Annotated in this window: 103 protein-coding genes, 5 tRNA genes and 3 rRNA genes (2 of these 111 running past the window's edge); 46 read left to right on the top strand and 65 right to left on the bottom strand. The window is 40.6% G+C overall.

What is annotated here, in order from left to right; translation table 11 throughout:
- On the top strand, nt 1-21 hold the final stretch of the coding sequence (gene rpmE / locus INP94_RS04600; RefSeq protein WP_005696847.1) for a 50S ribosomal protein L31. Its footprint begins 192 nt before the window's first position; 21 of the gene's 213 nt are visible here — the last part of the coding sequence; its start codon lies beyond the left edge, outside the window; the stop codon is at nt 19-21.
- A gap of 139 nt (nt 22-160) precedes the next feature.
- Here rpmE and INP94_RS04595 read toward each other — a convergent pair whose 3' ends face one another.
- Both INP94_RS04595 and INP94_RS04590 read right to left on the bottom strand, forming a co-directional pair.
- Nucleotides 161-2,119, bottom strand: a complete 1,959-nt coding sequence (locus INP94_RS04595) for a TonB-dependent receptor domain-containing protein (protein ID WP_197544166.1) — start codon at nt 2,117-2,119, stop codon at nt 161-163.
- 153 nt (nt 2,120-2,272) lie between these two features.
- On the bottom strand, nt 2,273-4,528 hold the full coding sequence (locus INP94_RS04590) for a FepA family TonB-dependent siderophore receptor (protein WP_197544165.1): 2,256 nt from the start codon (nt 4,526-4,528) through the stop codon (nt 2,273-2,275).
- 249 nt (nt 4,529-4,777) lie between these two features.
- Here INP94_RS04590 and INP94_RS04585 point away from each other — a divergent pair, with 249 nt between their 5' ends.
- Together INP94_RS04585 and INP94_RS04580 are read left to right on the top strand one after the other, a co-directional pair.
- On the top strand, nt 4,778-5,485 hold the full coding sequence (locus tag INP94_RS04585) for a 7-cyano-7-deazaguanine/7-aminomethyl-7-deazaguanine transporter (protein ID WP_197544164.1): 708 nt from the start codon (nt 4,778-4,780) through the stop codon (nt 5,483-5,485).
- Nucleotides 5,486-5,499: 14 nt separating this feature from the next.
- Nucleotides 5,500-6,816 (top strand): MFS transporter, encoded by a 1,317-nt coding sequence (locus tag INP94_RS04580; protein WP_197544163.1) that lies wholly within the window; start codon nt 5,500-5,502, stop codon nt 6,814-6,816.
- 64 nt (nt 6,817-6,880) lie between these two features.
- On the opposite strand, the gene INP94_RS04575 is transcribed toward INP94_RS04580, so the two are convergent.
- The 3 genes from INP94_RS04575 to INP94_RS04565 form a co-directional block, all read right to left on the bottom strand.
- A complete protein-coding gene (locus tag INP94_RS04575) occupies nt 6,881-8,266 on the bottom strand; it encodes a DASS family sodium-coupled anion symporter (protein WP_197544162.1) in 1,386 nt (461 codons plus the stop codon).
- Nucleotides 8,267-8,429: 163 nt separating this feature from the next.
- Nucleotides 8,430-8,930 (bottom strand): ribonuclease E activity regulator RraA, encoded by a 501-nt coding sequence (gene rraA / locus INP94_RS04570; RefSeq protein ID WP_005698337.1) that lies wholly within the window; start codon nt 8,928-8,930, stop codon nt 8,430-8,432.
- A gap of 45 nt (nt 8,931-8,975) precedes the next feature.
- Nucleotides 8,976-9,887, bottom strand: coding sequence for a 1,4-dihydroxy-2-naphthoate polyprenyltransferase (locus INP94_RS04565; protein WP_005698334.1), 912 nt, complete (start codon nt 9,885-9,887; stop codon nt 8,976-8,978).
- Between the two features lie 61 nt (nt 9,888-9,948).
- On the opposite strand from INP94_RS04565, the gene tsaA reads away from it, so the two are divergent.
- The gene (gene tsaA, locus INP94_RS04560; protein WP_049373588.1) at nt 9,949-10,686 is read left to right on the top strand and encodes a tRNA (N6-threonylcarbamoyladenosine(37)-N6)-methyltransferase TrmO; all 738 of its coding nucleotides are present in this window, start codon (nt 9,949-9,951) and stop codon (nt 10,684-10,686) included.
- A 36-nt stretch (nt 10,687-10,722) separates the two neighbouring features.
- On the opposite strand, the gene INP94_RS04555 is transcribed toward tsaA, so the two are convergent.
- On the bottom strand, nt 10,723-11,769 hold the full coding sequence (locus INP94_RS04555; protein WP_197544161.1) for an AI-2E family transporter: 1,047 nt from the start codon (nt 11,767-11,769) through the stop codon (nt 10,723-10,725).
- A gap of 94 nt (nt 11,770-11,863) precedes the next feature.
- On the opposite strand from INP94_RS04555, the gene arsC reads away from it, so the two are divergent.
- The 3 genes from arsC to INP94_RS04540 all read left to right on the top strand — a co-directional run bounded on the left by arsC (nt 11,864) and on the right by INP94_RS04540 (nt 12,856).
- The gene (gene arsC / locus INP94_RS04550; RefSeq protein ID WP_197544160.1) at nt 11,864-12,214 is read left to right on the top strand and encodes an arsenate reductase (glutaredoxin); all 351 of its coding nucleotides are present in this window, start codon (nt 11,864-11,866) and stop codon (nt 12,212-12,214) included.
- Between the two features lie 65 nt (nt 12,215-12,279).
- Nucleotides 12,280-12,534, top strand: coding sequence for an alternative ribosome-rescue factor A (locus INP94_RS04545; protein ID WP_197544159.1), 255 nt, complete (start codon nt 12,280-12,282; stop codon nt 12,532-12,534).
- 25 nt (nt 12,535-12,559) lie between these two features.
- Nucleotides 12,560-12,856, top strand: coding sequence for a DUF5377 family protein (locus tag INP94_RS04540; protein WP_197544158.1), 297 nt, complete (start codon nt 12,560-12,562; stop codon nt 12,854-12,856).
- Nucleotides 12,857-12,927: 71 nt separating this feature from the next.
- On the opposite strand, the gene INP94_RS04535 is transcribed toward INP94_RS04540, so the two are convergent.
- Complete coding sequence (locus INP94_RS04535; RefSeq protein WP_197544157.1) at nt 12,928-13,755, bottom strand: class II glutamine amidotransferase; 828 nt, start codon at nt 13,753-13,755, stop codon at nt 12,928-12,930.
- 227 nt (nt 13,756-13,982) lie between these two features.
- Nucleotides 13,983-16,439 carry a glycerol-3-phosphate 1-O-acyltransferase PlsB gene (gene plsB, locus INP94_RS04530; protein WP_197544156.1) on the bottom strand — a complete coding sequence of 819 codons (2,457 nt, stop codon included), beginning with the start codon at nt 16,437-16,439 and terminating at the stop codon, nt 13,983-13,985.
- 218 nt (nt 16,440-16,657) lie between these two features.
- On the opposite strand from plsB, the gene lexA reads away from it, so the two are divergent.
- Together lexA and dapF are read left to right on the top strand one after the other, a co-directional pair.
- On the top strand, nt 16,658-17,284 hold the full coding sequence (gene lexA / locus INP94_RS04525) for a transcriptional repressor LexA (protein WP_070868609.1): 627 nt from the start codon (nt 16,658-16,660) through the stop codon (nt 17,282-17,284).
- A gap of 121 nt (nt 17,285-17,405) precedes the next feature.
- A complete protein-coding gene (gene dapF, locus INP94_RS04520) occupies nt 17,406-18,230 on the top strand; it encodes a diaminopimelate epimerase (RefSeq protein ID WP_070868610.1) in 825 nt (274 codons plus the stop codon).
- Nucleotides 18,231-18,281: 51 nt separating this feature from the next.
- On the opposite strand, the gene INP94_RS04515 is transcribed toward dapF, so the two are convergent.
- From INP94_RS04515 to dauA, 6 genes are all read right to left on the bottom strand, one after another.
- A complete protein-coding gene (locus tag INP94_RS04515; RefSeq protein ID WP_070868611.1) occupies nt 18,282-19,034 on the bottom strand; it encodes a carbonic anhydrase in 753 nt (250 codons plus the stop codon).
- A 221-nt stretch (nt 19,035-19,255) separates the two neighbouring features.
- Complete coding sequence (gene dusC / locus INP94_RS04510; RefSeq protein ID WP_070868612.1) at nt 19,256-20,188, bottom strand: tRNA dihydrouridine(16) synthase DusC; 933 nt, start codon at nt 20,186-20,188, stop codon at nt 19,256-19,258.
- Nucleotides 20,188-21,054 (bottom strand): co-chaperone DjlA, encoded by an 867-nt coding sequence (gene djlA / locus INP94_RS04505; protein WP_070868613.1) that lies wholly within the window; start codon nt 21,052-21,054, stop codon nt 20,188-20,190. Before djlA ends, dusC begins: the two co-directional genes overlap by 1 nt.
- A gap of 106 nt (nt 21,055-21,160) precedes the next feature.
- On the bottom strand, nt 21,161-21,802 hold the full coding sequence (gene pyrE, locus INP94_RS04500) for an orotate phosphoribosyltransferase (protein WP_049380142.1): 642 nt from the start codon (nt 21,800-21,802) through the stop codon (nt 21,161-21,163).
- A gap of 9 nt (nt 21,803-21,811) precedes the next feature.
- Nucleotides 21,812-22,528, bottom strand: a complete 717-nt coding sequence (rph, locus tag INP94_RS04495; RefSeq protein WP_070583542.1) for a ribonuclease PH — start codon at nt 22,526-22,528, stop codon at nt 21,812-21,814.
- Between the two features lie 61 nt (nt 22,529-22,589).
- Entirely contained in the window at nt 22,590-24,332 is a 1,743-nt protein-coding gene (gene dauA, locus INP94_RS04490) for a C4-dicarboxylic acid transporter DauA (RefSeq protein ID WP_070583544.1), read from the bottom strand.
- Between the two features lie 124 nt (nt 24,333-24,456).
- On the opposite strand from dauA, the gene INP94_RS04485 reads away from it, so the two are divergent.
- Nucleotides 24,457-24,546 (top strand) — tRNA-Ser (locus INP94_RS04485).
- A gap of 118 nt (nt 24,547-24,664) precedes the next feature.
- Here the strand turns inward: INP94_RS04485 and INP94_RS04480 are convergent.
- The 3 genes from INP94_RS04480 to INP94_RS04470 form a co-directional block, all read right to left on the bottom strand.
- Complete coding sequence (locus INP94_RS04480; protein WP_197544155.1) at nt 24,665-25,819, bottom strand: YadA C-terminal domain-containing protein; 1,155 nt, start codon at nt 25,817-25,819, stop codon at nt 24,665-24,667.
- A gap of 192 nt (nt 25,820-26,011) precedes the next feature.
- Nucleotides 26,012-26,088: transfer RNA gene (locus tag INP94_RS04475), tRNA-Arg, on the bottom strand.
- A 52-nt stretch (nt 26,089-26,140) separates the two neighbouring features.
- Nucleotides 26,141-26,217, bottom strand: a tRNA-Pro gene (locus INP94_RS04470).
- Between the two features lie 178 nt (nt 26,218-26,395).
- Here INP94_RS04470 and folD point away from each other — a divergent pair.
- A complete protein-coding gene (folD, locus tag INP94_RS04465) occupies nt 26,396-27,253 on the top strand; it encodes a bifunctional methylenetetrahydrofolate dehydrogenase/methenyltetrahydrofolate cyclohydrolase FolD (RefSeq protein WP_197544154.1) in 858 nt (285 codons plus the stop codon).
- 55 nt (nt 27,254-27,308) lie between these two features.
- Here the strand turns inward: folD and bamC are convergent, their stop codons facing one another.
- Together bamC and dapA are read right to left on the bottom strand one after the other, a co-directional pair.
- Nucleotides 27,309-28,310 (bottom strand): NlpB/DapX family lipoprotein, encoded by a 1,002-nt coding sequence (gene bamC / locus INP94_RS04460; protein WP_197544153.1) that lies wholly within the window; start codon nt 28,308-28,310, stop codon nt 27,309-27,311.
- 101 nt (nt 28,311-28,411) lie between these two features.
- Complete coding sequence (dapA, locus tag INP94_RS04455) at nt 28,412-29,308, bottom strand: 4-hydroxy-tetrahydrodipicolinate synthase (RefSeq protein WP_178164328.1); 897 nt, start codon at nt 29,306-29,308, stop codon at nt 28,412-28,414.
- A 116-nt stretch (nt 29,309-29,424) separates the two neighbouring features.
- On the opposite strand from dapA, the gene bcp reads away from it, so the two are divergent.
- The 4 genes from bcp to INP94_RS04435 all read left to right on the top strand — a co-directional run bounded on the left by bcp (nt 29,425) and on the right by INP94_RS04435 (nt 31,795).
- Nucleotides 29,425-29,892 (top strand): thioredoxin-dependent thiol peroxidase, encoded by a 468-nt coding sequence (gene bcp, locus INP94_RS04450; protein WP_197544152.1) that lies wholly within the window; start codon nt 29,425-29,427, stop codon nt 29,890-29,892.
- Nucleotides 29,893-30,066: 174 nt separating this feature from the next.
- Nucleotides 30,067-30,519: a TonB-system energizer ExbB gene (gene exbB / locus INP94_RS04445; RefSeq protein WP_049368660.1), complete on the top strand. Its 453-nt coding sequence runs from the start codon at nt 30,067-30,069 to the stop codon at nt 30,517-30,519.
- Nucleotides 30,520-30,521: 2 nt separating this feature from the next.
- A complete protein-coding gene (gene exbD, locus INP94_RS04440) occupies nt 30,522-30,998 on the top strand; it encodes a TonB system transport protein ExbD (RefSeq protein WP_049368661.1) in 477 nt (158 codons plus the stop codon).
- A complete protein-coding gene (locus INP94_RS04435) occupies nt 30,995-31,795 on the top strand; it encodes an energy transducer TonB (RefSeq protein WP_197544151.1) in 801 nt (266 codons plus the stop codon). The genes exbD and INP94_RS04435 overlap by 4 nt, the downstream gene beginning before the upstream one ends.
- Nucleotides 31,796-31,847: 52 nt before the next feature.
- On the opposite strand, the gene fis is transcribed toward INP94_RS04435, so the two are convergent.
- The 13 genes from fis to menB form a co-directional block, all read right to left on the bottom strand.
- A complete protein-coding gene (gene fis / locus INP94_RS04430; protein WP_005696908.1) occupies nt 31,848-32,147 on the bottom strand; it encodes a DNA-binding transcriptional regulator Fis in 300 nt (99 codons plus the stop codon).
- Nucleotides 32,141-33,121: a tRNA dihydrouridine synthase DusB gene (gene dusB / locus INP94_RS04425; RefSeq protein ID WP_197544150.1), complete on the bottom strand. Its 981-nt coding sequence runs from the start codon at nt 33,119-33,121 to the stop codon at nt 32,141-32,143. The genes fis and dusB overlap by 7 nt, the downstream gene beginning before the upstream one ends.
- Before the next feature lie 147 nt (nt 33,122-33,268).
- A complete protein-coding gene (gene prmA / locus INP94_RS04420; protein ID WP_197544149.1) occupies nt 33,269-34,156 on the bottom strand; it encodes a 50S ribosomal protein L11 methyltransferase in 888 nt (295 codons plus the stop codon).
- Nucleotides 34,157-34,168: 12 nt separating this feature from the next.
- Nucleotides 34,169-35,044 (bottom strand): DMT family transporter, encoded by an 876-nt coding sequence (locus tag INP94_RS04415; protein ID WP_178164316.1) that lies wholly within the window; start codon nt 35,042-35,044, stop codon nt 34,169-34,171.
- 16 nt (nt 35,045-35,060) lie between these two features.
- A complete protein-coding gene (panF, locus tag INP94_RS04410; RefSeq protein WP_178164314.1) occupies nt 35,061-36,485 on the bottom strand; it encodes a sodium/pantothenate symporter in 1,425 nt (474 codons plus the stop codon).
- Nucleotides 36,485-36,739 carry a YhdT family protein gene (locus INP94_RS04405; protein WP_014064732.1) on the bottom strand — a complete coding sequence of 85 codons (255 nt, stop codon included), beginning with the start codon at nt 36,737-36,739 and terminating at the stop codon, nt 36,485-36,487. Before INP94_RS04405 ends, panF begins: the two co-directional genes overlap by 1 nt.
- A gap of 116 nt (nt 36,740-36,855) precedes the next feature.
- Nucleotides 36,856-37,815: a transferrin-binding protein-like solute binding protein gene (locus INP94_RS04400; protein WP_197544148.1), complete on the bottom strand. Its 960-nt coding sequence runs from the start codon at nt 37,813-37,815 to the stop codon at nt 36,856-36,858.
- A gap of 137 nt (nt 37,816-37,952) precedes the next feature.
- A complete protein-coding gene (gene accC / locus INP94_RS04395; protein ID WP_197544147.1) occupies nt 37,953-39,299 on the bottom strand; it encodes an acetyl-CoA carboxylase biotin carboxylase subunit in 1,347 nt (448 codons plus the stop codon).
- A gap of 60 nt (nt 39,300-39,359) precedes the next feature.
- Nucleotides 39,360-39,824, bottom strand: coding sequence for an acetyl-CoA carboxylase biotin carboxyl carrier protein (gene accB, locus INP94_RS04390; RefSeq protein ID WP_065285856.1), 465 nt, complete (start codon nt 39,822-39,824; stop codon nt 39,360-39,362).
- A gap of 159 nt (nt 39,825-39,983) precedes the next feature.
- Nucleotides 39,984-40,436 (bottom strand): type II 3-dehydroquinate dehydratase, encoded by a 453-nt coding sequence (aroQ, locus tag INP94_RS04385; protein ID WP_197544146.1) that lies wholly within the window; start codon nt 40,434-40,436, stop codon nt 39,984-39,986.
- Between the two features lie 60 nt (nt 40,437-40,496).
- Entirely contained in the window at nt 40,497-41,486 is a 990-nt protein-coding gene (menC, locus tag INP94_RS04380) for an o-succinylbenzoate synthase (RefSeq protein ID WP_197544145.1), read from the bottom strand.
- Nucleotides 41,487-41,547: 61 nt separating this feature from the next.
- Nucleotides 41,548-42,318, bottom strand: coding sequence for a glycosyltransferase family 25 protein (locus INP94_RS04375; RefSeq protein WP_197544144.1), 771 nt, complete (start codon nt 42,316-42,318; stop codon nt 41,548-41,550).
- A 92-nt stretch (nt 42,319-42,410) separates the two neighbouring features.
- Nucleotides 42,411-43,268 carry a 1,4-dihydroxy-2-naphthoyl-CoA synthase gene (gene menB / locus INP94_RS04370; protein ID WP_197544143.1) on the bottom strand — a complete coding sequence of 286 codons (858 nt, stop codon included), beginning with the start codon at nt 43,266-43,268 and terminating at the stop codon, nt 42,411-42,413.
- 144 nt (nt 43,269-43,412) lie between these two features.
- Between menB and INP94_RS04365 the strand changes: the two genes are divergently transcribed.
- Both INP94_RS04365 and INP94_RS04360 read left to right on the top strand, forming a co-directional pair.
- Nucleotides 43,413-43,982, top strand: a complete 570-nt coding sequence (locus INP94_RS04365) for a DUF5358 domain-containing protein (RefSeq protein ID WP_080970247.1) — start codon at nt 43,413-43,415, stop codon at nt 43,980-43,982.
- A gap of 190 nt (nt 43,983-44,172) precedes the next feature.
- Nucleotides 44,173-45,831, top strand: a complete 1,659-nt coding sequence (locus INP94_RS04360) for a phospho-sugar mutase (protein WP_197544142.1) — start codon at nt 44,173-44,175, stop codon at nt 45,829-45,831.
- Nucleotides 45,832-45,888: 57 nt separating this feature from the next.
- Here INP94_RS04360 and murQ read toward each other — a convergent pair whose 3' ends face one another.
- The 4 genes from murQ to INP94_RS04340 form a co-directional block, all read right to left on the bottom strand.
- Nucleotides 45,889-46,797: an N-acetylmuramic acid 6-phosphate etherase gene (murQ, locus tag INP94_RS04355; RefSeq protein WP_197544141.1), complete on the bottom strand. Its 909-nt coding sequence runs from the start codon at nt 46,795-46,797 to the stop codon at nt 45,889-45,891.
- A gap of 3 nt (nt 46,798-46,800) precedes the next feature.
- Entirely contained in the window at nt 46,801-47,919 is a 1,119-nt protein-coding gene (locus tag INP94_RS04350; RefSeq protein ID WP_197544140.1) for an anhydro-N-acetylmuramic acid kinase, read from the bottom strand.
- 125 nt (nt 47,920-48,044) lie between these two features.
- Nucleotides 48,045-48,884 (bottom strand): CAF17-like 4Fe-4S cluster assembly/insertion protein YgfZ, encoded by an 840-nt coding sequence (gene ygfZ / locus INP94_RS04345; protein WP_197544139.1) that lies wholly within the window; start codon nt 48,882-48,884, stop codon nt 48,045-48,047.
- Between the two features lie 8 nt (nt 48,885-48,892).
- Nucleotides 48,893-49,756 carry a YicC/YloC family endoribonuclease gene (locus tag INP94_RS04340; RefSeq protein WP_197544138.1) on the bottom strand — a complete coding sequence of 288 codons (864 nt, stop codon included), beginning with the start codon at nt 49,754-49,756 and terminating at the stop codon, nt 48,893-48,895.
- 176 nt (nt 49,757-49,932) lie between these two features.
- Here INP94_RS04340 and INP94_RS04335 point away from each other — a divergent pair, with 176 nt between their 5' ends.
- Nucleotides 49,933-51,147: an aromatic amino acid transporter gene (locus tag INP94_RS04335; protein WP_197544137.1), complete on the top strand. Its 1,215-nt coding sequence runs from the start codon at nt 49,933-49,935 to the stop codon at nt 51,145-51,147.
- 42 nt (nt 51,148-51,189) lie between these two features.
- Here the strand turns inward: INP94_RS04335 and INP94_RS04330 are convergent, their stop codons facing one another.
- Together INP94_RS04330 and INP94_RS04325 are read right to left on the bottom strand one after the other, a co-directional pair.
- Nucleotides 51,190-51,825, bottom strand: a complete 636-nt coding sequence (locus INP94_RS04330) for a DUF421 domain-containing protein (protein ID WP_197544136.1) — start codon at nt 51,823-51,825, stop codon at nt 51,190-51,192.
- Entirely contained in the window at nt 51,825-52,280 is a 456-nt protein-coding gene (locus tag INP94_RS04325) for a DUF3290 family protein (protein ID WP_049380160.1), read from the bottom strand. Before INP94_RS04325 ends, INP94_RS04330 begins: the two co-directional genes overlap by 1 nt.
- Before the next feature lie 147 nt (nt 52,281-52,427).
- Here INP94_RS04325 and nudC point away from each other — a divergent pair, with 147 nt between their 5' ends.
- From nudC to glmS, 6 genes are all read left to right on the top strand, one after another.
- Entirely contained in the window at nt 52,428-53,225 is a 798-nt protein-coding gene (gene nudC / locus INP94_RS04320) for an NAD(+) diphosphatase (protein ID WP_049380161.1), read from the top strand.
- A gap of 10 nt (nt 53,226-53,235) precedes the next feature.
- Nucleotides 53,236-54,300: a uroporphyrinogen decarboxylase gene (gene hemE / locus INP94_RS04315; RefSeq protein ID WP_197544135.1), complete on the top strand. Its 1,065-nt coding sequence runs from the start codon at nt 53,236-53,238 to the stop codon at nt 54,298-54,300.
- Nucleotides 54,301-54,311: 11 nt separating this feature from the next.
- Nucleotides 54,312-54,902: a YjaG family protein gene (locus INP94_RS04310; protein WP_197544134.1), complete on the top strand. Its 591-nt coding sequence runs from the start codon at nt 54,312-54,314 to the stop codon at nt 54,900-54,902.
- A gap of 137 nt (nt 54,903-55,039) precedes the next feature.
- Complete coding sequence (locus INP94_RS04305) at nt 55,040-55,312, top strand: HU family DNA-binding protein (protein WP_005696943.1); 273 nt, start codon at nt 55,040-55,042, stop codon at nt 55,310-55,312.
- 126 nt (nt 55,313-55,438) lie between these two features.
- Entirely contained in the window at nt 55,439-56,236 is a 798-nt protein-coding gene (locus tag INP94_RS04300; RefSeq protein WP_197544133.1) for a DeoR/GlpR family DNA-binding transcription regulator, read from the top strand.
- 50 nt (nt 56,237-56,286) lie between these two features.
- The gene (glmS, locus tag INP94_RS04295; RefSeq protein ID WP_197544132.1) at nt 56,287-58,119 is read left to right on the top strand and encodes a glutamine--fructose-6-phosphate transaminase (isomerizing); all 1,833 of its coding nucleotides are present in this window, start codon (nt 56,287-56,289) and stop codon (nt 58,117-58,119) included.
- Nucleotides 58,120-58,183: 64 nt separating this feature from the next.
- On the opposite strand, the gene lpxH is transcribed toward glmS, so the two are convergent.
- The gene (lpxH, locus tag INP94_RS04290; protein WP_197544131.1) at nt 58,184-58,888 is read right to left on the bottom strand and encodes a UDP-2,3-diacylglucosamine diphosphatase; all 705 of its coding nucleotides are present in this window, start codon (nt 58,886-58,888) and stop codon (nt 58,184-58,186) included.
- Between the two features lie 87 nt (nt 58,889-58,975).
- Here lpxH and INP94_RS04285 point away from each other — a divergent pair, with 87 nt between their 5' ends.
- Genes INP94_RS04285 through INP94_RS04265 form a run of 5 tightly spaced genes read left to right on the top strand, consistent with a single transcriptional unit; the run spans nt 58,976 to nt 63,814 of the window.
- Nucleotides 58,976-59,698: a 1-acylglycerol-3-phosphate O-acyltransferase gene (locus tag INP94_RS04285; RefSeq protein ID WP_197544130.1), complete on the top strand. Its 723-nt coding sequence runs from the start codon at nt 58,976-58,978 to the stop codon at nt 59,696-59,698.
- Between the two features lies 1 nt (nt 59,699).
- Nucleotides 59,700-61,109: a multicopper oxidase domain-containing protein gene (locus INP94_RS04280; RefSeq protein WP_197544129.1), complete on the top strand. Its 1,410-nt coding sequence runs from the start codon at nt 59,700-59,702 to the stop codon at nt 61,107-61,109.
- A 25-nt stretch (nt 61,110-61,134) separates the two neighbouring features.
- Nucleotides 61,135-61,626: a PM0630 family protein gene (locus tag INP94_RS04275; RefSeq protein WP_197544128.1), complete on the top strand. Its 492-nt coding sequence runs from the start codon at nt 61,135-61,137 to the stop codon at nt 61,624-61,626.
- 53 nt (nt 61,627-61,679) lie between these two features.
- Nucleotides 61,680-62,807 (top strand): glycosyltransferase, encoded by a 1,128-nt coding sequence (locus INP94_RS04270; RefSeq protein ID WP_197544127.1) that lies wholly within the window; start codon nt 61,680-61,682, stop codon nt 62,805-62,807.
- A 32-nt stretch (nt 62,808-62,839) separates the two neighbouring features.
- Nucleotides 62,840-63,814 carry a glycosyltransferase family 2 protein gene (locus INP94_RS04265; RefSeq protein ID WP_178164869.1) on the top strand — a complete coding sequence of 325 codons (975 nt, stop codon included), beginning with the start codon at nt 62,840-62,842 and terminating at the stop codon, nt 63,812-63,814.
- A 21-nt stretch (nt 63,815-63,835) separates the two neighbouring features.
- On the opposite strand, the gene INP94_RS04260 is transcribed toward INP94_RS04265, so the two are convergent.
- From INP94_RS04260 to INP94_RS04250, 3 genes are all read right to left on the bottom strand, one after another.
- Nucleotides 63,836-64,672: a glycosyltransferase family 8 protein gene (locus INP94_RS04260; protein ID WP_197544126.1), complete on the bottom strand. Its 837-nt coding sequence runs from the start codon at nt 64,670-64,672 to the stop codon at nt 63,836-63,838.
- Nucleotides 64,673-64,827: 155 nt separating this feature from the next.
- Nucleotides 64,828-72,438, bottom strand: a complete 7,611-nt coding sequence (locus INP94_RS04255) for a collagen-flanked surface repeat-containing protein (RefSeq protein ID WP_197544125.1) — start codon at nt 72,436-72,438, stop codon at nt 64,828-64,830.
- 326 nt (nt 72,439-72,764) lie between these two features.
- Nucleotides 72,765-73,118 carry an NTF2 fold immunity protein gene (locus INP94_RS04250; protein ID WP_197544124.1) on the bottom strand — a complete coding sequence of 118 codons (354 nt, stop codon included), beginning with the start codon at nt 73,116-73,118 and terminating at the stop codon, nt 72,765-72,767.
- Between the two features lie 195 nt (nt 73,119-73,313).
- Here INP94_RS04250 and INP94_RS04245 point away from each other — a divergent pair, with 195 nt between their 5' ends.
- The 4 genes from INP94_RS04245 to INP94_RS04230 are packed head-to-tail and all read left to right on the top strand — an operon-like array spanning nt 73,314 to nt 76,892.
- A complete protein-coding gene (locus INP94_RS04245; RefSeq protein ID WP_197544123.1) occupies nt 73,314-74,291 on the top strand; it encodes an ABC transporter substrate-binding protein in 978 nt (325 codons plus the stop codon).
- Between the two features lie 21 nt (nt 74,292-74,312).
- On the top strand, nt 74,313-75,110 hold the full coding sequence (locus INP94_RS04240; protein ID WP_197544122.1) for an ABC transporter permease: 798 nt from the start codon (nt 74,313-74,315) through the stop codon (nt 75,108-75,110).
- Nucleotides 75,110-75,802 carry an ATP-binding cassette domain-containing protein gene (locus INP94_RS04235; protein ID WP_197544121.1) on the top strand — a complete coding sequence of 231 codons (693 nt, stop codon included), beginning with the start codon at nt 75,110-75,112 and terminating at the stop codon, nt 75,800-75,802. Before INP94_RS04240 ends, INP94_RS04235 begins: the two co-directional genes overlap by 1 nt.
- Nucleotides 75,795-76,892, top strand: a complete 1,098-nt coding sequence (locus INP94_RS04230) for an NnrS family protein (protein WP_197544120.1) — start codon at nt 75,795-75,797, stop codon at nt 76,890-76,892. The genes INP94_RS04235 and INP94_RS04230 overlap by 8 nt, the downstream gene beginning before the upstream one ends.
- A 51-nt stretch (nt 76,893-76,943) precedes the next feature.
- On the opposite strand, the gene INP94_RS04225 is transcribed toward INP94_RS04230, so the two are convergent.
- The gene (locus INP94_RS04225; protein ID WP_054419001.1) at nt 76,944-77,327 is read right to left on the bottom strand and encodes a MerR family transcriptional regulator; all 384 of its coding nucleotides are present in this window, start codon (nt 77,325-77,327) and stop codon (nt 76,944-76,946) included.
- Nucleotides 77,328-77,412: 85 nt separating this feature from the next.
- On the opposite strand from INP94_RS04225, the gene INP94_RS04220 reads away from it, so the two are divergent.
- Nucleotides 77,413-78,024, top strand: a complete 612-nt coding sequence (locus tag INP94_RS04220; protein WP_197544119.1) for a cation diffusion facilitator family transporter — start codon at nt 77,413-77,415, stop codon at nt 78,022-78,024.
- A gap of 54 nt (nt 78,025-78,078) precedes the next feature.
- Here the strand turns inward: INP94_RS04220 and folB are convergent, their stop codons facing one another.
- Nucleotides 78,079-78,435: a dihydroneopterin aldolase gene (gene folB, locus INP94_RS04215; protein WP_197544118.1), complete on the bottom strand. Its 357-nt coding sequence runs from the start codon at nt 78,433-78,435 to the stop codon at nt 78,079-78,081.
- Between the two features lie 97 nt (nt 78,436-78,532).
- Here folB and plsY point away from each other — a divergent pair, with 97 nt between their 5' ends.
- Nucleotides 78,533-79,132: a glycerol-3-phosphate 1-O-acyltransferase PlsY gene (gene plsY / locus INP94_RS04210; RefSeq protein WP_014064698.1), complete on the top strand. Its 600-nt coding sequence runs from the start codon at nt 78,533-78,535 to the stop codon at nt 79,130-79,132.
- A 49-nt stretch (nt 79,133-79,181) separates the two neighbouring features.
- Here plsY and rpoH read toward each other — a convergent pair whose 3' ends face one another.
- The 7 genes from rpoH to INP94_RS04175 all read right to left on the bottom strand — a co-directional run bounded on the left by rpoH (nt 79,182) and on the right by INP94_RS04175 (nt 85,179).
- Nucleotides 79,182-80,024: an RNA polymerase sigma factor RpoH gene (gene rpoH / locus INP94_RS04205; RefSeq protein ID WP_005697336.1), complete on the bottom strand. Its 843-nt coding sequence runs from the start codon at nt 80,022-80,024 to the stop codon at nt 79,182-79,184.
- A gap of 145 nt (nt 80,025-80,169) precedes the next feature.
- Complete coding sequence (locus INP94_RS04200; RefSeq protein WP_197544117.1) at nt 80,170-80,481, bottom strand: DUF2322 family protein; 312 nt, start codon at nt 80,479-80,481, stop codon at nt 80,170-80,172.
- Between the two features lie 19 nt (nt 80,482-80,500).
- A complete protein-coding gene (murB, locus tag INP94_RS04195; RefSeq protein WP_197544116.1) occupies nt 80,501-81,526 on the bottom strand; it encodes a UDP-N-acetylmuramate dehydrogenase in 1,026 nt (341 codons plus the stop codon).
- A 9-nt stretch (nt 81,527-81,535) separates the two neighbouring features.
- Nucleotides 81,536-83,239 (bottom strand): nitrate/nitrite two-component system sensor histidine kinase NarQ, encoded by a 1,704-nt coding sequence (narQ, locus tag INP94_RS04190; protein WP_197544115.1) that lies wholly within the window; start codon nt 83,237-83,239, stop codon nt 81,536-81,538.
- Between the two features lie 134 nt (nt 83,240-83,373).
- Nucleotides 83,374-84,588 carry an MFS transporter gene (locus INP94_RS04185; RefSeq protein ID WP_178164388.1) on the bottom strand — a complete coding sequence of 405 codons (1,215 nt, stop codon included), beginning with the start codon at nt 84,586-84,588 and terminating at the stop codon, nt 83,374-83,376.
- A 142-nt stretch (nt 84,589-84,730) separates the two neighbouring features.
- On the bottom strand, nt 84,731-84,883 hold the full coding sequence (locus INP94_RS04180; RefSeq protein ID WP_005696968.1) for a DUF1232 domain-containing protein: 153 nt from the start codon (nt 84,881-84,883) through the stop codon (nt 84,731-84,733).
- Nucleotides 84,884-84,918: 35 nt separating this feature from the next.
- Nucleotides 84,919-85,179 (bottom strand): YfhL family 4Fe-4S dicluster ferredoxin, encoded by a 261-nt coding sequence (locus tag INP94_RS04175; protein WP_197544114.1) that lies wholly within the window; start codon nt 85,177-85,179, stop codon nt 84,919-84,921.
- A gap of 75 nt (nt 85,180-85,254) precedes the next feature.
- Between INP94_RS04175 and INP94_RS04170 the strand changes: the two genes are divergently transcribed.
- From INP94_RS04170 to INP94_RS04150, 5 genes are all read left to right on the top strand, one after another.
- Entirely contained in the window at nt 85,255-85,968 is a 714-nt protein-coding gene (locus tag INP94_RS04170; protein ID WP_197544113.1) for a ribonuclease T2 family protein, read from the top strand.
- A gap of 98 nt (nt 85,969-86,066) precedes the next feature.
- Nucleotides 86,067-87,227 (top strand): phosphoglycerate kinase, encoded by a 1,161-nt coding sequence (gene pgk / locus INP94_RS04165; protein WP_005696971.1) that lies wholly within the window; start codon nt 86,067-86,069, stop codon nt 87,225-87,227.
- A gap of 96 nt (nt 87,228-87,323) precedes the next feature.
- Nucleotides 87,324-88,403 (top strand): class II fructose-bisphosphate aldolase, encoded by a 1,080-nt coding sequence (gene fbaA / locus INP94_RS04160; protein WP_197544112.1) that lies wholly within the window; start codon nt 87,324-87,326, stop codon nt 88,401-88,403.
- A gap of 428 nt (nt 88,404-88,831) precedes the next feature.
- Complete coding sequence (locus tag INP94_RS04155) at nt 88,832-89,734, top strand: O-antigen ligase family protein (protein WP_232086103.1); 903 nt, start codon at nt 88,832-88,834, stop codon at nt 89,732-89,734.
- A complete protein-coding gene (locus INP94_RS04150; RefSeq protein ID WP_197544110.1) occupies nt 89,731-90,759 on the top strand; it encodes a glycosyltransferase family 9 protein in 1,029 nt (342 codons plus the stop codon). Before INP94_RS04155 ends, INP94_RS04150 begins: the two co-directional genes overlap by 4 nt.
- Here the strand turns inward: INP94_RS04150 and yczE are convergent.
- Nucleotides 90,709-91,374, bottom strand: coding sequence for a membrane protein YczE (gene yczE / locus INP94_RS04145; RefSeq protein ID WP_049368706.1), 666 nt, complete (start codon nt 91,372-91,374; stop codon nt 90,709-90,711). The two genes, INP94_RS04150 and yczE, sit on opposite strands and share 51 nt — an antisense overlap.
- A 190-nt stretch (nt 91,375-91,564) precedes the next feature.
- Between yczE and INP94_RS04140 the strand changes: the two genes are divergently transcribed.
- Complete coding sequence (locus INP94_RS04140; RefSeq protein WP_014064687.1) at nt 91,565-93,106, top strand: YjjI family glycine radical enzyme; 1,542 nt, start codon at nt 91,565-91,567, stop codon at nt 93,104-93,106.
- Nucleotides 93,107-93,147: 41 nt separating this feature from the next.
- Here INP94_RS04140 and recQ read toward each other — a convergent pair whose 3' ends face one another.
- Both recQ and cyaY read right to left on the bottom strand, forming a co-directional pair.
- Nucleotides 93,148-95,013: a DNA helicase RecQ gene (recQ, locus tag INP94_RS04135; protein WP_197544109.1), complete on the bottom strand. Its 1,866-nt coding sequence runs from the start codon at nt 95,011-95,013 to the stop codon at nt 93,148-93,150.
- The gene (gene cyaY, locus INP94_RS04130; RefSeq protein ID WP_065285891.1) at nt 95,013-95,318 is read right to left on the bottom strand and encodes an iron donor protein CyaY; all 306 of its coding nucleotides are present in this window, start codon (nt 95,316-95,318) and stop codon (nt 95,013-95,015) included. Before cyaY ends, recQ begins: the two co-directional genes overlap by 1 nt.
- Before the next feature lie 95 nt (nt 95,319-95,413).
- Here cyaY and lptM point away from each other — a divergent pair, with 95 nt between their 5' ends.
- Both lptM and lysA read left to right on the top strand, forming a co-directional pair.
- Nucleotides 95,414-95,539 carry an LPS translocon maturation chaperone LptM gene (gene lptM, locus INP94_RS10810; RefSeq protein ID WP_005696979.1) on the top strand — a complete coding sequence of 42 codons (126 nt, stop codon included), beginning with the start codon at nt 95,414-95,416 and terminating at the stop codon, nt 95,537-95,539.
- Between the two features lie 27 nt (nt 95,540-95,566).
- Nucleotides 95,567-96,817, top strand: a complete 1,251-nt coding sequence (lysA, locus tag INP94_RS04125) for a diaminopimelate decarboxylase (protein WP_197544108.1) — start codon at nt 95,567-95,569, stop codon at nt 96,815-96,817.
- A 49-nt stretch (nt 96,818-96,866) separates the two neighbouring features.
- Here the strand turns inward: lysA and hemN are convergent, their stop codons facing one another.
- From hemN to gmhB, 9 genes are all read right to left on the bottom strand, one after another.
- Nucleotides 96,867-98,234, bottom strand: a complete 1,368-nt coding sequence (gene hemN / locus INP94_RS04120; RefSeq protein WP_197544107.1) for an oxygen-independent coproporphyrinogen III oxidase — start codon at nt 98,232-98,234, stop codon at nt 96,867-96,869.
- A complete protein-coding gene (locus INP94_RS04115; protein WP_197544106.1) occupies nt 98,234-98,677 on the bottom strand; it encodes a DUF2489 domain-containing protein in 444 nt (147 codons plus the stop codon). The genes hemN and INP94_RS04115 overlap by 1 nt, the downstream gene beginning before the upstream one ends.
- A 5-nt stretch (nt 98,678-98,682) precedes the next feature.
- Nucleotides 98,683-99,240 carry a Der GTPase-activating protein YihI gene (gene yihI / locus INP94_RS04110; protein WP_197544105.1) on the bottom strand — a complete coding sequence of 186 codons (558 nt, stop codon included), beginning with the start codon at nt 99,238-99,240 and terminating at the stop codon, nt 98,683-98,685.
- A 179-nt stretch (nt 99,241-99,419) separates the two neighbouring features.
- Nucleotides 99,420-99,535, bottom strand: a 5S ribosomal RNA gene (gene rrf, locus INP94_RS04105).
- A 143-nt stretch (nt 99,536-99,678) separates the two neighbouring features.
- Nucleotides 99,679-102,576 (bottom strand): 23S ribosomal RNA (locus tag INP94_RS04100).
- A 245-nt stretch (nt 102,577-102,821) separates the two neighbouring features.
- Nucleotides 102,822-102,897, bottom strand: a tRNA-Ala gene (locus INP94_RS04095).
- Between the two features lie 53 nt (nt 102,898-102,950).
- Nucleotides 102,951-103,027, bottom strand: a tRNA-Ile gene (locus INP94_RS04090).
- An 81-nt stretch (nt 103,028-103,108) separates the two neighbouring features.
- Nucleotides 103,109-104,648 (bottom strand): 16S ribosomal RNA (locus INP94_RS04085).
- Together the 16S, 23S and 5S rRNA genes with 2 tRNA genes alongside form the textbook arrangement of a ribosomal RNA operon.
- A 330-nt stretch (nt 104,649-104,978) precedes the next feature.
- A complete protein-coding gene (gene gmhB, locus INP94_RS04080; protein WP_197544104.1) occupies nt 104,979-105,533 on the bottom strand; it encodes a D-glycero-beta-D-manno-heptose 1,7-bisphosphate 7-phosphatase in 555 nt (184 codons plus the stop codon).
- Nucleotides 105,534-105,707: 174 nt separating this feature from the next.
- Between gmhB and metN the strand changes: the two genes are divergently transcribed.
- From metN to INP94_RS04065, 3 genes are read left to right on the top strand one after another with little or no spacing between them, the layout of a single operon-like run.
- Nucleotides 105,708-106,745, top strand: a complete 1,038-nt coding sequence (metN, locus tag INP94_RS04075) for a methionine ABC transporter ATP-binding protein MetN (RefSeq protein WP_005694681.1) — start codon at nt 105,708-105,710, stop codon at nt 106,743-106,745.
- Nucleotides 106,735-107,427, top strand: coding sequence for a methionine ABC transporter permease (locus INP94_RS04070; protein WP_005694683.1), 693 nt, complete (start codon nt 106,735-106,737; stop codon nt 107,425-107,427). The genes metN and INP94_RS04070 overlap by 11 nt, the downstream gene beginning before the upstream one ends.
- A gap of 39 nt (nt 107,428-107,466) precedes the next feature.
- The gene (locus INP94_RS04065) at nt 107,467-108,297 is read left to right on the top strand and encodes a MetQ/NlpA family lipoprotein (RefSeq protein ID WP_049367552.1); all 831 of its coding nucleotides are present in this window, start codon (nt 107,467-107,469) and stop codon (nt 108,295-108,297) included.
- A gap of 186 nt (nt 108,298-108,483) precedes the next feature.
- Here INP94_RS04065 and rpoC read toward each other — a convergent pair whose 3' ends face one another.
- Together rpoC and rpoB are read right to left on the bottom strand one after the other, a co-directional pair.
- Nucleotides 108,484-112,734 (bottom strand): DNA-directed RNA polymerase subunit beta', encoded by a 4,251-nt coding sequence (gene rpoC, locus INP94_RS04060; protein ID WP_005697359.1) that lies wholly within the window; start codon nt 112,732-112,734, stop codon nt 108,484-108,486.
- A gap of 124 nt (nt 112,735-112,858) precedes the next feature.
- A protein-coding gene (gene rpoB / locus INP94_RS04055) for a DNA-directed RNA polymerase subunit beta (RefSeq protein ID WP_197544103.1) crosses the window boundary here: on the bottom strand, nt 112,859-115,343 show its 3' portion. 1,544 nt of this gene lie beyond the right edge of the window; 2,485 of the gene's 4,029 nt are visible here — the last part of the coding sequence; its start codon lies beyond the right edge, outside the window; its stop codon occupies nt 112,859-112,861.

The raw sequence follows: 115,343 nt of genomic DNA, 5'->3' as shown, positions 1-115,343 counted from the left end.
AAAATCCCAGGTACAAAATAATTTGAATCTGTGTGAAGAACCCTGCCTATGCAGGGTTTTTTATTATCTGAAATTCACTATTTTCCAAATTCAATCAATAAAAAAGTGCGGTCAAAATTGACCGCACTTTTAATTCCCTGTTAAGCAATTAGAGATTTATTTAAAAGGTATAATTAACATTTAAACGAATGTCTCGACCTGGTTCAGGTAATGTTGATACACCTGCACGTTGGCTGTGGCTTCGATAATATTTGTTAAACGCATTATCTAGCGCAAGGTTCACATTGATATTTTCAGCTGGTTTCCATGTAATATAGAAATCACTTACCCCATAGCCTGGACGTTTAGTGGTTGTTGCACCACCGCCACGGTTATTTGTTGTTGCGTCATAACTGGTATGTTGTACAAAGCGACCTTTCCAGCCAATTTCAATATCAGGTTGAGTAAAGCGATAAGACACACCTGTAGTCCAAGTACGTCCAATCGGAATAGCTGTCACAGTACTATCTACTGTTCTGCCATCTAACTCAGGTTTACTATAAGCCACGCCTGCACGTAATGTTAAACCTTCATATTTATAAGCTGCACCGACTTCATACCCGTGATTTCTTAGCTTACCGGCATTTTGGATTTCATAAAAACCTGAGCTTACTTGTGTAAATGCGTGTGTATCTTTTACAGTTTGCCAGAAATAGCTTCCATTCAAGGAGAAATTATCGGCGAGTTTGTAATTGAAACCCACTTCTGCATTACGTGATTTCTCCGGTTTAATATTTGACGCAATTGAGTAAACAGCTGATCGACCTCGAGTTTCACCTGAAGATAACATCACTTCATGGAAACGAGGACTACGTGTTGCATAGTTTAAGCTCGCATTAAAGCTTAGATCATTATTCACTTCATAAATTAAACCAACGCTTGGGTTTACACTTCCCTTATGCGATTTTTTGCCATTCATTGCTCGGAAATCAAAGTGATCATAACGTAATCCAGTTGTTAAGGTAAAAGCACCTAAGCCCCAAATACCTTCAGCATAAACACCTACATCACGTTTCTTTTGATTTTTCATTTGAACACCGTTTTGTACGGTTAGCGAATTAGGTTTACCCTCTTGATCACGATAATTAACACCGTATTTAATAAGATGAGACTGACCCACTGCGCTTTCTAAATTTAAATTTGCCCCATTCGCAATTAAGCGCGTTTTCGAATTCTCACTAGGCTCTTTACGATTAATCACAGAATGATATACATTAGCTTTAGCGTGCGTCACAAAGCCCATGTCCTTACCATTCCATTCTACGCTTGTCGTATCATTTTGTGTGATACGATAGCGAGGAGCATTATTCGCCTCATTATTGTCTTGTGCAAAATCAAATTCTTCACGAAGGGCACGGACACCATAATGACGTTCTTGACGATGACTGACTTCAATTCGGTGATTTTCATTCAAATCAAAACCAAGCTTAGCCAATAAACCACGCTGTCCTAATGCACTATTTTTGACTTTATATCCATTACCGTCTTTATAATCACGTTCAGTCACAAAATTAGCAGAAATTAATGCATCTAATGGGCCTGCTTTAGAATAAACGGTCGCACCTTTAGACCAACCACTATTTGAACTTACACCTGCGTGAACTTTGAAGCCAATATCTTGCCCTTCTTTGAGCAAATCTTTTGCGCTCACTGTTTCGGCAACAATCGCACCACTTGTTGCCCCGATCCCTGCACTTGCTGAACCTGTTCCTTTTTGCACATCAACACGTTTCAATAAAGACGGATCAAACATGAAACGACCTTGGTGATGGAATAATTGTGCATCGGTATAAGCACCATCAATTTTCACATCAACTTGATCTTGTCCCATACCTCGGATCGTAAACCATTGTGATGTACCACGACCACCACCAAAATTAATTGCTGGCTCATCTTTTAATAAACCTTTTAATTCAGTCTCAGTGCTACGCTCCATTGTTTTTGTCGTAATCACATTGGTTTTACTTTTTGCCCCGCTATTCTCAGACACAACATTAATCACATCTAATTGTTCTTCAGCTTGAACATTCGCTGCAATAAACACAGCAAGTGGCAATAAGGCAAAATTTGCTCTCTTCATAAGTACACCCTCAAAAAATTAAAATGATAACGATAATAATTATTATCTATTTTTTATAGATTGAGTCAAGATTTCTTTGTGTGTTTGTTGTCTAAGCTGACTGCATACATAAAAAAGCCCTGTATAAACAGGGCTTGAATCATCTATTCTTACTTAGAAAGTATATTTTACCGTTGCGTAATAAGCACGACCAGGTTCGTTATAAGTATGGGCATTGTAATTTGTACTGCTTGATGAACGATAAATGCGTTTATCAAATAAATTACTTACGCCGACACGAATGCTGATTGTGTCTTTCCAATTGTAACCCGCGCTTAATCCCCAAACTGCATAGCTACCAATATCTTCTGAGCCAGCAAGCTGATTAACGTACTTGTCGTTACCATTTTCCATACGGTTTTCCGGATTTTTACGGGATTTTTGTTTACCGTATTGCGTATAAGTCAACATCGCATCCAAACTATCAGTGATTTGATAACTTAAACTTGAATTCAAAGTATATTTTGGTACGATAGAAAGCGGGTTACCGGTATCTTTATTTTTGGTTTTGTGCATATAAGTGAAGTTATTTACCCAATTTAATTTATCTTGGATCAATGGTAATGTCAGATTACCTTCAAAACCTTCAATTACTGCGCGGTTTGCGTTACCCCATTTATACACATAGTTACCTAAGTTAGTTAAACCAATAAATTCACCATCAGACACGATTTTGTTACGATAGTCATTACGGAAGTAAGCCACAGAGGCAAGAAGTCCGTCTTTATCATATTCAATTCCGATTTCTTTATTCCAGCTGGTTTCTGGTTTAATGTCGCTATTACCTTGGAAATAACAAGTTTTATTATTTGGTACATTCGTTGGGCAACCTTGACCTAAGGTAAATAGCAAGTAATTTGGGTTAGTTTGATAAAGGTTAGGTGCTTTATAAGCTCTTGCAATCCCACCTTTAATTCTCCAATCATCGTTGAGGCTTTGTAAGAAGTTTAATCCACCACTTACATTAGAACCTGAATAGGTGTTGTAATCATAACGCAAAGATGGCGTTAGGATGGTAGATTGAGTTGCTGAAATATTATCTTCAACAAATACTGCCCATTCAGTTTGACTGCTATGACCACCTCGTACATTTGAGATGCCGGTTGGTAGGCGTTCTTTCAAATCATAAAGCACCTTCCCTGTATTCTTGTCTCGTCGTCCACCAAGTAACTGTGTCATAGAAGCGTCATCATCTAAACTGCTATGTGCACCTTCAAAACCAACTGTCAGCATATGATCTACACCCAAGGTAAATGGGATATAGAATTCTGAACTAAAACGCGTATTTTTAAGAATAGAATCGCTAAAAGCTGACGTGCTAGAATAACTACCTTCTGGACCACCCGCTAAATATTCTGGTAAACGGCTGTTTTTAGTTTTATCAAAAGTAATATAAGTTTTATTGTCGAAATGATCAAATTTACCTTCATAGGTTAAAGCATAGTTCTGACGATATAAACGAGCAGTTTCAGCTTTGCTTCCTGCCAAAGTTTTGGTTTCAGGATAGTTTTTATTATTATAAAGCCCTGCTGAGCTATTTTGTGTATCACCGTTATAAATATTACCTTGACGGCTAAAACCGGAATCCAAGGTTAATTTATTTTTTTCATTGATATTCCACACTAAACGGCCATTAATATCTTTGTTACGAACACCCTCACGTCCAGCAATCGCAGGATCGCCATTAATGCCGACTTCATCTGCTTGTGTTTTGTTCCAGTTACCATATAAACGGAATTGCAATACATCTTTAATTAATGCACCGCTTAGATTAAAACCAACACGATTCGTTGCGCCTTCATCGCTGTCTTCTGGCTGGTTGGTGTAATAGCTTAAGCTACCGTGTAAATCATTGGTAACAGGTTTAGTGATAATATTAACCACCCCACCCATTGCACCTGAGCCATAGCGTGCTGCTGAAGGGCCACGTAATACTTCAATTTTTTCAATGGCTTCAACCGGCACCCAGTTGCTGTCGCCACGGGAATTACGTTCACCACGCACACCATAACGTTCTGCATTACGAGAGGTGACAGGTTTTCCGTCCACTAAAATCAATGTATTTTCTGGTCCCATGCCACGAATATCAATTTGACGTTTATTACCACGTTGTCCTGTGGATGAGTTACCCGTTAAATTCACACCGGGCATAGTACGTAATACTTCAGAAATATCATTTGTCGCAGGACGTTTCTCTAAATCTTTTGCCGTCACAAGAGAAGAGCCAAGTGATTGTTTTACCTGGTTTTCCGCTGTAACTTTAATTTCCTCAAGTTTCTCTTCACCATAAGAATAGCTTGAAAAAAGCGCGATGGTTAACGTGCTTAATGCGAAGAATGATGTTGTTTTTAAATGATTGGTTTTATACATTGAATGCTCCCCAGGCATATGTGAAATAAAAATGCCTGAGAATTCTAGTACAATATCATTTGGGTGTAAATGAAAATTCTTATCACTGCTATTAAAATCAAACTAAAACAAATAAAATGCCTAGATTTTTGACCGCACTTTCTTGCAATCCCAATAAATTCTAGTATTATTCACGGCTCGCCAATTTGGCGGATTTATTTCTCATGTCGGGTTCCCTACCCCCGATTAACCAACTAAAAAGGTCTTAAAATGAAAATTAATACTCCGATCTTCAATGATCAACAAAAACATTTTGCTTTAATTTTATTAAGCTTATTTCACATCTTCATCATCACAGCCAGTAACTATTTCGTTCAAATTCCATTTGAAATCAATTTAAAATTGACCGCACTTGGTTTTGCTGATGATTTCTCATTCCACAGCACATGGGGAACACTCACTTTCCCATTCATTTTCTTAGCCACCGATTTAACGGTACGTGTATTTGGGGCGAAAGAAGCACGTTGGATCATCTTTATCGTGATGATTCCAGCACTTATCGTCAGCTACATTGTGTCGGTTGTTTTCTCTAATGGGCAATATCAAGGCTTAGGAGCTCTCAGTGAATTCAATATGTTTGTTTTCCGTATTGCATTTGCGAGTTTCTGTGCTTATGTTTTCGGACAATTATTAGATGTGTTAGTATTCAACCGTTTACGTCAACTAAAAACGTGGTGGATTGCCCCGAGCAGCTCCATGACATTTGGCTCTCTTGCCGACACTTTCATGTTCTTTGGCGTAGCATTCTATCAAAGTAGCGATCCATTTATGGCTGAACATTGGTTTAGTCTTGGATTCGTCGATTACTTATTTAAATTATTTGTCGGCATCGTCTTGTTTGTTCCCGCTTATGGCGTGGTACTCAGCATGATTTTGCGTAAACTTCAATCTCTCGCAAGCTCCCGCCAGTTTGCTTAACTTAAGGAAATAAAATGACTGAAACTCTTTCTCTTAGAGCCAAAATAGAGCAAAGCCCAATGGGGGCTTATCAATGGATGATTGTGGTCATGGCTGCCATCATGAATTTACTTGATGGTTTTGATGTATTAGCCCTTGCCTTCACGGCAACAGCCATTCGTGGCGAGTTTGGCCTCACGGCGATTGAGTTAGGTTATTTATTAAGTGCCGGCTTGTTTGGTATGACGGCTGGCTCACTTTTCCTTGCGCCACTTGCGGATAAAATTGGTCGTCGCCCATTGTTATTAATGGCAGTGTCACTCTCCGCTATCGGAATGTTAGGATCGGCGTTTATTTCACAATATCAATGGCTCGGTTTCTGGCGTGTTATCACTGGTCTTGGTGTCGGCGGTATTTTAGTGGGCACAAACGTGATCACCAGTGAATATTCCTCTCGCAAATGGCGTAGCTTCGCGATCAGTGTCTATGCTGCTGGTTTTGGTATCGGTGCGGTATTAGGCGGTATGTTTGCCGTGATGCTACAAGGTGAATATGGCTGGCGTGCGGTGTTTTTAGCAGGTGCTATCTTAACCGGTTTGCTCTTGGTCATTTTATTTATTTGGTTACCGGAATCCATTGATTTCCTCACCTCCAAACAACCTAAAAATGCAGAAGTGCGGTTAAATTTAATCGCAAAAAAAATTGGTTTAGCCGGTGATTGGAAACTCCCTAAAAAAGTAGAAAAAGTTAAAAGTAAATTACCTATTAGCCAATTATTCAGCGAAAAATACTTACATTCTACCCTTTTAATTTGGACAGCGTTCTTTGCGATCATGTTTAGCTTCTATTTTATTAGCTCATGGACACCAGCCTTATTAAAAGAAGCGGGCATGACGACAGAGCAAAGTGTGAGCGTCGGAATGATGATCTCATTAGGGGGCACTTGTGGCGCCTTAATCTATGGCTTACTGGCTAGCCGTTGGACAGCACGCGGCGTGTTAATTTTATTCACTGTCTTATCTTCTGCAGCAATCATTACCTTTATCTTATCCTCGTCCGTTTTATGGATTGCGATGGTATTCGGTATTTTAGTTGGTGCACTCATGAATGGCTGTATCAGCGGTCTTTATACCTTAAATCCGCTTACTTATGATGCCGATATTCGTAGCACTGGTGTGGGCTGGTCGATTGGTGTGGGTCGTATTGGTGCAATTCTTGCTCCAACGATTGCCGGCCAATTATTAGATATGGGCTGGGACAAACAGAGTTTATATGTTGGCGTTGGCTTTGTGATGTTGATCTCAACAGTCGCACTCTTTTTCTTAAAAAGCCGCTCCGAAATTAAAGCATAATCTTTGTAAAAAATAATAAAAGGGCGTGTTGAATATATCCAACACGCCCTTTTCCTTTATACGATTAATTCAACCAGAAATAATATCCTATTGTCGCGATAACGAGTATACACACAATATTTAAGATAAACCCAGCTTTCACCATATCACTCTGACGAACATGTCCCGTACCAAATACGATTGCATTTGGCGGTGTCGCCACTGGTAACATAAAGGCACAAGAAGCACCTAAACCGATGATTAAGGCAAGACCAATTTCTGGCATACCAAGAGATTGCGCGATAGAAATAAAGATTGGCACTAATAATGCTGCACTCGCAGTATTGGATGTAAATTCAGTTAAGAAAATAATGAAGGTTGCGACCAATAAACCAATGAGATAGTAATGTTGTCCTTGAACTAAGAATACAATACCGTCAGCTAATACTTTACTTGCACCAGAATCTTTTAACACGGCGCTTAAAGTTAAGCCACCACCGAAAAGCATTAATACACCCCAGTCCGTGCTTTCTTGGATTTGTTTCCAATTTGCCACACCAGTTGAACAAATAATGACAGCAGCAAGCAATGCGACAACGCTATCAAAACTACCGATATTTTTAGCAAGACCAAATACACTTGAAATGATTGGATTAATATAACTACTAAATACCCAACAAAGCGCAATGAGACCAAAAATCACAAGCGTTAAAACACGTTGGCCATTCATTTCAATACGTTCAAAGTTTTGTTCAAAATGTAAATGAAGTCTTGGTTTAAAGACAATGAAAAGTGTACCAATCATCAACGGCATCAAAATGAGCATAATTGGTAAACCATACCATAACCAATCAGAGAAAGTTAAATGTAAGTTACTTGCAACGATAGCATTTGGTGGGCTACCTACTAATGTTCCCATACCACCAATACTTGCACTATACGCAATCCCCAATAATACGAAGACATAAGTATTATGTTCTTTTTCTTTATCAAGTTTGCTTAAGATCCCCATTGCTAAAGGTAACATCATGGCGGCTGTTGCAGTGTTACTCATCCACATGGAAAGGAAAGCGGTAATAGCAAAAAGATACATCACAGCGACAAACAAATTACCACGCGCCATTGCCATGATTTTATTGGCAATCATTTTATCGAGTTTTTGTATGTGCAAAGCTGTTGCTAAAGCAAAACCACCAAAGAATAAGAAAATGGTTGGGTCAGCAAACGCCACTAAAGCTTGTTTGGTTGTCACCAAATCAAGAGCAATTGCAAGTAATGGCACCAAAAGAGCGGTCACGGTGACATGTAACGCCTCAGTTAACCAAAGAATCGCCACAAAGGCTAATAATGCTAAACCAGCATTTTCCTTAGGTGCGAAAGGTAAAGATTTTAATAAAATAAAAAAACAGGCTATCGCCAGCAGAAAGATAATCCCACTTTTATAATTTTTTGTTGTGTTTGTTTCGTTCATGAGTCCCTCCAAACTGATTACAGATGAACTATTTTCGATGTTAAATGAATGTTACAAACTTTCAACTAACAAATGTTTAAAATGTGATCTTGTTCAAAAAATTTTTGACAAAAAAAGTGCGGTTATTTCTAACCGCACTTTAAAAAGGTCTATAATTTCAAAATTATTCTTCTTCAACGTCTTCTAAATCTAATGCTTCTTGTGAAAGAATAATACCTGTTAAATCGGCATAAATGTAGTCTTCAGGGAAGAACGTTACACCACCAAAATTGACTGGAATATCACTTTCACCCTGATTATTTTCATCTGCGCCCACTGGAATTGGTGCAAGCGCATGAATACCAATATCAATATTTTCAAGTTGTTGAATTTGACGCACGGCACCATAAACAATAATGCCCGCCCAGTCATTATCTGCGGCAAGTTGTGCAAGCTCTGCATCAATTAAAGCACGACGTACTGCACCACCGCCATCTACGACAAGCACTCTGCCGTTACCATTTTCTTCGAGAATTTCGGCAATTAATCCATTATTTTCAAAACATTTTACTGTCGTCACTTTGCCGTAGAAATTGCTGACGCCACCAAAGCTAGAAAAAATTGGCTCAACCACATCCACTTGATCAGCATAAATATCACAAAGTTCTGAAGTATCGATATACATAATGTACCCCTTGTCGTTAAAATTTTTTCTCTAGTATAAGCCGATTTAGCCGATAAGCAAGCCTAAACTAAACAAGATATTGATAAATAAAGAAATCATAGACATCTGAGCCAACATCGGACGCAACACTGCGGGCTCTTTGCTGCGATAAACAAATAATGCGTGTTTTAATAACAATGGAAATGCCAATAAAAATAAGAAATGCCAAGGGCTAAATGCTGTTGATGCCGCAAATAGCACATAACATAAAGCAGCAACGCTTAATAAAACACAGTGATAAATACGTCCTTTCTTCGGTCCCATACGTACAACTAAAGTATTTTTTCCTACTTTTGCATCTTGCTCAATATCACGTAAATTATTGATATTTAAAACGGCTGTTGCTAATAAACCGGAGCCCAGTGCAGGTAGAGTAATTAAGCTATCAATGCTGTGAGTTTGGAGATAATAAGTTCCACCTACACCTAATAGTCCAAAAAAGAGCAAAACAGACAAATCGCCTAAACCTAAATAACCATAAGGTTTAGCGCCTACGGTATAAGTAATGGCAGCAATAATGGCTAGAATACCCAAACCAGCAAAGGCCAATAAATCAGTAAGACTTTGATATGCGATACCAATTAAGAATGCACCTGAAAAGAATGAACCTACGGCCATTAAAATTAAGCCCCATTTGAGCTCATTCGCGGAAATTGCACCTTGCTGAATACCACGTAAAGGCCCTATACGTTCTTCGGTATCTGATCCTTTTTGATGATCGCCGTAATCGTTAGCAAAGTTGGAAAGTACCTGCAATAAGATGGTAGTAAGTAAGCAAAGTAACATTACGGTAAGATTAAAACTCTCTTTATCCGCCCAATATGCCAATGCAGAGCCGGTAAAAATAGAAGCTAATGCCAAAGGCAAGGTTTTTGGGCGAGCGGTTTCCCACCACATTTTCAATTTATGATTTGTCATTTTTTTTGACCGCACTTTTGATTACAATAAAGGGCGTATTCTACACGGAAATTGCCTTTTTATGAATGATTTAACACTGACTCTTCACCCCATTGCGGTGATTCACACGCCTTACAAAGAAAAATTCTCGGTGCCACGACAGCCAGATTTAGTACAGGATGGCATTGGTATTGTGGAACTGCTCCCTCCGTATAATTCACCAGAAGCGGTGCGAGGCTTAGAGCAATTTAGCCATCTTTGGCTTATTTTCCAATTCGACAAAGTGCCCCATGGAAAATGGCAATCTACTGTTCGCCCCCCTCGTTTAGGCGGCAATCAACGTGTCGGTGTATTTGCTTCACGCGCTACACATCGCCCAAATCCGCTAGGCTTATCCAAAGTTGAATTACGCCAAGTGGAATGCATTCATGGTCGTGTTTTTCTACATTTAGGATCCGTGGATCTTGTCGATGGTACACCTATTTTTGATATTAAACCTTATATTACCTATGCTGATAGCGAACCTGAGGCAAAATCAAGTTTCGCGCAAGAAAAACCACCTGCAAAATTAAGCGTAGAATTTACAGAAATCGCCCAAAGCGCGGTGGAAAAATATCACAAAAATCGACCGCACTTAGCAAGATTTATTACGGAAGTGATCGCTCAAGATCCCCGTCCCGCTTATCAACAAGGTAAAGAAACTGATCGCATTTATGGTATTAGTCTCTACGAATTTAATATTAAATGGCGTATTAAAGCAGGGACAACAGATTGTGTCGAAATTCTGGATATCCAAAAATTAAAAGAACAAAAAAGCTGACTTTCGTCAGCTTTCTTTTTATCGTTTTAATTCTGTCTAATCCGGCAATGCATTCAGCACCGCTTTAACGAGCGTTGCCAATGGAATAGCGAAGAATACGCCCCAGAACCCCCATAATCCACCAAAAATCAGCACTGAAATAATGATTACTAAAGGGTGTAAATTAACGACTTCAGAGAATAAATACGGTACCAACAAGTTTCCATCGAGAAGTTGACTCACCGCAAAGGCCACAATTAAATACCAAAACGTTGGGGAAATGCCAAACTGGAACATGGCCACTAACGCAACAGGAATCGTCACCAATACCGCGCCGATATAAGGTACTAATACAGAAAGCCCAACGGCAACAGAAAGCAACAGCGGATAATTTAAACCAAAGCTTAAAAAGATGATGTAAGTCACCACGCCGACAATCAAAATTTCCAACAGCTTACCATGAATATAATTCGCAATTTGTTGCTGCATTTCATTCCATACTTTAGAGGCTAAAAGACGATTTTTAGGTAAAAATCGGCTCACACCCGCAAGAAGCTCAGTTTTATCTTTCAGCATAAAGAACATCATTAATGGCACTAAAAATGCATAAATACCCAGTGATACAAGGTTCATTAATGAAGTAATCGACAATTTCACCGCAGATTCACCGAAGCCCAAAATCTTCGCACGAGCAGCACTAAAAAAGGTATCAATCATGGTATAGTCAATAAGTTCAGGATAATGCTCTGGAAGGGCTAACAACCATTCATGTAACTTATTGAACATGGCTGGCAAATCGCTTAATAAGGAAATCATTTGATTCCATAATGTTGGCACAAGCCCGAAGAAAATTAATAACGCCAAGGTTATAAATCCACCAAAAATGACTAGCGTAGCGAGCATTCGAGGAAATTTTAATTTTTTCGTTAGGAAATTAATTGGCATTTCCAATAAATATGCTAATACAATGGCAATCAGCAAGGGGGCAATTAAATCACTAAAGAAATAAATCGCAATAAAGCCAAACAACAAAATGGCAAGTAGCCCCATCGCCTGCGGATCGCTTAAGCGACGGCTATACCAATTTTTTAGCATTTCTAACATAAAGTCTTCCTAAACAAGTATTTTTTGTCATTATAAGTTAAAATTTGAATCAATCCTATATCCACTCATTCAACATAAAATAGAAGGAAACGTTATGTCTGTGACGATTTATCATAATCCGCGTTGCTCAAAAAGCCGTGAAACCTTAGCTTTATTAGAAGAAAAAGGCATTCAACCGACGATTGAACTTTATTTACAACAACACTACTCTGTTGAAGCATTGCAGCAACTGGCTAATAAATTAGGATTAGATGATGTCAGAAAAATGATGCGTACCAAAGATGAACTTTATCAATCATTAGGGTTAGCTAATCCTGCATTAACGAATGACGATTTATTAAAAGCCATCAGTGAAAATTCAGCCCTATTAGAACGTCCGATTGTGGTAAAAGGTGAAAAAGCTAAAATTGGACGACCGCCTGAAAGCGTACTCGCTATTTTGTAATTCTATTCATTTTCGCTATAATGACTTGCCGTGAACCACTTCACGGCAATTTTTTAGAGGTAAATATGACGAAAAAAATAAAGAGTGCGGTTGAAAATCAGCCCATTTATCAACACACCAAAGGTGTTGTGAAAGATAATGCCGTGATGGCACTATTACACGACAAATTATTCCGCCAACGCGTTGAGAAAAAACGTAAAGGCAAAGGCAGTTACCAACGAAAAGCAAAATATGCGAGCAATTGGTTTGAAAAGCCCGATGATAAAGTTTTTGATTTCAAAAATTTTATCATCGGGTTTTTCGTTTCAATTTCAGTATAAAAAATAACAAACAGAGGAAGTCTATATGTCAATCAAAACAGAAGTTTTATTTAACAATACTTGGAATGTCCGTATCAGTGATCCGGGTGAGGAAGGCGCTCAAAGCCACTTTTTTGAAACCATTTATCTCACGCTCACGGCTTATTTTGAAGGCGAAAATGTGCATTATGAATTTGTGCGGAAAGTAGAAGATCAAGTAAAAATCAAACGCTCATTTACAGAATTAAGTGAGTTATTCAAATTCTTAGGGGATTATCTGGATCCTGTTTCACTCGGTAACCTCGGCGTAAAAATGGGTAACTTAGGAGTGAAAACCGAATAAATCTGTTTCCAATAAAAAGTGCGGTCAAAATCTCTGATGTTTTTGACCGCGCTTTTTATTGTGATTTGTTATTAGGCTGCTGCACGATTGCCTAATGTACCATCATCTTCCATTTCTTTAGCCACACCGACGACCTCAGCAATTTTGTCCCCTTCTTTGAAGAAGACGAAACCACCATGTTCCATTTTAACCCAAGGTTCATCTTTGGTGAGCGGGAACGTTGTAATGATGGTGACTTTGTCGCCATCTTTTGCGTAATCATTAAAATCAATGACGCCATCATCATCAATGCGGTGCGCTTTACCAAAAGGAGCTTTACGTGTTAAGTAATGCAAATTGGTTGAGCAGTGGGCAATCATCCATTCTCCGTTTGAAAGAATGAAGTTAAAGGTGCCTTTTTGTGAGAGCTCTTTGGTAATGTATTGGATAGCTTCAAAAATTTCCATTTCAGACGGTTTGCGACGGAAGCGATTTTTCAAGTATTCCGCCATATAACAAAAGGCTGCTTCTGAATCCGTTGAGCCAATGGGTTGGCAGAAACTCTCAGACATATCTGGCACATCTTTTAAATTACCGTTGTGAGCAAACACCCAGTTTTGTCCCCAAATTTCACGAATAAAGGGATGAGTGTTTTCAATGGTGACGCCACCTTGCGTTGCCTTACGAATGTGAGCAATCACATTGAGCGATTTAATTTTGTATTGTTTTACACAATCCGCAATAGGAGATTGAGAGGCTGCATGGTTATCGCGAAAAATACGCACACCACGACCTTCAAAAAAAGCGATACCGAAGCCATCTGAATGGCAGTCGGTAAGACCCGCACGACGACGGAAACCTTCAAAAGAAAAGACAATATCCGTCGGTGTATTACAGTTCATTCCGAGTAATTGACACATAAATTCCTACACTTATTTTTATAATTTTATACCCTTATAATATGTGCCGATTTAACACCATAATGCGTTGAAATTCAAGATGGATAATAAAGGATTTTTAGAAGAAAATGTTACATAAAATAACCTGAGAATCTTTTTGATCTAAAGGTTAGAGATGAGCATTTTATTAAGTCAATAAAAAAGGCGTGGTAAACACGCCTCTTGTTATCTCTTTTAAGAGATAAAGATTATTCATCTTTATTTGATTTATCCTCTTCTTCTACTTCAATCTCAACGTCATCTGCTTTGTCTGCAGCACCATTAATCGTTAAGCAAACTTCGCTAGAAATTAAATGCTCTAAGATTGTAGCAAGCTCGTGTAATTTTTCTTTATCATCATCGAAATAACCTTCTTCTTTTAAGTTAGCAATGAAAGCAGAGAATACCGCTTTATCAAAGAACTCTGGTGCGTTAATACCGTGTAATACAGAAAGACGTTGTGCCACCAATTGGCTTTCTTTTTCTAATAAGCCACGAGCAATTCCAGGATCTTTACGTAAAATACTCACTGTGATGTAGTAACGTTGTAAGATTTCACGCATACCAGCAGACCAAAGTTGTAAAATACGAACTTTAGCGCGGTGAATCGATAAGAAATTATCATTGGCTTGGATAACATCCTGACGCGCAAATTCATCAATAATGGCTTTAATTTGTGTATTTAATTCTTCTTCATTGAAATGAAGGAAGAGTTCGCCTTTTAAGAATGGATAAATTTTACGAACCGCATCCAATAATAAATCTTTTTGGATTGCTTCATAATGTAAAACGATACTCGCAACAAGTGAAGGCAACACAAATAAGTGTTGAATATTGTTGCGGTAATACGTCATGAGAACAGCAGAATTACGTTCTAAACGAATAATTTCCCCAAAGTTATCTTTTTCAACTAGCACGCCAACACGATCTAAACTTAATACATGATCAAGCATCGCTTTTGGTGTATCAGTTGGCAGTACCACATCAGTAGAATACGGTACATTCTTTAACATTTCTTGATAACTAGAGAGTTGTTCTAATAGTTGCTCATGAGAAAGTGCACGCTGGCGAGAAGAGAGGAGGGCAGTTCCCACTAAATTCATCGCATTAACAGCAGCGGCTTTATTAATATTTACCATCACTTGATTAGATACAGATCCAACTGCATGGTTAAACCAGTGTGGCTTATCTTCATGATGTTGTTCTTTCCATTCTGGATAATGGTGATTGAGATAATTGGAAAGTGTAATTGGCTCACCGAAATTCACAAAACCTTGACCTAAATTACGTAATTTCTTAATTACACGTAAAACCAAGCCGGCATTTTCTTTTTCTTTCGCGGCACCACGTAATTCTTTCGCGTAAGTATCTACTTCTAATACGTGCTCATAACCGATATACACAGGCACCACTGAAATAGGGCGAGTCTGGTTATGTTGAAGTGCTTGTAGCGTCATTGACATCATACCGGTTTTCGGTGCAAGCAAGCGACCTGTACGAGAACGACCACCTTCAATGAAGTATTCGACGGAATAACCGCGGTGGAATAATTCCCCTAAATATTCACGGAAAATTGCAGAGTAAAGGCGATTACCTTTAAAGGTACGGCGAATAAAGAACGCCCCCCAGCTACGGAATAAAGGACCCGCTGGCCAGAAGTTTAGGTTTATTCCCGCTGCAATATGTGGCGGTACAAGACCTTGGTGATAGAGCACATAAGAAAGTAATAAATAGTCGATATGACTACGGTGACAAGGAACATAAACAATCTCATGGCCTTCTAACGCTAATTTACGCACTCGGTCGGCATTTTGTACATCAATACCGGAATACAGTTTGTTCCATAACCAACGCAAGAAACGATCCGCCGCACGAAGGCTGGAATGGCTTACATTAGCCGCGATTTCATGAAGAATTTTTTCGGCTTCAGCATAGGCTTTATCGCGGCTGATATTTTTTGATTTTGCCTCATCTTCAATCGCATTTTGAATTGCTTGAGAATTTAATAGCTTATTAAACATCGCTTCGCGGTTTGGCAAACGAGGTCCAGTCGCGGAAATGCGTTGTTTAGCAAAGTGCATTTTAGCCACGCGAGCCAGTTTTTGTGCAATTTTTTCATCTGAACCGTGCTCATTTACCATGTAACGCAAAGAAAGTGCCTGAGAAAAACGCACAAAAGTATCACGTCCAAACCAAATTGCCGCAAAGGTTTTTTGAAGACCATTTAATAAGCGAAGATTAGGTAAGCTTGCTTTATCTTCTTTACCGGGTGAACGCCCCCAAAGCACAGAAACAGGGATCAGTTGTACATCTAAATCAGCAACATCACGGTGCAACTCTAAATATTTATTGAAGACTTTGGCAGTTTCATCTTTTGCGCCTTTTGATTTAAAAAAGCGGCGACCTTCGTCTAAATAGACATAACGTGGTAATGCTATGCCATCAATCACATTCTTTTCAGCTGGATCAGGCAGACCGACGCTCAAACAGTTACGACGGAAAATCACGAAGTCAGTTTGAGAGGTATAAGGCAAAACATAAAGAATAGGTTGATTGATGTTGAGTTGAAGCTCTTCGATAGGTTGAGCAGGAATAGGATTGTTTTTTACTAAAACCGAAAGCGGTAATTCTAATAATTTACGATAAGTACTTACGATGCCAGACATAATTAATATTCTCTTTTCGTTAGACATTTCTAGGTATTGTCAGGCATTTTAACACATTCGACCAGTCAAATTCTAAAAATTTACATTTGAGATTTATGATGAACACGCAAAAATATGAAAAAAATTGACCGCACTTTTATGACTAGAAAATAGTTGTTGCAATCGCCATCTTTCTGTATATACTAACAGTTATTCTGTATAAAGTAACAGGAGTGTATATGAGACCATTAACTGCCAGACAACAAGAAGTGCTGGAACTCTTAAAACGCCATTTAGAAACCACGGGTATGCCGCCTACTCGTGCAGAAATTTCTCGCGAATTAGGTTTTAAATCCCCTAATGCGGCAGAAGAACACTTAAAAGCACTTGCCCGCAAAGGTGCAATTGAAATTGTTGCGGGGGCTTCTCGCGGTATTCGCATTATTGATGATAGTGCAAATGATGAGGAAGAAGAGGGCTTACCACTCATTGGTCGTGTGGCCGCTGGGGAGCCAATTTTGGCTGAGCAACATATTGAAGGCACTTATCGTGTTGATGCTAATATGTTCAAACCACAAGCTGACTTTTTATTAAAAGTATATGGTCAATCTATGAAAGATATCGGCATTTTAGATGGTGATCTTCTTGCCGTTCACAGCACAAAAGATGTTCGTAATGGGCAAATTGTTGTCGCACGGATTGAAGATGAAGTGACAGTAAAACGCTTAGAACGTAAAGGTTCCGTTATTTATCTGCATGCAGAAAATGAAGAGTTTAAGCCGATTGTCGTTAATCTTGAAGAACAACCTCATTTTGAAATTGAAGGTATTGCAGTAGGGATTATCCGCAATAACGCTTGGATGTAATGATGAAAGTGCGGTGATAAAATAAAGTGTTTTTTGACCGCACTTTGTCTATTTTGGCTATTTGCCATTCGGCTTATTGCTCTCTATAATGCCAAAAAATTTTCAAATCAAGGAAGGAAACATGCAGTTTTCCAAAATGCATGGCCTTGGCAATGACTTTGTCGTTGTTGATGCTGTGACTCAAAATGCCTATTTTACCCCTGAAACCATTAAACGCTTAGCCGATCGTCATCGTGGTATTGGTTTTGATCAGCTTTTAATCGTTGAGCCACCTTATGATCCAGATTTAGATTTCCATTATCGTATTTTTAATGCCGATGGCAGTGAAGTGTCGCAATGTGGAAATGGGGCAAGATGTTTTGCGCGTTTTGTCACCTTAAAAGGGTTGACCAATAAAAAGAATATTGCAGTAAGCACGCAAAAAGGAAAGATGGTTTTAACGGTAAAAGAAGATGGGCAAATTCGCGTCAATATGGGCGAGCCGATTTGGGAACCGAATAAAATTCCTTTTACAGCCAACAAATTTGAAAAAAACTATATTTTACGTACCGATGTTCAAACGGTGCTTTGTGGTGCAGTATCAATGGGCAATCCACATTGCGTTGTTCAAGTGGACAATATTGAAACGGCCAATGTAGCAGAGTTAGGTCCACTCTTAGAAAGCCACGAACGTTTTCCTGAAAGGGTAAACGCTGGATTTATGCAAGTCGTCAATCGTAACCACATTAAGTTGCGTGTATATGAGCGTGGTGCTGGTGAAACGCAAGCTTGTGGCAGTGGGGCGTGCGCAGCGGCAGCTGTTGGGATGATGCAAGGTTTACTTGATAACAAAGTGCAAGTCGATCTACCTGGTGGTAGCTTACTTATTGAATGGGAAGGCGTAGGCTCACCGCTTTATATGACTGGCGATGCGACTCATATCTATGATGGCAATATTCACCTTTAATCTTTCTAATCTGAATAAAAAATGCGTGGAGATTATCCACGCATTTTTTATTTATTGTTCAACTTCTACATCACGCTGATTTAATGGTTGCGTTGGACGGTTGTTTTTCCCTTCCATTTCTTCTATCGCGGCAATTTGTGCTTTGCTTGCTTGAATTGGTGATTTAAAAATGGTCCAAGCCACGTTTTCACTACAAGGTGGAGTCGTGAGTGATCCATTTAAGCGGAAGCGAGCCATCTCTTTTGGCATTAGCGCTTTAATATCAATCTGTTGAGCCAATTTTTCTTTTTGTCCAACGGTGAGTTTTTTCTCAATTACTGGTGCTAATGCTGGATTAGCTTCACCTTCATTGACCATTACGGCAACAACCGCTAATGCTTTATCTTCACTTTGATGAACAAAATGAATTTCTAAAGGATAATGTTGGCGTTTAAAAGTATGTTCACTTGGTGTGTGAAAGTGAAATTGTTTTAAATAGAATGGTTTATTGTTGAGCGTAATAAATGGCGCATTTTCTTGTGCAACGCTGACTTGCACGGTATGCCCATTATTCTCTACTTGATAAGCCGCAGGGAAATAATTCATCTTAAGTGGTTTATTTGCCACTTTCATGCCGTTATCTGCTTCCAGATTAACAGGCGACTGAACCTTCCCTAGCTTACAGGTTTGATATTCGGTGAGCAAATCACCCCAATGTTCAGGGCTTTCTTTACCATTATAGGACCAATGCGCTTTATGCGTTTGGGCAAATGATGTTGCGCTTAATGCGATAATTAAGCTAGAAAGCAATAGACGAGTCTTCATAAGGCGCCTCTCCTTTTTTGTGGTATATGCCTCATCGATTCTACTGGTTCTGTATGATAACTTTTTGATTTTGGTCAAGTTTTGTTTGAGTGTAAGCACTCATCGATTCTACTGGTTCTGTATGATAACTTTTTGATTTTAGTCAAGTTTTGTTTGAGTGTAAGCACTCATCGTACGAGTGGGGATAATACTAAAAAGCCGTCTATTCTGACCGCACTTTTTTAGCACTGACAGAGTCGTTCTCTCAGATCTTCTGCTGTTTTGCTGGTTTTAATTCGCTCAAAAACGATGTCCGCTTCAGGATATTCTTTATTGAGATAGCGTAGCCATTGTTTGATTCGGGCAACATGATAAAAACCGGAATCATGGAAATTTTCCATTTTCGCATATTTTTGCAAGATTTTTTGAATATCCACCCAAGGCATTTTTTTGCAATTTTGTTTGAGTACAAGGCTTAAGTTTGGGATATTTAATGCCCCACGCCCGACCATTAGATCTTCGCAACCTGTCGCTTTCAAACATGCTTGACCATCTTCCCAACGCCAAATTTCACCATTAGCAATCACTGGGATCGTCAAGCGAGATCTCACTTCACCGATTTTCTCCCAATTGATGCGATCGGCACGATACCCATCGGCTTTGGTCCTGCCGTGAATGGTGATTTCAGTGGCGCCACCTTGTTGTACGGCATCGGCAATTTCAAACGCTTGTGAAGTACAATCCCAACCTAATCGCACTTTCACACTGACAGGTAAATGACTAGGTACGGTTTTTCGTAAGGCTAGAGTCGCTTGATAAATTAATTCAGGTTGTTTGAGAAGTGCTGCTCCTCCGTTGCTCCCATTAACGGTTTTGGATGGACAACCACAATTTAAATCAATACCATGTGAGCCAAGCTCAATGGCGCGATTAGCATTTTCAGCAAGACAGTTTGGATGTTGACCTAAAAGTTGGACACGAACAGGTGTTTTAGAAGGGGTAAAGCCCTGATTTTTGAGTTCAGGGCAAAGACGATAAAAGACTTTTTCGGGTAAGAGTTGATCCACCACGCGAACAAACTCGGTGATGCAGAGATCGTATTCATTCACTTCGGTTAAAAGCTGGCGAACAAAAGGATCAAGCACTCCTTGCATAGGGGCGAGGATAACGCGCACTATTTCCAGCCTTTTGCTTTACAAATTAAATCATAAGCGGCTTGGATTTGTTGCGCTTTTTCTTTAGCCATTTCCATCATTTCTGGCGGTAAGCCTTTCGCGACTAATTTATCCGGGTGATGTTCATTCATTAAACGACGATATGCACGTTTTACCGCATTGCGATCATCACTTTCACTCACGCCCAATACTTTATAAGCATCGCTTAATGTAGGGCCTGAAGATTGTTGGTATCCGCCTTGTTGTTGGTATTGGTAACCACCTTGCTGTTGATAGCCGCCTTGTTGGTATTGGCGATAGAATCCACCTTGGGTAAATTGACGAGCCGCAATTTCCATTGCCAGCATTTGCTCAAACTGCATACGGGAAAGACCAAGTTCTTCGGCTACCACATAAAGCACTTCTTTTTCTGACTCATGTAATTGAGAATCAGCAAAGGCAGCCTGCACTTGCACGTGTAAGAACATTCTCAGTAAGTCAGCACGTTGTCCACATCCAATGCGGAATTCACGAATCACCTGGCGTAAAGGGAAATCGGCTTCTTTACCGCGACGAAAGGCCTCTTGAGCGAGTTTGCGATGGCTCTCATCTAATTGCATCTGGTTCATCAACTGATTCGCCAGTTGAATATCTTCTTCCGTCACACGACCTTTGGATTTACTTAAATGCCCAAGTACCGCAAAAGTAGTTTGCATAAAGAGTGCTTGTCGGGTCGTTTTTTTCTTAAAAAAGCTAGAGTTAACCGAACCAAGCTCATAGAGTTTTTTATCTGCGATAGAGCCTAAAATAAGTCCAGCGATAGCGCCGAAAAAGCCCCCCCATTTAAAACCGAGAAAAACGCCGATAATCTTTCCAAAAAAATACATTCTTTTCCCCTAAAGTGCGGTCAAAAGGTCTTTTGACAATAATGGGCAGACGCTAATGTCTGCCCTTACATTAATATGGCTTTATTCTTATTTTTCAAGTAATAAATTACACACCATAACTTTCACGATAAGCCCGCATCACAGGTAAATATTGCTGATAATCGGGTTCTTTTTCAATAAATTGCATTAAATCATCCAAATCAATAATGGAAAGCACTTGGCATTGATAGTCTCGTTCTACTTCTTGGATGGCAGAAAGTTCCCCTTTTCCTTTTTCCTGACGATTTAATGCAATAAAGACAGCCGCTAATCTCGCGTTATTGGCTTCAAGAAGTGCCATGGACTCACGAATGGCTGTGCCAGCTGTAATGACATCATCGACTAACAACACATTGCCGGTTAATGGGCTACCGATCAAATTACCGCCTTCACCGTGATCTTTGGCTTCTTTGCGATTAAAGCAAACAGGTGTATCACGGTTAAATTGATTGAATAGTGCAATGGAAACGCTCGTCGCAATCGGAATGCCTTTATAGGCAGGACCAAAAATGACATCAAAATCGACCGCACTTGATTGAATCGCTTTCGCATAGAATTCACCTAAGCGAGCAAGATCTGCACCCGTGCTAAATAATCCTGCGTTAAAAAAATAAGGGCTTTTTCGACCTGATTTTAGCTCAAACTCGCCAAATTTAAGCACGTTACGGCTCAAGGCGAATTTAATAAATTCGATTTTGTAGCTTTCCATTTTTTGTTCCTATAAACCTAATGCTTCACGTTGTGCAGCGAAGATTTGTTCGCAGCCTTGTTTTGCTAAGCCCAATAAGGTGAGTAATTCTTCGTGGCTGAATGGTTCGCCTTCTGCAGTACCTTGTACTTCGATCATACGACCATCTTCCATCATCACAACGTTCATATCTGTTTCGGCGGCTGAATCTTCCACATATTCCAAATCACACACAGCTTCACCTTCAACAATCCCAACCGAAATTGCAGCAATCAGACCTTTGATTGGATTGGTTTTTAATGTGCCATTTGCAATCAAACCATTGATAGCATCACATAATGCTACTGCAGCACCCGTGATGGAGGCTGTTCTTGTACCGCCATCCGCTTGAATCACATCACAGTCTAAGGTAATAGAACGTTCGCCAAGAGCCTCTAAGTCAACCATAGCACGTAATGAGCGAGCGATTAAGCGTTGAATTTCCATGGTGCGTCCACCTTGTTTGCCTTTTGCCGCTTCACGTTGCATACGGCTGTGTGTAGAGCGAGGTAACATGCCATATTCTGCTGTCACCCAACCTTGATTTTGTCCTTTTAAGAAACGCGGTACGTTTTCATCAACACTCGCCGTACATAAAACTTTAGTATCACCAAATTCCACTAATACTGAGCCTTCAGCATGTTTCGTGTAATTACGGGTGATTTTAATTGGACGAGGCTGATGATTTTCACGATTATTTGGACGCATTCTGAATTCCTTTATTTTATTGATAAAAAAGCGTGCTTATTTTAGCACGCTTTTTAGTGTTTTATGGATTTGCTTGTTCAAACTCACGAATTTTATTAAACACATCTTGTAAATCTGTACCATAGTTAATTTTTTGCAATTCAGGCACAGAGTTAGATTTTACTAACATTCTGAGTGGTTGGAATTGCATATTGCACAAGTAGATTTGTTGATGTGGCAACATATGCTGTACAAAATGAGTGAGTGCATGAATACCGCCGGTATCCAGCACAGTCACGGCATCGCATTGCAACACGATATGTTTGATCTCGTGATCCGTATGGACGGTTTTATCATGCAAATCCGCAAAGAGTTTATCCGCCGCAGCAAAGAATAGTGGACCGCTGATACGATAAGCTAATACATCATTTAAATCTTCTGGTGCAGGTTGTTCAATCGCTTTTGTCATTTCTGCAATGGTGCGGATAAATAAGAGACTCGCTAATAATACGCCGACAGAGATGGCAATTACCATATCAAATAACACAGTGAGAATTAAGCAAGTGAACAACACAGCAATTTCGTTTTTTGTGGAGCGACGCGCCAAACGAATAATTTCAGGTACATTTGCCATATGCCAAGCTACCATTAATAGCAATGCAGCCATAGAAGAGAGTGGCAAATAAGACAGGGCATTCGCAAAGAATAATAGCGAGAATAAAACCAAGAGTGCATGAATGACACTGGCTATTGGCGATACTGCTCCAGATTTAACGTTGGCTGCAGAACGTGCAATTGCTGCAGTTGCCGTAATGCCGCCTAAGAATGGTGAAATAATATTACCTAAACCTTGGGCGAGTAATTCATTATTGGAATGATGTTTGGTATCCGTCATATTATCTAAAATGACCGCACAAAGTAGCGATTCAATCGCGCCTAATACAGCCATTGAAAAGGCGGCAGGCAAGATATCTTGTATGCGATCAAAATTCCAATTGATGACTTCACCTTGTGCATTAGGAATATTCCAAGGTAAGGCAAATTCAGGCAGGACATTAGGGATACCATGTCCTGTTGTACCGTCAGATAAGGTATATTGGAATGCTGTACCAATGGTTTCAACCGAGAAGCCAAATTGTCCTAAGGCTAATGCCATGAGTGTCCCAATAATGACCGCAGGTAAATGGCCCGGCACGGGTAAACGAAGTTTATGCCATTGGGTGAGTACAAATAAGGTGATCACGCCAACCGCAGTGTCTGCCCAGTTAATCGTCGGAAGTGCGGTCAAAATAGCTTGCACTTTTTCAATATAGTGAGGTGGCATCTGGGCAATGTCTAAACCTAAAAAATCTTTGATTTGCAAGGTGCCGATGGTGATCCCAATCCCGCAGGTAAAGCCAAGTGTAACGGGGAGAGGAATGTACTCAATTAGTCGTCCCAATCGAGACAACGCCATGATGACTAAAATAATTCCCGAAAGTAGCGTTGCCATAAGTAACCCGCTGAGCCCAAATTGTTGGGTGACGGGATATAAAATCACGACAAATGCGGCGGTTGGACCTGAAATATTAAAACGCGATCCACCGGTTAACGCAATTACGATCCCCGCTATGATAGCGGTATAAAGACCGTGTTGTGGTGGCACACCGCTAGCAATGGCTAAAGCCATGGAAAGTGGAATCGCAATGACGCCCACGGTGAGACCCGCGATAATATCTTTAATCAATTTTTGTTTTCCGTAACCTTCACGGAAAGATTCTTTCAATGCGCTAAATGGTTTTACGGCCAAAAACACATTTTTAGAAAAGAGTGATTTGATATGCATAAAAATACGATGATAGAAAAAAGATAGTTTATATTTTAGCTAAAAGGAAAAGGATTTTTTATGTTCTAGCTCAAAAAACTTGACTAATCTTGGATAAATCTTTATATTTCACGCACTTCAAAACGGTGAGATGTCCGAGTGGTTGAAGGAGCACGCCTGGAAAGCGTGTATGTGCGAAAGCGCATCGGGGGTTCGAATCCCCCTCTCACCGCCATTCAAATTACAATCCTTTATAAATATCCAATCATTTTTTAAATCATATATTCTCGATATTTTATGGATATAAAAAAGCACGCCTTAAGCGTGCTTTTGTTATTTATACGAGTATTTAGTTAGCGCCAACGTATCCCAACACCTGCACCCGCACCAAAATCACCACGGCTACTTGCAGTACCGCCTACTTTAAATAGCAGTTTACCATTATCAGATGCACGAGAATAACCGACAGCTAGCGCACTTTCATTGCGGAAAGTTCCCGCCCCCACACCAAGCACGCTTTCCCCAGAGGTAATGGCTTGAGGTACTTGTGTTAATGCAATGGCACTTGAAATGCCTGCGCGTAATTTTTTCACGTTGTGTTTTAAATCAGAGCGTAATGATTCAGTGGAACGTGTCATTTCAGAACGTAAATCAGAAATCTCTTTCGTATTTGTCAAAACTTGATTTGACATGTGATCCAAGCGTGAAGCGTTATTCGCAATATTTTGCACATTATTGTTTACTTTATCAGCAAGAGCTTTGGTGTTCTGAGTATTGTTTGCAGAATTGTGGCTGATTCTATTTTTTAGATCATCAATATCGGTTTTGTTTGTTTGAATATTGTTTGTGTTATTTTTTACTTGGTTATCTAGGTTATTTAGATTTTTCTGTGTATCAGTAACACGTTCTTCTACACCGGTGATTCGATTATCTAAATCCTTACGATTCTCCGTAATTCGTTCATCTAAATCTTTACGGTTTTCCGTAATACGGTTATCTAAATCTTTGCGATTTTCGGTAATTCGTTCATCGAGCGCTCGACGATCTTCAGTAATTCGACCATCTAAACGACCCACTTCATCATTGATGCGATTATTTAGATTTTCATCTGTTTCATTAATGCGATCATTTAAGTTTTTATCGGTTTGGTTTAAACGTTCGTCAACGCCAGTAATACGATTATTTAAATCTTTCTGAGCGTTGGTGATACGATCATCAAGACGCCCCACTTCGTCATTAATGCGGTTGTTGAGATTTTTATCTGTTTCATTAATACGATCGTTTAAATTTTTGTCCGTTTGATTTAGTCGAACATCGACACCTGTGATGCGCTCGTCAAGTTCTTTACGCTCATTTGTAATTCGATTATCAAGAACTGAACGAGTTTCAGTAATACGATCGTCGAGTCTTCCTACCTGAGCATAAACTTCAGTTTTTGTAGCGGTATCTTCTGCAAAAGCAAGAGATGTACTTCCAAATAAACATACAAATAATAGTGTTTTTTTCATTAGGTTTAATTCCTTTAAATAAAAAATATCCGAAATATAATAAAAGTTTCATTTGGTATGAAACGAAATGAATAATACTTGTATGAAATAATTTGGTAAATATTTTAACTTGAAAATTTACAAACATTTACATTGTAAAACAATGACTTATGGTTTTGTAAAGTTTTATGCTTTGCTTGAGAAAGTATATAATGGCACGCCCTAAAGGATTCGAACCTTTGACCCACGCCTTAGAAGGGCGTTGCTCTATCCAGCTGAGCTAAGGGCGCATTTTAAGGGTTACATCTTTTGTATGGAATTTCGAGGGAAATATAAAAGAAGTGGTCGGCGAGATAGGATTTGAACCTACGACCCACTGGTCCCAAACCAGTTGCGCTACCAAGCTGCGCTACTCGCCGACGATTGAGCACAATTATAGTGAGCTTTTCTTTTCAGTCAATTAATTTTTTAGATTCCTCTTTCAATTGCTCAAAATTATTCCAGTTTTTCAACCGCACTTTTGTTGTCTTTGTAAAATAAGGCGTTGTCAGTTAAAATAGCAAACGTTTACTTAATGCCATCTTGAGGAAAAAACGCATGACTGCTCAAATTATTTCAGGTACTGAACTATCAAAAAAAATCAAATCGGATGTTGCCAATAAAATTGAACATTATCGTGCTCAAGGTAAACGTGCCCCAGGACTTGCGGTAATTTTGGTGGGGGCAGATCCCGCTTCTCAAGTCTATGTAGGCAGTAAACGAAAAAGTTGTGAGGAAATCGGGATGGTTTCAAAATCTTATGATTTACCTGAAACCACTTCGGAAACAGAACTATTGCAACTGATAGATCAATTGAATGCAGATGAAACCATTGATGGTATTCTCGTGCAGTTTCCATTACCTGAACAAATTAATAGTACATCAGTGATTGAGCGTATTAGCCCTGAAAAAGATGTGGATGGTTTCCATCCTTATAATGTGGGGCGTTTATGTCAGCGTATTCCAACTTTACGCGCCTGCACCCCTTATGGCGTGATGAAATTATTAGAAACCACAGGTATCGATTTGCACGGTAAGCATGCGGTGATCGTCGGCGCATCAAATATTGTGGGTCGTCCAATGTCGCTTGAATTGTTGTTGGCAGGTGCTACTGTCACAGTAACGCACCGTTTTACCAAAGATTTAGAGCATCATATTCGTCAGGCAGATGTTTTAGTAGTGGCCGTGGGCAAACCTCGTTTTATTCCAGGCGATTGGATTAAAGAAGGGGCAACAGTCATTGATGTAGGGATTAACCGTATCAATGGTAAATTAGTGGGTGATGTGGAATATGATGTGGCGATACAAAAAGCGGCTTATATTACGCCAGTACCGGGTGGAGTAGGGCCTATGACAGTTGCCATGCTAATGTTTAATACACTTTATGCCTATGAGCGTAACAATCAACTGGTTTAAGAAATAAAAAAGTGCGGTCAACATTTAACCGCACTTTGTTATTTCTCAACTCATATTATTGTGCAAGCAATACACTTAATGCTGAATACAAGGATTGAGCCGCTTCATTTGGTAGTGTCTTGCCATCTTCATCAGTGATCACAACCGCACTTTGTTTACCCACTGCAGAGATTTGCATTTGGTAAACCCCTTTTTCGAGATTAGGTGGATTCACACCTAAACGTAACCACTCTTGTTTATCTAATGGCTTATATTTCAATTCGCGATAACCACGTCCAGCTGATTCAGATATGGCTTTAAAGCCTAATTTCGGTAAAGCTGAACCTAAACGTTGCCATGCTTGCCCAAAGCTTGCATCCATACCTAATGCCATTCTACCGTTCGTATCAGTAATTAAACCTGCTTGGAAAGGTCCTGCTGAGGCATTATTTAAATCTTGTTGTTGCTTGTTATAAGCGTTAGTGAGCGCAGCAACAAAACGATTTAAACGATCAGACGCATAACGTTGTTTATCTGCTTGATCTGGGGTATAAATCACACCATCACGACGCATTTGCTCCACAGAAACGGCTAATGCACTCGCATCTTGTGCCATAACTTGTTCAATTTTATAACGGATCTCTGTGTTGGCTTTATCATCTGCACGACCCGTTGGCGCCCAATCGCTAATTAATACCGCACCATTTAACGTCGAATTTGTGCCTTCTTCTTTCAATAAACGCTCAATTTGTTTGAGATTATAAAGCTCGGCTTGCGCATCCGTATAAACAATCAATGCGCGTTCGCCATCAAATTGTGTCAAAGAATTTTTGATAATCGCTAATGGGGTTGAAGGCGGACGAATATCCACGCGTTCTTTTTTCGCATTAAGCTGAGGAAGTTCATAAGTCGGATCGGCTTGCGGCAATGTTACACCACCACTTGCTAAAGGAGAAAAGCTCGGTATTTCACGATCAGAATTTTGATAAGTGTCATTAGCCGTCTGCATTTTTTCTACGCTGTTTGAACACGCCGATAATAATGCTGCTGCGACTAAACTCAGTACGATTTTTTTCATTCCTTAAATCCTTCAATAAAAAATAATTAAAATAATGACCGCTCTTTGACAAATAAAAAAGTCGAAAGTTTAAAGGGCTGTAAAAACAACCCTTTAATTTATTAAATTAAGCCAGCAATTTTTAATGCTTCTTCTACTCTTACTTGCGCGCTTTCACTTAACACAGTAAGAGGTAAACGTAAATGTGGAGTCTTAATTAAACCTAAACGATATGCCGACCATTTAACCGGGATTGGATTTGATTCAATAAATAAATCTTTATGTAAAGGCATTAAACGTGCATTAATTTCTTCCGCTTTCGCAAAATCGCCCGCTAAAGCATAGCGACACATTGCAGCCATATCTTTTGCTGCAAGGTTATTTGTCACAGAAATAACTCCCTCTGCGCCTAATTTCATCGCTTCTAGTCCTGTTGCATCATCACCACTTAACACAATGAAATCTTTACCTGCAAGCTCTTTAATTGCAGTAACACGTGAGACATCTCCCGTCGCTTCTTTAATTCCTACAATGTTATCAATTTCTGCTAAGCGTGCCACGGTTTCAGGTTTCATATCACTACCCGTACGACCTGGTACGTTATAAAGAAGTTGTGGTAAATCCGTGCATTCTGCAATGGCTTTAAAGTGTTGGAACATACCTTCCTGAGTTGGCTTATTGTAGTAAGGCACCACAGATAAGCAACCCACTACACCGCTATCATGTAATAACTTTGTCATCACAATGGCTTCGCTCGTTGCATTTGCTCCCGCCCCTGCAATAATAGGAATACGACCTTTTGCGAACTCAACCGTCTTCTCAATTACTCGTACATTTTCATCAATGCTTAAAGTGGCTGATTCACCCGTTGTCCCCACAGAAACAATCGCATCTGTGCCAGAATTGATATGAAACTCAACTAGTTTTTCTAGCGTTTCAAAATCAATGTGTCCATGATTATCCATTGGGGTCACTAAAGCAACAATACTGCCTGAAAATAAGGGGGTTTGCGTAGTCATAAGCACTCCATTTATATCTATCCTATTTTTTAACCATAACATTTGAAAATGCTTAGTTATAATCGCTAAAATAGCTTGAATTTACAAATCATTTTTTACATTTTTAAGGATTTTTTATGAAAACATTACAAGCGGGTGACTTAGCACCACAATTCACACTTTTAAATCAAGACAATCAACCGGTTTCACTTAGCAACTTTAAAGGCAAAAAAGTACTCATATATTTTTATCCAAAAGCTTTAACACCAGGCTGTACAACTCAAGCATGCGGTTTGCGTGATACCAAAAGTGAATTAGAAAAATTAGGTGTGGTTATTTTAGGCATCAGTACAGATTCCCCAAAAAAACTCGCTCAATTTGTTGAGAAAAAGTCGCTCAATTTCACCTTGCTTTCTGATGAAGATCACCAGGTTGCCGAGCAATTTGGTGTATGGGGGGAAAAGAAATTTATGGGGCGCACTTATGATGGTATTCATCGTATTAGCTTCCTCATTGATGAACAAGACAAAATTCAACACGTTTTTGATAAATTCAAAACAGGCGAACATCATCAAGTTGTCTTAGATTACCTGCAATCCCTTTAAATCCCCTCTAAAAACAACCGCACTTTCGATGATTTATCTCAAAGTGCGGTCAAAAAAATGATCATTTTTCTGATTTATATTTACGCTCTATTTTCCATTTGATAAAATTCCCTCCTAATTGAAATTAATTCTCAATTCATTTTTATTTTTTAGAACACACAAAGGGATTATCAGATGCCAAAACTTTTTGAGTTTTTACAACAATATAGTGATTACATCATTATCGGACTTTTACTTCTTATGAGTGTAATCATGCTTGCTACTGTGATTGAACGTTTTATCTTTTTAAGCCGTGTCAATGTCGCTAAATATTCCAATATACACGCTCTTGAAATTGATTTAAATCGCAATATGACAATCATTTCAACCGTTGGCGCAAACGCACCTTATGTGGGTTTGTTAGGAACGGTAATTGGTATCTTATTAACCTTTTATCAAATTGGTCAGGCGGGCGGTGATGTTGATGCTGGCGCAATCATGATGCATCTCTCTCTTGCCTTAAAAGCAACTGCTTTGGGTATTTTGGTGGCAATCCCTTCCATGATTTTCTATAACGGTTTAGGTCGTAAAGTGGAAGTTAACCGCTTAAAATGGAAAGTGTTAAACGCTCAAAAAGATAAGGAATAATTGTGAAAAAATTTGATGAAATCAACATTATTCCTTTCATCGACATTATGTTGGTGTTATTAGCGATAGTGTTGATCACCGCATCCTTTATTTCTCAAGGAAAAATTCAAGTCAATGTGCCCAAAGCCAGTTCAACGGTCGCATTCAAATCAGATGAATTAGCCAAATTATTAACCGTGACGGCAGATAAACAACTTTATTTTAATGATAAACCGATCTCCCAAGAAGCCCTTGAAAAAGAGATCGCGAGCTGGAATAAAGATCAGAAAGTCACATTAAAAATTGATGCAGAAGCCTCTTTCCAGGATTTTGTGACGATTACTGACATGTTATCGAAAAACGACATTAAAAATGTCGCGATTGTTTCGATGAAAGATAAAGGTTCACCAAACAAAACAACGCAAGAAAATGAAACAAAAAATACGCCAACACTAGGCGGAGTTGCACGTGGAGGCGTTGGAGTAGGACATAATCAATGAACAGCCAACAAGCGAAACGATCATTATTAGGTTTGGTTATTTCTCTATTGGTTCATGGTGCCATTGTAGGCGCATTGCTTTGGAATTGGCATAAGCCAAGTGAAGCGGCAAGTAATGCGGAAGGCGAAATTTCTACAACGATTTCAATGGAAATGATTCAAGGAATGAGAGTGGAAGAACCAGCTCCAGAGCCGGAACCTGAACCTCAACAGGCAGAGCCTGAACAGGAAAAACAGGAAACTGTCGCGGATCCGACAAAGCAACCGGAACCCGAGAAGAAAAAAGAGCCTGAGAAAAAGCCAGAAAAACCAATTGAAAAACCGAAACCAAAACCGAAAGAGAAGCCCAAAGAAAAACCTAAAAATGAGGTAAAAACAGAGAAACCGGTAGAGATGCCAAAGAATTTACCGATTGGTGATAAGAATATCAATTCAACGGCTACGGCGAATTCTAAAGCAACGACTACAGGCCAACCTGGTACAAATGGTGTTCAAGGTGGTTCTGGTACTAATACGGATGAACTGAATGCTTATCGTGCAGCGATTCGACGTGAAATTGAACGCCACAAACGCTATCCCGCTCGTGCTAAGATGATGCGTAAACAAGGCGTGGTGAGTGTGAGTTTTAGCGTGGGAGCAGATGGTTCCTTATCTGGAGAACGTGTAACAACTTCCTCTGGTGATGAAAGCTTAGATAATGCAGCGCTTGAGGCTGTGAGAAGTGCGAGACCTGTTGGTCCAAAACCCGCGGGATTTGCTTCTTCAGTCAGTGTACCAATTAGCTTCACTATTCAATAGATAAATAAAAAGGCGAACAATAATGTTCGCCTTTCTTTTTGCTAAGCTTAAATTAGCCCATACCGTATTTTTTCAATTTCTTACGCAATGTACCACGGTTAATACCGAGCATGTTTGCCGCACGGGTTTGGTTACCGCGGGTGTATTGCATAATCATATCTAACATCGGGTGTTCAACTTCCGCTAATACTAATTCGTAAAGATCATTCACATCTTGACCATCTAATTGTGATAAGTAATTGCGTAAAGCTTGTTTTACTGAATCACGTAATGGTTTGTTTGTTACTTGTGATTGAGAGTTTAAAACTGAAACGGTTAACGCTTCAGACGGACTACGTTGTTGTTCTAACATTTTTCTTTATCCAAAATTGAATTTAAAAAATCTTCCAGCACAATTAATTGCTCTTTCGGTTCATTAATTGCGTTAAAAGTCTGTCTAAAAACGGAATCGGGTTGAATTCCCTGTAAATACCAAGCGACATGTTTGCGGGCTATTCGATAGCCTTTTTGCTCGCCATAGAACTGATGAAGTTCTTGAATATGACGCAAAATATGACCGCACTTTTCACGTAAACTTGGTGTTTGAATTATCGTATCATGTTCTACTAGCGCTTCCACTGCTCGGAAAAGCCACGGATTGCCTAATGAAGCACGACCGATCATTATTGCATCGGCACCTGTGTACTCAAGTACCTTTTTCGCTTTCGAGGCAGAATCAATATCACCATTCGCAATAACAGGAATTGAAATGGATTGTTTGACTGCTCGAATATTGTCGTATTCCGCTTCCCCTTCAAATAAGCATTCTTTCGTCCGCCCATGAATGGTTAAAGCTTGAATACCAGATTGTTCTGCAATTTTGCCGATTTGCACACAGTTTCGGTTTGCCTTATCCCAACCTGTGCGAATTTTCAACGTCACAGGCACATCAACGGCATTCACCACTTCTTTTAAAATTTTTTCCACTAAATCAGGAAATTGAAGCAGTGCAGAGCCCGCTAATTTTCGATTTACTTTCTTTGCGGGACAGCCCATATTGATGTCGATAATTTCAGCACCATAGGCTACATTAATTGCTGCAGCTTGGGCCATTTCTAAAGGATCAGAACCTGCAATTTGCACCGCATTTAGTCCTAGCTCTTCACTATGTGCTAAACGAAGTTTCGATTTCTCTGTATGCCAAACTTGTGGATTAGTGGACATCATCTCTGAAAACGTTAATCCCACGCCATAATGGGCACATAAACGTCGAAAGGGTTGATCCGTGATACCTGCCATGGGAGCCAATAAAATACGATTTTTTAATTCATAAGAACCAATTCGCATTTTATGTTATCCCCAATTACAAGTCCTATCTCCAGCAAGTCAGGCAACAATAGCAACCGACAAGGGGTGCTATATTACGCATTTTTCTTTTTTTTGCAAAGTGAATTTTGTTCAAAAAATGCACTTTTTTTAATTGACAAAAAGAAATTAAGCCGATTTTAATTTACCTGTAATGCGGCACCATTCCTCTTTTACCGCGACAGGATCTAAATCAAAGGATTGTGCATAAGCATCGCATACCGATTGTGCTTGTGTTTCTAAAATGCCGGATAGTCCTAGATCCCCACCCTCTTTCACTAATTGAGAAATAATTGGGTAAAGTTCTTTTAATGGACCCGCAAGAATATTCGCTACAACGACATCCGCTTTTAAATCGGCAGGTTTGTCATCGGATAAGAAAAGCTGAAGACGATCTGCCACCTCATTCTGTTCTGCATTATTACGACTGGCGAGAATCGCTTGTGGATCGATATCAATACCAATCGCATTTTTCGCGCCTAATTTAAGGGCCGCAATAGCAAGAATCCCTGAGCCACACCCAAAATCAATGACGGTTTTGCCTGTTAAATCCAAACCATCTAACCACTCTAAACAAAGTGCGGTTGTCGGATGGGTACCTGTCCCAAAAGCTAAACCAGGATCAAGCATCACATTCACCGCATTTTGATCCGGCACTTCACGCCAGCTTGGGCAAATCCATAAACGTTTACCAAATTGCATTGGGTGGAAGTTATCCATCCATTCACGTTCCCAGTCTTTATCCTCAATTTGCTCAATTTTGTAAGCCGTATTTTCATCTAAATGATGTGCTTGTTTAAGCAAACTCACAATTTCGTTCATATCGGTTTCTGCATCAAACAAGGCAATCACATCAGTATTTCCCCACAAACGCGTTTCGCCCGGAAGTGGTTCAAAAATCGGCGTATCTTGGCTATCCATAAATGTCACCGAAACTGAGCCGATTTCTTCTAAAAAATCGCTAATTTTCTCAGCTTTTTCATTTGTACTATTTAAGCGAATTTGAATCCACGCCATCTTCTTTTCCTTTTAATTAATTTCTTTATGTAACCATCTGGGTAATAAACTTACGCCTAGGGCTGAAACCACAATAATGATAATCCCAAGCGCTGAAACAAGTGAAACCTCTTCGTTGAGTAATAATACTGCCAAAAAGACACCAAAAATCGGCTCAAGTGCGGTCAAAATTCCCGAGATTTTTGCATCCACCGAATTTAAGCCTTTATTCCACAACCAAAAGGCAAACCAACTACATACTACACCGAGATAAATCAAACCGAAGAAACCAAGCCAGTTAAAATGGATATCCCAGTTTTCCGTCAGCAATAAAGTAAATGGCAGCATGGTGATGCTTGCTAACACAATCGAAATGGATGTATAGGCTTGTGCTGAAACCGTTGCCACCACTTTTTTCGTCCAACGCAAACAACAAGCAAACACAATACTTGCCGCCACTACTAAGGAGCAACCCAATAAACTAATTTCACTTGAGCCTTCATTTCCTTGCCCACCTAAAATTAAAATGGCTACGCCTAAAAAGGCAAAAGCCCCACACAACCAATGATACCATTTCGCACGATCTTGAAAGAAAAAATGCCCAATGAAAATCACACATAATGGTTCTAATCCAATCATGGTCGTTGCACTCGCCGCGCTTGTATATTTTAAACCAATGAATCCCAGCAAAAAGGTCGCGGTATAATTGAAAAAACCTAGCCACCAAAGCTGTTTTCGCATCGGTTTAGACACGCCTTTCCAACGACGAAAAAAGAGTGGCATCACAATAATCGCCGCCATTAATAAACGGGCTTGGATCATCAAAATGGTGTCCATCATTGTAAAGGTGTATTTAGCGGCAACAAAGGAACTACTCCAAATAAACAATGCTAGGATCTGGTAAATCATAAAGTGCGGTCCATTTTTACTGTTTTTTTGCGCCGAATTGGTTACCCAAGATGAAAGCAATCAAGCCAAATACAAGTGCAGGTACAATGGCATTAAAACCAAATAGTTTGATACCAAATTGAGTCAGTAGCACATAACTACTTAATCCCACCACCATTGAGCTTATTGCACCTGCTGCATTTGCTTTATCCCAATAAATGCCTAATACAATCACCCAAAGGAATGCTGCTTCTAATCCCCCGAAAGCAAATAGATTCAACCAAATAATCATATCTGGTGGATTGAGTGCAGCGAGAATTAACAACGCAGATAAAATCAGTGTAATGACTGATGAAATACGGCTAATTCGTTTTTCATTCTTCGCGGCTTCTGGTTTGCTTGCAAGATATAAGTCTTTCACAAAAATTGAGGAGGATTGAATAAGTTGCGCATCGACTGTGGACATGATCGCAGACATCGGCGCCGCTAAGAAAATCCCTGCAACAATAGGTGGGAGCACTTCCAACATTAAGGTTGGAATGACTTTATCTGACACCGTTAAATCTGGCACAACAGCACGACCTAAAGCGCCCGCCAAATGCATACCAAACATAATGACTGAAAGGACAATTGTACCAATGAGCATGCCTCGATGTAAGGCTTTACTGTCTTTGAAAGCCATGCAACGCACGGCTGTATGTGGTAAACCAACCACACCGAAACAGACTAGGATCCAAAACGATGCCATAAATTGAAAATCCAGCATCTCATTTGGGCCGTAAGGACTCACTAAACTCGGATCAATTTCAGTTAATTTATTGACCGCACTTTCTACGCCACCGAGATGGTAAACAACCCCGACTAATAGCACGATTGTACCCAAAATCATTACCGTACCTTGAATTGTATCGGTTAATACGACCGCTCGGAAACCACCAATAAATGTATAAATGCCAACCGTTAAGGCAAAAATAAGCAAGGCATGAGTATAAGGAATCCCTATCGTCGTTTCGAGCAATCTTGCTCCACCAATAAATTGCACAACCATGGCGGCAAAAAAGGCAAGCAACAATGCTAGACTGGAAATCCAAACGAAATATTTATTTTTATAACGATAGAGAAATAAATCATTAATAGTGAGCGCATTAGTTTCGCGAGAAAGTAAGGCAAACTTTTTGCCCAATGCACCTAAGGCTAACCACACAGCCGGCACTTGGATCATGGCGAGTAATACCCAACCTAGCCCATATTTATAGGCAGCCCCTGGTCCACCAACAAAAGAGCTGGCACTGGCATAAGTAGAAGCAGTGGTCATCGCAAGGACAAAACCTGTCATGGAGCGATTTCCTACATAATATTCCGTAAGAAAATCCCCTTTACTGCGTTTTACATAAGCAAATAATGCCGCGCCAAAGATGAAGACTAAATAGATAGCTAATGGGAGAATAATACCTAAATTCATTATTTATTCTCCTTTGACTCAACATCTAGCGGGATATCTAAAAAGACAATTTTGACAATCCAATACCCAATGACGACAAACAAAATAGGTAAATAAATACAGGATAATTCAAACCACAACGGAAAACCTATCGGCCCAGGTGAGTCTTTGGGTAAATAAGCACAAACACACCATCCAATTACATAAAAAATAGCTAACCCTAATGCCCAGCGCGCCTCCTTGGCTGCTTGTTTATATCGTTGTGAAAGTTCCATTCTTAGTTCCTGTTAAAAAATTTTATCTATTATAAATCTAAATTAGATATTTATTTCTATCTCAAGTATAAAAATAAAGCAAGCTCAAGGCTTGCTTTTAAATTGACAGAAAATTTCTAATTTTTTCTAGCACCAAAGACACCCATAGCATCTTTTCCTTTGTAAGTTCCTGCGACTTCTTCAGCATCTTTTCCGTAGAACCCACCTTCGGCATGAACACCTTTCTCGCTTATTCCACTAAATTTATTGCCTTGAATTTTGGCAGATAAGGAAACATCATCGAAATGTAGATGAGGAGGAAGAGCTCCCCCAGCAATACCATTTAATACAAGTTCATCTTTAAAGCCTGTTTTTGCTAAAGAAATTGTTCCATTTAATGTTTTATCTGCGAAATTAGCCGTTAATTTTACAAATGATAAATTAGAATCTAAGCCATCAGCCAGCTTCTCTACATGCATACCATTTCCAGTATAATTTGCTGTACCTGATTGTGGCATTTCTGTTGTTGGATTTACACCAAATGCGACATAATAATCAGAACCTAAAGTAGGCTCTGTAAATTTTCCCCAACGAATATTTTTATAGTTTTTACCACTAATAGAACGCAATTCAGGATAATCAGCCTGTAGAACTTCTTTCTCATTAGTTCCAATGAATCCGGGACGTTCGTAATACCCTGATGGAATAATTTCAATTGCTTTACCTTCAACATTAACAAGATTCACGTTATTGTCACTATGTATTTGTCTTTCAATTGTGGTAACTACTCTAGTTTCTTTATTAACTTCAAATCCTACTCGACTAAGAATCATTTGCTCTTCAGATTTTGGTTGCTCAGCTGGTTTTGGTTGCTCAGCTGGCTTCACTGCCTCAGTTGGTTTTACTTGCTCAGTTGGTTTCACTTGCTCAGCTGGCTTCACTGCCTCAGTTGTTTTTACTTGCTCAGTTGTTTTTACTTGCTCAGTTGGTTTTGCTTGGTTTACTGGTTGAGTATTGCTACCACCACTACTTCCACAGGCGGCTAACGTTACAGTTGCAAGAATTGTTAAGCTTAATTTAGAGAGATTAAATTTCATTGTTTTTCCTTAGTAAAAAATAAGCCCAGATTATAAAGGGGTTTAAAATAGATTTTCAAATAAAAATTATAATGGATGAATATAAAATTAATTATGAATAATGAAACGGCCAACCTAATTATGTTAGCCGTTTTATTTTAATCATACATCCCTAATTTCTTCTCTAAGTAGTGGATATTGGCACCACCTTTTTGGAAGTTTTCATCTTCAAGAATAATTTCATGAAGAGGGATATTGGTTTTGATACCGTCAATGATCGTTTCTGATAATGCATTTTGCATACGACGGATTGCTACATCACGAGTATCACCGTATGTGATTAATTTTGCGATCATAGAATCATAATGCGGAGGAACGGTATAACCACCATACACATGAGAATCCCAACGAACGCCTAAACCACCTGGTGAGTGCAAGTGTACCACTTTACCTGGAGATGGTAAGAATGTTTTTGGATCTTCTGCATTGATACGACATTCAATTGCATGACCTTTCACTTTAATATCTTCTTGTTTATAAGAAAGTGGTAAACCAGCCGCAATACGCAATTGTTCTTTCACCAAATCCACACCAGTAATCATTTCTGTTACTGGGTGTTCGACTTGAATACGAGTATTCATTTCGATGAAATAGAACTCACCATTTTCATATAAGAATTCAAATGTACCTGCACCGCGATAGCCAATTTCAACACAAGCCTTCGCACAACGAGAACCAATATCACGACGAACTTCTTCGGTAATACCTGGTGCGGGTGCTTCTTCCACCACTTTTTGGTGACGGCGCTGCATAGAACAATCACGCTCTGCAAGATAGATTGCGTTACCGTGTGTATCCGCTAAAACTTGAATTTCAATATGGCGTGGATTTTCTAAATATTTTTCCATGTAAACCATATCATTGTTAAACGCTGCTTTTGCTTCTGCTTTTGTCATCGCAATGGATTCTTCAAGTGCATCTTCACTACGTACCACGCGCATACCACGACCACCGCCACCGCCAGACGCCTTGATAATAATTGGATAGCCAATACGTTTTGCAATTTCTTTATTTTTCGCGATATCGCTACCTACTGGGCCATCTGAACCAGGTACGCAAGGCACGCCCGCTTTTTTCATTGCTTTAATCGCAGAAACTTTATCCCCCATCAAACGAATAACGTCTGCAGTTGGACCAATAAAGATAAAACCAGAACGCTCAACTTGCTCTGCAAAATCCGCGTTTTCAGAAAGGAAACCATAACCAGGGTGAATCGCATCCGCACCTGTTACTTCTGCTGCAGCAATAATAGCAGGAATATTTAAATAACTTTTTACAGATGGCGCAGGTCCGATACAAACTGTTTCATCTGCAAGTAATACGTGTTTTAAATCACGGTCAGCGGTAGAGTGAACCGCCACGGTTTTAATGCCTAATTCTTTACAGGCACGCAAAATACGCAGTGCAATTTCACCACGGTTAGCAATCACAACTTTTTCTAACATAATAATTTCCACTTGGGTGAAAAAATGGCGAGAAAGCTCGCCATTTCAGATTGATAGGGATTATTCGATAACGATCAATGGTTGATCAAATTCAACCGCTTCGCCATCATTTACTAAGATTGCTTTAACCACACCAGCTTTATCAGCTTCGATACGGTTCATCATTTTCATTGCTTCAACGATACAAAGCGCATCGCCTACTTTGACTGTTTGTCCCACTTCCACAAAAGCTTTCGCTTCTGGGCTTGGGCTACGATAGAATGTACCTACCATTGGTGAACGCACTTGGTATCCTGACACTTCAGCTGCCGGCGCTTCCGCTGGTGCAGCCGCTGCAGGTGCTGGTGCAGCAGCAGGAGCCGCAACCGGTGCAACAGGTGCTGCTGCATATTGAATTGCCGCAGGTGCAACGGCTGGTGCCGCACGACTAATACGTACTGTACCTTCTTCTTCTTGCACTTCTAATTCAGTGATGCCCGATTCTTCTACTAATTCAATCAGTTTTTTGATTTTACGAATGTCCATACGTTCTTCCTAAAAATAATAATGAATTGTTAACCGCACTTTCAGAATGGATTCCCAAAGTGCGGTCATTTTGAAACCTGTTTTTGTGTCGGCAAGATTACCGCAAAATCATGAACTTTGCGATAAATTTCTGCGAAAATCTGTAAATTTTATGAAAATTTATGCTTTTTTATTTAAAAAATCCAATGCAAATTGAAGCGCAAACTCATAGCCTTTTGCACCTAAGCCACAAATCACGCCTTCAGCCACATCACTAAAGTAAGAATGATGACGGAATGGCTCGCGCTTATGCACATTAGATAAATGAATTTCAACAAACGGAATTGACACCGCTAGCAACGCATCACGCAATGCAACACTGGTATGCGTATAAGCTGCCGGGTTAATTAAAATAAAATCCACTTTCTGAAAACTTTGATGAATCTTATCAATTAACTTTTCTTCGCTATTTGCTTGGAAACACGCCAAATTCACATCATGCTGCGCAGCAAGTTTGGTCACATGTTCTTCAATGGCAGATAATGAAAGCGAACCATAATGTTTTGGTTCTCTTGCGCCCAACATATTCAAGTTCGGGCCATTTAACAGCAAAATATTGAATTTTTTTGACATTTTCACATCCTTTAACTTGTGCGAATTATAGCGATTTTTTATGTAATGGTGGTCGTATCTCTATGCAATTTTGGTAATAAATTCTGAATTCAAATCAATTAACGGTAAATCTGAGCCCGGCCATGCTCGTAATACCTGATGTTGCATCAAATTCAATGTATCCAACCCAGGTATTTCATTGGGTGTATATTGTGCTGCAATACGAGCAAGTTGCGTCAATCCAAGGCTACTTTCAATACTCGAGCTGATCACCGCTTTTATGCCTAAGCTATGCGCTTGTGCAATCAGCTTTTGACAATCTTGCAGCGAGCCAATCAATGTTGGTTTAATCACAATGGCGCTTAAGTGCGGTTCTTTTTCTAGAAGGAAGTCAGGCTCTCGCACACTTTCATCCCAAGCAATATTAATGCCTGTTTGAGCGGCAAACTGGCGGCTTTCTTCACGGGTTTTACAAGGTTCTTCCAGAAATTGAATACGTGAACGATGCTGCGGTTTTACTTTCTCCGCGAATTTTAATGCCTTTTCCAAGGTCCATTGACGATTTGCATCTAGACGTAATTGCAAATCAGGAATAGCTTCAAGAAACATATCCGTAATCAAGCCATCACGATTCGCTTCATACATACCGACTTTAATTTTAGCCACTTTGTCACCGGGCATTTGATTCAGTTCCGCATATAACTCATCAGGATCGCCATAGCACAACGGTGCAGTATGATAGTTGCCTTCCTCATTTAAATAACGCTTCATCTCATCCATCGCCGTGCTAATACCGAAAGCAACGGAAGGATAGCAACCGTCAAGGGGCACTCTTGGCGCTTCACAGCTCGCATGACACCAATTCGTTAGCCATTCAAGTGCTTGCTCTTGCGCTTGATCAAGGGTTTCTTCGCTAAACCCTGGTAAAGGTGCGATTTCTCCCCATCCATCACGGCTACAGGCAACACGTACAATCAAGCCTTCTCGACGTTTTAAAAAACGCCCACGCAAGATTAACTGACTATCAACGGGAATAGAATAACGATAAAGATTAAATGATTTGGTTTCCATCTTATTCTCCTTGATGGTAAAAGTGCGGTTAAAAACACACAGATTTTTAACCGCACGTATTCTATTTAAAAGGCACTTGTTTCATAAATAATTTACGTTTTACTCTCATAAATTCGTTTATGATTCTTTCAAAGACTGAAAATTTCGTTTGATTTTCACAAACCGACTCTCGACCTTTTTGCAAACTACTTTCAAAAGGCTTATCCGGATTCACAACAAAATCTTGCACACAAATCCCTGGTGAAAGCTGAACCACTTTATAATCCTTTAAATTCAAAAAATGCTCAAAGATAAGAGAATCAATGGCCACTTCAAGGGGTTTATTTTTCACCTGTTCGAGAAGATATTTAGCGCCTTTCGCTGTCACGGTATAACCCGCCGTTCCTGATTGCTTAAATGTTATGGGATAAATCTTTCTATCATACTTTGCTGGTCTAGGCGCGCGAAATACCATTCTTCCATTAGCTTCAAGCTTCAATACATCAATATCATCAGGCAAATAATCAACTTCTAACAGCTCTTTTGCATTCTCGCCTAAGTAAACATCATCTTCAAAAATATTGATATAATCCAAGCTCTTTTCTAATGCTAAATTCCATAGTGAGATATGACTTAACGCACAACCGATTTCCCCATCCCATAATTTAGCTTCTGAAGAGCGATCTAAAATAATATTAAATTTCTTTGCAACATCCTCAATACGATCTGGTGTCTCTGCATCAAAAAATGAAAAAAGGATATTTTGCCGACCAAATTCTTGTTCAATATGTTTGCGACGTTTTGTTTCTCTGGTTAAGCTAATCACATAATTATGTTGTTTTACACAGGACATAAAATAATTCTAAAATATGAATAAGGATTGAGATATATCACGACAAGGCGGTTAAAAACACACAGATTTCTAACCGCACTTTTATGTTCAAATTAAGGATTGCGTCTAAATTTGCTGAAGTCTGGTGCGCGTTTTTCGTTGAACGCGTTACGACCTTCTTGTCCTTCTTCAGTCATATAGAACAACATGGTTGCATTACCCGCTAATTCTTGTAAGCCAGATTGGCCATCGCAGTCTGCATTCAATGCAGCTTTCAAGCAACGTAGCGCAATTGGGCTATTACGTAACATTTCACGGCACCAACGCACAGTTTCTTTTTCTAAATCAGCGTAAGGCACAACAGTATTCACTAGGCCCATATCTAATGCTTCTTGTGCATTATATTGGCGGCATAAGAACCAAATTTCGCGGGCTTTTTTCTGCCCCACTAAACGTGCCATATAGCTTGCACCCCAGCCACCATCAAATGAACCGACTTTAGGACCAGTTTGACCGAAAATCGCATTGTCTGCCGCAATAGTTAAATCACATAACATATGAAGTACGTGCCCCCCACCAATTGCATAACCTGCGACCATTGCCACCACTGGTTTTGGACAAGTACGAATATCACGTTGAAAATCCAATACATTTAAGTGATGCACACCGCTTTCATCTTTGTAACCGCCGTAGTCACCACGAATTTTTTGGTCACCACCAGAACAGAATGCTTTTTCGCCTTCGCCGGTTAATACAATCACACCGATTTTTTCATCGAAACGTGCGTTAGAAAATGCATGGATCATTTCTTTGACTGTTTGCGGACGAAATGCATTACGCACATCCGGACGGTTAATCGTGATTTTTGCAATACCATCAGTCGATTTGTGGAAACGGATATCAGTATAACCTTCGCTATGGTCAACCCACTCAACTGGTGCATATAAAACATCATCTTTTGGATTTTGCATTGTTCTTTCCTTTATAAGTGTAAAAAGTGCGGTCATTATAGCGGAAGTTTCTTACTTCAGGAAAGAAAATCAACTACTGAAGACTTTACAATTATGTCGTTATTGTTAAAATTCCGCCATTCCAACTTTAGTAAGGAAATTTAAGTGAAAAAAATTATTTTTTTAAGCAGCATCATGTTATTGAATGCTTGTAGTTTATTTGGTTCATCGCAATCAACTATTCCTGCTGAATTCGCACAAGCAGACTATCTCCTATCTGATGCCAATGCAAAAACATGGGCTGTAGCAAGTAAACAAGCTGAGCAATGTATCTATCCAAATTTAACTCGCATTCAGCAACAACATTTTGCCAAAGAAGATAGCTATATTCATTCCCAATATGTCTTTTTCTATCCGTTAGAAAAAATCATCGGTGAAGATTATGTAAAAATGATTCAAAAAGATGAAAAATCGATGAATTATGCAACCTATCAATTTAAGAAATTCCGCGCAGAACTTGGTGATGTCGATGCATTAGAGCCAAAAGCTTGCCAAATCTTACGTACTCAGGCAAAAGAAGACTTAGATGTAGTGAAAGGCCAGTATGTAAATGGCATGGTAGATGAAACGAAAAATGATGACGGCACATTGAAGAAAACGGGTGATGGTATTGCAACCAATCAAAACAAATTCTTCTTTGATATTATAAAATGGGGTTCTGCCCTTCTTCTCTAATTTTTATTATTTTATATAAATTTATATCTCATTCACGGCGTAAATATTTTTTACGCCGTTTTTATATCAAGAGAAAACGGTTGCGATCAAAAAAAGCTTAAATTTTCAGTAAAAAAGCAAAATAGTCATTTAAATTAAAGCCATTTTCAGCTAGTCTAACAAGAATTAGTTTTTACAAGGAGAAAACATCATGACAACGCTTTTTGATATTGCACAAAACTGGTTAAACCAAGATCCTGATGCAGAAACTCATGCAGAATTAACCGCACTTTTAACGGCGGCGAAAAACGGTGATGAAAAAGCAAAAACTGAATTACAAGCGCGCTTTAGTGGTCGTTTACAATTTGGTACGGCGGGGCTTCGTGGACCATTACAAGCTGGCCCTATGGGGATGAACCGTGTATTAGTAGCTCAAGCTGCCGGCGGTTTAGCGGATTATTTAAAAGATTATGACAAACAACCTTCTATCGTGATTGGTTATGATGGTCGTAAAAATTCTGATGTTTTCGCACGTGACACTGCTGAAATCATGGCGGGTGCAGGTGTGAAAGCTTATTTACTTCCACGTAAATTACCGACTCCTGTATTAGCTTACGCAATTCAATATTTTGATACCACAGCAGGTGTGATGGTGACAGCAAGTCACAACCCACCAGAAGATAACGGTTATAAAGTGTATTTAGGTAAAGCGAACGGTGGTGGCCAAATCGTTTCTCCTGCTGACAAAGATATCGCCGCATTAATCGACAAAGTCGCCGCAGGCAATGTAAAAAATTTACCACGTAGCCAAGATTATGTGGTATTAGATGATGAAGTAGTTAACGCTTATATCGAAAAAACCGCTTCTCTTGCTAAAGAACCTAAAGCAGACATTAACTACGTTTATACCGCAATGCACGGTGTAGGCTATGAAGTACTAAGCAAAACCTTAACCAAAGCGGGGCTTCCACAACCTCATATTGTGGCGGAACAAGTATGGCCAGACGGCACATTCCCAACAGTAAACTTCCCTAACCCAGAAGAAAAAGGGGCATTAGATTTAGCCATTAAAGTAGCAAAAGAACACAATGCGGAATTCATTATTGCTAATGACCCAGATGCAGACCGTTTAGCGGTGGCTGTTCCAGATGCACAAGGTAACTGGAAACCTTTACACGGCAACGTAGTAGGCTGTTTCTTAGGTTGGTATTTAGCAAAACAATATCATGCAAAAGGTGAGAAAGGCGTATTAGCTTGTTCTCTAGTGTCTTCTCCAGCGCTTGCTGAAATTGCGAAAAAATACGGCTTCCAATCAGAAGAAACCTTAACCGGTTTCAAATACATCGGTAAAGTTCAAGGCTTATTATTCGGTTTCGAAGAAGCGCTTGGCTACTTAGTTGACCCAGATAAAGTACGCGATAAAGACGGTATTTCTGCCGCTATCGTGTTCTTAGATTTAGTGCGTCACTTAAAAGCACAAGGTAAAACATTAGCGGATTACGCCAATGACTTCACACAAGAATTCGGTGCTTATGTAAGTGGTCAAATTTCTATCCGTGTAAGCGATTTATCTGAAATCGGTAAATTAATGACCGCACTTCGTAACACGCCTCCAGCTGAAGTAGGTGGTGTTAAAGTGGCACAATTCATCGACCACACTAAAACTGACCGCCAAAGCGACATCCTTGTATTCGTATTAGAAAACGGTAGTCGTTTAATCGTTCGTCCATCTGGTACTGAACCGAAAATCAAGTTCTATCTTGATGCTCGCGGTAAAGATCCAAAAGACGCGGATCAAGTTTTAGCACAATTTGATGAAGGCGTTCGTCAAATCCTTCGTCAAGATGCTTACGGCAAACAAGATTGCTAATTGAGCAAACTATTAGATAAAAAACGCTAGGTTTGATGCCTAGCGTTTTATTTTTGCTTATTTCAATGCAAGTTGTAACTTGCCCTGATGTTTTTCCAATAAAGTCTCTGCTTGAGCACGATCTAATCCACTCAGAATCATCATAATCGCTAATTTCGCATTTTGATCAGCCTGCTTTAAAGTCTCTTCTGCGAGTGTTTTATCACAATCCGTGGCTTGCATGACGATACGAATGGCACGAGCTTTCAGTTTTTCATTACTTGCCTGAACATCCACCATTAAGTTTTGATAGCATTTACCCATTAAGATCATAGAAGCCGTAGTGAGCATATTCAGTACTAATTTTTGAGCGGTGCCCGATTTTAAACGACTTGAACCAGTCAGTACTTCTGGCCCCACTACCGTATCAATAGCAATATCCACAATATTCGCCATCGCTGAATTCGGATTACTTGCAATCGAAGCGGTCACTGAACCTAAACTTTTCGCATATTCCAATGCACCGATCACATAAGGTGTTCGGCCACTTGCAGCAATACCCACCAACACATCTTTTGAGGAGAAGTGAATTGTTTGTAAGTCAACCACAGCTTGTGCTTTACTGTCTTCCGCCCCTTCAATTGGATGACGCAATGCACGCTCACCGCCTGCAATAATACCTTTCACCATTTCAGGTGACACGCCAAATGTTGGTGGGCATTCAGAGGCATCTAATACCCCCAATCGACCACTGGTCCCTGCGCCAATATAGACTAATCGACCGCCTTGTTGAAATGCAGCAACAATACATTCGACTGCTTGGGCAATTTGAGGTAAACATTTTTCAATTGCCAAAGGCACTTGTTTATCTTCCTCATTCATTAACTGCACAATTTCCAATGCAGACAAGCTATCTACATGCATGGAATTGGGATTCCGTTGTTCAGTAATTAAAGTTGAAAGGGTTTGTAATAAATTCTCTGCCATGGTTTATTCCTTTGGAAAAATCGCCCCTAAACTGACCGCACTTGTGGCCCCCGTCACACTCGGCAAATTAGCGGGTAAATTATGCATACGACGATAAGCCAACCAAGCAAAAGCCGCAGCCTCCACATAATCGATATCAAGTTTTAATTCAGTCGTCAGTTGAATACGCCAATTTGGTAATGCTTGTTTTAAACCATTCATGATCGCCTGATTTTTAGCGCCACCGCCACAAACAAGTAATCGACATGGTAATGTCGTCTGAATATTATTAAGGGCTAAAACAATACTTTGCACGGTAAATTCAGCCAAAGTGGCTTGCACATCTTGTGGTAAAAGTGCGGTCGTTTTGCCTGCTATTTTTTGAATTTTATTCTCTAGCCAAGCCAAATTAAATAATTCACGCCCTGTGCTTTTCGGTGGTGGCAGTTGAAAGAAATCTTCATCTAATAATGCCGCTAACAAATCTGAATTCACTTGACCTGAAACCGCCCATTCACCATTTTTGTCGTAAGCTTTGCCTTGATGCTTTTCGATCCATTGATCGAGCAAAGTATTACCCGTTCCCGTATCAAAGCCAATGACAGGCTCTTCGGGTATCAATAACGATACATTACTAATACCGCCAATATTAAGCACCACCGTTGCCCAGTGAGGATCAAAAAAGACCGCTTGATGAAAAGCGGGTACCAAAGGCGCGCCTTGTCCACCAAACGCCATATCTTTACGGCGCAAATCGCCAACGACCGTAATGCCTGTTTTAGCCGCCAATAAATTCATATCACCGATTTGCATGGTAAACGGAAATTGACCTTTTGGGGAATGCCACACTGTTTGACCATGGCAGCCTATTGCTTCGATCTGCTCAGGTTTTAACTGGTATTTATGTAAAAAGGCATTTACGCAATCGGCATAAAGCAAGCCAAATTGATGATCGAGTTCACCCAATGCTTGTAATGATGTTTCACCAGATTGAATAAGTGCGGTCACTTTTTCGCGTAAATTTGCCGGCATCGGCGTAAAATCTGCTGCAATTAATTTGGTTTGATTCGATTGGATGTCAGTAAGGGCAATATCCACCCCATCAAGACTAGTGCCAGACATGATGCCAAGATAATAAGTCATAGTGTTCAATTCGTGAGTTTTTCAGAATTATAGCGGATTTTAAAAAAATAAAAAAAGAGAGAACATTGCGGTTCTCTCTTCTCATCATAATGATGCTTATAAAGCATCAATGACTAAATCGTTTTTTAGCTATTGATGGAATAAGGTAACGGTTCAATTTTTAGAACGGTTCCATCTTCAGGTAAACGGAAATGCGTTCCTTCTTCTAAATCGTTATTCATCACCACGTGTAGCCATAAAACACCGTCAAAATTGACCGCACTTACGATCGTACCGGTTTTACGCCAAGCTGTTTCTAACTGCATTTCTATTTCGCTGCCGATTTTCGGTGTAACCGTGGTTTCCCCCGAAAGCACATACATTGCACGTTTATTGGCGCCACGGTATTTGGCTCGTGCGACAGTTTCTTGCCCGATATAACAGCCTTTAGTAAAAGAAATCGCTTGTTCGATAGCTTGTAGATTTAATGCCTGCGGGATAAATTCATTTTGTGTTTCCGTGCTCAAGCTTGGTAAGCCCGCTTGAATATCCGCACAAAGCCATTGTTTTTCATCGCCATTAAAGGTGACATCTAACGGTGTAGGATTGATCAAAATTGCACGGTTTTCATCAATATCTAATTGAATCTGCGCGTGAATTCGACCGCACTTTTCACCAATCAAGCCGACAATTTGCCAATCCAATACTTGAAAGGTCACTTTTGAAAACACCGCGTATTTTTTTAAATGATCGAGTGGAGCTAATAAAGCTTTCGGCATTAAAATCAAAAACTGCTCTGCTGAAAGCTTAATTAAGCGGAACAACGAACTCATTTTGCCTTTAGGATCGCAATGTGCTGTAAGCGTTGAAGCGCCAGCTGCTAAATGCACCACATCACAAGTTAATTGGCCTTGCAGATATTTCTCTGCATCCACGCCCGCCACTTCCACCAAATCATAGTGGTTTAATGAAATAAATGTTGCCATGATTTTTCCTATTCAAGGTTTTGAATTTGTTCACGCATTTGTTCAATTAATACTTTCAACTCCACAGCAGAAGCGGTAATATCGGCATTAATGGACTTTGATGCCAACGTGTTCGATTCACGATTCAGCTCTTGCATCATAAAATCCAGTTTACGGCCCACTGCCCCGCCTTTTTTCAAGATATTATTGGTTTCTTTCACGTGCATTTGCAGACGATCTAATTCTTCCGCCACATCCACACGTTGCGCCAGTAAAATCATTTCTTGTTCGACTCGTAGTGGATCGAGTTGAATCTTCGCTTCTTCAAAACGTTGCAATAAACGTTCACGCTGCCATTGTAAAACCGCCGGCATTTGTGACCGCACTTTTTCAGCTTCTGCAGTAATACCATCAAGACGTTGTTGAATAATGGCTTGCAATTTTTCGCCTTCACGCCCACGCATTGCAATGAATTCCACCAACAACTCATCAAAAGCTGTCAACAAATCTTGACTGATAGCATCTAAATCTTGCTCAGCCGCTTCTACCACGCCGGGATAACGCAATATGTCCGCTAAATTGATTTCGCCCTCACCAGCTTGTGCCTTAATCCATTGTAAAGATTGAATAACTTGATTCGCTAATTCTTTATTTAAATTGAGCTCAGCCGCCGCTTGTTTTTTGCTATCAATACGCAATGAACATTCAATTTTACCGCGAGTGAGATTTTGACGAAGTTTCTCACGCAAAGTATTTTCTAAACCTCGGAATTGCTCCGGCAAGCGGAAAAAGTTTTCCAAATAACGTTGGTTAACTGAACGAATTTCCCAAACTGCATCGCCCCAATCTTTCTTGATTTCAAGGCGTGCAAAGGCTGTCATACTATAAATCATAAGCGCTCTCCTACTATTGTCTCTCGTCTTAATTGATTTGCCGGTTATTTTATCGGGAAAGTGCGGTCATTTCTACCGTACATTTTGTAGAAGAAATTTGTTTTCTCCACTTTACACACTGTAAAGATTAAAATACAATCATCGTAAATTAATTATTACAATCAAAGGAAAGTAAAATGAACAAGACTGTGGGAAGCACCTTACTTGTTGCAGGAACCATGATTGGTGCGGGGATGTTGGCAATGCCGCTCACCTCTGCAGGGATTGGCTTAACGGCGACGGTTTTCTTATTAATTGGCTTGTGGGCGGTACTCACATTCACCGCACTTTTATTCGTGGAACTGTATCAAACCGCTGACAGCGATGCGGGGATCGGCACACTTGCTGCACAATATTTTGGTAAAGCAGGGCGAATTATTTCCACTGCTGTTTTAATTGTCTTTTTATATGCCTTAATTGCTGCTTATGTAAGTGGTGGTGGTTCCTTATTAATGGATTTACTCCCAGCCATGGGGGATAAAGACACCATGAACAAAATCGCGGTGCTTGTATTCACCATTTTCTTCGGTAGTTTTATTGTCATTGGCACACACAGTGTGGATAAAATTAACCGTGTCCTATTCTTTGTGATGATTGCCACTTTTATCTTAGTGCTCGCATTAATGTTACCAAACATTAAATTTGATAACTTAATGGCGATGCCGATTGATAATGCCTTAATTATTTCTGCAAGCCCTGTATTTTTCACAGCATTTGGCTTCCACGGTTCGATTCCTAGCTTAAATAAATACTTAGACGGTAATGTGAAATCCTTACGCATTGCGATTTTAGTCGGTTCTGGTATCACGTTATTTGCTTACTTTTTATGGCAACTTTCTACGCACGGCTTACTCAGCCAAAATGAGTTCTTACAAATTTTACGTGAAGACGCCACGTTAAATGGCTTGGTGAAAGCAACCTTAGAAATCACCCAAAGCCCAATTATTGCGAATGCGGTAAAAATCTTCTCCACTTTAGCATTGGTCACTTCATTCTTAGGGGTGGCATTAGGTTTATTAGAATGTATTGAAGACTTGCTCAAACAATCTTTTAATATTCATGCAGGGCGCATTTCATTGGGTTTAATGACCTTTATTCCACCAGTGCTTTTCTCCCTTTTCTATCCGGAAGGTTTTATTCTCGCTCTGGGTTATGCTGGTCAAATGTTTGCGTTCTACGCAGTGGTTTTACCGGTAGCATTAGTTTGGAAAGCACGTGCGATTCATCCTAACTTGCCATACAGAGTGTGGGGCGGTAAAGCATTGTTAGTACTTGTATTGGTGCTTGGGGTGATGATTACTTCAATTCCTTTTGCCATCCGAGCGGGTTATTTACCTTTTGTTGTCGGTTAAAATGAGCGAAAAAAAGACCGCACTTTTAAGGTGCGGTCTCTTTTATTTGTTTTCATATACATGTGCCACTAACTGACCATTCAAGTATTCGCCAATATACACTTGCTCAATCGTTATGTTCTGTTTTTCTAACTCAGTTTTAACCCATTCTTCATCACGATCAATAATTTCTAAAACATCATCATCTAATTGTCCATCAACAATTAATGGATAACGTAAGTTATCATCGCCGTATTGAATAATCGAGAGTTGCCCATTTTGTTCGAATACCGCACGTTTAACCGTTTTGATTTCATAAATACCGGCAGCACGTAACTTAAACATGAGGTCATTAGCAGTAATACTGTGTTTCATACATTCAGCGGTTTTAACCTTACCGTTTGAAATCACCCAAACAGGTTTACCATCAATCAAAGATTTAACTAATTTGTTATGATTTTTGATAAAACGGAGGGTAAAAACCAATAATGTCCAAAGCACGAGCACGAGAGAGAACTGGAATACCCCAATACTATCGCTATAAATCACACCACCAATAATGCCACCTAGCACATAGTTTTGTACCTGATCCATCGCGGAAGTCGGTGCAAGGTTACCTTTTCCCATTAAGTTAATTTGGAGTACCAGTCCAATAATACCCATGGCCAATTTCAAGCCTAATAATGTGTAGCCATCCATTATTTATCCTCCTTATCAATCACAGTAACATTAGGGTTTACTAAGTTAATTGGGGATAAGGTATACGCTGAAAAATCATTATTAAAATGGACTTCGAAATACTGATCCCGAATATTTAAAATCATGCCGTTCGTTAATGTACGGCTATTGGTACGAATATCTTCTTTCTGTAAATTTTGACTATCTTTCACCGAATTTAAAAATGTCACCAGGCTAGAGATATCAGCTGCATAGACTTCATTTCGCTCATATTGCTTATATTGCACACCGAGCAAGAAAATAATTAATAAAAGAAAGATAATACTGAGATCGCGATATTTGGTTTGTAACCGATGACGTAAATATAAGCTTGTCACCACAAGCAATGCACCTAACGAGACAAAAATGGTGATATATTTAAAATAACCTTCAAAAGACATCGCATTTTCTAAAAAAGCAAAAGAGAAAAAAGTCATTTGTCATTCCTAATTTTAAAGAGAAAAACAGGTTACTACTGTAGCACAACGAAAACTGACTAGCTATTTTTATCACAGAAATTAAATTCGTTTTTCCGAAAAATCCCTTTTATAATGACCGCACTTTTGAAACAAAAAGAGAAAAATATGAATGCAATTCAGCCCGAAGATCAGGGATATTGGCTGCTCACCAAAGGATCGACACTTTATTGGCAGGAAAATGATCTGCCTTTCGGAACAGCAAAGGAACTCGGCCTCACAACGCAAAAAGCAATGTTGCTCGGGAAATGGAAATCACAACCTTTATGGCTTGTGGCAGAAAATGATCAAGATGAACGAGAATACCTTTCCTTACGGAGTTTGTTGTCATTACCGACTGAAGATTTTCATTTATTAAGCCGAGGCGTGGAAATCAATCATTTTTTGAAAACCCACCAATTCTGCGGAAAGTGCGGTCAAAAAGCGGAACAAACTCACGATGAGCTAGCGGTTCAATGCACAAGTTGTGGCTATCGTACTTACCCGGTTATTTGCCCTTCGATTATTGTCGCCGTTCGCCGTGGCACAGAGATTTTATTAGCCAACCATAAACGCCATTACACGCCAGGCAAAGCAGGTATTTACACCACGCTAGCCGGTTTTGTAGAAGTGGGTGAAACCTTCGAAAATGCGGTTCATCGTGAAGTGTTTGAAGAAACGGGTATTCGCGTGAAGAATATTCGCTATTTCGGTAGCCAACCTTGGGCATTCCCGAATTCACAAATGGTGGGCTTTTTAGCTGATTACGACAGCGGAGAAATTAAACTGCAAGAAACAGAACTGCATGATGCACAATGGTTTTCTAGCGCTGCCCCCTTGCCAGAATTACCGCCAACAGGTACTATCGCACTCAAATTAATTAATGCTACGCTTGAGCTTTGTAAAGCGGAGCAAAAAAATAAATAAAGGAAAGTCCATGTCTGAATTAAAAAATGATCGTTATTTAAAAGCCTTATTACGTGAACCAGTGGATATGACCCCCGTATGGATGATGCGCCAAGCGGGACGCTATTTGCCTGAATATAAAGCAACACGTGCAGAAGCGGGCGATTTTATGTCTCTTTGCCGCAATGCGGATTTAGCTTGTGAAGTTACCTTACAGCCACTTCGTCGCTATGCTTTAGACGCGGCTATTTTATTCTCAGATATTTTAACTATTCCTGATGCAATGGGCTTAGGCTTAAGTTTTGGTGCAGGTGAAGGCCCGAAATTTGCTCGTCCAATTGAAAACAAAAGTGCGGTCGAAAATTTACCGATTCCTGACCCTGAAGGCGAACTCCAATATGTGATGAATGCTGTGCGCACAATTCGTCGCGAACTAAAAGGCGAAGTGCCACTGATTGGTTTCTCTGGTAGCCCGTGGACCCTAGCGACTTATATGGTTGAAGGTGGGAGCAGCAAAACCTTCAATAAAATCAAAAAAATGATGTATGCCGAACCGCAAACTTTGCATCTTTTATTAGATAAAGTGGCGGATTCCGTGATTTTATACTTAAACGCACAAATCAAAGCTGGTGCACAAGCCGTCATGGTATTTGATACTTGGGGTGGTGTGTTAGGTCATCGTGAATATTTAGACTTCTCTCTGCAATATATGCATAAAATCGTCGATGGCTTAATTCGTGAACACGATGGTCGTAAAGTGCCGGTGACTTTATTTACTAAAGGCGGCGGTTTATGGTTAGAAGCCATGGCTAATACGGGCTGTGATGCGCTAGGATTAGACTGGACGGTTAATTTGGCTGATGCGAAAGCACGTGTGGGCCATAAAGTGGCACTACAAGGCAATATGGATCCTAGCGTGTTATATGCACCAGCAGATCGTATTGAGCAAGAAGTGCGGTCAATTTTAGCCGATTTTGGTCAAGGCAGCGGGCATGTATTTAACTTAGGCCATGGAATCCACCAAGACGTGCCGGAAAGTGCACCAAAAATCTTCGTGGATACTATCCATGAGTTCTCTAAAGCCTATCATAAGTAAGCGAGAAAAAAATGCGAAATCCAATTCACAAGCGTCTCGAAAATGTTGAAAGCTGGCAACATCTGACCTTTATGGCTTGCTTATGCGAACGCATGGCACCGAACTTTGCCCTGTTTTGTCAAATGACCGAACAGGAACAAGCAGAAAAGACCTATCACAACATTTTAAATTTAGTGTGGGAATTTCTAACCGTTAAAGGGGCGAAAATCAATTTCGAAAACCAATTAGAGAAGCTCGAAGAGATTATTCCTGATGTGAATGATTATGACTTCTTTGGTGTGGTACCTGCTCTTGATGCTTGTGAAGCGCTAGGTGAATTATTGCATGCAATTATCGCAGGTGAGACCCTCGAAAAAGCGATTCAAATCAGCCAAATTTCATTAGGCACCGTTTGTTCTTTGTTAGAAACTCAAGAAAATCGTGATCTTTCTGAGACTGAGCTGAAAAGCCGTAAAGAAATTGAAGAAGAACTTGACCTTCAATGGCAAATCTATCGACTACTCAAAGACTGCGAAAAACGCGATGTAGACTTGATTTTATCCCTCCGAAACGAGATCAAACAGGAGGGAATCTCCAACATTGGTATAAAAATTGAGCAATAACGTGAGATTTGTCACAATTTTTACAAATCGAGCTTTTATTTCCCGCTCAGTTAGATTAGACTTTGCCAAGCCGTAGCAGTTAAAAGCTACGCTTATTTAAATAGAGTCAATTTTAATTTAACAGAAGGTACAAATTTATGAACAAAACAGATTTAATCGATGCAATTGCAAGTGCAGCTGAATTAAACAAAAAACAAGCTAAAGCTGCATTAGAAGCGACTTTAGCTGCTATCACTGGTAGCCTTAAAAAAGGTGAACCTGTTCAATTAATCGGTTTCGGTACATTCAAAGTAAACAAACGTGCAGCACGTACTGGCCGTAACCCACAAACTGGTGCAGAAATCAAAATCGCAGCATCTAAAGTTCCTGCATTCGTATCTGGTAAAGCATTAAAAGACGCAATCAAATAATTTGTCTTAAAACGGATTTTAATTAAACCCTGCTTTGTCAGGGTTTTTTGTTACCTAAATTTTAGCTTTACAATCATTATTTTGCCGATATAATTCCGAACCGAAACTTATTATGGAATATAAATAATGAAACGAAACATTCAACACCGAAACATTCAACACCGAAATACTCAACAACGCAGACATGCCATCATGCAACTTCTGCAAGAACAAGGTGAAGTCAGTGTAGAGCAACTCGTACAGTTATTTGACACCTCTGAAGTGACGATTCGAAAAGATCTCACTGCATTGGAAAGTAATGGTTTCCTTCTTCGTAAATACGGTGGTGCCATTTTAATGCCACAAGAAATCATCGAAGAAGAACAAGATGATGAACTTTCGCAACGAAAGTTAGTCTTAGCAAAGGCAGCTGCAGAACGTATTCGTGATCACAATCGCATTATTGTGGATAGTGGCAGCACAACCGCCGCCTTGATTAAACAGCTTAATCGTAAACAAGGCTTGGTTGTGATGACGAATTCGCTTTCGGTGGCCACCGCATTACGTTCACTCGAAAACGAACCGACACTCTTAATGACGGGAGGCACTTGGGACACGCGTTCTGAATCCTTCCAAGGCAATATTGCCGAGCAAGTGCTACGTTCTTATGATTTTGACCAATTATTTATTGGTGCTGATGGCATTGATTTAGAACGTGGTACAACGACATTTAATGAGTTGGTTCGCTTAAGCCAAGTGATGGCGGAGGTATCTCGCGAAGTGATTGTGATGGTGGAATCACAAAAAATTGGCAGAAAAATGCCAAATGTGGAATTAACCTGGCTGCAAATTGATGTGCTGATTACCGATAACAAATTATCTCAGGCTGACAAAGAAGCCATAGTGGCGCAAGGCGTGGAAGTAATTTGTGTGGATGTGACATAAAGTGCGGTCAGAAAAACAAGACTTTTAATTTTATTAAATAAGGAAAAACTATGTGTGGTATTGTTGGTGCGGTAGCACAACGTGATGTAGCAGAAATTTTAATTAATGGTTTACACCGCTTAGAGTATCGTGGTTATGACTCTGCAGGTGTTGCTGTCGTGGATCCAAACCATGAATTACACCGCGTACGCTGCTTGGGTAAAGTAAAAGCCCTTGATGAAGCCGTTACAGTAAAACCATTAATCGGCGGTACAGGGATTGCTCACACCCGTTGGGCAACTCATGGTGAACCGTCTGAAGCTAATGCTCATCCGCATACTTCAGGTAACTTTGCTGTTGTCCATAACGGTATCATCGAAAATCACGAAGAATTACGTGAATTACTTAAATCACGTGGCTATGTGTTCAATTCTCAAACCGATACCGAAGTAATTGCTCACCTTGTTAATTGGGAAATGCGTACAGCTTCAAATCTTCTTGAAGCAGTCCAAAAAACCGTAAAACAACTTACTGGTGCGTACGGTATGGTTGTACTAGATCGTGAGCATCCAGAACATTTAGTGGCCGCTCGTTCAGGCAGCCCATTAGTGATTGGTTTAGGAATTGGTGAAAACTTCCTGGCATCTGACCAACTTGCGCTCTTAAGCGTAACTCGTCGTTTCATCTATTTAGAGGAAGGCGATATCGCAGAAATCACACGTCGTACTGTGGATATTTACGATGCGAATGGTCAAAAAGTAGAACGTGAAGTACACGAGTCTAACCTTGAAAATGATGCTGCAGAAAAAGGCAAATTCCGCCATTTCATGCAAAAAGAAATCTATGAGCAACCAAATGCATTAATCAACACAATGGAAGGACGTATCCTTCACAACAACGTGATTGTGGATGCTATTGGTAATGGCGCAGCTGAAATTTTAGAAAAAGTTGAACATATTCAAATCGTAGCTTGTGGTACTTCTTATAATGCAGGGATGACCGCTCGTTATTGGTTTGAAGCACTTGCGGGTGTGAGCTGTGATGTTGAAATCGCGTCTGAATTCCGCTATCGCAAATTTGTGACTCGCCCAAATAGCTTGTTAGTCACCATCTCTCAATCAGGTGAAACAGCGGATACCCTTGCAGCACTTCGTCTTGCAAAAGAAAAAGGTTACATGGCAGCCTTAACGATCTGTAACGTATCAAGTTCATCTTTAGTACGCGAATCTGATCTTGCTTTCATGACACGTGCAGGCGTTGAAGTCGGTGTGGCATCAACCAAAGCGTTTACCACTCAGTTGGCCGCATTATTAATGTTAGTCACTGCCATTGGTAAAGTAAAAGGCAATATTTCAAACGAACAAGAGGTTGAAATTGTAAAAGCGTTACAATCACTTCCGGCGGAAGTTGAAAAAGCCCTTGCGTTTGATAAAGACATCGAGGCATTAGCAGAAGACTTCGCAGAGAAAAACCATGCGCTTTTCTTAGGTCGTGGTGAGTTCTACCCTATCGCAATGGAAGCTTCATTGAAATTAAAAGAAATTTCTTATATCCATGCTGAAGCTTATGCTGCAGGTGAATTAAAACATGGGCCATTAGCCTTAATCGATGCAGATATGCCGGTTATCGTGGTCGCACCAAACAATGAATTACTTGAAAAAGTGAAATCAAACATTGAAGAAGTGCGTGCGCGTGGTGGTCAGCTTTATGTGTTCGCTGATAAAGAAGCAGGCTTCACACCTAGCGAAGGCATGAAAATTATCACTATGCCAAAAGTGAATGAAATTATTGCACCAATTTTCTACACCGTTCCTATGCAATTATTGTCATACCATGTGGCATTAATTAAAGGAACCGACGTAGACCAACCTCGTAACTTAGCGAAATCGGTAACCGTAGAATAAAGTGCGGTTGAAAATCAGCACGTTTTAATACAAAAAAGCACAGGTTTAATCCTGTGCTTTCTGTTTAAATAAACCGATAACCGTTTTCTGTTACTTCCAGAATTGAGGCATAATCCTTTCGCCAATCGCCTAACACAATTCGCGTGTACCCTTTTTCCTGATGGATGGCTTCTCGATGCGTATGACCGTGAATTAATCGATTTACGCCAAATTCTTTTACGGTTTGTGCCGTAAACGCTAAATTCACATCCATGATATCCAGCGGCTTATATTGCTTATCTTGTTTACTCTTCGCGCGAATTTTCTCTGCAATTTTTAACCGCACTTTTAATGGCAAGCATAAAAACAATCTTTGTCGCCATTTTTGATGCACCTTTCGGCGAAATTGTTGATATTTCACATCATCAATACATAAGGTATCACCATGACAAATTAAGGTTTTCACGCCACCAAAATCAACACAATGATAGTCTGGCAATAACGTTAAACCACAATCTTGTGCAAATTTTTTCCCGACGAGAAAATCTCGATTACCATGAATGAAATAACAAGCAATGCCCTTTTCTGTCAGGTTTTTAATCAACTGTTTTACTTGTGAGATTAAAGGTGACGTTTCATCGTCACCAATCCAAAAATCAAAAAGATCCCCCAAAATATAAACCGCTTGGGCTTCTTGCGCTTTGTTTTGCATAAAATCGTTAAAAAGTGCGGTTAATTCCGGATGCGTTTCGCTCAAATGAAGATCTGCAATAAAATAAATGGGTTTCATAACTATTCCGTCATTTTTTTCATTAGATTAGCACACATTTTTGTGTAATTTGCTATACTTTCCAAAAATTTTAATTAGGTATTTTCTATGTTAAAAATCGCCAGAATTCTCATCGTTGCACTTTGTTGTATTTTAATTTGTGTGCTCGGTACGATCTATTCCTTTATTCGTTTCAAAAACCCAAGCAATGTTGGCGTTATGGCTCGCTGGTTTGGTCGTTTATACCCTTTATTTGGCTTAAAAGTAGAACACCGTTTTCCACAAAATAAAGAGAATATGCCGCGTTGTATTTACATCGGTAACCACCAAAATAATTTCGATATGGTGACCATCTCTTACATGGTATTGCCTCGCACGGTAAGTGTAGGTAAAAAAAGCCTAATTTGGATTCCTTTCTTCGGTATTTTATATTGGGTAACCGGCAATATTTTCTTGGATCGTGAAAATCGTTCTAAAGCACACAGCACCATGACGGAACTTGCTCGTCGTATCAATAAAGACAACCTGTCAATTTGGATGTTCCCTGAAGGCACACGTAGCCGTGGTCGTGGTTTATTGCCATTCAAAACAGGCGCATTCCATGCAGCGATTGCAGCTGGCGTACCAATCGTGCCGGTGGTGTGCTCGACGACACATAACAAAATTGATTTAAATCGTTGGGATAACGGCAAGGTGATTTGTGAAATGATGGATCCGATTGATACTTCATCCTACACAAAAGACAATGTACGCGAACTCGCCTCTTACTGCCACGATTTGATGGAAAAACGCATCGCTGAACTCGATGCGGAAATTGCACAAGGAAAATAATATGTTGCGTCTTTCTCGTCGCCAATTATTAAAAACTACCGCAATTTCAACCGCACTTGCTGCCACACCTCAATCAGTATTAGCGGCATCCCGAGAAAAATTAACCATTCCGCCGTTAATGGAAGCAAAACGTGGTCGCCCCATTATTCTTAATATGGAAGAAACCGGCTACAAGTTAGATGGTTCCCATAGCGTCAGTGTGTGGGGCTTTAACGGCAATTATCTTGGGCCGACTATTCGCATCAAATCGGGGTCTTTTGCAAAACTCAATTATCACAACAATTTGCCACAAAGCATTGCCCTCTCTATTCAAGGATTGCAAGCCAGTGGTGAACTATTTGGTGGTGCTGCAAAAGTCCTCAAAAAAGGGGAATCTTGGGCACCGATTATCCCAATAGACCAACCTGCTTCGACTTGCTGGTATCGCTCTGCCACCCTGGCAAACTCGGCTTATCAAACTTATCGCGGCATCGTCGGGATGTGGTTGATTGAAGATGATCAAAGCTTAAAATCTCAGCTACCTCATAAATACGGCGTGGACGATATTCCATTAATCTTACAAGACATGGAATTTAACGGTGACGGATTACAATTATTTAAGCAAAATCAACCGCACTTTGTTGGTACTCGTCTTCTTGTGAATGGACAGGAAGCACCTTATCTTGACGTCCCTCGCGGTTGGGTACGTTTACGTTTACTCAACGCCTCATTGGCAAGAGCCTACGATCTCCGTTTAGATAACGAACAAGACATGTTACTCATTGCAAGAGATTTAGGTTTTTTACCACAAGGTAAAGCGATTAATTCTCTCATTCTAGCACCGGGTGAACGCGCAGAAGTGTTAGTTAATTTAAGCGAAGGCCAAGGCGTATCACTTATTTCTGGCGTAAAACGTGGTTTCTTCGACAAAATCAAAAATGTATTCAGTTCTAATAATGATTTTGCCGATAACACCGTTTTAGAACTTCGTCCACTAGGTGAAATCTCTGCATTCAGTAAAAAAATGAATGAATCATTCAATACTGATGCTTCCGCTATGCTCGCAAGTAAAATCACGCAAGAACGTACCTTTGAATTGGATGTCACAAATGGCTTGATCAACAAACAACGCTTTGACCCGCGTCGGGTTGATGTTTCAGCGAAAGTCGGCACTGTCGAACGTTGGATCATCAACAGCTCACTGCCAGTGGGTTTCACCATTCAAGGGGCTAAATTTGTGATTGAAAGCCAAGACGACGTCAACGTCGATGTGTCAGAACTTGCCTGGAAAGACACGGTTTGGGTGAAAAAGAAAGTACAAATTTTAGTAAAATTTGAACAGCCTTCGTCAAATACGCATCCCTTCTTATTTGGCTCATCCAATTTAATGCTGGCAGATATGGGCTGCCTTGGTATAATGCTTGTTCAATAAAATAATCACATAAAAGGAATCTAACATGAAAAAAATCTCAACATTTACCTTAATTACGACCTTATTTTCAGCAGGCACATTCGCGGCTGCACCAGAATCAAAAGATGCGGCGAAAGATACGGCAAATGAGCCGACAATTTATCTTTCTGTGTTTGATAGAACGAATGAACCTGCACCATCACCCGATTTACACAAAAAAGAAATGTCTCGCTCAAAAAAAACAGAGAAAGTATGTTGGGTAGCAACAGGTAATTTTGGTAAAAAAGCGACAGTAAGCGAAACTTTTAAGGCTCAAGCTAAAATTGAATTTAAAAGCATAATTGAAAATGCCAAAGTTGTTTCATCACCAAATAAAAAACTCCATACCATCACTTATACCAGACCCACTATTGATAATGGTAAATATATGATGAATTGTTGGGCGTTCGACCGTAGAGATCCTATCGGCAAATATGTGCTGACGGTAAAAATCGGTAAACATGAATTTGAAAAACAAGTTTTCTACGTGACCGAATAGTCAAAAATAAGCTAAAAAATAACCGCACTTATCAACAAAAAGAGAATCTTTTAATGTCTCAAAGAACTGATAAAAAAACAATCTGTTTAAATATGATTGTCAAAAATGAATCTGCCATCATCCGAGATACATTAGAGAACATTATTGCTCATGTTCCCCTCGACTATTATGTCATTAGTGATACGGGCTCTGATGATAATACCGCAGAAATTATCGAAAAGTTCTTTGCTGAAAAAGGCATTCAAGGCGAAATTCACCACGATGAATGGGTTAACTTTGCCCATAATCGAAACTGTGCGTTACAACATGCACAAGGAAAAACAGATTATGTATTCATCTTTGATGCAGACGACCGCTTTGAGGGAAATTTTGTATTACCTGAAGAGCTAACAAGTGATCGCTATTATCTACGCATGGCAAATAGCGTAACTGGTGCAAATGTTTATTTCCGAACACTTATGTTTCGTAATGATGGGTCATTCTATTGGCGTGGCGTATTGCATGAATTTGTTGAACAACGTAAAAAAACAGTTGTGGAACAAAAAATCTTTGGTGACTATTATGTGATTAGTGGGCGTTTTGGTGCTCGTAGCAACAATCCACAAAAATATTTTCACGATGCTCAAGTGTTAGAAAAAGCCTTTTACTCTCAAGAAGATGAAGATCTTAAAGATCGCTATGCGTTTTATACCGCACAATCTTATCGTGATGCTGATATGTATGAAAAAGCCATTGAATGGTATGCAATTCGAGCTAATCTTGGGGGGTGGTCTGAAGAAGTCTATTATTCATTCCTTCAAATCGCTTTATTAAAAATTGAATTAAATGCTTCACTCAATGAGATACAAAATTTATTGCTGTCCACTTATGAATATCGCCCACAACGAGCGGAAAGTCTTTATCATTTAGCGCGTCAATTACGCCACCACAATAAAGCCAGACTGGCTTATATTTATGCAACTGTGGCGGCAAACATTCCCCTTAGTAAAGATATTCTTTTTGTGGATCACTCTGTTTATGAATGGAAAGCTAAAGAGGAACTGGCTATAAGTGCGAATTCGGTGGGCAATTACCAGCTTTGTCATGATCTTTGCGTCGAATTATTATTTAATCCCGCCGTACCAGAACCAAACCGAAAACTGTTACTAGACAATTTAAAATTAGCAAAAGAGTATCTTTAAAAATATTAGGCGTTCTGCTAGGTAAATAAGAAATGAATAAAAAATTCGTTGGTTTAAGTATGGTGCGCAATGAAAGTGATATCATTGAAACCTTTATTCGCCACAATTTAACTTTATTAGATGAACTTCATATTGTTGACCACAATAGCAGTGACAATACGCGTGAAATTCTCACACTTCTTAAACAAGAAGGATTACTAATTCATATCTATCACTATAATGAATTAGAATATGCTCAAGAACGAATTATGAATCAAATGATGCAATATATTCTAAATAATGATGCTGACATTGATTATATTTTTCCACTTGATGCAGATGAGTTAATTTATTGCCCATCTCGCGAAATATTACATTATTTTCTCACACTGATTCCTCAAAATCATGTTGGGATGTATACCTGGCGAGGCTATCTACCAAGCTCTACGGAGTATGATCCGGATTTTATTTGCCACTTTACCGACCAACGAAAAGAAGAGATTCTCACACCAAAAGTCATTATTCCACGAGCGGTTGCAGAAACCTGTACATTAACTATAGGCAGCCATTCCGTACGAAATGCTGAAGGAAAAGAAGTTCAAAGTAGTGTATTTATTGCACCAAATAGTGCCAACTACTATTACTGGTTTATTGAACGATTTAATGCAAAGTTCATCGAAACGGATGATTTATGGTTAGGGCATTATCCTATTCGCTCAACAATTCAGCAAATTAAAAAAGTCTTGGAAAAATCTATCACGATGGTGATGGAAAAAAAGGGGTTTCGTGATTTTGCTTGGGAAAATCAGTTACGTGATTTACTCGCCCATAATATGGACATATCTCTTGATGAGCTTCGTCTTATTGCCTATAAATATCGTGCATCTGATGAGAAACAAATACAGGTTGCTCGTCAACAACCTCTACGTTCTACAAAATTAACACTGAAATATCAAGATCTCATAAATAACGATCCACTACCTATACTTGGGAAACTCATTCTCAACCTTGCTGAGAAATTGCGTTAGCTATCTAGAATTAAGATTACACTATAAAATTTTATTCGGTCGCATAATAAGGTAAGACCAATCTAGATGGCGAAAAAACCAATATTTCTCACGCTCAAATAATGCTGGGTTTTGATTATCCCAAGGTTTATGCTTTGCAGCATAATGAATGATTGTTGGAGTGGCATCAAGGCTAATTGACTTAATATTATGCCGATTTTTAATCGCTTCAATATATTGCACTTGCGCATTTTCAGTAAAACTATAATATTTTGCTTTTTCTCGTAAAACGATATTTAAAATACACTGATCCCCATATAACACTTGATCACCATACTCTTCAACTGTTTGCAATAACGTATCGACTAAACCTTCATTTCGCCATTTCACACAATCAATCAGTAGAACACCGCTATTGAAATATTTTTTGGAAACTGATGCATCTAAATAAGGAAACGGAAAGTGTTCCCCCATCCCATAATCTTTCACAACGCCTACAGGAGCACCATTCAGATCGCTATAATAAAAATCAGATAATGGTCCATTCACAATAATATCTGCGTCCAAATATAACACACGATCTTGATTAATCAGTTTGGGGATCATAAGACGATAATAACTACTCGACGAAGAAATATGTTCCAACGTCTTATAATCTTTAAAAATATCGTCAGAAATATGAATAGAAAAAAGGTTATGCCCCATTTTCTCTAATTTACATCGAATCCCCTCAAACCATTCTGTGGGAATGTCATTATGTAAGACATAAAAATTGACGTGCTTATTATAGTAACAAATTGACTTTAGCAACGCTTCCAAATGGGGGGTATATTTTGCATCAATCGCAAACGCAATATTGATTTTTTCTGAAGTGGTCATTTAGTTACATTATCCTTAAGTTTCTCTAATTAATCACAAAACGCTTTTTTATAAATATTATTGTATGTTCATTCTATCTCATTTTATCCTTAATTTGGTACAAATAAAAAAACCCAGCCGAAGCTGGGTTTTTATCTATTTTAATGGAAGTTAAATTACCATTGGTAACCTACACCCACAGAGCCACCTACGTCGCCTTGGGTATTGGCGTTACCTTGAAGTTTGAAGATAACTTTACCATTATCGCTTGAGCGTGAGTAACCTACTGCTACAGCGCTTTCACCTTTGAAAGTACCTGCAGAAGCAGCTACCATTGATTTACCTGGGATGTAAACTTGAGGTAAACCTGCTGCTGCGTTAGCACCTGCGATACCGCCGCGAGCTTCTTTACGTACACCATCAATGCGGTTGTTAACATTGGTGATGTTACTACGTAATTGTGAAACGTTTACAGCATCAGTATCTTTAACACCTGGAGCAACATTTTGGATAGTCTTGTTGCCTGCATCGATACCGTCTTGGTTGATGGTTACTGGACCTGCTTTAAGTTCATTTGTTGTTACGCTATTAACAGTTACATCTGGGTTCAGACTTACTTTTAATGCATCGCCATCTTTCTTAACGAAGATATTTTGAACTTCTTTCTCAACAGTTTTACCGGTTTGTTTATCGTAAACTTTAACCTTAGTACCTGCATCACCTTTAATCTGAATTGTGTTATTCAGTTTCTTCGTGATTGTACCTTGGCTTGAACCAGTTTCATCAACTAAACCAAATGTACCATCGGCATCTTTACCGTCTCTACCGTCTTTACCATTTCTAATGGTTGTTACAGTTTGTTTACCGTTACCATCCACGATAGTGACTGTGTGAGTACCGTTGCCGTTGTCTTTCACTTCAGCTTGTGCATTCTTACCGTCTTCACCGTTTTTAACGATAGTAGTAGTAGTTTTACCGTTACCATCTTTAATGGTCACAGTATGAGTGCCATCACCGTTGTCTTTAACATCTGCTTCAGCATTCTTACCATCTGCACCAGTTGCACCGTCTTTCACGATAGTGGTTGAGGTATTACCGTTACCATCTTTAATGGTTACAGTGTGAGTACCGTCGCCGTTGTCTTTAACTTCCGCTTCTGCATTCTTACCATCTGCACCAGTATCACCTTTCGCACCGGTTGCTCCATCTTTAACAACAGTAGTAGTAGTTTTACCGTTACCATCTTTAATGGTCACAGTATGAGTGCCGTCGCCGTTGTCTTTAACTTCCGCTTCTGCATTCTTACCATCTGCACCAGTCGCACCGTCTTTCACGATAGTGGTTGTAGTGTTACCGTTGCCGTCTTTGATGGTTACAGTGTGAGTACCGTTGCCGTTGTCTTTAACATTAGCTTCAGCGTTCTTACCGTCTGCACCAGTTGCACCTGTAGCACCATCTTTACCGTTTTTACCATCTTTTACGATAGTAGTAGTAATTGAGCCAGTACCTAAGTCTTCAATGGTAATTGTATGAGTGCCATCGCCATTATCTACAACGTTACCTGTAACGCTTGTACCGTCTTGACCTTTATCACCTGTCGCACCAGTGTCACCTTTAGCTCCAGTTGCACCGTCTTTCACGATAGTGGTTGTGGTGTTACCGTTACCATCTTTGATGGTTACAGTGTGAGTACCGTCGCCGTTGTCTTTAACATCAGCTTCAGCGTTCTTACCGTCTGCACCAGTTGCACCTGTAGCACCATCTTTACCGTTTTTACCATCTTTTACGATAGTAGTAGTAATTGAGCCAGTACCTAAGTCTTCAATGGTAATTGTATGAGTGCCATCGCCATTATCTACAACGTTACCTGTAACGCTTGTACCGTCTTGACCTTTATCACCTGTCGCACCAGTGTCACCTTTCTCACCTGTGTCACCTTTCGCACCGGTTGCACCGTCTTTAACGATAGTTGAAGTAGTTTGACCGTTACCATCTACGATAGTCACTGTGTGCGTACCGTTGTTGTTATCTACAACTTTAGCTTCAGCATTCTTACCTGCTGCACCGGTTGCACCATCTTTCACGATAGTTGAAGTAGTTTGACCGTTGCCGTCTACGATAGTCACTGTGTGTGTACCATTGTTGTTATCTACAACTTTAGCTTCAGCATTCTTACCTGCTGCACCGGTATCACCTTTCGCACCAGTATCACCTTTCGCACCAGTTGCACCGTCTTTAACGATAGTTGAAGTAGTTTGACCGTTACCATCTACGATAGTCACTGTGTGCGTACCGTTGTTGTTATCTACAACTTTAGCTTCAGCATTTTTACCATCTTTACCTGCGGCACCGGTTGCACCATCTTTCACGATAGTTGAAGTAGTTTGACCGTTACCATCTACGATAGTCACTGTGTGCGTACCGTTGTTGTTATCTACAACTTTAGCTTCAGCATTCTTACCTGCTGCACCGGTATCACCTTTCGCACCAGTATCACCTTTCGCACCGGTTGCACCGTCTTTAACGATAGTTGAAGTAGTTTGACCGTTACCATCTACGATAGTGACAGTGTGTGTGCCGTTGTTGTTATCTACAACTTTAGCTTCAGCATTCTTACCTGCTGCACCGGTTGCACCATCTTTCACGATAGTTGAAGTAGTTTGACCGTTACCATCTACGATAGTCACTGTGTGCGTACCGTTGTTGTTATCTACAACTTTAGCTTCCGCATTTTTACCATCTTTACCTGCGGCACCGGTATCACCTTTCGCACCAGTATCACCTTTCGCACCGGTTGCACCGTCTTTAACGATAGTTGAAGTAGTTTGACCGTTACCATCTACGATAGTCACTGTGTGCGTACCGTTGTTGTTATCTACAACTTTAGCTTCAGCATTTTTACCGTCTTTACCTGCGGCACCGGTTGCACCATCTTTCACGATAGTTGAAGTCGTTTGACCGTTACCATCTACGATAGTCACTGTGTGTGTACCATTGTTGTTATCTACAACTTTAGCTTCAGCATTTTTACCTGCTTCACCGGTATCACCTTTCGCACCTGCTGCACCAGTATCACCTTTTTCACCTTTCGCACCGGTTGCACCGTCTTTAACGATAGTTGAAGTAGTTTGACCGTTACCATCAACGATAGTGACAGTGTGTGTACCGTTGTTGTTATCTACAACTTTAGCTTCTGCATTTTTACCGTCTTTACCAGCTGCACCAGTTGCACCATCTTTAACGATGGTTGAAGTGGTTTGACCGTTACCATCTACGATAGTGACTGTATGTGTACCATTGTTGTTATCTACAACTTTAGCTTCAGCATTTTTACCTGCTGCACCGGTATCACCTTTCGCACCGGTTGCACCGTCTTTAACGATAGTTGAAGTAGTTTGACCGTTGCCATCTACGATAGTCACTGTGTGCGTACCGTTGTTGTTATCTACAACTTTAGCTTCCGCATTTTTACCATCTTTACCTGCGGCACCGGTTGCACCATCTTTCACGATAGTTGAAGTGGTTTGACCGTTACCGTCTACGATAGTCACTGTGTGTGTACCGTTGTTGTTATCTACAACTTTAGCTTCAGCATTTTTACCATCTTTACCTGCGGCACCGGTTGCACCATCTTTCACGATAGTTGAAGTGGTTTGACCGTTACCGTCTACGATAGTCACTGTGTGTGTACCGTTGTTGTTATCTACAACTTTAGCTTCAGCATTTTTACCTGCTGCACCGGTATCACCTTTCGCACCAGTATCACCTTTCGCACCAGTTGCACCGTCTTTAACAACAGTTGAAGTGGTTTGACCATTACCGTCTACGATAGTGACTGTGTGGGTACCGTTGTTGTTATTTACAACTGTCGCTTCTGCGTTCTTACCATCTTTACCTGCGGCACCAGTCGCACCATCTTTCACGATAGTTGAAGTGGTTTGACCGTTACCATCTACGATAGTCACAGTATGCGTACCGTTGTTGTTATTTACAACTGTCGCTTCTGCGTTCTTACCGTCTTTACCTGCTGCACCAGTCGCACCATCTTTCACGATAGTTGAAGTGGTTTGACCGTTACCGTCTACGATAGTCACAGTATGCGTACCGTTGTTGTTATTTACAACTGTCGCTTCTGCGTTCTTACCGTCTTTACCTGCTGCACCAGTATCACCTTTCGCACCGGTTGCACCATCTTTCACGATAGTTGAAGTGGTTTGACCGTTACCATCTACGATAGTCACTGTGTGTGTGCCGTTGTTGTTATCTACAACTTTAGCTTCAGCATTTTTACCATCTTTACCTGCGGCACCGGTTGCACCATCTTTCACGATAGTTGAAGTGGTTTGACCGTTACCATCTACGATAGTCACAGTATGCGTACCGTTGTTGTTATTTACAACTGTCGCTTCTGCGTTCTTACCGTCTTTACCTGCTGCACCAGTCGCACCATCTTTCACGATAGTTGAAGTGGTTTGACCGTTACCGTCTACGATAGTCACAGTATGCGTACCGTTGTTGTTATTTACAACTGTCGCTTCTGCGTTCTTACCGTCTTTACCTGCTGCACCAGTATCACCTTTCGCACCGGTTGCACCATCTTTCACGATAGTTGAAGTGGTTTGACCGTTACCATCTACGATAGTCACTGTGTGTGTGCCGTTGTTGTTATCTACAACTTTAGCTTCAGCATTTTTACCATCTTTACCTGCGGCACCGGTTGCACCATCTTTCACGATAGTTGAAGTGGTTTGACCGTTACCGTCTACGATAGTCACAGTATGCGTACCGTTGTTGTTATTTACAACTGTCGCTTCTGCGTTCTTACCGTCTTTACCTGCTGCACCAGTATCACCTTTCGCACCAGTATCACCTTTCGCACCAGTTGCACCGTCTTTAACAACAGTTGAAGTGGTTTGACCATTACCGTCTACGATAGTGACTGTGTGGGTACCGTTGTTGTTATTTACAACTGTCGCTTCTGCGTTCTTACCATCTTTACCTGCGGCACCAGTCGCACCATCTTTCACGATAGTTGAAGTGGTTTGACCGTTACCGTCTACGATAGTCACTGTGTGGGTACCGTTGTTGTTATTTACAACTGTCGCTTCTGCGTTCTTACCGTCTTTACCTGCTGCACCAGTATCACCTTTCGCACCAGTATCACCTTTCGCACCAGTTGCACCGTCTTTAACAACAGTTGAAGTGGTTTGACCGTTACCGTCTACAATAGTGACTGTGTGGGTACCGTTGTTGTTATTTACAACTGTCGCTTCTGCGTTCTTACCGTCTTTACCTGCTGCACCAGTTGCACCATCTTTCACGATAGTTGAAGTGGTTTGACCGTTACCATCTACGATAGTGACTGTGTGGGTACCGTTGTTGTTATTTACAACTGTCGCTTCTGCGTTCTTACCGTCTTTACCTGCTGCACCTGTAGCACCGGTTGCACCATCTTTACCGTTTTTACCATCTTTTACGATAGTAGTGGTCACTGAACCATCACTTTCATTAGTAACAGTGATAGTATGGGTGCCGTCACCATTATTTACAACTTCAGCGCTAAAGCTAGTACCGTCTTCACCTTTGTCCCCAGTATCACCTTTCGCACCTGCTGCACCAGTGTCACCTTTAGCACCAGTCGCACCGGTATCACCTTTCGCACCAGCGGTTGAGCTGATTTCAATGGTATTACCATTACGTTTGATCGCAATGTTGTCACCCGCATTAATGTTTACGGTGTTTGATGCATGAACATTTGAAGCTTCAGTATCACTACCAGCAACAAGTTTACCGCTTGTTCCCGATACCGCTTCAGAATTCAAATGCCATGAAACATTATTCACGATATTTGTTACGGTACTTACGTTAGTTAAACGAGAACCATAATTACCACCTGCATTGTCACTATCTTTATAGGTAGCCGCACCTGCAGTTGTAGTAGAAATATCACCTGTTTTTACACTTACATTGTAAGTTGTTACATTATTTGCTGTTGAATTCGTTACAGTTAATGCATTTGGAGAACCGGTGATCACTTCTGCAGTAGTATCTGTACCGCCAGATACATTCGCACTAATTTTAACTGAGCCATCAGCGTTGTATTCAACTGTTGTGTTATTTCCAGCTACGATATTTGCGTTATATTTAACAATCGTTTTTCCAGGAACAGTCTGTCCTACGCTATTCTTCGAAGCAGGAGTATTTACCACTGTTGCAGTCGTGCCTTGACCATTTTGGAATTCAACGACATCTTTGTGATAAACATTTGATTCTTTAGGTTGTTGAGCATTAACAGTGGTATTACCGCTTACAACCCAGTGATGATTATTAATTTTGTCATCTAACTCGTTTGCTACAGTGTAAAGCTGTGAACCATTGATCGCATCAGTTGAAGTTTTAGTAATACGACCAGCCGCTACATTTTGAATTTGACGCTCGCTACCTGCTGTACCCACAGATACAACCGCTCCATTACCTAATGCACTCGTGTTACCCGCAAAACCACTATAAGTTAAAGAACCAACAGTTGCTGTATTGGTTGGAACAAAATTTGAAGTAGTAGAGTTTGAACCTAATGCAACTGAATCTTTGATAGATGCTGTAGCATTTGTACCGATAGAAACAGCATTACCAGCAGTTGCTTTAGCCGCAGTACCTGCTTTATTACCTAAAGTACCATCTTGTGCTCCACCAATCGCCACAGAGTTTTCACCTGTTGCTTGAGCAGATGCACCACCTGCGAATGAACCTGCGCCATTAGCTTGTGATAACACACCTACCGCTGTAGCACGCGCTGCAGTTGATTCAGCATAAGCACCGATACCAATTGCGTTATCGCCAGCAGATTGAGTTTTAGTACCGATAGCAATTGCATTATTTTTAGATGCAGTCGCAGTTTGACCTACAGCAACAGAGTTAGTTTCAGTTGCGGTCGCATTAGAACCCACAGCGATAGCCGCTTCTTTATTTGCCTGAGCGTATGGACCAACAGCAACAGTTAAATTACCTGCCGCTTTAGTATAAGAACCCACACCAACTGATTGAACACCAGACGCATTTGCACTAGTACCAGTTGCAATTGCATGGTCTTGGCTTGCTACAGAATCTTTACCGACAGCAATAGCATTGGTCCAAGCACCATGAGCGTTATGACCAATAGCGATAGAATCTTGATGTGAAGCATCTGCGTGAGAACCTACAGCAACAGCCGCAGCACTTGCATGAGAATTATCACCGATAGCGGTTGCAAATTGAGCATCAGCATTTGCACGGTTACCGTATGCACTTGCAGAATCTTGAGTCGCAGTTGCACGGTTACCTACAGCTGTTGCACGAATTTGAGTTGCTTGGGCTACGTTACCGATAGCAACAGAGGCTTCACCACTTGCTGTAGAACCCACCCCTATTGCAGTTGATGCACCAGCAGTTGCCCTGTTCTGATTACCTATTGCTAAAGCAGAATTTCCTTTTGCTTCGTTATGAGCACCTAAAGCAGTTGTACCGTCGTTACCATCAGTAGTGTTTTGATAACCTACAACAATAGAATTCACACCAACTCTGTTCGAACCATTATAAGCATTTGGAGAAATATTAACTGCAGAATTTCCAAGATCTACTCCAGCCTGAGCCGCTTGCGAAACACCTAATGCAGTTACAACAGCACCTGCAAGTGCGGTTAATTTCACGATTTTTTTAGATTTGGTTTTACCCTTAGCATGCCCAAGTTCAGAAACAGCTGTCCACGTTTGTGTCGCATGATTCCAAATAACTTTAAACACTTTGTTCATATAAAATTATTCCTTTTATTAGGATGATTAAGAAGCTGTCACTCATGCAACAGCGCCGAAAAATTCAACGTCAGAAAGGCGACGACCACAAATTTTGACCACAGTTCCCCCTTCCTTTCTGGTCGGAACAGCTCATTTTAAGCGAACTCTGTACAAAAAGAAAGCACAATAAAAAGGATTTACTTAAAATTACAATTAATTAAGGTAAAACTTGAGTTATGTAAATATATGTAAAGATTTCTGGATTTTTTTACAAAAAACTTAAAGATATGTAAATTTTTGTATAAAAAATGATCTGTTTTAGGGCTAATATCGTAAAAATCTTTCTACTTGGTATGGGTGATTTTTTCTAATTTTCCTTTCTCACCCAACACCACAAGAAAATTGCCGCCCAGAACTTTGGGTGGATTTCCAGTAACAATCCAATACTCTCCCTCTCTTTTAATCTGATATGGCTTTTGTGCTTGAGCCGTTTGATTTCCATAATGCTGTATTACATAATTTTCGGCCAGCTGTAAGGCTTGTTCTTTCGTCACAAGTTGCGTTTGGGTATCGGCGCTTAGCGCGAAAGAGGAATACATTAAAACACCGGTGAGTAACACATTCTGTATTTTCATTTTTTGACTAACCTTTGAGATATCTTTCAATCTAATCATACCACGTAAAACATGACACGACATTCGTACAATAATCCTCTCTCGCTATTAGTAATAACACTCGCTGAAAGTGCGGTCAAAATTTAAAAGAAATTAAAAAACGCCTAAAAATCCAACCGCACTTTTGTCTTTCTTTACTTTAGTCACGGCGAGTAAGATAATGAATAAAAACTATTATCAAAATACAGGTATTAGCCCTGATTCAATAAGGAGATAACCATGGCAATGAATAGACGTGATTTTTTAAGAATGAGCGCAGCACTTACGGCAGCGGGCATGTCGCCTTCTCTCTTTGCGGCAACAAAAGAACAATTTACCATTTATGGTGCACCAGCGATGCCAAGTGTGACCATTGCAGTGGCAGCAGCACAAGGTAAATTAGCCAAACAAGCGGATGTCGCATTAGAGATTTGGCGTTCGCCAGATCAATTGCGTGCGGGTGTAGCAAGTGGGCAATTTAAAGTGATGATGAGCCCAAGTAATGTGGGCGTGAATTTACGTAATCAAGGGCAACAAGTTGGCATAGTAAATATTCTTACCAATGGCATTACGCAGTTAATGTGTAAAAGTACGCCTATCACTTCACCGCAAGAATTGGTGGGTAAAAAAATCCTTGTACCATTTAAAAACGATATGCCTGACATCGTATTGCAAGCTTTACTAAAAAAACTGAATATTGATATCAATAAAGTAGAGATCACTTATGCCGCCACACCAACCGAAGCAATTGGCTTGTTCTTACTGAAAGATTTCCATGCTGCCATTCTGCCAGAACCGATGGCGAGCGCCGTTGTGCAGAAAGCTAAAATTGTTGGTACAGAGATTGTACGTGGCTTCGATTTAGTGAAAGAATGGGGACAAGCATTTAATACAAAACCGCTTATTCCAATGGCAGGCATTATTGCCAATGAAGAATACTTCCACGCACACAAGGTGGAGTTTGATCTACTTCACCAAGATTTAAGTGATGCATTAAATTGGATTATGGCGAACCGCAAAAGTGCGGCTGAAATTGGCGCTAATTATCTTCCTGCTCCAGAAGCCGCTATTGAAATGGGCTTAGACGGTGCGCGCTTAACGGTGACCAAAGCCAGTGAACTGAAGAATGAAATCATGCAATTCTATGAAACCTTGATGGCGTTCAATCCAAAACTATTAGGTGGTAAATTGCCAGATGATAAATTCTTCTTGGCTTAATTTGAAACTGAATCACAACACATGATTAAAACTGACAAAATCCGTAAACCACAACCTGTTCTGTTGTACATCATCGACTATCTCTGGAGCGGCTTTACTGGCTTGAGTGTGGCGATGATGGTGGTTGCCTTGTGGGCTTGGGGCAGCGCAGTATTTGGTGAATTTATGCTGCCTGCTCCCGCGGATGTTTTTCAAAAAGCCCTTGAGCTGCTTGACCATTTCCAACAAAACGAAATCGGCATTTCGTTATGGCGTTCCGTGGTAGGCATTACCATTGCATTAGTCGCAGGCTTAGCCGCTGGGCTGATTGCGGGCAGCTTTAAAACCGCTATGGCATTGCTTAAACCCATCATTACGATTTTGTTAGCCATGCCGCCAATTATTTGGGTCGTGATGGCATTATTTTGGTTTGGCTTTGGCAATCCTAGCGTGCTATTTACCATTATCGTATTAGTCGCCCCGCTGACCTTTGCCAGTGCCGCCATGGGCATGGCAAGTGTAAACAAACAACATGAAGAATTGTTTGATGCGTACAAACTCGGATTGTGGAAAAAAATCCGCTATTTGTATGTTCCCCATCTCACGGGCTATGTGATTTCCAGCATTGGCGTCGCGGTGGCTATGGGCGTGAAAGTCGTGATTATGGCTGAGCTTTTAGGCGCCAATGAGGGTGTAGGCGCGAAAATTGCCGATGCCAGAGCCATGTTAGATACATCAACGGTCATGGCTTATGTGCTGTTGGTGATTGTGTTTGTTTCCCTCTTTGAATATTTGATTACCAAGCCATTGGAAATCCTGTTTATGCCGTGGAGAAGATAATGCTGAGTTTAAAGAATGTGCGTTTTGAAATTCTCCGCGATCCCATCGTTCGCGATTTCAGTATGGATTTACAACCGGGCGAAGTGAAAACGTTATTCGGTCCAAGCGGTTGTGGCAAAACCACTGTGCTACGTTTAATTTCAGGTTTGGAAACGCCAAAATCGGGCGAAATCAATAATACATTTCGTAAAACAGGCTTTCTGTTCCAAGAAAATCGTCTATTAGAAAATCTCACGGCTATGCAGAATATCGCCATTTTTATGGATGAACCAAATGAATATGAAATCATTGCGCTGGCAGAAAAGATTGGGCTTTCTTCGGGTGATTTGAATAAATACCCGACCGAATTATCGGGCGGTATGGCAAAACGCGTGGCATTTTTGCGTCTATTGCTATGTGGCTGTGATTTAGCCTTATTGGATGAACCTTTTGTCGGTTTGGATCGCGATTTACGTGATATTTTAGCCACTATGTTAGTGGAAAAAATTGAGCAACAAGGCATGGCCTGTATTTTAGTGACGCACGATCGTTTTGAAGCAGCTCGATTAAGCCGAGAGATTATGCAGCTTTCTCCAAAAGGGATGGATGTGCAAAATGTGATTACCTTGCCAACGCCATTATCCGAACGCAATTCAGCCTTTGAAGAAACCGTAGTCGCACGCGAATTTCAAGGAATCCATTATTATGAATAATTTCTTTACCCATCCGATGCGACCCTTTTTTGTTGGTGCAGCCATTCTTGCGATTATTGGTGCCTTGAGCTTTTTCATCAACCCCGATGATCTCATCCTACACCGCAAAATTTTCTTAGAATTTATGCTGCCCGCGGCATACGGCGGCTTTCTGACGGCTTCCATGCTTGAGTGGACAAATTACAAAGGTAATTTAAAACCTATTGCGACGATTTTAGCGGTACTCTTACTTGCGGGATTGGTGTTATTGCCATTCTCCCCGCAAACTGCCTCGTTTTTAGTGGCAGCTTATTGGCTCGCACTGTTACTCTTTTGTGCTTGGCTGTTTTGGTTGGATCGCAATACCGACAATTTTACTTTACTGATATTACTTGCCGCATTTACGGTTTGTCAGACGGCTTACGCCATGACTGATAGCCTGAAATTATTGCGGGCACAGGTGCATTTGAATATGGCGGCAGTGATGTTTGTATCAATTCGAGTCAGCATTCTATTAGGCGCAGAGGCGCTAAAAGAAAGCACCTTAAAAAATCCTGTATTTATCCCAAATGTCGTGTATAAAAATATCGCAATTACATTCTTGCTGCTCCATACCGCAGCAGAGCTTTGGTTGCCTGCGCAAACAGCCACTTTTACTGCTTTTGCCGTTGGCTTTATCTTGCTTGCCAAGTTACGCGAATTACATCATCACGAACTGCTACGCAAACATTACATACGTACTTATTATTTCCTTCAACTGTTTGCCGCGATTGGCTATTTGTGGATTGGCATCAATAAATTAATTGATGAACCGACTGCTGATCCATTACACATGGTAACACTCGGCGGGATTCTCGGCAGCATGATGATGATTTGGCTCACCGCGGGATTATGGCATAGTGGCTTTACGAAACTGGATTACCCAAAACTCTGTCGCCTTGCTGTGCTTTGTCTTTTTACGGCAGCACTTTCCCGAGCTTGTTTAATGTATGTGGACGAGCTGTTTTTTATCACGATTCCGGCTCTTTTAATTGCTATTGTGTTTGTGCTGTATCTTGCAACCTTTGTGCCGATATTCCGAAATAATGCGTTTACAGATGATCCTGAATAATGACTAATCCGCACATCCACGTGCGGATTTTTGATATTTTTTAGACCGCACTTAATAGGCTTTTAATTGTGCCATGGCTTTACAATCTGCAGCTTGATGATCATCTTCGGTAATTAAACTTTGTAGAAAATGTTTAATTTCAGTCAGTTCGGCAATTTTTTCTTCAACTGAAACCAAATGCTTCGCCAACATACTATCCACTTCGCAATGTTGAGATTGCTGTGTTTTCAACGCATTAAAATATTTAATTTCCGCCAAGCTGAAATCTAACGCTCGGCAGGTTTTTATAAATTTTAATTGCTTCAAACTGGCTTCATCATAATCTCGATAACCGTTTGCCAGACGTTTAGGCTCCGGCATTAACCCCATTTTTTCATAATAGCGAATGGTTTCTAAATGAATACCGCTTTGTTTACTGAGTTCATGAATCTTCATCTTGTTAAAATTAAGCCTTGACCTTGTAGTTACTACGGACTTTATACTTTATCCCAAGTTAATCAAAGACACAATGAGGAGCAGTATGTCCGACTATCATTCTCATGAACATCATGATCATTCATCTCATGAGCATATTCCACAGGATAAAAAAATCTTAGCGCTTAGTTTTGCCATCATTACGGGCTTTATGGTTGTCGAATTTATTGGTGGCTACTGGTTTAACAGTTTAGCGCTCATGGCTGATGCAGGACACATGGCAAATGATAGTTTATCGTTATTTTTAGCCTTGCTAGCGTTGTTTCTATCTACTCAAAAACAACGATATATTGCCTTACTTAATAGCGGCTCATTGATTGTTGTGGCATTGATGATTTTAGTTGAAGCCATTCAACGCTGGCAAAATCCCATCGAGATGATGGCATTACCAATGCTTGGCGTGGCATCTCTGGGATTATTGGTGAATCTTTTCGTTGCAAAGATGATGTTGAACAGCGATCATGATAATCTCAATATCAAAGCGGCGTATCTACATGTACTCACCGATTTATTCGGTTCCATTATTGCCATTCTTTCGGGGCTAAGCGCTTATTTTCTGGGATGGTTATGGGTTGACCCATTGGCAAGTATGATATTAAGCATGCTAGTATTAAAAAGTGGGATTGGCACATTCCGTTTGGCGCTTAAAAACATCTAAAAAATGAACCGCACTTTGTTTTGAGATTAACAAAGTGCGGTCAATTTTCAGCGATTATTTCAACTCGCCTCGTTCTACAATAATTCCGACATTATTTGCTTGAGCAACCGCTTTGGGTTTGCTTAATTTGAGGCGTAACCATGAAATCCCAAAACATTGTTGTAATTGATCTGCTACTTCATAAGCCACGCGCTCAATCAATAAAAATGGCTTCGCTTGGACATAATCTAAAATAAATTGGCTTACTTCGGCATAATTGAGACAGTATTGCACATCATCCGTTTCGGCAGCTTTTTGACAATCCCATGCCATTTCCAAATCAAAAACGAGCTTTTGTTTGATTTGTTGCTCCCAGTCATACACACCGATTTGTGCGAAGACCACTAATTCTTCAATAAAAATACGATCCATCTCTCATTCCTGTAAAAATATAGTGGGCTTATGCTATCAAGTTTGGTTAAAATAACGAACAAGTTTTTCAAATACAATCAAGATTGTGGAGCACGAAATGAGCCTATTTGCCCTTTTTTATATGATTTTTGCTTATTTACTGGGTTCGATTTCCAGTGCAATTTTGATTTGTAAAGTTGCAGGCTTGCCTGACCCACGAAAAAACGGATCTCATAACCCTGGTGCGACCAATGTATTGCGTATTGGCGGACGTTGGGCGGCGCTTGCAGTATTAATTTGCGATATTTTAAAAGGGATGTTACCGGTTTGGGCGGGTTATTATTTAGGGCTCACGCAATTTGAATTAGGCATGGTTGCATTAGGGGCTTGCTTGGGGCACATCTTCCCTATTTTCTTTCAGTTTAAAGGCGGGAAAGGTGTCGCGACCGCATTCGGTGCCATTGCGCCCATCTCTTGGGGCGTAGCGGGTTCAACGTTAGGGACGTGGTTGTTAGTTTTCTTAATTAGTCGATATTCCTCATTAAGTGCAGTGATCACGGCGCTTCTTGTGCCATTTTATGTTTGGTGGCTTAAACCGGAATTTACCTTCCCCGTTGCCTTAGTTTGCTGCTTGCTGATTTATCGCCACCACGACAATATTCAGCGCTTATGGCGAGGCCAAGAAGATAAAATGTGGGGAAAATCCAAAAAAAAATAAATAAAAAAACCTGTCGATAATCGACAGGTTTTCTTTTTATCAAAACGGCTTAGAAATCAACCGCACTTTTAAGTTTTTTCAATGCGTTTGCTTCAAGCTGACGAATACGTTCTGCAGACACATTATATTTTGCTGCAAGATCGTGAAGGGTCGCTTTTTCATCATCTAACCAACGTGCTTTGATAATCTCTTGGCTACGTTCATCAAGATTTGCTAAGGCTGTACCTAATTTTTCTGTCGCTTGTTCTTCAAAGTTTTCACTTTCAAGTTCTGCCGCAAAGTTTGAGCTTTTATCTTCTAAATATAAAGAAGGTACATAAGCTTCATCATCATCGTCTGTTGGCAAATCAAAGCCCACATCAGCCCCTGTCATACGAGATTCCATTTCGATGACATCTTCTTTTGATACGCCAAGCTCATTTGCCACCATATCCACTTCGTTTTCATTGAACCAACCTAAACGTTGTTTCGTTTTACGTAGGTTAAAGAACAATTTACGTTGCGCTTTTGTGGTCGCGACTTTCACAATACGCCAGTTACGAAGGACATATTCATGAATTTCTGCTTTGATCCAATGCACCGCAAAAGATACAAGGCGAACACCCACTTCCGGATTAAAACGTTTTACCGCTTTCATTAATCCGATGTTACCTTCTTGAATTAAATCTGCTTGTGGTAATCCATAACCTGAATAACCACGTGCAACATGAATAACAAAACGTAAGTGTGATAAAACTAATTTTTTCGCTGCTTCAATATCACCGTCATAATACAAACGTTCTGCTAAGCTTTTTTCTTCCTCTGCAGTTAGCATCGGATATTCGTTTGCTGCTCGAATATAACCTTCGATGCTACCTTGAGGTACTAACATCATTTGAGTTTCTTTATTCATTCTTCTCCTCACAGCATGCGGAGCAACGCCCCGACTCATTACTTATTTGTTATTGTATAACAACTATTGTCATTATACCTCAATTTGTTTTATTTGACAGTTTTTAACGATTGAAAGTTCAGATTAATCACTAAAAATTTTCAAATTATTTTAATAGTACAAGCGAATAAACCACATCTTCCGCCACCACTTTAAACAATAAGTCAATATTGGGATGTTTTCCAGGGTTTTGTTTCGCATCTTCAACATGTTCGGCAAACCATTCAATGCCTTGCTGCGCAGAAGTGCGGTCTAATTTCCCATTAAATTTTTCTGCTAAGGCATTATAAAGACGGAGCGAGCCAAGCTTACCTGGCGCAGCGGGAATATGATGAATCACTGTTTCACCGTTTAATACGTCTAAACCTGTTAGATGATCAATGCTTGGTAAAGTCTCTAAAATGTCTTTAAAGTTCATGATTGCTTTCCTCTATAAATTAACTGATGGCTTGCTCTGAATTCACTTCGCCATTTGCGCCCATAAAGCGTACCTCTGGCTGTAAATACACACCAAATTTATCTGCCACGGTTTGACGGATATGATGCGCAAGCTTCACAACATCCTGTCCCGTAGCATGACCTTTATTAACCAGCACTAACGCTTGTTGTTGATGAACAGCTGCACCACCGATTTGAAAACCTTTTAAATGGCATTGATCGATTAACCAACCCGCAGCAAGTTTCACAGAGCCATCCGGTTGTGGAAAGTGCGGTAGATTTTCGACCTGTTTTTGGATTTTCGCAAATTGTTCTACACTTACCACTGGATTTTTGAAGAAACTGCCGGCATTACCAAACTCTTTTGGATCAGGCAATTTGCTGCGGCGAATATGGCACACTTCATCAAACACTTGTTTTGCCGTCACGGTTTGAGGATCAAAATTCACTAATGAGCCATATTTTAAAATCGGTTGCCAATTTTTGGCTAATTTCAATCCCACTGCCGTAATCACATAACCTTGCGCATAGCGATGTTTAAAAATACTTTCACGATAACCGAATTCACATTCGGTCGCCTGTAAGCGGAATTGTTCGCCTGTGTTGAGATTTAGCACATCTACATAATCGCACACATCTTTAAACTCTACGCCATACGCACCAATATTTTGAATCGGTGCTGAACCAGCACAGCCTGGAATGAGTGCAAGGTTTTCTAAACCATTAATGCCTTGTGAAAGCGACCACTCCACCAACTGGTGCCAATTTTCACCACCATTAACATGCAAATAATGGTAATCGCTATCTTCTGTATGCTGAATACCCGATAAACGATTAATAATCACCATCCCTTGAAAATCTTCTAAAAACAGCATATTGCTGCCTTGACCTAAAAATAAGACAGGGAGATTTTCAGCTTGCGCTTTTTGCCAAGCTTGTTGGATTTGTTCAATCGATGTAGCTTCAATGATTTCACGTGCATTTGCCGGAATATTGAAGGTGTGAAACGGTTGTAAACTTTGCATTAACTTTCCTTAAAAAAACGTGTGAGGAAGCGTGATTTTAACCATCGTACCACCTTGCTCCCTTTTTGAAATTGTAAGCTGAGCATTTAATTGGCGACTGCGTTCAGTCATAATATTTAAACCATAATGCCCTTCTGGCTCGTCTAACGTTGGAATCCCCACGCCATTATCTTGCACAAGAATTTCGTATTCCCCCTCGGCATTAATATGGGCTTTCACTTCAATCAGCGTGCCTTTTGAGTGTTTAATCGCATTCAACGTTGCTTCACGCACAATTTGCAGAACGTGCACTAATTCTTGTGGATTTAAACTTTGCGATGGCAAACTGCAGTCCACAGTCATTTGCATCTTCGTTTGCGAACGCAAGCTTTCGATAACTTGCTCCAAAGCAACCTGTAGGTTGGCTTCTTGTACCGTTAAACGGAAGGTCGCTAATAATTCTCGTAATTGAGAATAACCATCTGATAAAGCTTGTTCAAATTCTCTAATAATCGCAATGCTTTTCTCTTTTGATTCCTCGTCTTCTTTCTTCAAATTATGCTTTAATAGCGTTAATTGAATTTGTAAGAAAGACAGCACTTGCGCCAATGAGTCATGTAATTCTCTCGCAATAATTGACCGCTCTTCCATCAATAAGAGTTGCTCTTGCTGGCGTTGCGTTTTGTGTGAATACAACGCTTTTGCCACCATTTGCCCTAAGTTTTTCATCATGCGTGGATCAGGACAAGGCAAACCGGCTTGCCACGAGAGCACCGCCAAGTTTTCATTTTCAATAGAAAGTTCTTCAACTTGAAGTGATTGTTTAGGATCTTTTTGACCAAAAGAAATTTCCCAATGTTCTGAGCCGAAAATTTCTAACTCAATGTAGCGTAAATGTTCGCTAACACGAATATGATTGAGCACTTGGCTGAGAATTTTATCATTAATCTTCGTGGGCGTAAGTAACTGTGAACTTTGATACAATGTGGTTAAAGAGCGGTTCGTTTGACGCAACTTTTGGGTTTTCTCATTAACGGCATCTTCTAAACGTGAGTAAAGCCGCCCTAATTCTGAGGACATTTGCGTAAACACTTTCGCTAAAACCCCCAGTTCATTATTGCTCGCGGTATCTAGCGGAATATGATTAAACTGGCCCATTTGTACTTGCATACTGGCTTTGGTCATCAGCTCTAGCGGCTTCACCACTTCACGCTTCATATACCAAATGACATAAGACACCATGGCTAAAATAAGCAACATCGAAATACACAGCACCGAAACCGCAATAATCCATTTCTTTTCAGCAAAACGTTGTAATTCCAACACGAAATCATCCACATCTTGCACATAACTTTTCAGTTCAGCATGATATTTTTCAATTTGGTGCGCGCGGGCGAAATCAGACATCACCGCCCAGCGTTGTAGAATTTTTTGATAAGACGCTTTTATCCCTGGAGGGGCAAAAAGCTGATTCTGCACAGTAAGCAAGACGTGAGCGTTGAGACTATCTTGATAACGCACTAAATTCTGTTCAACCGTATCCGGTGAACGTTCCATTTCCGTTAATAGTCGATAACTTTGCATACGCAAAGAACCGGAAATATTAATCGCTTCCGCATCCGATTTATTACTAGCCATCACAAGCAAGCTCAATGAGCTAATAATGCCCATGAAGATAATGACCACAAATAAATATTTAGCAATACGGGTAGAAACTGAACGTTTAGCGTACACGATAATTCTTCAACATTGGAAAAAGTGCTCATAGTTTAGCATAAAGTGCGGTTAAAATTGGCTGATTTTTCACAAATAAAAAACATCGGCTTTGACACCGATGTTTTCAAAAACTTGAATGTTTTTGACCGCACTTAGCTTAATTCTTTGCCTTTTAATTCTGGCACTAAGAAGACTGTCGCCACCATGTCAATCACATAAATCACTGCCAAGAAAGCAATCGCAATACTAAATGAATATGCTGAAACAACTGCGCCTACAACAACCGGCCCAAAACCACCTACGGCACGACCTAAGTTAAATAACACATTTTGTGCTGTTGCACGTGCTTCTGTCGGATAGGCTTCGGCCATTAATGCGCCATAACCGCCCATCATGCCGTTGACAAACATCCCTAAGAATGCGCCCGCTACCAACATCGCGGTTGGGTCGGTTAATTGAGAGTAAGTGATAATGCTGATTACCGCGCCAAGTTGGAATAATAAGAAGCTTGGTTTACGTCCGATTCTATCGGCGAGACGACCAAAAATCCAAATCCCTGCCATCATGCCGCATACGGTGACTGCCGTCCATAAACCCGATTTCGTTAAACTAAAGCCAAGTTGTTTAGATAAGAAGTTTGGCATCCAAATCATAATGCCGTAGTAACCAAAGTTTTGTACAGAAGTTAAAACTACTACACCAAGACTCACTTTTGTGGTCGCTTTATCTTTTACTAAAAGTTTGAAAGATTCCAGTTTGGAGATTTTTTGTGTTGAAAGTGCGGTCTGTTTTTGCGAGAAAATTTCAGGTTCATGTAAACGAACTCGTAAATACCAAGCAACAAATGCCGGGAAGATACCAACAACAAACATACCACGCCAGCCGATATGTGGAAGCAATACCGGTGTAAGTAATGCAGCGGCTAACACACCGAATTGCCAACCTAATGCCACATAAGAAGCCGCTTTTGCGCGGTGTTTGGCTGGCCAAGCTTCAATGGCTAATGCCATACCGATACCAAATTCACCGCCTAAACCGATGCCTGCAATGGTACGATAAATTAATAAATCCCAGTAGCCTTGTGCGATTGCACATAAACCAGTGAATACGGCGAAGAGGACGATGGTCCAAGTCAGCACACGGACACGCCCGTAACGATCACTTAATGCGCCAAATACGATACCGCCCACCACAGCGCCAACAAGCGTCCAAGTGACTAATGAGCCAGATTGTGCGGGAGTTAAATTAAGATCGGCCGAAATGGCACTAAGCATAAATCCAAGAATAAGAAGATCGAATCCATCCATCGCGTAGCCGACAGCAGATCCAATCAAGGCTTTCCAGCCATATTGATTGACGTTTGTCATGATTGAGGTCCCTTTTGCTACTCACGGGTAGCGTTTAAAGTGAAATGATGAGGAAAGAAATTTTCCGACGCGTAGTTTAGAGAAATTGACGGGATTTTGCAAGAATGAGAAAAGCAAAGTGCGGTTGATTTTATTCAAGTTTTTATTTTTTCAATAAAATTCGAATCAATAAAGCAATGGCTGCCGCATCATCCACCAAACCTAATGGGCCAAGCACCGCTTCAGGCAAAATATCAATGGGACTGAACAAATAAATCAGAATGATGGCGATTTTAATTAACTTCGTTTTATTCATACTCATTGGACGAAAAGAAAAAGATCGGGTAAATTCTACAACTTATCCGAATGGTGAATCATCACAAAACGTTCCCAAAGCTGCTCTTCGCTTTCTTGATGATCAGGATCTGGCTTGATGCAGTTTGTAATCGGGCAAACTTTTTGGCAGGTTGGCGTGTCATAATGACCAACACATTCCGTACAAAGTACAGGATCGATCACATAGATCTCCTCGCCGATTGAAATTGCTTCATTCGGGCATTCGGGGAGACACATATCGCAGTTTGTGCATTTGTTTGTGATCAGTAACGCCATACCATTCCTTTATATGAGAAAGCGGCGAATTATAGCCGACAAAAGCAAAATTGACAAAATTTAAACAGGATTTTTATGAAAAAACAGGTTTCTACTCTTTCCCTTATTGCCCTTGCTGCATTGAGCATTTGGCAATATTTCACTGAACACAAAAAAGACACAAAACCCGCCCCAACAACTACACAACAACAAAGCCAAAGTGCGGTCAAAAATACTAAAGATTTTGGTAATTATGATGTCATCATGCGCGATGATGCCATTGGGCAAAACAAGACTGCGCCTGTTGATTATTATATGTTGGCCTTATCTTGGTCTCCCGCATTCTGTGAAAATCAACGTGCGCAATATGGCAATAATTTACCTGATTCAGCGCAATATCAATGTAGTACAAAAAATCAATTTGGCTGGGTGGTGCATGGCTTATGGCCACAAAATGCAAATGCACGTTCTGTTACGGATCATCCACGTTTTTGTAAGGGTGATTTAGCACCGCTTCCAGTTGAAACCCTCGAGCCTTATCTTTCAATCTCGCCAGGTGCAAAATTATTGCAAGGCGAATGGGAAAAACACGGCAGCTGTGCGTTTGATTCAGCGGAAGCTTATTTCAAACAAGAGAAAGCATTATTTGAATCACTCTCCTTGCCAAACGAACAATTAAGCCGTAAAGCATTATTTCAATGGATGAAGCAGAATAATCCACAACTAAAAGGCGCTTATTTAGGCGTGAGCCATAATGAATTATTCATTTGCTATGATCGTCAATGGCAAGTAATCGATTGCCCTAAATAAGCATAATTCGCTTTTTTATTTGATCTACATCGTTACAACCTAGTAAGATCTAGGTATAATGTCCCAGTTTAATTTTAACTAACCCAAGAGGAAAGCTTATGTCAGTAATCAAAATGACCGACTTAGATTTAAAAGGTAAACGTGTATTTATTCGCGCGGACTTAAACGTACCGGTAAAAGATGGCAAAGTGACATCTGATGCGCGTATTCGTGCGACTATCCCGACGTTAAAACTGGCTTTAGAGAAAGGCGCAAAAGTGATGGTTACCTCTCACTTAGGTCGTCCAACTGAAGGTGAATTCAAACCTGAAGACTCTTTACAACCGGTTGTTGATTACTTAAAAGACGCAGGTTTCAATGTGCGTTTAGTACAAGACTACTTAAACGGTGTGGATGTTAAAGAAGGCGAAATCGTTGTTTTAGAAAACGTACGTGTAAACAAAGGTGAGAAGAAAAACGATCCTGAATTAGGTAAAAAATATGCCGCACTTTGCGATGTTTTCGTAATGGATGCATTCGGTACAGCTCACCGTGCACAAGCGTCAACTTACGGCGTAGCGGAATTTGCACCAGTAGCTTGTGCAGGTCCATTACTTGCAGCAGAATTAGATGCATTAGGTAAAGCATTAAAAGAACCTGCTCGTCCGATGGTTGCGATCGTAGGCGGTTCTAAAGTTTCCACTAAATTAGAAGTATTAAACTCTCTTTCAAAAATTGCTGACCAAATTATCGTAGGTGGTGGTATTGCAAATACTTTCATCGCGGCAGCTGGCCACAATGTGGGTAAATCGTTATATGAAGCAGATTTAATCCCTGTAGCAAAAGAATTAGCAGCAAGCACTGATATTCCAGTTCCAGTTGATGTACGTGTTGGTACTGAATTCTCTGAAACTGCACCAGCAACAGAAAAATCAGTAACCGAAGTGAAAGATGATGAATCTATCTTCGATATCGGTGATAAATCTGCAGAACAATTAGCTGAAATCATCAAAAATGCAAAAACCGTTTTATGGAATGGTCCAGTTGGCGTATTTGAGTTCCCTAACTTCCGTAAAGGTACTGAAATCATTTCTCACGCGATTGCAAACAGCGATGCATTCTCTATCGCAGGGGGGGGTGATACTTTAGCAGCTATCGATTTATTCGGTATTGCAGATAAAATCTCTTACATCTCAACTGGTGGTGGTGCATTTTTAGAATTCGTTGAAGGTAAAGTATTACCAGCAGTAGAAATTCTTGAAAAACGTGCGAACGGTTAATTGAATGGCTTCTATCCCCTCTACTCTCATAGAGGGGATAAATATTGATTCTTCAAACGGAGGAATAAATCCTCCAAAACAAAAGGAAACACAACTATGGCTAAATTATTAGATATCGTAAAACCTGGCGTAGTAACAGGTGAAGATGTACAAAAAATCTTTGCTTATGCCAAAGCAAACAACTTCGCGATCCCTGCAGTAAACTGCGTGGGCTCTGACTCCGTAAATGCTGTATTGGAAACCGCTGCACGTGTGAAAGCACCGGTAATTATCCAATTCTCAAACGGTGGTGCATCGTTCTACGCAGGTAAAGGTATCAAACCAGCAAGTGGTGCACGTCCAGATGTGTTAGGTGCGATCGCGGGTGCGAAACACGTTCATACTTTAGCCAAAGAATACGGTGTGCCCGTTATTCTTCATACCGACCACGCAGCGAAAAAATTGCTTCCATGGATCGATGGCTTACTTGAAGCGGGTGAAAAACACTTTGCAGAAACGGGCCGTCCATTATTCTCTTCTCACATGCTTGACTTATCTGAAGAGCCAATGGAAGAAAACATGGCAATCTGCCGTGAATACCTTGCTCGTATGGACAAATTAGGTATGACCCTTGAAATCGAAATCGGTATTACCGGTGGTGAAGAAGATGGCGTAGATAACTCTGATGTAGATGAATCTCGTTTATATACCCAACCGTCTGATGTACTTTATGTTTACGACCAATTAAGCCCAGTAAGCCCTAACTTTACCGTTGCTGCAGCATTCGGTAACGTACACGGTGTTTACAAACCAGGTAACGTAAAATTAAAACCATCTATTTTAGGTGCATCACAAGAGTTCGTTGCAAAAGAACGCAATCTACCAGCAAAACCAATCAACTTCGTTTTCCACGGTGGTTCTGGTTCTAGTCGCGAAGAAATCCGCGAAGCAATTAGCTATGGTGCAATCAAAATGAATATCGATACTGATACTCAATGGGCTGCATGGAATGGTATCTTAAACTTCTATAAAGCAAATGAAGCTTATCTTCAAGGTCAATTAGGTAACCCTGAAGGTCCTGATGCACCAAACAAAAAATACTACGACCCACGTGTTTGGTTACGTAAAATGGAAGAATCAATGTCTAAACGCTTAGAGCAATCTTTCGAAGACTTAAACTGCGTTGATGTTTTATAATCCATAAAAATAGACTAAAATGAAACCGCACTTTGTTAGTGCGGTTTTTTAGTTTTACATAACCAGAATGTTGGTTCTTATCTATGCAAATAACGAAACAAAATTGGTTAGCCACCATAATAAACTTTGCGGTCACACTTTTCTTTCTTTCAATATTTATTGTCAAAGGAGGATATAATGCCGCGCCTGCTCTACTGATGTTAATCGGTTTAGGTTATAGCGTTTATGCTTTAATCAAGAAACCGCTTTTAAACTTATCGAAAGTTGATAAATGGTTAATTTACAGCTACCTTTTTTATTTTCTTACATTTGTACTTTCTCTCAGTATTAATGGGGGAAAAATGCGTGACCTCGACACGGCAAGTCGTGTTATTTTCCTAATTCCCGTTTTTCTCCTATTATTAAAACGCCCAATCAAAACCTGTGTTTTGAGTTACGCTATCCCGCTTGGTGGTGTTATTGCCGTCTGTATAGCACTTTATGATAAATTTATCTTAAACCTCAATCCGGATCAGAACCCTCGAATTATGCATATTCAAGGCGGTGACATTTCTATGTCATTAGGTATTTTTAGCCTAATTATTGCTCTCTATGCCCATCAGAAAAAAGACGTAAAATTAACCACTCTCAGTGTCATTGGTGGTTTATGTGGCATCGTAGGAAGTTTGCTTTCTACTGCTCGAGGTGGATGGGTGGCATTGCCTGTCTTGCTTGTTGTTATCCTTTATATTTATCGCCAATCTCTTTCAAAACGTTTTTTCCTGACTTTCTTTGGGATTATTGTGATTGCAAGCATTGGTATTAGTCAAATGCCCAATAACCGCATTATGGAACGAATCGACGTTGCCCAAAAAGATATCCAACTTTACTTAGATAACCATGATGGAAATACCTCTCTTGGGGCTCGATTTGAAATGTGGAAGAGTGCACTTGAAATGGCAAAAGAAAAGCCTTTATTTGGTTGGGGCATTCAAGGCGCAACAGAAAAACGTAAACTAGATACAAAAGAAAAAATTGCTACAGGTAACATTGGACAATTTACGCATGCCCATAACCAATATTTAGACGACCTATCCAAACGAGGAATTGTCGGGCTGCTTGCCTTGCTTGCTGTTTTATTTATTCCTCTCCGTGCCTTTATGAAAAAGCTGAATACCACAAATGATGAGATCAAGCTGATTGCAACGTTAGGTGTTGCCCATATTTTATCTGTGATGATTTATGGCTTAAGCCAAGGTTTCTTGGTACATAATTCAGGTACTATTTTTTACTTTTTCTTAACGATTGTGTTTTATGCTGCAATACGAACACACCAGAAGGCGGAACCATGAAAATTTTAGTCATTCGTAACGATAAACTGGGTGATTTTGTTCAGGCGTTTCCGGCTTTTGCGATGTTGAAAGCCTCAAATCCCGAGCTAAAACTGACCGCACTTGTGCCGGCTTATACCGCACCACTTGCACAAATTTGCCCTTATTTAGATGATGTTATCATTGATAGTGCTAAGAACGACAAAGCAGATTTCAACCGGCTTATTAAAGAAATCAAAGAGCAGCAATTTGATGGCATGATTAGCTTCTTTTCCAATACCCATAACGGTAAATTAGCCTGGAAAAGTGGGATTCCTTATCGTCTTGCGCCCGCAACAAAATGGGTACAAATCCTTTATAACCATCGTTTAACACAACGCCGTTCACGTTCAGAAAAATCGGAAGCCGAGTACAATCAAGATCTGGCTCGGGCGTTCTTAAAGAAACACAACATGCCGATTGTGGAACCCAAACCACCTTACCTTTCATTTCCTGAAAGTGCGGTTAAAAATCAACGTGTTTTTCTTCAAAAACAATTCGGTTTATCTGCAGATAAAAAATGGGTCTTTGTGCATAGTGGAACAGGTGGCTCAGCAACAAGTCTTTCATTGTCGCAATATGCTCAATTGATACAAGGTTTATTAAACGAATTTGACTGTCAGATTATCTTAACGGCAGGACCTGGTGAAAGTGAAAAAACCCACGAGTTAGCGGCAAAAATCGATAATCAAAATGTGGTTGTTTACGATAAGAATAAAGGATTGGTTGATTTTGCACACTCTCTAGCTTGTGCGGATTTATTTATTGCGGGCTCTACTGGACCATTGCATTTAAGCAGTGCATTCAATGTGCCAACAATCGGATTCTATCCAAATAGTCGCTCATCTCAGCCTCGTCGTTGGAAGCCGATTAATGATGCAGATAAACATCTTGCTTTCTGCCCGCCAAAAGGCAAAGAGGAAATGAATTTAGGCTTAATTTCGATTGATGATGCCTTAATTGAGATTATCCCCTTCGTGCGGAAGATGTGGCAAGCGAGCAATTGAATTTAAGCATAACTGTACAATCCAACCTATTGCGGCGGCAAAAACAACGGTACCGATTCCTACTGTGCCGCCGAGAAGATAACCCAACACACAAACCGACACTTCAAGGCTTGTTCTCACAATGCCTACTTTTAAATGAAGGCGTTGGCAAAACCCCACCATTAATCCATCCCGCGGGCCAGCGCCTTGATGACAGGTTAAATATAATGCTGTTCCAAGCCCATAAAGCAAAAGCCCAATTCCGCCGAATAAGATTCGACTCAAAAGTGCGGTTGGTTCAGGTATAATTTTCACGGTTAAACCAAGAAAAAAAGCAATCACGATAATATTCAAAATCGTGCCAAGCCCAAATCTTAACCTAAGGGGAATCCAAGCCAACATCACCAAACAGCTAATACCGAATGATGCCCAACCAATACTAACTCCAGCTTGTAATGCCACGCCTTGAGAAAGTACGGTCCAAGGTGAGGAACCCAAATTAGCGAGCACAATCAAGCCATCTCCAATGCCCAGTATTGCCAAAGCAAATAAGAGCATCGACATGGTTTTACCTTCGACTGACCATAGCGATTTGGCGGCCCAACTGGTGTGAGGAATCACCCGTGCTTTTTTCATATTATTCCCATTTATATTTAACGCTGACATCATAATGGGAAACCCCATAAAACCAAAACATTTTAACGTCATATGATATAACCGAATTGACTGATAAATATCATAAATGTGATGTAGATCACATTGTCAAAATTGTCATCATCCAGTCACTGACTTAAAATAGGCTACCCTTTTAAATTAGGACATGATTATGCTTGCATCTCTTCAAGATATTTTGGATACCGTAAAATCCAATACACTCACCTATCAACAAAAACTCATGTGTTTAGGCAATATCGCCGAGCGATTATTTGATCCTCGTGAATTATTAGGCTACACAGATGAAGAATGGCAATTCCTTCAAAATCAAATGATCTGTGATTTAAACGAAGGCTATGCGATTTATCGCCCCCGCTATATTTTGCCAGATTACAATGTGTATATTGAAAAAGGCTGTGAATTCCTTGAATTGCCAGCCCCTAAGAATCTTGATGACGTATTAGATGGCTTATTGATTTTATATTCCCACGTGCCCTCCATTACCACATTCCCAGTTTACATTGGTCGTTTAGACGTGCTACTTGATCCGTTTATTACCGATGAGGAACAAGACTACATCAAAATTAAACGTTTCTTAAATCATGTGGATAAAACCGTGCCGGATTCATTCTGTCATGCCAATATTGGACCTTATGACACCAAAGCAGGGCGTTTGATTTTAAAAGCGGTGATTGAATTGGAAGCGCCAACACCCAATATGACCATTCGTTACGATAAAAGCAAAACAAGTCGTGAATTTGCAGAATTAGCGGCAAAAGCGTGCTTATTGGTTTCTAAACCCTCTTTTGCCAATGATGCTTACTACATTTCTGACTTAGGCGAACAATATGGCATTGCAAGCTGCTATAACGCATTACCTGAATGTGGCGGGGCTTATACTCTCACTCGTTTGCGTTTAGGGACTATCGCGCGCGCCTGTAAAACCGTGGATGAAATGATCAATGAGCTCTTACCTCGTGTAGCAAAATGTGCACTTTCCACTATGGATAAACGCCATAAATTTGTAGTGGAAGAAAGCAACTTCTTCAATACCTCATTCCTCGAAAAAGAAGGTTTTATCAAACGCACTAATTTTACGGGGATGTTTGCCATTGTAGGACTTGCAGATGCAGCGAATCACTTGCTACAACAAGAAGGCTTAAATGAAACCTTTGGTAAAAGCCAACGCGGTGATGAAATTGCGACCATGATTATGGATAAATTGAAAGAAGTCACGGATAACCATGAAGGCGTGTATGCGGAACGCACGGGTAACCGCTATTTATTACATGCGCAAGTGGGTGCAAGCAATCATGAAGAAGATAAACGTAATGCGCCTGCACATCGCATTCGTGTGGGTGAAGAACCAACGTTATTGGCTCATTTAAAACAATCAGCGCCATTCCATAAATACTTCCCATCAGGTACGGGAGATTTGTTTGCCTTTGACCAAACCTATGTGGATCATTTAGATGCCGTTGTTGATATTATCGATGGTTCATTTGCACAAGGTTACCGTTATATCACCACTTACCTTAAAAACACTGATTTGATCCGTGTAACGGGCTATTTGGTGAAGAAAAGCGAAGTGGAAAAATACCGTAAAGGTGAAGTAGCATTACGTGATACTACTTGGTATGGTTCAGGTACCGATGATTGCGCACAAGTCTTTGATCGTCAATTACGCGATGAACAAGATGTAAGCGCAAGCTAGAAAAAAGTGCGGTCGAAAAATTCTCTGTTTTTTGACCGCACTTATCCTTTTTCTGCTTTTTCTAAAATCGCTTTGTGCTCTCGAATCAATGCCATAAACGGCTGCCCAAAGCGCTCTAATTTGATCGCGCCCACCCCATTAATTTGTAACATTTCAATATTGCTTGTTGGCATATATTGCGCCATTTCCTGCAACGTCGCATCATTAAAAACAATATAAGGTGGGATATTTTCCTTATCCGCTAGCTGCTTCCGTAGGAAACGCAAACGAGCAAACAGATCTTTATCGTAATTTGCCACCGTATTTTTATGAGATGTATGCACAATTTTATTAATAGATGAAATACGCGGCATTGCCAATTCAAGCGGCACTTCGCCTTTTAAAACTGGGCGTGCACTTTCTGTGAGCTGAAGCGTTGCACTATTAAACTCACCGATCACCTGTTGAATAAAACCAAGATGAATAAGCTGGCGAATCACGGATTGCCAATGTTCTTTGCTTTTATCTTTACCAATGCCATAAACACTTAACTTATCATGTTGGCGTTCTACAATTTTTTGATTATGCATCCCTCGCAATACCGCAATCACATATTGGACGCCGAAACACTGTCCCACACGATAAATCGTCGACATTACTTTTTGTGCATCAATTAAACCGTCATATTTCTTTGGCGGATCAAGACAAATATCGCAGTTTTGACAAGGTGTTTGACGATGTTCGCCAAAATAATTGAGTAATACCAAGCGGCGACAAGTTTGACTTTCGGCAAATTCACCGATAGCTTCCAATTTATGTTGCTCAATTTGACGTTGTGGCGTCTCTGGTTTCTCCAGCAGAATCTTCTGTAACCAAGCATAATCAGCCGGCTCGTAGAAAAGTACTGCTTCTGCAGGTAAATCATCTCGTCCCGCACGACCAGTTTCTTGGTAATATGATTCAATGCTTCTCGGCAAATCAAAATGGGCAACGAAACGTACGTTAGATTTATTAATGCCCATTCCAAACGCAATCGTCGCAACCACAACTTGTACATTATCTCGTTGAAAATCTTGCTGAACGCGTTCACGCAGTGCAGTTTCCATTCCCGCATGATATGCCGCAGCTGACACGCCTTTATTTCGCAAAGTTTCGGCTATACGTTCTACTTTCGAACGACTATTGCAATACACAATGCCGCTTTTACCTTTCTGAGCCAACACAAAACGCGTAAGCTGCTCCATTGGCTTAAACTTTTCTTCCAACGTATAACGAATATTCGGACGGTCAAAGCTGCCAATATATTTGTGAGGATTATCTAATTTAAGATGAGTGAGAATATCCTGTCTCGTCGCGTAATCCGCTGTAGCCGTTAATGCCATAATCGGCGCATTTGGAAACGCCGCTTTTAAGCCGCCAAGTTGGGTATATTCAGGGCGGAAATCATGTCCCCATTGTGAAATACAATGGGCTTCATCAATGGCGATAAAGGAAATTTGAGCATAAGAAATCAGCTGAAAAAAGCTGTTTGTCATCACTTTTTCAGGCGAAACATATAATAATTTTAATTGTCCTGAAATCAGCTTATTTTCAACTTGCTGTTGTTGTTCTGGCGTCTGACTAGAGTTTAGAAAATCGGCTTCAATACCGTTTGCTTGGAGTTGATCCACCTGATCTTTCATTAAAGAAATCAAAGGCGAAATCACTAATGTGAGACCAGTAAAACAAAGTGCTGGAATTTGATAACACAAGGATTTGCCATTTCCTGTGGCCATCACCACTAAGGCATCCTGACCGCTTAGTGCGGCATGAATCACTTCTTCCTGCCCTTTGCGGAAAGATTGGTAACCAAAAACAGACCGCAACGTATGAAGTGCGGTCGTTTTTAAGTCTGTTTTTTGCGGGGCATGTTCCGCGAGTTCGGCCATTAGAATGTTACCGTTTCTCCGTGAGCAGCAACCGCCTCGGTTAAACAATCCCAAAAGCGTTTACCATCATTTGCCACCCAATCATTGTTTTTATAGGCAAAATGAAATCCCCCCAGACGGCTCGCAAGCCAAAGCTCAAGAAGTGGTTCTTGCTTATTAATAACGATTTGTGAGCGGTCATCAAATGTGATCGTGAATACCGAACCTTGTGTCTCGCAATCTACATCGCAATCTTGATTCTCTAACGTTTCTTCAATTTTTTGCCAAACCTGTTCAATATTTTGGTGAAATTCTGCAACATTCATAAAATTTTCCGATTAAATCTGATAGAATGCCGGGAATTATAAAGCCTTTCTCCTCGTTGGCAAAGGCAGATTTTACTTATTAGAGAGATTGAAAAATGAAAAAATTACTTTCTATTTTGTTATTAGGTGCATTCTGTACTTTGGCTACAGGTTGCGGCGTAAAAGGGCCATTATATTTCCCTGAAAAAGAACAGCCGCAAAACACACAAAAAACACAATAAAAACTGACCGCACTTAAAGGATTCGTCATGGATTTTTTCCAATATAAAAACGAGCAACTTTATGTTGAAGATTTGCCCGTCAAACAACTCGCTGAAGAATTTGGCACACCACTTTATATTTATTCGCGCGCCACGCTTGAGCGCCATTGGCATGCCTTTGATTCTGCTTTAGAAAAGCATCCACACTTAATTTGTTATGCCGTTAAAGCCAATTCTAATATTGGTATCTTGAATGTCATGGCAAAGTTAGGATCAGGCTTTGATATTGTTTCACAGGGCGAATTAGAACGAGTCTTAGCGGCTGGTGGAGAAGCTTCAAAAGTAGTCTTTTCTGGCGTGGCAAAATCTCGTGCCGAAATTATGCGAGCATTAGAAGTTGGCATTCGTTGTTTTAATGTGGAATCTATTGCGGAACTACATCACATCAATCAGATTGCTGGTGAAATGGGCAAAGTTGCGCCTATTTCTTTACGTGTAAACCCCGATGTTGATGCCCATACACATCCTTACATTTCCACTGGATTAAAAGAAAATAAATTTGGTGTGAGCGTAGATGAAGCGCGTGAGGTATATAAATTAGCAGCAACCTTACCTCATGTAAGAATTACGGGTATGGATTGTCATATTGGCTCTCAGCTTACGGAATTACAGCCCTTCTTAGATGCAACTGATCGCCTTATTCGTTTAATAGAACAGTTACAAGAAGATGGCATCACGTTAAAACACTTAGATCTCGGCGGTGGTTTAGGCGTAACTTATACTGATGAAACACCTCCACACCCAAGTGATTATGCCGCTGCGTTACTGAATAAATTAAAAGGCTATGAAAATCTCGAAATTATTCTAGAACCGGGTAGAGCAATTGCGGCGAATGCAGGTATTTTAGTGGCTAAAGTTCAATACTTAAAAAGTAATGAAAGCCGTAACTTCGCAATTACCGATACTGGTATGAACGATATGATTCGTCCAGCGCTCTATGAAGCTTATATGAACATCATAGAAATTGACCGCACTTTAGAGCGTGAAAAAGCCATTTATGATGTTGTTGGCCCGGTATGTGAAACCTCTGATTTCTTAGGTAAACAGCGCGAGCTCGCCATTGCTGAAGGGGATTATATTGCTCAACGCTCTGCCGGCGCCTATGGTGCAAGTATGTCTTCAAACTATAATTCTCGTCCACGTACAGCAGAAGTGTTAGTGGATGGGGACAAGGCTCATTTAATTCGCCGCAGAGAAAATCTCAGCGAATTATGGGCACTGGAAAGTATTGCAAAATAAATAAAAAGAAAAACGGTCAAGATACAAGTCTTGACCGTTTTTTATATAACTAAATAATTCTAGAGAATTGTTGTCGTTTTGCTGCAGCTCTTGAATAGGTATCAAAGCATAAACAAATATTACGGATTAATAAGCGACCTTTAGGCGAAACTTGTAAGCCAGTTTCTGTTTCAGAAATTAATCCATCTTCAAGTAATGGCTGTAATAACTGTAAATCTTCAGCAAAGTGCTTTTTGAAATCAATATTATATTGTTTTTCAATTGGTGCAAAATCAAGCTTAAAATTACAAATCAATTGCTTAATCACATCACGGCGTAAGCAATCTTCTTCTGTCATCGCTAAACCTTTATGCAGTGCAATACCTGAATTTTCTACATCATGATAATAATGTTTTAACTCTTTTTGGTTTTGAGCGTATGTATCACCCAATAAACTAATCGCTGACACACCTAAACCAAGCAAATCACATTCTTCTTGTGTGGTATAGCCTTGGAAATTTCGGTGTAATACACCTTTCTCTTGAGCAATCGCTAATTCGTCATCAGGTTTAGCAAAATGATCCATACCGATAAACTTATAGCCTGCATTACCTAAGGTTTCGATAGTTTTCTGTAAGATCTCTAACTTAGTTTCCGGTGGCGGTAATTGCTCTTCTTTAATTTTTGCTTGTCCTGCAAATCGACTTGGCAAATGGGCATAGTTAAAGATACTCAAACGATCTGGATTTAATTCAATCACTTTATGTAATGTAAACATAAAACTTTCCACATTTTGAAGTGGCAATCCATAAATTAAATCAAGGTTGGTCGATTGGAAACCTAACTCACGAGCACGAACAAGTAATGCATTCACAAACTCTTCATCTTGTTCACGGTTTACCGCTTTTTGAACCGCTTTATTGAAATCTTGTACACCCATGCTAATTCGGTTAAAACCAATATTGCGTAAATGATCAAGCATATCGAGCTCTATTTCGCGTGGGTCCATCTCAATACTAACTTCTGCATCAGCCGCAATCGTAAAATGATCTTTAAGCATCTTCATCAAACGATCAGATTGCTCTTCTGTCAAATAAGTCGGTGTACCGCCGCCCCAATGCACTTGAGTCGCAACACGATTTTTGAATAATTCTGAACGCGTTTTGATTTCTTTTTCAAGGTAATCAAGATAAATATCCGCCTTATGTTGATGACGAGTAATCACCTTATTACAGCCACAGAAGTAGCAAAGTTTGTGACAAAACGGAATGTGTACGTAAAGGGAAAGTGGTCTTTCCGGATAACGATTAGCCGCTGCAATAAAATCTTCGTTTGTGTAACTTTCATTAAATTCTAATGCAGTTGGATAAGATGTATAACGAGGTCCTGATTGGTTATATTTTTGAATTAACGCAAGATCCCAAATAATTTCAGACATTAAGCTTCCCCAAATTTCCCTACGTCATTTAAAAACTGACGTAACTCCAACATAATTTCTTCTTCAAATTTTGCTTCTGCACTTTCTCGCTCAAGATCGAGTTTCATTCTTTCTTTTTTTAACAATGCTTTCCGAGCTTCATGCGTAGGCATTTCTTTCACAATATTATAAAGTGCATACATCGCTTGATATGGCTGCAAAGATTGTCCAAAAGGGAGTAAAAGCATTGATAAACGAATCACCCCTTCTGAAGGGTTGCAATCTCCATTTTGCATCGCTTTAGCGATAATTACCATACTCTCTTTTAGGCGTTTTGTACGCGCTATTTTAGCCTGTTTAATGAGAGTGTTTTGATGGCGTAACTTCCTAAGTAATTTGAAAGCATAAGATGATACGCCAGCAATAATTCCCAAAGCAATAATACTTAAAATAATCGACCACATGACAATTATCTGAATTGGTTGATATCAATTTTCTCGAAGGTTCGATAGAGATCATCCTCTGTCTCCTCTTCATCTTGAATACCTAATTCTTCCATTAATTGAGCAATACGATCTAAGCATTCATCCACAAATTGTTGATCAGCTTTACTAATCGTTTTGCCTTCATCTAAGGCATCCAACAATTCATTTAGAATTTCATTATTTTCTAAACGTTCTAACTCCACTTCAGGCGCAAGTTTTTTCGGTTCTTTGACTGCTGGAATTGTCATCCCTTTCTCAGGCTTATTCACAAATTCAACAATTAGTGGAACCTTTTTACGGCTACCAATACGCGGATCTTTTTGTTCAACGACTTGATTATGTTTATTTTGCTCAGCATTACTATGACGAGAACCAGATGCTAAACCTTTATGTTTACGTTTTTTCTTATCTTCTCTTGCCTTAGCATCTAATTCATAACGTGTTAATTTCTTACCTGATAGTTTCGGTGCTTCAGGTTTCTTATCTGATTTACGAATTGGCATAATATCGCTAATTTTACGAGTTTTCTTTTTACGAGCCATTTGTGTTATTTATCCTATAAAAAATTTTGGTGATTGTACCATTCCACCTCTATTTTCTCATTAAAAGATTTAAACATCTTTAATAAAACTATTCTGATTTTGACCGCACTTTTACTTTATTAAAATCAAATCTAAAAACAAAAACCCCAAGCTCCTCAGCTCGGGGTTCTACATTCAGTACCTGGCGGTGTCCTACTCTCACATGGGGAAGCCCCACACTACCATCGGCGCATCGGCGTTTCACTTCTGAGTTCGGTATGGGGTCAGGTGGGACCACCGCTCTATCGCCGCCAGGATTATTCCTTTAATAACTTTTCTCTACTCTGCTCTCACTATCTCTAGTGCTCACAACCAAACAAGCTGATTCAACTTCAAAACTTTCTCTTTCTTCTCTGAGTTTCTTCGTCTTACCCAACACCCAAAACCCTTGAGCGTTGTATAGTTAAGCCTCTCGGGCAATTAGTACATGTTAGCTCAACGGCTCGCACCGCTTACACACCATGCCTATCTACGTCTTAGTCTTAAACAACCCTTACTGTCTTAAAGACAGGGAGAACTCATCTCTTGGCAAGTTTCGTGCTTAGATGCTTTCAGCACTTATCTCTTCCGCACTTAGCTACCCGGCAATGCGTCTGGCGACACAACCGGAACACCAGTGGTGCGTCCACTCCGGTCCTCTCGTACTAGGAGCAGCCCCAATCAATTCTCCAACGCCCACGGCAGATAGGGACCGAACTGTCTCACGACGTTCTAAACCCAGCTCGCGTACCACTTTAAATGGCGAACAGCCATACCCTTGGGACCTACTTCAGCCCCAGGATGTGATGAGCCGACATCGAGGTGCCAAACACCGCCGTCGATATGAACTCTTGGGCGGTATCAGCCTGTTATCCCCGGAGTACCTTTTATCCGTTGAGCGATGGCCCTTCCATTCAGAACCACCGGATCACTATGACCTACTTTCGTACCTGCTCGACTTGTCTGTCTCGCAGTTAAGCTTGCTTATACCATTGCACTAACCTGACGATGTCCGACCGTCATTAGCAAACCTTCGTGCTCCTCCGTTACTCTTTGGGAGGAGACCGCCCCAGTCAAACTACCCACCAGACACTGTCCGAGACCACGTTTCGTAATCTTCGTTAGAACATCAAACGTTAAAGGGTGGTATTTCAAGGTCGACTCCAACAATACTGGCGTATCATCTTCATAGTCTCCCACCTATCCTACACATCAAAATTCAATGTTCAGTGTCAAGCTATAGTAAAGGTTCACGGGGTCTTTCCGTCTAGCCGCGGGTACACCGCATCTTCACGGCGATTTCAATTTCACTGAGTCTCGGGTGGAGACAGCCTGGCCATCATTATGCCATTCGTGCAGGTCGGAACTTACCCGACAAGGAATTTCGCTACCTTAGGACCGTTATAGTTACGGCCGCCGTTTACTGGGGCTTCGATCAGGAGCTTCTCTTTCGATTACACCATCAATTAACCTTCCAGCACCGGGCAGGCATCACACCCTATACGTCCACTTTCGTGTTTGCAGAGTGCTGTGTTTTTAATAAACAGTTGCAGCCAGCTGGTATCTTCGACCGGTTCAACCTTCGCCCGCGAGGGACTACAATCTACGCCGGCGCACCTTCTCCCGAAGTTACGGTGCTATTTTGCCTAGTTCCTTCACCCGAGTTCTCTCAAGCGCCTGAGTATTCTCTACCTGACCACCTGTGTCGGTTTTCAGTACGGTTTAGATAAACCTGAAGCTTAGTGGCTTTTCCTGGAAGTGTGGTATCGGTTACTTCAGCTCCGTAGAGCCTCGTCATCATCTCTCAGTGTTAAAGAAGTCCGGATTTGCCTAAACTTCTCACCTACCAACTTAAACGCACATATCCAACAGTGCGATAACCTAACCTGCTCCGTCCCCACATCGCAGTTTATCCAAGTACGGGAATATTAACCCGTTTCCCATCGACTACGCTTTTCAGCCTCGCCTTAGGGGCCGACTCACCCTGCCCCGATTAACGTTGGACAGGAACCCTTGGTCTTCCGGCGAACGGGTTTTTCACCCGTTTTATCGTTACTTATGTCAGCATTCGCACTTCTGATACGTCCAGCAAACCTCTCGATTCACCTTCATCCGCTTACAGAACGCTCCCCTACCCAACAGACTTACGTCTGATGCCGCAGCTTCGGTGCTATATTTGAGCCCCGTTACATCTTCCGCGCAGGCCGACTCGACTAGTGAGCTATTACGCTTTCTTTAAATGATGGCTGCTTCTAAGCCAACATCCTAGCTGTCTAAGCCTTCCCACTTCGTTTCCCACTTAATATAGACTTTGGGACCTTAGCTGGCGGTCTGGGTTGTTTCCCTCTCCACGACGGACGTTAGCACCCGCCGTGTGTCTCCTGAGTATCACTCTTCGGTATTCGTAGTTTGCATCGGGTTGGTAATCCGGGATGGACCCCTAGCCGAAACAGTGCTCTACCCCCGAAGGTGTCCGCTCAAGGCTCTACCTAAATAGATTTCGGGGAGAACCAGCTATCTCCCGGTTTGATTGGCCTTTCACCCCCAGCCACAAGTCATCCGCTAATTTTTCAACATTAGTCGGTTCGGTCCTCCAGTTAGTGTTACCCAACCTTCAACCTGCCCATGGCTAGATCACCGGGTTTCGGGTCTATACCTTGCAACTAGACGCCCAGTTAAGACTCGGTTTCCCTTCGGCTCCCCTATTCGGTTAACCTCGCTACAAAATATAAGTCGCTGACCCATTATACAAAAGGTACGCAGTCACCCTTAAAGGGCTCCCACTGCTTGTACGTACAAGGTTTCAGGTTCTATTTCACTCCCCTCACCGGGGTTCTTTTCGCCTTTCCTTCACAGTACTGGTTCACTATCGGTCAATCAGGAGTATTTAGCCTTGGAGGATGGTCCCCCCATCTTCAAACAGGATATCACGTGTCCCGCCCTACTTGTCGTTAGCTTAGTACCATGACCTGGACTTCGAGTACGGGGCTATCACCCTGTATCGCCAAGCTTCCCAGCTTGTTCCTCTGTCTCTGTCATTATCACTAACAGGCTCCTTCGCGTTCGCTCGCCGCTACTAACGAAATCTCGGTTGATTTCTTTTCCTCGGGGTACTTAGATGTTTCAGTTCTCCCGGTTTGCCTCACTTACCTATGAATTCAGTAAGTGATAGTAGATTCTTCATCTACTGGGTTTCCCCATTCGGACATCTTGGATTAAACGCCTCTTATCGACTCATCCAAGCTTTTCGCAGATTAGCACGTCCTTCCTCGCCTCTGATTGCCAAGGCATCCACCTTGTACGCTTAGTCACTTAACTATACAACCTCAAAAATTCTTGATGTTGTGTTTTCAACTAAACACTTGATTGCTTTTGTTCAATCAAGATTTTCTTCTTACTCAGACTTTTTCTTATCCCTTAAAAGGACTTGAAAGTCTCTTCAGTTTTTCAGCTTGTTTCCTGGTTGTTAAAGAACAGAAATAACATTTTCAGTTATCATCGTTAAATAAACTCATTGAAGCACTTTAAGCATTAAATCACTCAATTTACTTAACGATGATAAGTGGTGGAGATAAGCGGGATCGAACCGCTGACCTCCTGCGTGCAAGGCAGGCGCTCTCCCAGCTGAGCTATATCCCCATGTCATCGTTTATTTACCACCTTATTCACCTTCATCACTCACTCAGTTTGAGTGGTGGGTCTGAGTGGACTTGAACCACCGACCTCACCCTTATCAGGGGTGCGCTCTAACCACCTGAGCTACAGACCCAAGGGAATAACGGCTTTCTGCTCGATATTGTCTACAATATATCAATCAATCTGTGTGGACACTTATTGTCTCTCGTTTTGGTAAGGAGGTGATCCAACCGCAGGTTCCCCTACGGTTACCTTGTTACGACTTCACCCCAGTCATGAATCATACCGTGGTAAACGCCCCCCCGAAGGTTAAGCTATCTACTTCTGGTACAACCCACTCCCATGGTGTGACGGGCGGTGTGTACAAGGCCCGGGAACGTATTCACCGCAACATTCTGATTTGCGATTACTAGCGATTCCGACTTCATGGAGTCGAGTTGCAGACTCCAATCCGGACTTAGACGTACTTTGTGAGATTCGCTCCAGCTCGCACTATCGCTTCCCTCTGTATACGCCATTGTAGCACGTGTGTAGCCCTACTCGTAAGGGCCATGATGACTTGACGTCATCCCCACCTTCCTCCGGTTTATCACCGGCAGTCTCCTTTGAGTTCCCGACCAAATCGCTGGCAACAAAGGATAAGGGTTGCGCTCGTTGCGGGACTTAACCCAACATTTCACAACACGAGCTGACGACAGCCATGCAGCACCTGTCTCAGAGTTCCCGAAGGCACCAATCCATCTCTGGAAAGTTCTCTGGATGTCAAGAGTAGGTAAGGTTCTTCGCGTTGCATCGAATTAAACCACATGCTCCACCGCTTGTGCGGGCCCCCGTCAATTCATTTGAGTTTTAACCTTGCGGCCGTACTCCCCAGGCGGTCGATTTATCACGTTAGCTACGGGCGCCAAGCTCAAAGCTCAACCCCCAAATCGACATCGTTTACAGCGTGGACTACCAGGGTATCTAATCCTGTTTGCTCCCCACGCTTTCGCACATGAGCGTCAGTACATTCCCAAGGGGCTGCCTTCGCCTTCGGTATTCCTCCACATCTCTACGCATTTCACCGCTACACGTGGAATTCTACCCCTCCCTAAAGTACTCTAGCGACCCAGTATGAAATGCAATTCCCAGGTTAAGCCCGGGGCTTTCACACCTCACTTAAGTCACCGCCTGCGTGCCCTTTACGCCCAGTTATTCCGATTAACGCTCGCACCCTCCGTATTACCGCGGCTGCTGGCACGGAGTTAGCCGGTGCTTCTTCTGTAGTTAACGTCAATCACCTAGTCTATTAAACTAAATGCCTTCCTCGCTACCGAAAGAACTTTACAACCCGAAGGCCTTCTTCATTCACGCGGCATGGCTGCGTCAGGGTTGCCCCCATTGCGCAATATTCCCCACTGCTGCCTCCCGTAGGAGTCTGGGCCGTGTCTCAGTCCCAGTGTGGCTGGTCATCCTCTCAGACCAGCTAGAGATCGTCGGCTTGGTGAGCCTTTACCTCACCAACTACCTAATCCCACTTGGGCTCATCCTATGGCATGTGGCCCGAAGGTCCCACACTTTCATCTCTCGATTCTACGCGGTATTAGCTACAGTTTCCCGTAGTTATCCCCCTCCATAAGCTAGATTCCCAAGCATTACTCACCCGTCCGCCACTCGTCATCAAAGAAGCAAGCTTCTTTATGTTACCGTTCGACTTGCATGTGTTAAGCCTGCCGCCAGCGTTCAATCTGAGCCATGATCAAACTCTTCAATTCAAGTTTAATCGCTCAATACTGCTGACATAAAATGTCACCACTTAAAAAAGTATTATGAATTTCTAGTTAGCACCTATTAAGACTTCAAAATTAAAAATATTTTTAAAACAAGTCAATCAACAAGTGCCCACACAGATTGTCTGATATATTGTTAAAGAGCAAAAAACAACGACGCACTGGTTTTTCTTAAGACTCACAACAGCGCGTCGTTGTGTGGGGCGTATTATAGGCATTTCAGATGCCTTTGCAAGATCTTTTTGTAAAAAAATGTAAATTTTTTCTTAGTTGAAGATCTTTTCGCCTATTCGAACAAAAAATAGATCATTTTTGTTACTTAATTAATCGTTTTGCTATTCTTGGCAAATCTGCAATGGAATCCAAAACATAATCAGCGAGATTCTCACCCTCTTCTGTAATGGGTTTGCCTGTTCGTACTAAAATATTTGTTTTCACTTTTGCGCCAATACCTGCTTTAAGATCTTCAATCTTATCGCCAACCATAATAGATTGTGTAGGATCGATTCGCAGCGCTTTAATCGCCTCTAATAACATGCCAGATTTCGGTTTTCTGCATGCACAGTCTTCTTTATATTCACCTTTCCCTTCTGGATGATGAGGACAATAGTAAATGCCATCTAAATCCACACCACGATCAGCTAATGACCAATCCATCCATTCTGTCAGTTGCAAAAACTGATCTTCTGAAAAATATCCACGAGCAATGCCTGATTGATTGGTCACTAAAACTAAAAGGTATCCCATTTCCTTCAATTCTTTTAATGCATCAATACTGCCTTCAATAAATTGGAAATCATCAATTTTATGGACATAACCATGATCAATGTTTAAAGTGCCATCACGATCTAAAAAAACAGCTTTCTTCATATATTTTCTCATTTATCTTTTTCTTAAGGCAAAATTATCCCTTTTATCCTTAATATAAGCAATAATAAGTCATAACCGATCCGTCTAAAAAAGATCCCATAAGATATTGACACAGCATTCTAGACGTCTAGAATACAAATGAAATTCAAATATTAACTGAGAACAAGGGCTTATATGATTAAGCTAAATAACATTACGAAGATTTTTACACTTCCAGATAAAAAACTGACCGCACTTGATAATGTTTCATTACATGTGCCTAAGGGACAGATTTGCGGTGTCATTGGTGCCTCTGGTGCAGGTAAAAGTACGCTTATCCGTTGTGTAAACTTATTAGAAAGACCGACTCACGGTGCAGTGATCATCGATGATGTGGATCTAACTCAACTTTCTGACGCTGAATTAGTGAAAACACGCCGCCAAATCGGTATGATTTTCCAACATTTTAATTTATTGACCTCTCGAACCGTTTTTGAAAACGTGGCATTGCCACTTGAATTAGAAAATAAATCAAAAGCAGAAATTCAAGAAAAAACGACCGCACTTTTAGCGCTTGTTGGATTAAGTGATAAACATAATGTGTATCCTGCTAATCTCTCTGGTGGTCAAAAACAACGAGTAGCGATTGCGCGTGCACTAGCAAGCGATCCAAAAGTCTTACTTTGTGATGAAGCGACTAGCGCATTAGATCCGGCTACAACTCAATCCATTCTAAAATTATTAAAAGAAATCAACCGCACTTTAGGTATCACCATTCTTCTTATTACCCATGAAATGGAAGTAGTTAAACGCATCTGCGATCAAGTTGCCGTGATTGATAAAGGCCGTCTGATTGAACAAGGCACGGTTAGCGAAATTTTCTCTAATCCGAAAACAGAATTGGCTCAAGAGTTTATCAGTTCTACCTTCCACATTACCTTGCCGGAAGAATATTTAGAAAATCTATCCGATACGCCAAAACATGCCAAATCGTATCCGATCATCAAATTTGAATTTACTGGTCGCTCCGTCGATGCACCATTACTTTCTCAAGCATCGAAAAAATTTGGCGTAGAGCTCAGTATCTTAACCTCACAAATTGATTATGCCGGTGGCGTAAAATTTGGCTTTACCATTGCGGAGGTTGAGGGTGATGAAGATGCGATTACGCAAGCCAAAGTTTATTTAATGGAAAATAACGTTCGAGTAGAGGTGCTAGGCTATGTTCAATGATTTATGGGCAACATTTAGCCAACAATTCCCCGATAATTTTGCGAGTTTATTAACGGTATCGACCGTTGAAACGGTTTATATGTCAGTATTATCGACATTAATTGCCGCTTTATTAGGCTTACCACTGGGTTTTTTAACCTTTTTAACCAATAAAGGAGCGATTTTAGAAAACAAAAAACTCAATGCGTTTTTGAATGTCATTATTAATATCGGACGTTCAATCCCTTACATTATTTTGTTACTTGCTTTAATTCCGCTAACGAGCTGGTTGCTTCCTGGAGGCAGTATTGGTTCTAATGCGGCGATTGTGTCATTAAGTGCAGCTGCAACGCCATTTTTTGCACGTCTTACGAGTAATGCACTTTTTGAGATTCCAACCGGTTTGACTGAAACCGCAAAAGCCATGGGCGCAACCAATTGGCAAATTATTCGTAAATTCTATTTGCCTGAATCTTTACCAACGCTTATTAATGCGATTACACTCACTTTCGTGACATTAATTGGCTATACCGCAATGGCAGGAACACAAGGCGGTGGCGGTTTAGGAAGCCTCGCCATTAACTATGGCGTCTATCGTAATATGCCATCAGTAACTTGGGCAGCAACGATTGTTATCGTGATTATCGTGATGCTCAGTCAAAAATTAGGCGACACACTCGCAAAACGAGTGGATCACCGTTAATTATTTTCTATACCATTTTATTCACAACAAGGAAAAAACATGAAATTAAAAAACTTATTTGCTATCACCGCTATCGCGTCAGCATTAGTATTAACAGGTTGTAAAGAAGAGAAAAAAGCAGATGCAGCATCAACTGCACCTGCAGCAACATCAATCAAAGTTGGTGTAATGGCGGGTCCTGAACACCAAGTAGCCGAAACCGCGGCAAAAGTAGCAAAAGACAAATACAACTTAAATGTTGAATTTGTTTTATTCAATGACTACGCATTACCAAATACTGCTGTATCTAAAGGTGATTTAGATGCTAACGCAATGCAACACAAACCTTACTTAGATGAAGATGTAAAAGCGAAGAACTTGAACAACTTAGTGATCGTTGGTAACACCTTTGTTTACCCGCTTGCTGGCTATTCTAAAACCATCAAAAATGTAAATGAATTAAAAGATGGCGCGAAAATTGTGGTGCCAAATGACCCATCAAACCGTGGTCGTGCATTAATCCTTCTTGAGAAACAAGGTTTAATCAAACTTAAAAATTCTAACGATCTTCTTTCAACTGTCGCAGATATCGTTGAAAATCCGAAAAACTTAAAAATTTCTGAAGTAGATACCTCTGTTGCAGCTCGTGCATTAGATGATGTTGATCTTGCTGTTGTAAATAACACTTATGCGGGTCAAGTTGGCTTAAATGCACAAGATAACGGCGTATTCGTAGAAGACAAAGATTCTCCATACGTAAACATCATCGTTGCACGTACTGATAACAAAGACAGCAAAGCGATCCAAGATTTCGTGAAAGCATACCAAACTGAAGAAGTTTACCAAGAAGCGAAAAAACACTTTAAAGATGGTGTTGTAAAAGGTTGGTAATCTTAGCTTAAGCAAAATATTTCAAAGCCACCGATAAGGTGGCTTTTTTATTGATGAAAAGAAAGTGCGGTCATTTTTACGATACTTTTCCAAACGAAAAACGCATCAAAAACTGACCGCACTTTTTGTATTAAGATAATAAAAAACCCGAGCCTAAACTCGGGTTTTCTTTTTATCGATTAGCGATTATTCTGCATCATCTGCCATATTAAGCATTTCTGCTAAGTTAGTTGTTGCATCATCTGCTGTCATCACGAATTCATCAGCAATTGCTGCTTCATCGTCTTCAGACAATTTAATCACAACATCGTCTACAATACGTTTTTTGTGACGACCTTGGTGATATGCAAAACCAGTACCAGCTGGGATTAAACGACCTACGATTACGTTCTCTTTCAAGCCACGTAATTCATCACGTTTACCCGCCACTGCCGCTTCAGTAAGCACGCGAGTGGTTTCTTGGAACGATGCTGCAGAAATGAAGGATTCTGTCGCCAATGACGCTTTGGTAATACCCAGTAATTCACGTTCGAATTCAACTGGTGGTTTACCTTCCGCTTCACGTTTACGGTTAACAATTTTCACGCGAGCCACTTCAACTTGTTCCCCTTCGAGGAATTCGCTGTCATAAGCTTTCGTAATGACTGCTTTACGTAACATTTGACGTACGATAACTTCGATGTGCTTATCGTTAATTTTTACCCCTTGTAAGCGGTAAACTTCTTGTACTTCGTTCACGATATATTCAGTTACAGCACGAACACCGCGTAAACGTAAGATATCGTGTGGAGTCTCTGCACCATCAGAAATCACATCACCACGTTCTACCATCTCACCTTCAAATACGTTGAGTTGACGCCATTTTGGAATCATTTCTTCGTAGATTTCACCTTCAGTTGGGGTGATTAGCAAGCGACGTTTACCTTTGGTTTCTTTACCGAAGGACACGATACCTGAAATTTCTGCCAAGATTGCAGGCTCTTTCGGTTTACGTGCTTCGAATAAGTCAGCAACGCGTGGAAGACCACCAGTAATATCTTTAGTACCCACAGATTCTTGTGGAATACGTGCAAGTGGTTCACCCACTTTCACTTCCGCACCGTCATCTAAACTAACGATTGCTTTACCTGGTAAGAAGTATTGCGCAATAACGTCAGTTTCAGGTAAGAAGATATCGTTACCTTTTGCATCAACTAATTTGATGGTTGGACGTAGATCTTTACCTGCAGTTGCACGTTCACCCACGTCTTGTACCACGATAGAAGAAAGACCAGTTAATTCATCCGTTTGACGAGTTACAGTTAAACCATCCACGATATCAACGAATTTCACAAAACCAGATACTTCAGAGACTACTGGCATAGTATGTGGATCCCAGTTTGCCACTGTTTCACCAGCAGACACTTCTTGACCGTCAGCTTTGTTCAATACAGTACCGTAAGGCACTTTATAATGTTCTTTCGTACGACCAAATGCATCAGTTACGGTTAATTCAGTATTACGAGAAGTTAAAACTAATTTACCTTCGTCATTAACAACGAATTTTGCGTTAGCAAGGTGTAAAGTACCGTTGTTTTTGATTTGTACGCTAGATTCTTTCGCTGCTGCAGAAGCTGCACCACCGATGTGGAACGTACGCATGGTTAACTGTGTACCTGGCTCACCGATAGATTGAGCAGCGATAACACCCACTGCTTCACCTTGGTTGATGAGGTGACCACGCGCTAAGTCACGACCGTAACATTTCGCACACACACCGAAGTCAGTATCACAAGTTACAACAGAACGTACTTTTACGCTGTCTACTGAGTTTGCATCTAACACATCACAAAGCTTTTCATCTAATAAGGTGTTACGTGCAATTAAGACTTCTTCTGTACCTGGTTTATACACATCTTCAGCCACAACACGACCTAACACTAATTCGCGAAGTGGAACTTTCTCATCGCCACCTTCGATTAATGGGGTCATGACTAAGCCTTCGTGCGTACCACAGTCATCTTCAACAATTACTAAGTCTTGTGCTACGTCAACTAAACGACGAGTTAAGTAACCAGAGTTTGCTGTTTTTAATGCGGTATCCGCCAAACCTTTACGCGCACCGTGGGTCGAAATAAAGTACTGAAGTACGTTCAAACCTTCACGGAAGTTCGCTGTAATTGGGGTTTCGATGATCGAGCCATCTGGACGCGCCATCAAACCACGCATACCTGCTAACTGACGAATCTGAGCTGCAGAACCACGAGCACCAGAGTCAGCCATCATAAAGATGCTGTTGAAAGAAGCTTGTTTCTCAGGATTACCTTCACGGTTGATAACTTCTTCCTGAGATAAGTTTTCCATCATTGCTTTCGCTACACGCTCATTTGCTGCAGCCCAAATATCGATGACTTTGTTATAACGCTCACCCGCTGTTACAAGACCAGATTGGAACTGTTCTTGAATTTCAGCCACTTCAGCTTCCGCTGCAGAAATAATTTCGTATTTTTTCTCTGGGATAACCATATCGTCGATACCCACAGAAGAACCTGAACGTGCCGCATAAGCAAAACCGGTATACATAATATGGTCAGCAAACATTACCGCTTCTTTCAAACCTAAACGACGATAAGCTTCGTTGATAAGTTTAGAAATTGCTTTTTTACCTAATGTTTGGTTGAACAATGAATAAGGCATACCTTTTGGCGCGATCATCCATAAGATTGCACGACCGATAGTGGTATCGGTTAATGTGGTTTTCTCTTCGAATTCGCCAGCTTCATTTTTCACATATTCAGTAATACGTACTTTAACGCGAGAATGTAATTCTGCTTCACCTGTGCGATAGGCTTTTTCAGCTTCACGCGGATCTTGCAATAACATGCCTTCACCTTTACCGTTCACTTTTTCACGGGTCATATAGTAAAGACCTAACACCACGTCTTGTGATGGAACGATAATAGGATCACCGTTTGCAGGTGAAAGTACGTTGTTGGTTGACATCATTAACGCACGCGCTTCTAACTGAGCTTCAAGTGTTAATGGTACGTGAACCGCCATTTGGTCACCATCGAAGTCCGCGTTGAACGCCGCACAAACAAGTGGGTGTAACTGGATTGCTTTACCTTCGATTAGAAGTGGTTCGAACGCTTGGATACCTAAACGGTGAAGTGTCGGTGCACGGTTCAATAGAATTGGGTGCTCACGAATAACTTCTGCCAAGATATCCCAAACGATCGCGTCTTCACGCTCAACCATTTTCTTAGCCGCTTTGATTGTAGTTGCATAACCACGGCTTTCTAATTTTGCGTAGATAAACGGACGGAATAATTCCAATGCCATTTTCTTCGGTAAACCACATTGGTGTAAGTGCAAGTATGGACCTACAGTAATTACAGAACGGCCTGAATAGTCAACACGTTTACCTAATAAGTTTTGACGGAAACGACCTTGTTTACCTTTGATCATATCCGCAAGTGATTTTAATGGACGACGGTTAGAACCCGTAATCGCACGACCACGACGACCATTATCTAATAACGCATCAACAGATTCTTGTAACATACGTTTTTCGTTACGCACGATAATATCTGGTGCGATTAAATCCAATAAACGTTTTAAACGGTTGTTACGGTTGATCACGCGACGATATAGATCGTTTAAGTCTGAAGTTGCAAAACGGCCACCATCTAATGGTACTAACGGACGTAAATCTGGTGGAAGTACCGGTAATACAGTCATCACCATCCACTCTGGTTTGTTACCAGATTGTTGGAAAGCTTCTAATAATTTTAAGCGTTTAGTGATTTTCTTACGTTTTGTTTCAGAGTTTGTTTCTTGTAACTCTTCACGTAATTTTTCACATTCCACTTCAAGATCAATACCTTTAAGTAAATCTTGAATTGCTTCAGCACCCATTTTCGCTTCGAATTCATCTTGCCAACGGTCTTCTGCATCAAGGAATTGTTCTTCAGTTAATAACTGTCCACGCTCCAAATCGGTCATACCTGGTTCGGTCACGATGTACATTTCAAAGTAAAGCACACGCTCAATATCACGTAACGGCATATCAAGTAATAAACCGATACGGGACGGAAGTGATTTTAAGAACCAAATGTGCGCAACAGGACAAGCCAATTCAATGTGGCCCATACGTTCACGACGCACTTTAGTTTGTGTGACTTCAACACCACATTTTTCACAAATCACACCACGGTGTTTTAAGCGTTTATATTTTCCGCATAAACATTCGTAATCTTTTACTGGCCCGAAAATACGTGCACAGAAAAGACCGTCACGCTCAGGTTTGAACGTACGATAGTTGATTGTTTCAGGTTTTTTAACTTCACCAAATGACCAAGAACGGATCATGTCTGGAGAAGCTAACCCAATTTTAATCACATCAAAATCTTCACTGGTTTTTGATTGTGCTTTTAAAAACTTAACTAAGTCTTTCACAAATAGTCTCCTGTCGGAGTTAAGGGTTTCAAAGTGCGGCCAAAAATATTTTGTTTTTTAACCGCACTTCGGCGATTTCTTCCTTTTGCTTCCCCTGCCGAACAGGGGAAGACCGGTTTGTCGATTACTCTTCGTCTAACTCGATATTCAAACCAAGTGAACGGATTTCTTTCATAATTACATTGAAAGATTCCGGTGTACCCGGATCCATTTGTTGATTGCCGCTGACGATGTTTTTATACATCTTCGTACGACCGTTCACGTCATCGGATTTCACAGTTAACATTTCTTGTAAGGTGTAAGCCGCACCGTATGCTTCAAGTGCCCATACCTCCATCTCACCGAAACGTTGACCACCGAATTGTGCTTTACCACCAAGTGGTTGTTGAGTAACAAGACTATAAGAACCTGTTGAACGAGCATGCATTTTGTCATCAACTAAGTGGTTCAATTTGAGCATGTACATATAACCTACAGTTACTGGACGCTCGAATTTCTCACCTGTACGGCCATCGTATAACGTGATCTGACCTGAAGTTGGTAAGCCACCAAGTTTCAACATTTCTTTGATTTCTTGCTCATCCGCACCATCAAACACTGGTGTTGCTACCGGTAAACCTTTACGTAGGTTTTCTGCTAAACGCATGATTTCGTCATCACTAAAGGTGCTTAAATCCACTTTTTGTGCGCCATGACCTAAATCGTATGCTTTTTGCATATAGCCACGAAGTTTCTCAACATCTTGTTTTTGTTTGATCATCGCATTGATTTGATCACCGATACCTTTAGCAGCTAAGCCTAAGTGGGTCTCTAAGATCTGACCGATGTTCATACGAGATGGTACACCCAGTGGGTTCAATACGATTTCAACCGGTTGACCGTTTTCATCGTATGGCATATCTTCCACAGGGTTGATTTTTGAGATAACACCTTTGTTACCGTGACGACCCGCCATTTTATCACCCGGTTGGATGTGACGTTTCACCGCTAGGTAAACTTTAACCACTTTTAACACGCCTGGTGCTAGGTCATCGCCTTTAATGATTTTCTTACGTTTTACTTCAAGTTTGTGTTCAAACTCTTTACGTAATTCTTCATATTGCTCAGCAAGCTGTTCTAATTGATTTTGTTTTTCTTCATCTGAAATGGTTTGTTCTAACCATTTTGTGCGATCCATTTTATCTAATTGAGCCGCATCAATACCGCCAGCGATAAGTACATTACGCACACGAGCAAACAAGCCAGCTTCTAAGATTTCTAATTCATCAGAAAGGTCTTTCTTAGCTTGTTTTAACTGCATTTCTTCAATTTCTAATGCACGTTTGTCTTTTTCTACGCCATCACGGGTGAAGACTTGAACGTCAATTACAGTACCGCTTACGCTATTTGGTACACGTAATGAAGAGTCTTTCACATCAGATGCTTTTTCACCGAAGATTGCACGTAACAATTTTTCTTCTGGTGTTAATTGCGTTTCGCCTTTAGGGGTTACTTTACCGACTAAGATGTCGCCACCTTTCACTTCAGCACCCACATAAACGATACCTGATTCATCCAATTTGCTTAATGCAGATTCACCTACATTTGGAATATCCGCAGTGATTTCTTCAGAACCTAATTTAGTATCACGTGCCACACAAGATAATTCTTGAATGTGAATTGTCGTGAAGCGGTCTTGTTGTACAACACGCTCGGAAACTAACATTGAGTCTTCGAAGTTATAACCGTTCCAAGGCATGAACGCCACACGGATATTTTGACCTAATGCTAATTCACCTAAGTCTGTTGAAGGACCATCTGCTAAGACTTCACCACGATTAATTGGATCGCCTAAATTCACACAAGGAATTTGGTTGATACAGGTATTTTGGTTAGAGCGGGTGTATTTAATTAAGTTATAAATATCGATACCCGCTTCGCCTGCTACGGTTTCGTCTTCATTTACTTTGATAACGATACGAGACGCATCAACGTATTGAACCGTACCACCACGTTTCGCGACAACCGCCACACCTGAGTCTAGTGCGATTGGTTTTTCCATACCTGTACCCACTAACGGCTTATCAGCACGTAAAGTTGGAACCGCTTGACGTTGCATGTTCGCACCCATTAAGGCACGGTTCGCATCGTCATGCTCTAAGAATGGAATTAACGCTGCTGCCACAGATACAACTTGTTGGGTTGAAACGTCCATATAGTGAATTTCTTCTGGTTTATAAAGACCTGATTCACCACGTTCACCACGTGCAGTAACGAATGCATCTGTAAAGCGATTGTTCTCATCAAGGTTTGAGTTCGCCTGTGCAATGATGTAGTTTGCTTCATCAATTGCAGATAAATATTCAATTTCTTCGGTTACTTGACCATCAACCACTTTACGATATGGCGTTTCTAAGAAACCATAATCGTTAGTACGAGCAAACGCAGAAAGTGAGTTGATCAAACCGATGTTTGGACCTTCAGGGGTTTCGATTGGACATAAACGACCATAGTGAGTGTTATGTACGTCACGCACCTCAAAGCCTGCGCGTTCACGCGTTAAACCACCTGGACCTAATGCAGAAATACGACGTTTGTGTGTTACTTCTGATAATGGGTTGTTTTGGTCC

This window comes from Haemophilus parainfluenzae (assembly GCF_014931395.1).
GTDB lineage: Bacteria > Pseudomonadota > Gammaproteobacteria > Enterobacterales > Pasteurellaceae > Haemophilus_D.
This window is presented reverse-complemented; position numbering and strand designations above follow the sequence as displayed.

Bases quoted from the DNA above. Each gene is read 5' to 3' on its own strand.
- lexA (WP_070868609.1), top strand. From the start codon at position 16,658: ATGAGACCATTAACTGCCAGACAACAAGAAGTGCTGGAACTCTTAAAA.
- INP94_RS04555 (WP_197544161.1), bottom strand. From the start codon at position 11,769: ATGTTAGAAATGCTAAAAAATTGGTATAGCCGTCGCTTAAGCGATCCG.
- hemN (WP_197544107.1), bottom strand. From the start codon at position 98,234: ATGTCTGAAATTATTTGGGATCTTGCGTTAATTCAAAAATATAACCAA.
- INP94_RS04480 (WP_197544155.1), bottom strand. From the start codon at position 25,819: ATGAAAAAAACACTATTATTTGTATGTTTATTTGGAAGTACATCTCTT.
- metN (WP_005694681.1), top strand. From the start codon at position 105,708: ATGATTAAGCTAAATAACATTACGAAGATTTTTACACTTCCAGATAAA.
- INP94_RS04230 (WP_197544120.1), top strand. From the start codon at position 75,795: ATGAATAATTTCTTTACCCATCCGATGCGACCCTTTTTTGTTGGTGCA.
- nudC (WP_049380161.1), top strand. From the start codon at position 52,428: ATGAATGCAATTCAGCCCGAAGATCAGGGATATTGGCTGCTCACCAAA.
- arsC (WP_197544160.1), top strand. From the start codon at position 11,864: ATGTCTGTGACGATTTATCATAATCCGCGTTGCTCAAAAAGCCGTGAA.
- INP94_RS04300 (WP_197544133.1), top strand. From the start codon at position 55,439: ATGAAACGAAACATTCAACACCGAAACATTCAACACCGAAATACTCAA.
- plsY (WP_014064698.1), top strand. From the start codon at position 78,533: ATGAGCCTATTTGCCCTTTTTTATATGATTTTTGCTTATTTACTGGGT.
- INP94_RS04540 (WP_197544158.1), top strand. From the start codon at position 12,560: ATGTCAATCAAAACAGAAGTTTTATTTAACAATACTTGGAATGTCCGT.
- tsaA (WP_049373588.1), top strand. From the start codon at position 9,949: ATGAATGATTTAACACTGACTCTTCACCCCATTGCGGTGATTCACACG.
- INP94_RS04305 (WP_005696943.1), top strand. From the start codon at position 55,040: ATGAACAAAACAGATTTAATCGATGCAATTGCAAGTGCAGCTGAATTA.
- INP94_RS04400 (WP_197544148.1), bottom strand. From the start codon at position 37,815: ATGAAATTTAATCTCTCTAAATTAAGCTTAACAATTCTTGCAACTGTA.
- folD (WP_197544154.1), top strand. From the start codon at position 26,396: ATGACTGCTCAAATTATTTCAGGTACTGAACTATCAAAAAAAATCAAA.
- INP94_RS04415 (WP_178164316.1), bottom strand. From the start codon at position 35,044: ATGATTTACCAGATCCTAGCATTGTTTATTTGGAGTAGTTCCTTTGTT.
- accC (WP_197544147.1), bottom strand. From the start codon at position 39,299: ATGTTAGAAAAAGTTGTGATTGCTAACCGTGGTGAAATTGCACTGCGT.
- menB (WP_197544143.1), bottom strand. From the start codon at position 43,268: ATGCAAAATCCAAAAGATGATGTTTTATATGCACCAGTTGAGTGGGTT.
- INP94_RS04255 (WP_197544125.1), bottom strand. From the start codon at position 72,438: ATGAACAAAGTGTTTAAAGTTATTTGGAATCATGCGACACAAACGTGG.
- INP94_RS04225 (WP_054419001.1), bottom strand. From the start codon at position 77,327: ATGAAGATTCATGAACTCAGTAAACAAAGCGGTATTCATTTAGAAACC.
- gmhB (WP_197544104.1), bottom strand. From the start codon at position 105,533: ATGAAGAAAGCTGTTTTTTTAGATCGTGATGGCACTTTAAACATTGAT.
- INP94_RS04330 (WP_197544136.1), bottom strand. From the start codon at position 51,825: ATGGATGGCTACACATTATTAGGCTTGAAATTGGCCATGGGTATTATT.
- glmS (WP_197544132.1), top strand. From the start codon at position 56,287: ATGTGTGGTATTGTTGGTGCGGTAGCACAACGTGATGTAGCAGAAATT.
- cyaY (WP_065285891.1), bottom strand. From the start codon at position 95,318: ATGAATGTTGCAGAATTTCACCAAAATATTGAACAGGTTTGGCAAAAA.
- aroQ (WP_197544146.1), bottom strand. From the start codon at position 40,436: ATGTCAAAAAAATTCAATATTTTGCTGTTAAATGGCCCGAACTTGAAT.
- INP94_RS04350 (WP_197544140.1), bottom strand. From the start codon at position 47,919: ATGACTTATTATCTTGGCATCATGTCTGGCACTAGTCTTGATGGGGTG.
- dapA (WP_178164328.1), bottom strand. From the start codon at position 29,308: ATGACTACGCAAACCCCCTTATTTTCAGGCAGTATTGTTGCTTTAGTG.
- INP94_RS04535 (WP_197544157.1), bottom strand. From the start codon at position 13,755: ATGTGTCAATTACTCGGAATGAACTGTAATACACCGACGGATATTGTC.
- INP94_RS04260 (WP_197544126.1), bottom strand. From the start codon at position 64,672: ATGACCACTTCAGAAAAAATCAATATTGCGTTTGCGATTGATGCAAAA.
- INP94_RS04340 (WP_197544138.1), bottom strand. From the start codon at position 49,756: ATGATTTATAGTATGACAGCCTTTGCACGCCTTGAAATCAAGAAAGAT.
- rraA (WP_005698337.1), bottom strand. From the start codon at position 8,930: ATGTATATCGATACTTCAGAACTTTGTGATATTTATGCTGATCAAGTG.
- INP94_RS04065 (WP_049367552.1), top strand. From the start codon at position 107,467: ATGAAATTAAAAAACTTATTTGCTATCACCGCTATCGCGTCAGCATTA.
- INP94_RS04180 (WP_005696968.1), bottom strand. From the start codon at position 84,883: ATGAATAAAACGAAGTTAATTAAAATCGCCATCATTCTGATTTATTTG.
- murB (WP_197544116.1), bottom strand. From the start codon at position 81,526: ATGCAAAGTTTACAACCGTTTCACACCTTCAATATTCCGGCAAATGCA.
- INP94_RS04185 (WP_178164388.1), bottom strand. From the start codon at position 84,588: ATGACAAACGTCAATCAATATGGCTGGAAAGCCTTGATTGGATCTGCT.
- pgk (WP_005696971.1), top strand. From the start codon at position 86,067: ATGTCAGTAATCAAAATGACCGACTTAGATTTAAAAGGTAAACGTGTA.
- lysA (WP_197544108.1), top strand. From the start codon at position 95,567: ATGGATTTTTTCCAATATAAAAACGAGCAACTTTATGTTGAAGATTTG.
- bcp (WP_197544152.1), top strand. From the start codon at position 29,425: ATGAAAACATTACAAGCGGGTGACTTAGCACCACAATTCACACTTTTA.
- INP94_RS04435 (WP_197544151.1), top strand. From the start codon at position 30,995: ATGAACAGCCAACAAGCGAAACGATCATTATTAGGTTTGGTTATTTCT.
- INP94_RS04150 (WP_197544110.1), top strand. From the start codon at position 89,731: ATGAAAATTTTAGTCATTCGTAACGATAAACTGGGTGATTTTGTTCAG.
- pyrE (WP_049380142.1), bottom strand. From the start codon at position 21,802: ATGGAAAGCTACAAAATCGAATTTATTAAATTCGCCTTGAGCCGTAAC.
- fis (WP_005696908.1), bottom strand. From the start codon at position 32,147: ATGTTAGAACAACAACGTAGTCCGTCTGAAGCGTTAACCGTTTCAGTT.
- INP94_RS04545 (WP_197544159.1), top strand. From the start codon at position 12,280: ATGACGAAAAAAATAAAGAGTGCGGTTGAAAATCAGCCCATTTATCAA.
- INP94_RS04280 (WP_197544129.1), top strand. From the start codon at position 59,700: ATGTTGCGTCTTTCTCGTCGCCAATTATTAAAAACTACCGCAATTTCA.
- rph (WP_070583542.1), bottom strand. From the start codon at position 22,528: ATGCGTCCAAATAATCGTGAAAATCATCAGCCTCGTCCAATTAAAATC.
- INP94_RS04265 (WP_178164869.1), top strand. From the start codon at position 62,840: ATGAATAAAAAATTCGTTGGTTTAAGTATGGTGCGCAATGAAAGTGAT.
- INP94_RS04515 (WP_070868611.1), bottom strand. From the start codon at position 19,034: ATGAAGACTCGTCTATTGCTTTCTAGCTTAATTATCGCATTAAGCGCA.
- plsB (WP_197544156.1), bottom strand. From the start codon at position 16,439: ATGTCTGGCATCGTAAGTACTTATCGTAAATTATTAGAATTACCGCTT.
- INP94_RS04575 (WP_197544162.1), bottom strand. From the start codon at position 8,266: ATGAACGAAACAAACACAACAAAAAATTATAAAAGTGGGATTATCTTT.
- INP94_RS04245 (WP_197544123.1), top strand. From the start codon at position 73,314: ATGGCAATGAATAGACGTGATTTTTTAAGAATGAGCGCAGCACTTACG.
- INP94_RS04140 (WP_014064687.1), top strand. From the start codon at position 91,565: ATGCTTGCATCTCTTCAAGATATTTTGGATACCGTAAAATCCAATACA.
- lptM (WP_005696979.1), top strand. From the start codon at position 95,414: ATGAAAAAATTACTTTCTATTTTGTTATTAGGTGCATTCTGTACTTTG.
- INP94_RS04170 (WP_197544113.1), top strand. From the start codon at position 85,255: ATGAAAAAACAGGTTTCTACTCTTTCCCTTATTGCCCTTGCTGCATTG.
- INP94_RS04405 (WP_014064732.1), bottom strand. From the start codon at position 36,739: ATGGAACTTTCACAACGATATAAACAAGCAGCCAAGGAGGCGCGCTGG.
- exbB (WP_049368660.1), top strand. From the start codon at position 30,067: ATGCCAAAACTTTTTGAGTTTTTACAACAATATAGTGATTACATCATT.
- menC (WP_197544145.1), bottom strand. From the start codon at position 41,486: ATGGAAACCAAATCATTTAATCTTTATCGTTATTCTATTCCCGTTGAT.
- INP94_RS04275 (WP_197544128.1), top strand. From the start codon at position 61,135: ATGAAAAAAATCTCAACATTTACCTTAATTACGACCTTATTTTCAGCA.
- hemE (WP_197544135.1), top strand. From the start codon at position 53,236: ATGTCTGAATTAAAAAATGATCGTTATTTAAAAGCCTTATTACGTGAA.
- INP94_RS04595 (WP_197544166.1), bottom strand. From the start codon at position 2,119: ATGAAGAGAGCAAATTTTGCCTTATTGCCACTTGCTGTGTTTATTGCA.
- INP94_RS04175 (WP_197544114.1), bottom strand. From the start codon at position 85,179: ATGGCGTTACTGATCACAAACAAATGCACAAACTGCGATATGTGTCTC.
- panF (WP_178164314.1), bottom strand. From the start codon at position 36,485: ATGAATTTAGGTATTATTCTCCCATTAGCTATCTATTTAGTCTTCATC.
- recQ (WP_197544109.1), bottom strand. From the start codon at position 95,013: ATGGCCGAACTCGCGGAACATGCCCCGCAAAAAACAGACTTAAAAACG.
- INP94_RS04375 (WP_197544144.1), bottom strand. From the start codon at position 42,318: ATGTCCTGTGTAAAACAACATAATTATGTGATTAGCTTAACCAGAGAA.
- INP94_RS04115 (WP_197544106.1), bottom strand. From the start codon at position 98,677: ATGTGGTCGATTATTTTAAGTATTATTGCTTTGGGAATTATTGCTGGC.
- bamC (WP_197544153.1), bottom strand. From the start codon at position 28,310: ATGAAAAAAATCGTACTGAGTTTAGTCGCAGCAGCATTATTATCGGCG.
- INP94_RS04250 (WP_197544124.1), bottom strand. From the start codon at position 73,118: ATGTCGTGTCATGTTTTACGTGGTATGATTAGATTGAAAGATATCTCA.
- INP94_RS04240 (WP_197544122.1), top strand. From the start codon at position 74,313: ATGATTAAAACTGACAAAATCCGTAAACCACAACCTGTTCTGTTGTAC.
- dapF (WP_070868610.1), top strand. From the start codon at position 17,406: ATGCAGTTTTCCAAAATGCATGGCCTTGGCAATGACTTTGTCGTTGTT.
- fbaA (WP_197544112.1), top strand. From the start codon at position 87,324: ATGGCTAAATTATTAGATATCGTAAAACCTGGCGTAGTAACAGGTGAA.
- lpxH (WP_197544131.1), bottom strand. From the start codon at position 58,888: ATGAAACCCATTTATTTTATTGCAGATCTTCATTTGAGCGAAACGCAT.
- INP94_RS04070 (WP_005694683.1), top strand. From the start codon at position 106,735: ATGTTCAATGATTTATGGGCAACATTTAGCCAACAATTCCCCGATAAT.
- dauA (WP_070583544.1), bottom strand. From the start codon at position 24,332: ATGCATATCAAATCACTCTTTTCTAAAAATGTGTTTTTGGCCGTAAAA.
- murQ (WP_197544141.1), bottom strand. From the start codon at position 46,797: ATGGCAGAGAATTTATTACAAACCCTTTCAACTTTAATTACTGAACAA.
- INP94_RS04335 (WP_197544137.1), top strand. From the start codon at position 49,933: ATGAACAAGACTGTGGGAAGCACCTTACTTGTTGCAGGAACCATGATT.
- INP94_RS04360 (WP_197544142.1), top strand. From the start codon at position 44,173: ATGACAACGCTTTTTGATATTGCACAAAACTGGTTAAACCAAGATCCT.
- rpoH (WP_005697336.1), bottom strand. From the start codon at position 80,024: ATGAATAAAGAAACTCAAATGATGTTAGTACCTCAAGGTAGCATCGAA.
- INP94_RS04590 (WP_197544165.1), bottom strand. From the start codon at position 4,528: ATGTATAAAACCAATCATTTAAAAACAACATCATTCTTCGCATTAAGC.
- INP94_RS04580 (WP_197544163.1), top strand. From the start codon at position 5,500: ATGACTGAAACTCTTTCTCTTAGAGCCAAAATAGAGCAAAGCCCAATG.
- djlA (WP_070868613.1), bottom strand. From the start codon at position 21,054: ATGTATTTTTTTGGAAAGATTATCGGCGTTTTTCTCGGTTTTAAATGG.
- INP94_RS04325 (WP_049380160.1), bottom strand. From the start codon at position 52,280: ATGACTTTTTTCTCTTTTGCTTTTTTAGAAAATGCGATGTCTTTTGAA.
- dusB (WP_197544150.1), bottom strand. From the start codon at position 33,121: ATGCGAATTGGTTCTTATGAATTAAAAAATCGTATTTTATTGGCTCCC.
- INP94_RS04310 (WP_197544134.1), top strand. From the start codon at position 54,312: ATGCGAAATCCAATTCACAAGCGTCTCGAAAATGTTGAAAGCTGGCAA.
- ygfZ (WP_197544139.1), bottom strand. From the start codon at position 48,884: ATGGCAACATTTATTTCATTAAACCACTATGATTTGGTGGAAGTGGCG.
- INP94_RS04585 (WP_197544164.1), top strand. From the start codon at position 4,778: ATGAAAATTAATACTCCGATCTTCAATGATCAACAAAAACATTTTGCT.
- INP94_RS04200 (WP_197544117.1), bottom strand. From the start codon at position 80,481: ATGAACTTTAAAGACATTTTAGAGACTTTACCAAGCATTGATCATCTA.
- INP94_RS04235 (WP_197544121.1), top strand. From the start codon at position 75,110: ATGCTGAGTTTAAAGAATGTGCGTTTTGAAATTCTCCGCGATCCCATC.
- INP94_RS04270 (WP_197544127.1), top strand. From the start codon at position 61,680: ATGTCTCAAAGAACTGATAAAAAAACAATCTGTTTAAATATGATTGTC.
- folB (WP_197544118.1), bottom strand. From the start codon at position 78,435: ATGGATCGTATTTTTATTGAAGAATTAGTGGTCTTCGCACAAATCGGT.
- accB (WP_065285856.1), bottom strand. From the start codon at position 39,824: ATGGACATTCGTAAAATCAAAAAACTGATTGAATTAGTAGAAGAATCG.
- INP94_RS04220 (WP_197544119.1), top strand. From the start codon at position 77,413: ATGTCCGACTATCATTCTCATGAACATCATGATCATTCATCTCATGAG.
- INP94_RS04285 (WP_197544130.1), top strand. From the start codon at position 58,976: ATGTTAAAAATCGCCAGAATTCTCATCGTTGCACTTTGTTGTATTTTA.
- INP94_RS04565 (WP_005698334.1), bottom strand. From the start codon at position 9,887: ATGACAAATCATAAATTGAAAATGTGGTGGGAAACCGCTCGCCCAAAA.
- yczE (WP_049368706.1), bottom strand. From the start codon at position 91,374: ATGAAAAAAGCACGGGTGATTCCTCACACCAGTTGGGCCGCCAAATCG.
- yihI (WP_197544105.1), bottom strand. From the start codon at position 99,240: ATGGCTCGTAAAAAGAAAACTCGTAAAATTAGCGATATTATGCCAATT.
- prmA (WP_197544149.1), bottom strand. From the start codon at position 34,156: ATGGCGTGGATTCAAATTCGCTTAAATAGTACAAATGAAAAAGCTGAG.